The organism is Stutzerimonas sp. 21-1 (assembly GCF_056336065.1).
The window spans coordinates 1,086,123-1,193,664 of sequence record NZ_CM150500.1 but is presented as its reverse complement, the minus strand read 5'-3'; the positions used below and the strand labels follow the sequence as shown (position 1 = coordinate 1,193,664).

At 65.7% G+C, this 107,542-nt stretch carries 123 protein-coding genes, 1 tRNA gene and 1 riboswitch (2 of these 125 only partly in view); of the genes, 38 read left to right on the top strand and 86 right to left on the bottom strand.

The genetic code is table 11. From position 1 onward, the window contains the following. From cobD to btuB, 7 genes are all read right to left on the bottom strand, one after another. Positions 1–480, bottom strand: the beginning of a protein-coding gene (cobD, locus tag AC0ZJQ_RS05910; RefSeq protein WP_476477488.1) for a threonine-phosphate decarboxylase CobD. Its footprint begins 504 nt before the window's first position; only the first 480 of its 984 coding nucleotides appear in the window; its start codon is at positions 478–480; the stop codon falls past the left edge of the window. After that, on the bottom strand, positions 473–1,384 hold the full coding sequence (cbiB, locus tag AC0ZJQ_RS05905) for an adenosylcobinamide-phosphate synthase CbiB (RefSeq protein ID WP_476477487.1): 912 nt from the start codon (positions 1,382–1,384) through the stop codon (positions 473–475). The genes cobD and cbiB overlap by 8 nt, the downstream gene beginning before the upstream one ends. After that, complete coding sequence (gene bluB, locus AC0ZJQ_RS05900; RefSeq protein WP_458989400.1) at positions 1,381–2,031, bottom strand: 5,6-dimethylbenzimidazole synthase; 651 nt, start codon at positions 2,029–2,031, stop codon at positions 1,381–1,383. Before bluB ends, cbiB begins: the two co-directional genes overlap by 4 nt. Further along, positions 2,028–3,320 carry a cobyrinate a,c-diamide synthase gene (locus AC0ZJQ_RS05895; protein WP_476477486.1) on the bottom strand — a complete coding sequence of 431 codons (1,293 nt, stop codon included), beginning with the start codon at positions 3,318–3,320 and terminating at the stop codon, positions 2,028–2,030. The genes bluB and AC0ZJQ_RS05895 overlap by 4 nt, the downstream gene beginning before the upstream one ends. Positions 3,321–3,458: 138 nt before the next feature. Beyond that, on the bottom strand, positions 3,459–4,061 hold the full coding sequence (gene cobO / locus AC0ZJQ_RS05890) for a cob(I)yrinic acid a,c-diamide adenosyltransferase (protein WP_102827361.1): 603 nt from the start codon (positions 4,059–4,061) through the stop codon (positions 3,459–3,461). Next, a complete protein-coding gene (locus AC0ZJQ_RS05885; protein ID WP_155552103.1) occupies positions 4,061–4,636 on the bottom strand; it encodes a hypothetical protein in 576 nt (191 codons plus the stop codon). The genes cobO and AC0ZJQ_RS05885 overlap by 1 nt, the downstream gene beginning before the upstream one ends. A 23-nt stretch (positions 4,637–4,659) precedes the next feature. Continuing rightward, complete coding sequence (gene btuB, locus AC0ZJQ_RS05880) at positions 4,660–6,522, bottom strand: TonB-dependent vitamin B12 receptor (protein ID WP_102827363.1); 1,863 nt, start codon at positions 6,520–6,522, stop codon at positions 4,660–4,662. A gap of 117 nt (positions 6,523–6,639) precedes the next feature. After that, positions 6,640–6,853: riboswitch (cobalamin riboswitch) on the bottom strand. Positions 6,854–7,005: 152 nt separating this feature from the next. Between btuB and AC0ZJQ_RS05875 the strand changes: the two genes are divergently transcribed. Then, positions 7,006–7,809 (top strand): metallophosphoesterase family protein, encoded by an 804-nt coding sequence (locus AC0ZJQ_RS05875; RefSeq protein WP_301620067.1) that lies wholly within the window; start codon positions 7,006–7,008, stop codon positions 7,807–7,809. 6 nt (positions 7,810–7,815) lie between these two features. Here the strand turns inward: AC0ZJQ_RS05875 and AC0ZJQ_RS05870 are convergent, their stop codons facing one another. The 11 genes from AC0ZJQ_RS05870 to AC0ZJQ_RS05820 form a co-directional block, all read right to left on the bottom strand. Next, positions 7,816–8,334 carry a C40 family peptidase gene (locus tag AC0ZJQ_RS05870; RefSeq protein WP_301620066.1) on the bottom strand — a complete coding sequence of 173 codons (519 nt, stop codon included), beginning with the start codon at positions 8,332–8,334 and terminating at the stop codon, positions 7,816–7,818. Positions 8,335–8,413: 79 nt separating this feature from the next. After that, on the bottom strand, positions 8,414–9,031 hold the full coding sequence (locus tag AC0ZJQ_RS05865) for a C40 family peptidase (RefSeq protein ID WP_476477485.1): 618 nt from the start codon (positions 9,029–9,031) through the stop codon (positions 8,414–8,416). A 223-nt stretch (positions 9,032–9,254) separates the two neighbouring features. Continuing rightward, positions 9,255–9,551, bottom strand: coding sequence for a cyd operon YbgE family protein (locus AC0ZJQ_RS05860; protein ID WP_476477484.1), 297 nt, complete (start codon positions 9,549–9,551; stop codon positions 9,255–9,257). Further along, entirely contained in the window at positions 9,548–10,843 is a 1,296-nt protein-coding gene (gene cydB, locus AC0ZJQ_RS05855) for a cytochrome d ubiquinol oxidase subunit II (protein WP_476477483.1), read from the bottom strand. Before cydB ends, AC0ZJQ_RS05860 begins: the two co-directional genes overlap by 4 nt. 11 nt (positions 10,844–10,854) lie before the next feature. Then, a complete protein-coding gene (locus AC0ZJQ_RS05850) occupies positions 10,855–12,438 on the bottom strand; it encodes a cytochrome ubiquinol oxidase subunit I (protein ID WP_476477482.1) in 1,584 nt (527 codons plus the stop codon). Beyond that, positions 12,435–12,614, bottom strand: a complete 180-nt coding sequence (cydP, locus tag AC0ZJQ_RS05845; RefSeq protein ID WP_003286939.1) for a cytochrome oxidase putative small subunit CydP — start codon at positions 12,612–12,614, stop codon at positions 12,435–12,437. Before cydP ends, AC0ZJQ_RS05850 begins: the two co-directional genes overlap by 4 nt. A 295-nt stretch (positions 12,615–12,909) precedes the next feature. Then, the gene (locus tag AC0ZJQ_RS05840) at positions 12,910–13,464 is read right to left on the bottom strand and encodes a putative natural product biosynthesis protein (protein WP_102827368.1); all 555 of its coding nucleotides are present in this window, start codon (positions 13,462–13,464) and stop codon (positions 12,910–12,912) included. 106 nt (positions 13,465–13,570) lie between these two features. Further along, complete coding sequence (locus tag AC0ZJQ_RS05835; RefSeq protein ID WP_102827369.1) at positions 13,571–13,936, bottom strand: DUF2946 domain-containing protein; 366 nt, start codon at positions 13,934–13,936, stop codon at positions 13,571–13,573. Positions 13,937–13,994: 58 nt separating this feature from the next. Continuing rightward, positions 13,995–14,666: a DNA-3-methyladenine glycosylase I gene (locus AC0ZJQ_RS05830; protein WP_102827370.1), complete on the bottom strand. Its 672-nt coding sequence runs from the start codon at positions 14,664–14,666 to the stop codon at positions 13,995–13,997. A gap of 183 nt (positions 14,667–14,849) precedes the next feature. Continuing rightward, complete coding sequence (locus AC0ZJQ_RS05825; protein ID WP_237264652.1) at positions 14,850–15,941, bottom strand: 3-deoxy-7-phosphoheptulonate synthase; 1,092 nt, start codon at positions 15,939–15,941, stop codon at positions 14,850–14,852. Between the two features lie 266 nt (positions 15,942–16,207). Further along, a complete protein-coding gene (locus AC0ZJQ_RS05820) occupies positions 16,208–16,336 on the bottom strand; it encodes a hypothetical protein (protein ID WP_256055287.1) in 129 nt (42 codons plus the stop codon). Between the two features lie 128 nt (positions 16,337–16,464). Between AC0ZJQ_RS05820 and AC0ZJQ_RS05815 the strand changes: the two genes are divergently transcribed. From AC0ZJQ_RS05815 to AC0ZJQ_RS05800, 4 genes are all read left to right on the top strand, one after another. After that, on the top strand, positions 16,465–17,019 hold the full coding sequence (locus AC0ZJQ_RS05815; RefSeq protein ID WP_476477481.1) for a COG3904 family protein: 555 nt from the start codon (positions 16,465–16,467) through the stop codon (positions 17,017–17,019). Between the two features lie 170 nt (positions 17,020–17,189). Continuing rightward, positions 17,190–17,612: a VOC family protein gene (locus AC0ZJQ_RS05810; RefSeq protein ID WP_003286946.1), complete on the top strand. Its 423-nt coding sequence runs from the start codon at positions 17,190–17,192 to the stop codon at positions 17,610–17,612. 116 nt (positions 17,613–17,728) lie between these two features. Further along, a complete protein-coding gene (locus tag AC0ZJQ_RS05805) occupies positions 17,729–18,694 on the top strand; it encodes a ribonuclease Z (protein ID WP_476477480.1) in 966 nt (321 codons plus the stop codon). 113 nt (positions 18,695–18,807) lie between these two features. Continuing rightward, positions 18,808–19,284, top strand: a complete 477-nt coding sequence (locus tag AC0ZJQ_RS05800) for a VOC family protein (RefSeq protein ID WP_476477479.1) — start codon at positions 18,808–18,810, stop codon at positions 19,282–19,284. A 17-nt stretch (positions 19,285–19,301) separates the two neighbouring features. Here the strand turns inward: AC0ZJQ_RS05800 and AC0ZJQ_RS05795 are convergent, their stop codons facing one another. After that, on the bottom strand, positions 19,302–19,691 hold the full coding sequence (locus AC0ZJQ_RS05795) for a GFA family protein (RefSeq protein WP_476477478.1): 390 nt from the start codon (positions 19,689–19,691) through the stop codon (positions 19,302–19,304). Between the two features lie 151 nt (positions 19,692–19,842). Between AC0ZJQ_RS05795 and AC0ZJQ_RS05790 the strand changes: the two genes are divergently transcribed. Next, positions 19,843–20,427: a nitroreductase family protein gene (locus AC0ZJQ_RS05790; protein ID WP_476477477.1), complete on the top strand. Its 585-nt coding sequence runs from the start codon at positions 19,843–19,845 to the stop codon at positions 20,425–20,427. 15 nt (positions 20,428–20,442) lie between these two features. Here the strand turns inward: AC0ZJQ_RS05790 and rarD are convergent, their stop codons facing one another. From rarD to fadD2, 6 genes are all read right to left on the bottom strand, one after another. Then, complete coding sequence (gene rarD, locus AC0ZJQ_RS05785) at positions 20,443–21,345, bottom strand: EamA family transporter RarD (protein WP_155552075.1); 903 nt, start codon at positions 21,343–21,345, stop codon at positions 20,443–20,445. Positions 21,346–21,385: 40 nt separating this feature from the next. Continuing rightward, a complete protein-coding gene (gene hrpA / locus AC0ZJQ_RS05780) occupies positions 21,386–25,540 on the bottom strand; it encodes an ATP-dependent RNA helicase HrpA (RefSeq protein ID WP_476477476.1) in 4,155 nt (1,384 codons plus the stop codon). 128 nt (positions 25,541–25,668) lie between these two features. Beyond that, on the bottom strand, positions 25,669–27,279 hold the full coding sequence (locus AC0ZJQ_RS05775; protein ID WP_273526483.1) for a M28 family metallopeptidase: 1,611 nt from the start codon (positions 27,277–27,279) through the stop codon (positions 25,669–25,671). 310 nt (positions 27,280–27,589) lie between these two features. Beyond that, positions 27,590–29,275, bottom strand: coding sequence for a methyl-accepting chemotaxis protein (locus AC0ZJQ_RS05770; protein ID WP_043295995.1), 1,686 nt, complete (start codon positions 29,273–29,275; stop codon positions 27,590–27,592). A 259-nt stretch (positions 29,276–29,534) separates the two neighbouring features. Then, entirely contained in the window at positions 29,535–31,226 is a 1,692-nt protein-coding gene (gene fadD1, locus AC0ZJQ_RS05765) for a long-chain-fatty-acid--CoA ligase FadD1 (RefSeq protein WP_102827377.1), read from the bottom strand. Positions 31,227–31,452: 226 nt separating this feature from the next. Continuing rightward, positions 31,453–33,141, bottom strand: a complete 1,689-nt coding sequence (gene fadD2, locus AC0ZJQ_RS05760) for a long-chain-fatty-acid--CoA ligase FadD2 (RefSeq protein ID WP_301620050.1) — start codon at positions 33,139–33,141, stop codon at positions 31,453–31,455. A 269-nt stretch (positions 33,142–33,410) separates the two neighbouring features. Here fadD2 and AC0ZJQ_RS05755 point away from each other — a divergent pair, with 269 nt between their 5' ends. Continuing rightward, positions 33,411–33,881 (top strand): MaoC family dehydratase, encoded by a 471-nt coding sequence (locus tag AC0ZJQ_RS05755; RefSeq protein ID WP_008568211.1) that lies wholly within the window; start codon positions 33,411–33,413, stop codon positions 33,879–33,881. Between the two features lie 152 nt (positions 33,882–34,033). Here AC0ZJQ_RS05755 and ccoM read toward each other — a convergent pair whose 3' ends face one another. The 4 genes from ccoM to AC0ZJQ_RS05735 all read right to left on the bottom strand — a co-directional run bounded on the left by ccoM (position 34,034) and on the right by AC0ZJQ_RS05735 (position 35,476). Beyond that, a complete protein-coding gene (gene ccoM, locus AC0ZJQ_RS05750; protein WP_008568212.1) occupies positions 34,034–34,150 on the bottom strand; it encodes a cytochrome c oxidase subunit CcoM in 117 nt (38 codons plus the stop codon). Positions 34,151–34,376: 226 nt separating this feature from the next. Further along, positions 34,377–34,544: a hypothetical protein gene (locus AC0ZJQ_RS05745; RefSeq protein ID WP_008568213.1), complete on the bottom strand. Its 168-nt coding sequence runs from the start codon at positions 34,542–34,544 to the stop codon at positions 34,377–34,379. Next, positions 34,541–35,137: an alpha-ketoglutarate-dependent dioxygenase AlkB family protein gene (locus AC0ZJQ_RS05740; protein WP_008568214.1), complete on the bottom strand. Its 597-nt coding sequence runs from the start codon at positions 35,135–35,137 to the stop codon at positions 34,541–34,543. The genes AC0ZJQ_RS05745 and AC0ZJQ_RS05740 overlap by 4 nt, the downstream gene beginning before the upstream one ends. Before the next feature lie 39 nt (positions 35,138–35,176). Further along, positions 35,177–35,476, bottom strand: a complete 300-nt coding sequence (locus tag AC0ZJQ_RS05735; RefSeq protein ID WP_008568215.1) for a hypothetical protein — start codon at positions 35,474–35,476, stop codon at positions 35,177–35,179. A gap of 148 nt (positions 35,477–35,624) precedes the next feature. Between AC0ZJQ_RS05735 and rapA the strand changes: the two genes are divergently transcribed. After that, positions 35,625–38,474 (top strand): RNA polymerase-associated protein RapA, encoded by a 2,850-nt coding sequence (gene rapA / locus AC0ZJQ_RS05730; RefSeq protein WP_476477475.1) that lies wholly within the window; start codon positions 35,625–35,627, stop codon positions 38,472–38,474. 50 nt (positions 38,475–38,524) lie between these two features. On the opposite strand, the gene AC0ZJQ_RS05725 is transcribed toward rapA, so the two are convergent. The 5 genes from AC0ZJQ_RS05725 to AC0ZJQ_RS05705 form a co-directional block, all read right to left on the bottom strand. Further along, complete coding sequence (locus tag AC0ZJQ_RS05725; protein ID WP_165595271.1) at positions 38,525–39,433, bottom strand: CHAD domain-containing protein; 909 nt, start codon at positions 39,431–39,433, stop codon at positions 38,525–38,527. A gap of 55 nt (positions 39,434–39,488) precedes the next feature. Beyond that, entirely contained in the window at positions 39,489–40,754 is a 1,266-nt protein-coding gene (locus tag AC0ZJQ_RS05720) for an Hsp70 family protein (protein WP_476477474.1), read from the bottom strand. 89 nt (positions 40,755–40,843) lie between these two features. Continuing rightward, positions 40,844–42,190, bottom strand: a complete 1,347-nt coding sequence (locus AC0ZJQ_RS05715; RefSeq protein WP_008568219.1) for a spinster family MFS transporter — start codon at positions 42,188–42,190, stop codon at positions 40,844–40,846. Positions 42,191–42,310: 120 nt separating this feature from the next. Next, positions 42,311–43,093, bottom strand: coding sequence for a hydroxypyruvate isomerase family protein (locus tag AC0ZJQ_RS05710; RefSeq protein WP_008568220.1), 783 nt, complete (start codon positions 43,091–43,093; stop codon positions 42,311–42,313). Continuing rightward, positions 43,090–43,974 (bottom strand): NAD(P)-dependent oxidoreductase, encoded by an 885-nt coding sequence (locus AC0ZJQ_RS05705; RefSeq protein ID WP_476477473.1) that lies wholly within the window; start codon positions 43,972–43,974, stop codon positions 43,090–43,092. Before AC0ZJQ_RS05705 ends, AC0ZJQ_RS05710 begins: the two co-directional genes overlap by 4 nt. A gap of 124 nt (positions 43,975–44,098) precedes the next feature. On the opposite strand from AC0ZJQ_RS05705, the gene AC0ZJQ_RS05700 reads away from it, so the two are divergent. From AC0ZJQ_RS05700 to phnE, 4 genes are read left to right on the top strand one after another with little or no spacing between them, the layout of a single operon-like run. Continuing rightward, positions 44,099–44,950 carry a putative selenate ABC transporter substrate-binding protein gene (locus AC0ZJQ_RS05700; protein WP_476477472.1) on the top strand — a complete coding sequence of 284 codons (852 nt, stop codon included), beginning with the start codon at positions 44,099–44,101 and terminating at the stop codon, positions 44,948–44,950. Further along, entirely contained in the window at positions 44,947–45,750 is an 804-nt protein-coding gene (locus tag AC0ZJQ_RS05695; RefSeq protein ID WP_476477471.1) for a phosphonate ABC transporter ATP-binding protein, read from the top strand. Before AC0ZJQ_RS05700 ends, AC0ZJQ_RS05695 begins: the two co-directional genes overlap by 4 nt. Further along, positions 45,744–46,574, top strand: a complete 831-nt coding sequence (locus AC0ZJQ_RS05690; protein WP_102827385.1) for a PhnE/PtxC family ABC transporter permease — start codon at positions 45,744–45,746, stop codon at positions 46,572–46,574. Before AC0ZJQ_RS05695 ends, AC0ZJQ_RS05690 begins: the two co-directional genes overlap by 7 nt. After that, positions 46,571–47,338, top strand: a complete 768-nt coding sequence (gene phnE, locus AC0ZJQ_RS05685) for a phosphonate ABC transporter, permease protein PhnE (RefSeq protein WP_165595279.1) — start codon at positions 46,571–46,573, stop codon at positions 47,336–47,338. Before AC0ZJQ_RS05690 ends, phnE begins: the two co-directional genes overlap by 4 nt. 28 nt (positions 47,339–47,366) lie before the next feature. Here phnE and AC0ZJQ_RS05680 read toward each other — a convergent pair whose 3' ends face one another. Continuing rightward, a complete protein-coding gene (locus AC0ZJQ_RS05680) occupies positions 47,367–47,684 on the bottom strand; it encodes a DUF2288 domain-containing protein (RefSeq protein WP_476477470.1) in 318 nt (105 codons plus the stop codon). Positions 47,685–47,882: 198 nt separating this feature from the next. On the opposite strand from AC0ZJQ_RS05680, the gene AC0ZJQ_RS05675 reads away from it, so the two are divergent. The 5 genes from AC0ZJQ_RS05675 (at position 47,883) to AC0ZJQ_RS05655 (ending at position 52,895) form a co-directional block, all read left to right on the top strand. Continuing rightward, complete coding sequence (locus tag AC0ZJQ_RS05675) at positions 47,883–49,001, top strand: branched-chain amino acid ABC transporter substrate-binding protein (protein WP_008566729.1); 1,119 nt, start codon at positions 47,883–47,885, stop codon at positions 48,999–49,001. 249 nt (positions 49,002–49,250) lie between these two features. Beyond that, entirely contained in the window at positions 49,251–50,174 is a 924-nt protein-coding gene (livH, locus tag AC0ZJQ_RS05670) for a high-affinity branched-chain amino acid ABC transporter permease LivH (protein WP_043295979.1), read from the top strand. Beyond that, entirely contained in the window at positions 50,171–51,427 is a 1,257-nt protein-coding gene (locus AC0ZJQ_RS05665) for a high-affinity branched-chain amino acid ABC transporter permease LivM (RefSeq protein ID WP_165595280.1), read from the top strand. Before livH ends, AC0ZJQ_RS05665 begins: the two co-directional genes overlap by 4 nt. Then, positions 51,424–52,191: a high-affinity branched-chain amino acid ABC transporter ATP-binding protein LivG gene (livG, locus tag AC0ZJQ_RS05660; protein ID WP_476477469.1), complete on the top strand. Its 768-nt coding sequence runs from the start codon at positions 51,424–51,426 to the stop codon at positions 52,189–52,191. The genes AC0ZJQ_RS05665 and livG overlap by 4 nt, the downstream gene beginning before the upstream one ends. Positions 52,192–52,193: 2 nt before the next feature. Next, entirely contained in the window at positions 52,194–52,895 is a 702-nt protein-coding gene (locus AC0ZJQ_RS05655; RefSeq protein ID WP_008566733.1) for an ABC transporter ATP-binding protein, read from the top strand. A 66-nt stretch (positions 52,896–52,961) separates the two neighbouring features. Here the strand turns inward: AC0ZJQ_RS05655 and dcd are convergent, their stop codons facing one another. After that, positions 52,962–53,528, bottom strand: a complete 567-nt coding sequence (gene dcd, locus AC0ZJQ_RS05650; RefSeq protein WP_043295975.1) for a dCTP deaminase — start codon at positions 53,526–53,528, stop codon at positions 52,962–52,964. Positions 53,529–53,855: 327 nt separating this feature from the next. Between dcd and AC0ZJQ_RS05645 the strand changes: the two genes are divergently transcribed. After that, on the top strand, positions 53,856–54,065 hold the full coding sequence (locus tag AC0ZJQ_RS05645) for a cold-shock protein (RefSeq protein ID WP_003282211.1): 210 nt from the start codon (positions 53,856–53,858) through the stop codon (positions 54,063–54,065). Positions 54,066–54,254: 189 nt separating this feature from the next. On the opposite strand, the gene apbC is transcribed toward AC0ZJQ_RS05645, so the two are convergent. After that, complete coding sequence (apbC, locus tag AC0ZJQ_RS05640) at positions 54,255–55,349, bottom strand: iron-sulfur cluster carrier protein ApbC (RefSeq protein ID WP_476477468.1); 1,095 nt, start codon at positions 55,347–55,349, stop codon at positions 54,255–54,257. 180 nt (positions 55,350–55,529) lie between these two features. On the opposite strand from apbC, the gene metG reads away from it, so the two are divergent. From metG to AC0ZJQ_RS05610, 6 genes are all read left to right on the top strand, one after another. Further along, a complete protein-coding gene (gene metG / locus AC0ZJQ_RS05635) occupies positions 55,530–57,569 on the top strand; it encodes a methionine--tRNA ligase (protein WP_476477467.1) in 2,040 nt (679 codons plus the stop codon). A 61-nt stretch (positions 57,570–57,630) separates the two neighbouring features. Then, positions 57,631–57,837 carry a cysteine-rich CWC family protein gene (locus AC0ZJQ_RS05630; protein ID WP_102827392.1) on the top strand — a complete coding sequence of 69 codons (207 nt, stop codon included), beginning with the start codon at positions 57,631–57,633 and terminating at the stop codon, positions 57,835–57,837. Next, positions 57,837–58,529, top strand: coding sequence for a pseudouridine synthase (locus AC0ZJQ_RS05625; protein ID WP_237264671.1), 693 nt, complete (start codon positions 57,837–57,839; stop codon positions 58,527–58,529). The genes AC0ZJQ_RS05630 and AC0ZJQ_RS05625 overlap by 1 nt, the downstream gene beginning before the upstream one ends. A gap of 80 nt (positions 58,530–58,609) precedes the next feature. Then, positions 58,610–58,683, top strand: a tRNA-Gly gene (locus AC0ZJQ_RS05620). A gap of 166 nt (positions 58,684–58,849) precedes the next feature. Further along, positions 58,850–59,551, top strand: coding sequence for an SOS response-associated peptidase family protein (locus AC0ZJQ_RS05615; protein ID WP_476477466.1), 702 nt, complete (start codon positions 58,850–58,852; stop codon positions 59,549–59,551). Positions 59,552–59,616: 65 nt separating this feature from the next. Beyond that, positions 59,617–60,126 (top strand): hypothetical protein, encoded by a 510-nt coding sequence (locus AC0ZJQ_RS05610; protein ID WP_476477465.1) that lies wholly within the window; start codon positions 59,617–59,619, stop codon positions 60,124–60,126. A gap of 15 nt (positions 60,127–60,141) precedes the next feature. On the opposite strand, the gene AC0ZJQ_RS05605 is transcribed toward AC0ZJQ_RS05610, so the two are convergent. From AC0ZJQ_RS05605 to AC0ZJQ_RS05415, 39 genes are all read right to left on the bottom strand, one after another. After that, a complete protein-coding gene (locus AC0ZJQ_RS05605) occupies positions 60,142–60,411 on the bottom strand; it encodes a hypothetical protein (protein WP_043296311.1) in 270 nt (89 codons plus the stop codon). Between the two features lie 33 nt (positions 60,412–60,444). Beyond that, complete coding sequence (locus tag AC0ZJQ_RS05600; RefSeq protein WP_476477464.1) at positions 60,445–61,005, bottom strand: lysis system i-spanin subunit Rz; 561 nt, start codon at positions 61,003–61,005, stop codon at positions 60,445–60,447. Continuing rightward, positions 61,002–61,490, bottom strand: a complete 489-nt coding sequence (locus AC0ZJQ_RS05595; protein WP_476477463.1) for a glycoside hydrolase family 24 protein — start codon at positions 61,488–61,490, stop codon at positions 61,002–61,004. Before AC0ZJQ_RS05595 ends, AC0ZJQ_RS05600 begins: the two co-directional genes overlap by 4 nt. Before the next feature lie 60 nt (positions 61,491–61,550). After that, entirely contained in the window at positions 61,551–62,441 is an 891-nt protein-coding gene (locus AC0ZJQ_RS05590) for a DUF6236 family protein (protein WP_476477462.1), read from the bottom strand. 212 nt (positions 62,442–62,653) lie between these two features. Then, positions 62,654–63,355 (bottom strand): hypothetical protein, encoded by a 702-nt coding sequence (locus AC0ZJQ_RS05585; protein ID WP_476477461.1) that lies wholly within the window; start codon positions 63,353–63,355, stop codon positions 62,654–62,656. Beyond that, positions 63,352–63,678: a hypothetical protein gene (locus AC0ZJQ_RS05580; protein WP_476477460.1), complete on the bottom strand. Its 327-nt coding sequence runs from the start codon at positions 63,676–63,678 to the stop codon at positions 63,352–63,354. Before AC0ZJQ_RS05580 ends, AC0ZJQ_RS05585 begins: the two co-directional genes overlap by 4 nt. Beyond that, a complete protein-coding gene (locus AC0ZJQ_RS05575) occupies positions 63,675–67,241 on the bottom strand; it encodes a TipJ family phage tail tip protein (protein ID WP_476477459.1) in 3,567 nt (1,188 codons plus the stop codon). The genes AC0ZJQ_RS05580 and AC0ZJQ_RS05575 overlap by 4 nt, the downstream gene beginning before the upstream one ends. 68 nt (positions 67,242–67,309) lie before the next feature. Beyond that, entirely contained in the window at positions 67,310–67,876 is a 567-nt protein-coding gene (locus tag AC0ZJQ_RS05570; RefSeq protein WP_476477458.1) for a tail assembly protein, read from the bottom strand. After that, positions 67,873–68,589, bottom strand: coding sequence for a C40 family peptidase (locus AC0ZJQ_RS05565; protein ID WP_476477457.1), 717 nt, complete (start codon positions 68,587–68,589; stop codon positions 67,873–67,875). Before AC0ZJQ_RS05565 ends, AC0ZJQ_RS05570 begins: the two co-directional genes overlap by 4 nt. Before the next feature lie 2 nt (positions 68,590–68,591). Then, the gene (locus tag AC0ZJQ_RS05560) at positions 68,592–69,341 is read right to left on the bottom strand and encodes a phage minor tail protein L (RefSeq protein WP_476477456.1); all 750 of its coding nucleotides are present in this window, start codon (positions 69,339–69,341) and stop codon (positions 68,592–68,594) included. A gap of 3 nt (positions 69,342–69,344) precedes the next feature. Beyond that, complete coding sequence (locus AC0ZJQ_RS05555) at positions 69,345–69,698, bottom strand: hypothetical protein (protein WP_476477455.1); 354 nt, start codon at positions 69,696–69,698, stop codon at positions 69,345–69,347. Then, on the bottom strand, positions 69,691–70,023 hold the full coding sequence (locus AC0ZJQ_RS05550; RefSeq protein ID WP_476477454.1) for a DUF4376 domain-containing protein: 333 nt from the start codon (positions 70,021–70,023) through the stop codon (positions 69,691–69,693). Before AC0ZJQ_RS05550 ends, AC0ZJQ_RS05555 begins: the two co-directional genes overlap by 8 nt. Next, positions 70,020–70,418 carry a hypothetical protein gene (locus AC0ZJQ_RS05545; RefSeq protein ID WP_476477453.1) on the bottom strand — a complete coding sequence of 133 codons (399 nt, stop codon included), beginning with the start codon at positions 70,416–70,418 and terminating at the stop codon, positions 70,020–70,022. The genes AC0ZJQ_RS05550 and AC0ZJQ_RS05545 overlap by 4 nt, the downstream gene beginning before the upstream one ends. Positions 70,419–70,431: 13 nt before the next feature. Further along, positions 70,432–70,974 (bottom strand): hypothetical protein, encoded by a 543-nt coding sequence (locus AC0ZJQ_RS05540; protein ID WP_476477452.1) that lies wholly within the window; start codon positions 70,972–70,974, stop codon positions 70,432–70,434. Positions 70,975–70,981: 7 nt separating this feature from the next. Continuing rightward, on the bottom strand, positions 70,982–71,317 hold the full coding sequence (locus tag AC0ZJQ_RS05535) for a phage tail protein (protein WP_476477451.1): 336 nt from the start codon (positions 71,315–71,317) through the stop codon (positions 70,982–70,984). Then, positions 71,317–74,547 (bottom strand): tape measure protein, encoded by a 3,231-nt coding sequence (locus tag AC0ZJQ_RS05530; protein WP_476477450.1) that lies wholly within the window; start codon positions 74,545–74,547, stop codon positions 71,317–71,319. The genes AC0ZJQ_RS05535 and AC0ZJQ_RS05530 overlap by 1 nt, the downstream gene beginning before the upstream one ends. A 59-nt stretch (positions 74,548–74,606) precedes the next feature. Then, a complete protein-coding gene (locus tag AC0ZJQ_RS05525) occupies positions 74,607–74,933 on the bottom strand; it encodes a hypothetical protein (RefSeq protein WP_476477449.1) in 327 nt (108 codons plus the stop codon). A gap of 32 nt (positions 74,934–74,965) precedes the next feature. Beyond that, positions 74,966–75,295 (bottom strand): phage tail assembly protein T, encoded by a 330-nt coding sequence (locus AC0ZJQ_RS05520; RefSeq protein WP_476477448.1) that lies wholly within the window; start codon positions 75,293–75,295, stop codon positions 74,966–74,968. Between the two features lie 14 nt (positions 75,296–75,309). Next, a complete protein-coding gene (locus tag AC0ZJQ_RS05515; protein ID WP_476477447.1) occupies positions 75,310–75,783 on the bottom strand; it encodes a phage tail assembly chaperone in 474 nt (157 codons plus the stop codon). Further along, positions 75,783–76,244 carry a phage tail tube protein gene (locus AC0ZJQ_RS05510; RefSeq protein ID WP_255848786.1) on the bottom strand — a complete coding sequence of 154 codons (462 nt, stop codon included), beginning with the start codon at positions 76,242–76,244 and terminating at the stop codon, positions 75,783–75,785. The genes AC0ZJQ_RS05515 and AC0ZJQ_RS05510 overlap by 1 nt, the downstream gene beginning before the upstream one ends. 5 nt (positions 76,245–76,249) lie before the next feature. Next, complete coding sequence (gene gp17, locus AC0ZJQ_RS05505) at positions 76,250–76,603, bottom strand: tail completion protein gp17 (RefSeq protein ID WP_476477446.1); 354 nt, start codon at positions 76,601–76,603, stop codon at positions 76,250–76,252. Positions 76,604–76,610: 7 nt separating this feature from the next. Beyond that, entirely contained in the window at positions 76,611–77,027 is a 417-nt protein-coding gene (locus tag AC0ZJQ_RS05500; RefSeq protein WP_255848784.1) for an HK97-gp10 family putative phage morphogenesis protein, read from the bottom strand. Then, positions 77,027–77,302, bottom strand: a complete 276-nt coding sequence (locus tag AC0ZJQ_RS05495; protein ID WP_476477445.1) for a hypothetical protein — start codon at positions 77,300–77,302, stop codon at positions 77,027–77,029. The genes AC0ZJQ_RS05500 and AC0ZJQ_RS05495 overlap by 1 nt, the downstream gene beginning before the upstream one ends. Continuing rightward, positions 77,299–77,568 carry a phage head closure protein gene (locus tag AC0ZJQ_RS05490; protein WP_476477755.1) on the bottom strand — a complete coding sequence of 90 codons (270 nt, stop codon included), beginning with the start codon at positions 77,566–77,568 and terminating at the stop codon, positions 77,299–77,301. The genes AC0ZJQ_RS05495 and AC0ZJQ_RS05490 overlap by 4 nt, the downstream gene beginning before the upstream one ends. A 49-nt stretch (positions 77,569–77,617) precedes the next feature. Further along, on the bottom strand, positions 77,618–78,169 hold the full coding sequence (locus AC0ZJQ_RS05485) for a head-tail connector protein (protein ID WP_476477444.1): 552 nt from the start codon (positions 78,167–78,169) through the stop codon (positions 77,618–77,620). Between the two features lie 3 nt (positions 78,170–78,172). Then, positions 78,173–78,433, bottom strand: coding sequence for a hypothetical protein (locus tag AC0ZJQ_RS05480; RefSeq protein ID WP_476477443.1), 261 nt, complete (start codon positions 78,431–78,433; stop codon positions 78,173–78,175). A gap of 53 nt (positions 78,434–78,486) precedes the next feature. Next, on the bottom strand, positions 78,487–79,803 hold the full coding sequence (locus AC0ZJQ_RS05475; RefSeq protein ID WP_476477442.1) for a phage major capsid protein: 1,317 nt from the start codon (positions 79,801–79,803) through the stop codon (positions 78,487–78,489). Between the two features lie 65 nt (positions 79,804–79,868). Continuing rightward, complete coding sequence (locus AC0ZJQ_RS05470; RefSeq protein WP_476477441.1) at positions 79,869–80,816, bottom strand: S49 family peptidase; 948 nt, start codon at positions 80,814–80,816, stop codon at positions 79,869–79,871. After that, positions 80,813–82,084 carry a phage portal protein gene (locus tag AC0ZJQ_RS05465; protein ID WP_476477440.1) on the bottom strand — a complete coding sequence of 424 codons (1,272 nt, stop codon included), beginning with the start codon at positions 82,082–82,084 and terminating at the stop codon, positions 80,813–80,815. The genes AC0ZJQ_RS05470 and AC0ZJQ_RS05465 overlap by 4 nt, the downstream gene beginning before the upstream one ends. A gap of 1 nt (position 82,085) precedes the next feature. Next, a complete protein-coding gene (locus tag AC0ZJQ_RS05460; protein WP_476477439.1) occupies positions 82,086–82,259 on the bottom strand; it encodes a hypothetical protein in 174 nt (57 codons plus the stop codon). After that, positions 82,256–84,079 carry a terminase large subunit gene (locus AC0ZJQ_RS05455; RefSeq protein ID WP_476477438.1) on the bottom strand — a complete coding sequence of 608 codons (1,824 nt, stop codon included), beginning with the start codon at positions 84,077–84,079 and terminating at the stop codon, positions 82,256–82,258. The genes AC0ZJQ_RS05460 and AC0ZJQ_RS05455 overlap by 4 nt, the downstream gene beginning before the upstream one ends. Then, complete coding sequence (locus AC0ZJQ_RS05450; RefSeq protein WP_213574709.1) at positions 84,042–84,566, bottom strand: phage terminase small subunit P27 family; 525 nt, start codon at positions 84,564–84,566, stop codon at positions 84,042–84,044. The genes AC0ZJQ_RS05455 and AC0ZJQ_RS05450 overlap by 38 nt, the downstream gene beginning before the upstream one ends. A 474-nt stretch (positions 84,567–85,040) precedes the next feature. Beyond that, positions 85,041–85,379, bottom strand: a complete 339-nt coding sequence (locus tag AC0ZJQ_RS05445; RefSeq protein WP_038662298.1) for a phage holin family protein — start codon at positions 85,377–85,379, stop codon at positions 85,041–85,043. A gap of 314 nt (positions 85,380–85,693) precedes the next feature. Then, positions 85,694–86,185, bottom strand: coding sequence for a hypothetical protein (locus AC0ZJQ_RS05440; protein ID WP_476477437.1), 492 nt, complete (start codon positions 86,183–86,185; stop codon positions 85,694–85,696). Continuing rightward, entirely contained in the window at positions 86,178–86,519 is a 342-nt protein-coding gene (locus AC0ZJQ_RS05435) for a hypothetical protein (protein WP_476477436.1), read from the bottom strand. Before AC0ZJQ_RS05435 ends, AC0ZJQ_RS05440 begins: the two co-directional genes overlap by 8 nt. Then, positions 86,516–89,221 (bottom strand): DUF5906 domain-containing protein, encoded by a 2,706-nt coding sequence (locus AC0ZJQ_RS05430; RefSeq protein ID WP_476477435.1) that lies wholly within the window; start codon positions 89,219–89,221, stop codon positions 86,516–86,518. Before AC0ZJQ_RS05430 ends, AC0ZJQ_RS05435 begins: the two co-directional genes overlap by 4 nt. After that, positions 89,214–89,435: a TraR/DksA C4-type zinc finger protein gene (locus AC0ZJQ_RS05425; protein ID WP_476477434.1), complete on the bottom strand. Its 222-nt coding sequence runs from the start codon at positions 89,433–89,435 to the stop codon at positions 89,214–89,216. Before AC0ZJQ_RS05425 ends, AC0ZJQ_RS05430 begins: the two co-directional genes overlap by 8 nt. Further along, positions 89,428–89,919 carry a phage regulatory CII family protein gene (locus tag AC0ZJQ_RS05420; protein WP_038662306.1) on the bottom strand — a complete coding sequence of 164 codons (492 nt, stop codon included), beginning with the start codon at positions 89,917–89,919 and terminating at the stop codon, positions 89,428–89,430. Before AC0ZJQ_RS05420 ends, AC0ZJQ_RS05425 begins: the two co-directional genes overlap by 8 nt. A 339-nt stretch (positions 89,920–90,258) precedes the next feature. After that, positions 90,259–90,516, bottom strand: coding sequence for a helix-turn-helix domain-containing protein (locus AC0ZJQ_RS05415; protein ID WP_234174831.1), 258 nt, complete (start codon positions 90,514–90,516; stop codon positions 90,259–90,261). Here AC0ZJQ_RS05415 and AC0ZJQ_RS05410 point away from each other — a divergent pair. From AC0ZJQ_RS05410 to AC0ZJQ_RS05350, 13 genes are all read left to right on the top strand, one after another. Beyond that, complete coding sequence (locus AC0ZJQ_RS05410; RefSeq protein ID WP_476477433.1) at positions 90,515–91,279, top strand: LexA family protein; 765 nt, start codon at positions 90,515–90,517, stop codon at positions 91,277–91,279. The two genes, AC0ZJQ_RS05415 and AC0ZJQ_RS05410, sit on opposite strands and share 2 nt — an antisense overlap. A gap of 68 nt (positions 91,280–91,347) precedes the next feature. Beyond that, complete coding sequence (locus tag AC0ZJQ_RS05405) at positions 91,348–92,094, top strand: HipA family kinase (RefSeq protein WP_476477432.1); 747 nt, start codon at positions 91,348–91,350, stop codon at positions 92,092–92,094. Continuing rightward, positions 92,091–92,927, top strand: a complete 837-nt coding sequence (locus AC0ZJQ_RS05400) for a DUF3037 domain-containing protein (protein ID WP_476477431.1) — start codon at positions 92,091–92,093, stop codon at positions 92,925–92,927. Before AC0ZJQ_RS05405 ends, AC0ZJQ_RS05400 begins: the two co-directional genes overlap by 4 nt. Before the next feature lie 154 nt (positions 92,928–93,081). Then, positions 93,082–93,276, top strand: coding sequence for a hypothetical protein (locus tag AC0ZJQ_RS05395; protein WP_476477430.1), 195 nt, complete (start codon positions 93,082–93,084; stop codon positions 93,274–93,276). Then, positions 93,273–93,815 (top strand): hypothetical protein, encoded by a 543-nt coding sequence (locus AC0ZJQ_RS05390; RefSeq protein ID WP_476477429.1) that lies wholly within the window; start codon positions 93,273–93,275, stop codon positions 93,813–93,815. The genes AC0ZJQ_RS05395 and AC0ZJQ_RS05390 overlap by 4 nt, the downstream gene beginning before the upstream one ends. Before the next feature lie 11 nt (positions 93,816–93,826). Continuing rightward, complete coding sequence (locus AC0ZJQ_RS05385; RefSeq protein WP_476477428.1) at positions 93,827–94,102, top strand: hypothetical protein; 276 nt, start codon at positions 93,827–93,829, stop codon at positions 94,100–94,102. Further along, positions 94,099–94,497 carry a hypothetical protein gene (locus AC0ZJQ_RS05380; RefSeq protein ID WP_476477427.1) on the top strand — a complete coding sequence of 133 codons (399 nt, stop codon included), beginning with the start codon at positions 94,099–94,101 and terminating at the stop codon, positions 94,495–94,497. The genes AC0ZJQ_RS05385 and AC0ZJQ_RS05380 overlap by 4 nt, the downstream gene beginning before the upstream one ends. Beyond that, positions 94,494–94,757, top strand: coding sequence for a pyocin activator PrtN family protein (locus tag AC0ZJQ_RS05375; RefSeq protein WP_038662318.1), 264 nt, complete (start codon positions 94,494–94,496; stop codon positions 94,755–94,757). The genes AC0ZJQ_RS05380 and AC0ZJQ_RS05375 overlap by 4 nt, the downstream gene beginning before the upstream one ends. Before the next feature lie 24 nt (positions 94,758–94,781). Next, entirely contained in the window at positions 94,782–95,018 is a 237-nt protein-coding gene (locus AC0ZJQ_RS05370) for a DUF2303 family protein (RefSeq protein ID WP_476477426.1), read from the top strand. 59 nt (positions 95,019–95,077) lie between these two features. Beyond that, positions 95,078–95,581, top strand: coding sequence for a hypothetical protein (locus tag AC0ZJQ_RS05365; RefSeq protein WP_476477425.1), 504 nt, complete (start codon positions 95,078–95,080; stop codon positions 95,579–95,581). A gap of 7 nt (positions 95,582–95,588) precedes the next feature. Beyond that, positions 95,589–97,175: a DNA cytosine methyltransferase gene (locus AC0ZJQ_RS05360; RefSeq protein WP_476477424.1), complete on the top strand. Its 1,587-nt coding sequence runs from the start codon at positions 95,589–95,591 to the stop codon at positions 97,173–97,175. Then, positions 97,172–97,483, top strand: coding sequence for a hypothetical protein (locus AC0ZJQ_RS05355; protein ID WP_418651933.1), 312 nt, complete (start codon positions 97,172–97,174; stop codon positions 97,481–97,483). The genes AC0ZJQ_RS05360 and AC0ZJQ_RS05355 overlap by 4 nt, the downstream gene beginning before the upstream one ends. Beyond that, positions 97,470–97,670: a helix-turn-helix transcriptional regulator gene (locus AC0ZJQ_RS05350; RefSeq protein WP_181092064.1), complete on the top strand. Its 201-nt coding sequence runs from the start codon at positions 97,470–97,472 to the stop codon at positions 97,668–97,670. The genes AC0ZJQ_RS05355 and AC0ZJQ_RS05350 overlap by 14 nt, the downstream gene beginning before the upstream one ends. Before the next feature lie 3 nt (positions 97,671–97,673). On the opposite strand, the gene AC0ZJQ_RS05345 is transcribed toward AC0ZJQ_RS05350, so the two are convergent. The 10 genes from AC0ZJQ_RS05345 to AC0ZJQ_RS05300 form a co-directional block, all read right to left on the bottom strand. Then, positions 97,674–98,819 (bottom strand): tyrosine-type recombinase/integrase, encoded by a 1,146-nt coding sequence (locus tag AC0ZJQ_RS05345; RefSeq protein ID WP_476477423.1) that lies wholly within the window; start codon positions 98,817–98,819, stop codon positions 97,674–97,676. A gap of 320 nt (positions 98,820–99,139) precedes the next feature. Beyond that, positions 99,140–99,928, bottom strand: a complete 789-nt coding sequence (gene pcaD, locus AC0ZJQ_RS05340) for a 3-oxoadipate enol-lactonase (RefSeq protein WP_476477422.1) — start codon at positions 99,926–99,928, stop codon at positions 99,140–99,142. A 153-nt stretch (positions 99,929–100,081) separates the two neighbouring features. After that, complete coding sequence (gene pcaF, locus AC0ZJQ_RS05335; protein ID WP_314019817.1) at positions 100,082–101,287, bottom strand: 3-oxoadipyl-CoA thiolase; 1,206 nt, start codon at positions 101,285–101,287, stop codon at positions 100,082–100,084. Continuing rightward, a complete protein-coding gene (locus tag AC0ZJQ_RS05330) occupies positions 101,284–102,066 on the bottom strand; it encodes a CoA-transferase subunit beta (protein WP_476477421.1) in 783 nt (260 codons plus the stop codon). The genes pcaF and AC0ZJQ_RS05330 overlap by 4 nt, the downstream gene beginning before the upstream one ends. After that, the gene (locus AC0ZJQ_RS05325; RefSeq protein WP_476477420.1) at positions 102,066–102,917 is read right to left on the bottom strand and encodes a CoA transferase subunit A; all 852 of its coding nucleotides are present in this window, start codon (positions 102,915–102,917) and stop codon (positions 102,066–102,068) included. The genes AC0ZJQ_RS05330 and AC0ZJQ_RS05325 overlap by 1 nt, the downstream gene beginning before the upstream one ends. Positions 102,918–103,098: 181 nt before the next feature. Then, positions 103,099–103,941 (bottom strand): IclR family transcriptional regulator, encoded by an 843-nt coding sequence (locus tag AC0ZJQ_RS05320; RefSeq protein WP_476477419.1) that lies wholly within the window; start codon positions 103,939–103,941, stop codon positions 103,099–103,101. 124 nt (positions 103,942–104,065) lie between these two features. Then, entirely contained in the window at positions 104,066–104,500 is a 435-nt protein-coding gene (locus AC0ZJQ_RS05315; RefSeq protein ID WP_138299410.1) for a hypothetical protein, read from the bottom strand. A gap of 79 nt (positions 104,501–104,579) precedes the next feature. Next, entirely contained in the window at positions 104,580–104,732 is a 153-nt protein-coding gene (locus AC0ZJQ_RS05310) for a hypothetical protein (RefSeq protein ID WP_178091716.1), read from the bottom strand. After that, on the bottom strand, positions 104,733–104,915 hold the full coding sequence (locus AC0ZJQ_RS05305; RefSeq protein WP_008566751.1) for a hypothetical protein: 183 nt from the start codon (positions 104,913–104,915) through the stop codon (positions 104,733–104,735). A gap of 339 nt (positions 104,916–105,254) precedes the next feature. Next, positions 105,255–106,010 carry a GntR family transcriptional regulator gene (locus AC0ZJQ_RS05300; protein ID WP_476477418.1) on the bottom strand — a complete coding sequence of 252 codons (756 nt, stop codon included), beginning with the start codon at positions 106,008–106,010 and terminating at the stop codon, positions 105,255–105,257. 437 nt (positions 106,011–106,447) lie between these two features. Between AC0ZJQ_RS05300 and AC0ZJQ_RS05295 the strand changes: the two genes are divergently transcribed. After that, positions 106,448–107,542, top strand: the 5' portion of a protein-coding gene (locus AC0ZJQ_RS05295) for an NCS2 family permease (RefSeq protein WP_102827738.1). The gene runs 252 nt beyond the window's last position; the window shows 1,095 of its 1,347 coding nt (coding positions 1–1,095); the start codon lies at positions 106,448–106,450; its stop codon lies off the right edge, out of view.

Sequence of the window (107,542 nt, the reverse complement as noted above, 5' to 3'; positions counted from 1 at the left end):
CAGCCAGCCGCCGCGCGCCGCCAGACTGGCGTGCCAGTGCAGCAGCTGCGCCGCGTCGAACAGCCGGCCACTGGGGTTGTTCGGATTGATCACCACCAGCACGTCGAGCTGCTCCAGCGCACGCGGCACGCCGGCTTCGCTCAGCTCCACCAGCGCATGGCCTTCGCGCTGCCAGGCGGCGGCGTGTTCGGCGTAACAGGGGGCAACGACACCGACCCGCGCCCGCCGCCGCAGACGCGGCAAGGTCTGGATCGCCGCCTGCGAACCGGCCACCGGCAGCAGCTCGGCGCTGCCGTAGTAGTCCCGCGCCACGGCTGGCAGGTCGTCGTCGGCTTCCGGCAGACGCGCCCAGGCGCTGACGGGAATGTCCGGCAGGGTCGGCGTGTAGGGCGCCACGCCGGTGGAAAGGTCCAGCCAGTCGGCGGGCGCGATGCCGTACTGGCGCGCCGCCGCGCGCAGGCGTCCGCCGTGCTCAAGCATGCAGCCAGGCTCCAAGCAGCAGCGCCAGCAGCCAGACGCCGACGCCGGCCCAGACCAGATCCAGCGCTCGCTCGATATCGCGCGCGCCCGGCGCCCTGCCCTGGCCCAGCACGGGGCGCTCGTGGCGCTCGCCGTGATAGAACGCCGGCCCGCCCAGCTCCACGCCCAGCGCACCGGCACCGGCGGCCATCACCGGCCCGGCGTTGGGGCTGTCCCACCGCGGCGCCTGGATGCGCCAGCAGTGCAGCGCGCGACGGGTCCGACCGAGCAGCGCATAGGTCAGCGCGGTGAGGCGCGCCGGCAGGTAGTTGAGGCCATCGTCGATCCGCGCCGCCGCCCAGCCGAAGCGCTCGAAGCGCGCGGTGCGATAGCCCCACATGGCATCCAGCGTGTTGCTCAGCCGATAGAGCACCACGCCCGGCGCGCCGGCGACGGCGAACCAGAACAGCGCGGCGAATACCGCATCGCTGCCGTTTTCCAGCACCGACTCGGTGGCGGCGCGGGACACACCGGGCACATCCAGCGCGCTGGTGTCACGGCTGACGATGTGCCCGACGCAGCGCCGCGCCTGCTCCAGATCGTTGCGCCACAGCGCACGTGCCACCGGCAGCGCATGGGCGCCGAGGCTGCGCAGACCGAGGGCGAGGTAGAGCAGGACGACCTCCACCAGCCAGCCTACGCCCGGCAACCGCGCGAGCAGCCAGGCCAGTGCCGTCAGCGGCAGCACCGCCAGGCACCAGGCGGTCACGCCGTGGCTGCGCCAGCCGCGTTCTTCGGGGCCATTGAAACGTCGCTCCAGCAGATCGGCCAGACGACCGAAAGCCACCAGCGGGTGCGCCCGCCTGGGCTCGCCGAGCAGCGCATCGAGCGCGACGCCGGCCAGGCAGCTCAGCGCCAGGCTCATGGCTGCTCACCCCAGCGGTCCTGATAGAGCAGCTCGGCCAGCGGTCGGCCCTGGGTCCAGCCCTCCAGCTCCAGCATCGGCGCCGGATAGAAAGCGTGCACCGGCCCGAGGCAGAGAATCGCCATCGGCTTGGCGCCGGCCGGCATGCCGAGCAGTTCGGCCAGCGCCTGCGGATCGAACAGCGAGACCCAGCCCAGACCCAGCCCTTCGGCGCGCGCGGCAAGCCAGAGATTCTGGATCGCGCAGGCCAGCGAGGCGAGGTCCATCTCCGGCAGGGTGCGCCGACCGAACACGTGCGCCTCGCGCCCGTCCATCAGCGCCGCGACCAGCAGCTCGGCGCAGTCATGGATGCCCTCGACCTTGAGCCGCAGGAACTCGGCGGAACGCTCGCCCAGCGCCTCGGCGGTGCACTGGCGCTCGGCCTCGACCAGCGCCGCGATGCGGGCGCGCAGCTCGGTCGAGGTGATGCGCACGAAGCGCCAGGGCTGCATGAGGCCGACGCTGGGCGCGCGGTGCGCGGCCTGCAGCAGCCTGGCCAGCAATTCAGGCGCCACCTCGCCGCCGCTGAAATGGCGCATGTCGCGGCGCTCGGCGATGGCCCGGTAGACGCCGGCGCGTTGTTCGTCGGTGAAGGCGTGTTCGTTCATGGTCGCAACAGGGCCGCGGCCGCCACGGGATCGGACGGCATATGGAAGTGGATGTAGGAGGCCGTCAGCCGCCCCTGCCGGTAGACGGCTTCGGCGGTTCGCCGGTAGTTCGGGCACTCGCCGCGGGCCAGCGGTTCGAGCGGCGACTCCAGCTCCGAATGATGGAAGGTGTGGCCGCGCAGACGGCCTTCCGGCAGGGCCACTTCCTGCAGCGCCAGGGCGGTCAGGCGCGGGCGCATCCGTGCCTCGCCCGGCAGCAGACCGAGCATGGGCTCACGCACGCCAGCGGTGTCGGTCAGCCCGTCGAGCAGGTAGAGCATGCCGCCGCACTCGGCAAGAATCGGCTTGCCGGCGGCGTGGTGCGCGCGGATCGCCTCGGCCATCGGCCGGTTGCGCGAGAGGCCACGCAGGTGCAGTTCCGGATAGCCGCCCGGCAGATAGAGGCTGTCGACGGCCGGCAGGCGGGTGAAGCGCAGCGGCGAGAAGAACAGCAGCTCGGCGCCCAGCGCACGCAACAGGTCGAGGTTGGCCTGGTAGAGAAAGGCGAAGGCGGCATCGCGCGCGACGCCGATGCGCACGCCGGCCAGCAGCGGCTCGACGGGCGCGACCTGCGGCGCGGCAAACGTCACTGCTGGCGGCAGTTCGGTATCCGCGCTCTGCGCCAGCGCCTCGGCGGCGGCGTCCAGGCGTGCATCCAGATCGGCCAGTTCCTCGGCCTGGACCAGTCCCAGATGGCGGCTCGGCAGCTCCACCTCGGTGCTGCGCGGCAGTGCGCCATACCAGCGCAGCGGCGCCGGCAGGCTGTCGCGCAGGATCTCGCCGTGCCGCGCACTGCCGACACGGTTGGCCAGCACGCCGGCGAACGGCAGGTCCGCCTGGAAGCTCGCCAGCCCGTGCGCCAGCGCGCCGAAGGTCTGCGCCATCGCCGAGCCGTCGATCACCGCCAGCACCGGCACGCCGAAGCGCCGCGCCAGATCGGCGGCCGAGGGGGCGCCGTCGAACAGCCCCATCACCCCTTCGATGAGGATCAGGTCGGCCTCGCCCGCCGCCTCCCACAGCAGGCGCCGCGACTGCTCCTCGCCGACCATCCACAGATCGAGCTGGTACACCGGCTGACCGCTGGCGCGCGCGAGGATCATCGGGTCGAGAAAATCCGGCCCGCACTTGAACACCCGCACGCGCCGCCCGGCCTGCGTGTGCAGGCGCGCCAGGGCGGCGGTGACGGTGGTCTTGCCCTGACCGGAGGCAGGCGCGGCGATCAGCAGCGCCGGACAATTTCTGCTATTCATCGCAGCCTCACGGGGCGGGTTGAGTCACGGTGGATGTAAAGAGCGACATCCACGCTACAGTTCCGAGGCCTGACGTAGGGTGGAGACGCTTCACCCATCCACCGAAAACGCGCCCCGTGAAGGTCTTGAGCGCCGGCATCAGAACTCCACGCCCTTCTGCGCCTTCACTCCAGCCTTGAACGCGTGCTTGACCAGGTTCATCTCGGTCACCGTGTCGGCGGCTTCGATCATCCCCGGCAGCGCGCCGCGACCGGTCACCACGACGTGCTGCAGCAGCGGCCGCGCGGCGATGTCGGCGAGCACGCGGTCCAGCTCCAGATAGCCGTACTTCAACGCGATGTTCAGCTCATCGAGCACCACCAGGCCGATGCGTTCGTCGTCGAGCAGCTCGCGGGCCACGGCCCAGGCTTGCTGCGCCTTGGCGATGTCGCGCTGGCGGTCCTGGGTTTCCCAGGTGAAGCCCTCGCCCATCACGTGGTAGCGCACCTCGTCGGGAAAGCGGCGGAAGAACGCCTCCTCGCCGGTGCTGGCCGCGCCCTTGATGAACTGCACGATGCCGACCTGCATGCCGTGGCCGAGCGCGCGGGCGACCATGCCGAAGGCCGAGCTGCTCTTGCCCTTGCCGTTGCCGCTGTGCACCAGCAGCAGGCCGTATTCGTCCTGCGCCTGGGCGATCTTCTCGTCCACCAGCGCCTTCTTGCGCTGCATGCGCGCGCGGTGCCGCTCGTCACGCGCGTCCATCAGTGCGCCTGCCGCAGGCGGTTCAGGCGCAGAGCCGAGACGATGCCGACGTGCAGCACCAGCGCGGTGCCGACGTAGAACGCCAGGTTGCCCAGATGCCGCGGCACGTACTCGGCGATGCGCGGCAGGAAGCCGGCCAGCGTCGGCTCGGGGTAACGTCCGGAGAAGAAGTAAAAACCGCCGCCGGAGAGCAGGTAGGCAACGAAGGCCGCCACCATCAGCGTCGGCACCAGCAGCGCGAGGCTGCGCAGGTCGCCGCGCTGCCAGCCGGCGAACAGCCGCCCGGCCAGCCACAGGCTGCCGTAGGCCGGCACCAGCGCCCAGTAGGCGGGCGACAGGCACCAGTCGCTGATGGTGCCGCTGGCCAGGGAGGCGAAGTCCAGCACGGAGGCTTCGGCGAACAACAGCGCGAACATCGCGCGCGGGCGCAGGTAGAAGCCGGCGAGGAAGAAGATCGACCAGCTGGCGCTGGGCAGGTTCTCGACGCTGGCGAAGTGCTGGCCGCGGGTCATGGCCAGCAGCAGGATCAGCGCGACGCCGATTGCCAGTTGAGCGCGGGTGGAAAGGACGTGCATGCGGTGCTCCTCGGGTGGGGGGTTCAGATCGCCTGGTAGCGGACGGTGAAGTACACCGCGCGGCCGGGCTGTTCGTAGGTCTGGGTGGTTTCGTAGTCGCGGTCGAACAGGTTCGCCAGCTTGAACTGCAGGCGCCAGGCGTCGTCGACGCGGTATTCGCTGCGCAGGTCCACCAGCGCGTAGCCGGGCATGCGCGTGTCGTCGGCGTTGCTGGCCTTGTCGAAGCGCTCGCTGGACGCATACAGCGAGGCGCCCAGGCCGATGGCGCCGAACTGGCGATCGACATCGAGGTTGAACTGGCGCTTGGCGCGGCGCTGCAGCAGGTGACCATGGTTGGCCTTGCTGCGGTCCTGCGGGTCCATGACGGTCAGGTTGGCGGCCACCTCCCAGCCAGCCAGCACCGTGGCGACGCTGGTCTCGATGCCGCGGATGCGCGCCACGTCGACGTTCTCCGGGCGCATGGGACTGGTGCCGGCCCAGACAATCAGGTCCTCGATCTGGTTTTCGTAGGCGTTGACGCTCCACTCGCCCCAGCCGTGGTTGCCGCGGATGCCCAGCTCGTAGCTTTGCGACTCCTCCGGCTTGACGTCCGGGTTGCCGGTGGTAAAGGCGCTGGCCGGGTAGTACAGATCGTTGAAAGTCGGCGCGCGGTAGGCGGTGCCGTAGGCAGCGGTGAGCGTCAGCGCCTCGCTCAGCTCGAAGCTGTAGCCGAGGCTGCCGGTATCGTGGGAGCCGAAGAACTCGTCCTTGTCGCGGCGCAGGCCGGCCTGCACGCCGTGCCGGCCGAAGGCAGCCTGATACTGGACGAAGTAGCCGCGGTTGTAGCGGCTGTCCTCGGCGTAGGCGTCGCTGCTGTCGATGCGGTCCTGCTGGTAGTCCATGCCGAGGCTCAGCACCTGCGCCTCGCCGACATGGAAATCGTTTTGCCAGCTCAGGCTGTCGCGGCGGGTATCGAAGCGCGAGTAGAAGGCGCCATCCTGGAAGTTGTCGCTCAGGTCCTCGCTGTGCCCGGCCTGCAGGGTGACGTCCCAGAAGGTCAGCGGCGAAAAGCGCGCGCGGCCGCTGAGTGCCTGCAGGGAGCCGTCGCTGTAGGCATCGCGGCCGCTGGTGCCGCGCGTCGAGCGGGTGTCGAAGTCGCTGTGGTTCTCACTCTGCAGCCAGCTGCCGTCGAGCTCCAGGCCGTTGGCGAAGCGATAGCCAGCGCGCAGCTGCGCGGACAGCTCGCGGTAGCCGTCGGCGTCCGGCTCGTAGGCGTCGGGTGCGCTGGCGCGCCAGGCACGGGCGTTGATGCCATCGGTGGACTCGCTGGCCACGCCGAGGTTGAACCAGCCGTTGCCCTGACCGCCAGACAGCCCGGCCGAGCCGCTGTAACTCGAACGCGAACCGGCGCCCGCCGAGAAGTACGGTTTGACGCCGGCGTCGCCGCCGCGGCGGGTGAAAATCTGGATCACCCCGCCCATCGCCTCCGAGCCGTACAGGCTGGAGCGCGGCCCGCGGACGATCTCGATGCGCTCGATCTGCTCGACCGGGATGCTCTGCAGCGCGGCGCTGCCGGACGTTGCCGAGCCGACACGGATACCGTCGATCAGCACCAGCACGTGCTTGTCGCTGGTGCCACGAATCGACACCGAGGTGCTCTTGCCGCGTCCACCATTGCTGGTGACGCTGACGCCGGCCAGGCGCTGCAGCAGCTCCGGCACGCTGCCGGCCTGCTGGCGCTCGATCTGCTCGCGGGTGATGACGCTGCTGGCCGCGATAGCCACCGGCGAGGCACCGGTCCGGCTGGCAGTAATCACCTGCTCGCCGAGCAACAAGGCGCCCTCGTGGGCCAGAGCAACGGAAGGCACGCCCAGCAGGACGGCCGCCAGGGAAAGGGAGTTGCGCATTGGATCAGGGTTCTCCGTCGTGCCCACCCGCACGACCAAAAGTCGCTGGAGACAGACGGCAGAACCCGCAGGAAGGAGGCACCCGAAGGTACGCACCCGCTCAGCGCCCGCCGCACTGTCAGTGAAATGCGACAGGCCGGTCTCCGGGCTTGCGAGCGGATGCCTGGCATCCCGAAACCGCGCCTTCCCGTGCGTGAGCACAGTGGCCGTTGCGGTTTCTCGACTCGCCTACCGTTGCGGGGGCAGCGCCGGAATCGTCATTGCGACTGGACCGGCTTCCCTGTTTCACCTCCTGACCAAGTCAGGGGGCACCTGAAGCGACGCGCAGGTTAGTCCAAGGCCGGAAGGGACGCAATCGCGAACATGTCGCAGTCAGCAGCAAACTCTGCTTGCAGATTGGACGCATCGGCCTGGAACGGCGGACGGCGAACGGCTTCGAATGCCACAATGCCCTCCATTCGCCAGGACCGACGACAGCGCCCCATGACCAGCATCGTGCAGATCTCCGACACCCACTTCGGCACCGAACAGCCCGCGGTGGTCGAGGCCCTCGAACAGCATGTACGCGAGCATCGCGCCGATCTACTGGTGTTTTCCGGCGACATCACCCAGCGCGCACGCCGCGCCCAGTTCGCCGCGGCGCAGGCCATGGTGCGGCGGCTGGAGGCCGACGGCGTGGGCCGCAGCCTGGTGATCCCGGGCAATCACGACATCCCGCTGTACAACCTCGCGGCGCGCCTGTTCAGTCCCTACGGCAATTACCGTCGCTACTTCGGCGAGCAGTTGGAACCGGTGCTCGAGGACGAGCGGATGCTGGTGATCGGGCTGAACACCACTCATCCGCGGCGGCACAAGGACGGTCGCGTCACCCCGCATCAGGTGGAAGCGGTGGCGCGACGGCTGGCCGCCAGCGACCCGGCCAAGCTGCGCATCGTGGTGGCGCATCAGCCGTTCGGCGCGATGGTGGAGAGCGATCTGCGCAACCTGCAGCACGGCGCCGCACCCGCGCTGCAATGCTGGGCGGAGCACGGACTGGATCTGGTGATGGGCGGGCACATCCACCTGCCCTACGTGCTACCGCTGTCGCGGCAGTATCCGGGCCTGACCCGGGAAATCTGGATGGTGCAGGCCGGCACCACACTGTCGACACGCCTGCGCGGCACCTCGCCGAATTCGCTGAACCGGCTGAAGCTGCAGACCGGAGCCGAGAAAGGGGTCTGCGTCGAACGCTGGGATTTCTCCGACGGGCGCTTCATACCCGCTTCGCACTTCACCCTGGGCTGGTAAGCCGCGTCACGGATTGCGCGCCAGTCGCTCCTCCTCGAGGACGCGCTTGGCACCGAGATAGGTCTTGGCCCAGTAGCGGTTGCCCAGGCTATCGAGGCGGACCGTGCCGCCGGACGACGGGGCATGGACGAAGCGCCCTTCGCCGACGTAGATACCGGCATGGCTGACGCGGCGCCCGCCATCGGTGGCGAAGAACAGCAGATCGCCGGCCTGCAGCGCGTCACGACCGACATTGGCCGAGCGCATGCGGCTCATTTCCACGGTGGTTCGCGGCAGCGCCACGCCCGCCGCGCCACGGTAGACGTAGCCGATCAGGCCGCTGCAATCGAAGCCGCTATCGGGTGTATTGCCGCCGTAGCGATAAGGCGTACCGACCAGCCCGAGCGCGCTGAACAGCACATCCTCGGCCACCGGCGAGGCGGCTTGCACGGACGGCGCGGTGATTTCAGGAGTGGGCGCACGACCGGCGCAGGCAGTCAGCAGCGCGGTCAGGACAAGCAGCGAGAGGCGAGCCGGAAAGGGCATGGCAGAGCGATCCTGGCGGTCGAAGTGTCACTCTGCCGGCACGCGGGGCGTTGCGCAACCCCGCGGCGAGATCGGTCGATCAGTTATGTGCGGTGGTATGTTCCATCGGCGCGAGCGCCAATACCCGCTTGGCCTCCATGTAGCTGGCCCGCCAGTACTTGTCGTCCAGGCTGTCGACCCGCACGCCGCCGCTGCGGCTGCTGGAGGAATGGATGAAGCGGTCGTCGCCGATGTAGATGCCGGCGTGGGTGACACGACCGCGACCACGGTTGTTGAAGAACACCACGTCGCCCGGCTCCAGCTCGCTACGCTTGACCACCGGCGCGTCGAGGTTGATCAGCTCGCGGGTCGAACGCGGCAGCTCGAGCCCGGCTTCCTTGCGGAACAGAAAACCGACGAAGCCACTGCAATCGAAGCCGGTCTTCACCGAGTTACCGCCGTAACGATACGGCGTGCCAACCAGGGTGAAACCGCGTTCGAGGATGCTGTCGGCCAGTTGCGGCAGCTGGTAGGCGGTGTCGTCGGAGAATTCCTGCTCGCCCGGTTCGACGGTGTCGAAGTCGATGGCAGCCTGATCGAAAACCTGGCCGCTCGGGGCAGAAGTGTAGGCGGTGTCCGGCTGGGTCTGCTGACCGGCGCAGGCCGTCAGCAGGGCGATGAGTGCGAGAGGCACGAGGGGTGCGAAGCGTTTGCGCATGGGCACGACCGTGTCGGGGAAATTGAAAGTGCCGGCGACTATGCCTTCAATCGCCTCGATGCGCAAATTCAATTGCCCGAAATGTGACGAATCCGCTGCGGCAAAACGTCTGACCGCCCCTCGCCAAAAAGCCGGCCGTCAGCCGCTGGAAAACGCATCGTTTTCCGCCGTGGCACGCGCCGCGAATGCCTGGCAGCGGCGCTTGCACGCCCGTATCCGAGGTTCAGCCCAGAGCGGGCGCAAGCAGAATGGAATACCCCAGCGCCAGCAACGGCCAGCCAACCAGCGGCCCCAGCAGCCAGCGCCACAGCCACAAGCGCGGCACGAAACCGACCCCATGCACAAAACCGGCGCTGACGCCCCACATCACCAGCATCAGCTGCGGATGGCTATAACCGCCCTGCCCGCCCAGCATCGCGGCCGGATGAATCAACAGCACCAGCGCCAGCGGCGCGGCCAGCAGCAACGACAGCGTGCGACTGGCCGTCCCGTAGAGCCGTCCAGCACCTATGTTGGTCACGGCTCGGCGTCCAGGTCCTGCGTGGCTTCGAGCCAGAGCGCATTGATGATGCCGAAGCTGCACGCCAGCAACACACCGAGAATCCAGGTGAAGTACCACATCGTCATTTCTCCCAGGCGAAGCGGGCGCGACGGCCCGCTCGCGCGTTTTCTATACAGGCCGTGAGGGTTCGCTTCGATCGTCTTCTGATTGATCCGGCCCCACATGCGGATGTAGCTCCACAGCGTGTAGCAAAGGATCAGCGGCACGAAGATGCAGGCCACGACAAACATGATGCCCAGCGTCTTGCGGCTCGACACCGCATCCCACATGGTCAGGCTCGATGCCGGGTCCAGGCTCGACGGAAAGACGAAGGGGAACAGCGCGAAGCCCGCCGTGCAGATAGCCCCGACGATCATCAGGCTGGTGCCGAGGAAGCTCAGCCCGCCACTGTTGCGGCTCGCACCGAACAGCGCCAGCAGCGCCCCGAGGATGCCGGCCAGCGGCGCGATCAGCGTGATCGGATAGCGACCGTAGTTGCCCAGCCAGCCGGCATTGTCCTGCGCCACCTGCTTGTGCAGCAGCGGATTGAGCGCAGCACCGGGATCGGTGATCGACACCTGGGTGAAGCCCTGGATGCCCAGCGCCAGCCAAACCCCGGCGGCGACGAAGCCAAGCAGGAACACCAGCGCGCACAGGCGCGTCGCCTGGCGCGAACGCTCGCCCAGCGCGCCATCGGTGCGCAGCATCAGCCAGGCCCCGCCATGCGCGCAGAGCATGCTCAGACTGACGATACCGCACAGCAGCGCGAAGGGGTTGAGCAGCGTGAAGAACGAGCCGTGGTAGCTGGAGCGCATCAGCTCGTCGAGCTGGAACGGCAGGCCGAGGAACAGGTTGCCGAACGCCACACCGAACACCAGCGCCGGCACCGCGCCGCCGACGAACAGCGCCCAGTCCCAGGCACTGCGCCAGCGTGGATCTTCGACCTTGCTGCGGTAGTCGAAGCCCACCGGCCGGCAGAACAGCGCGAACAGCACCAGCAGCATCGCCCAGTACAGCCCGGAGAACGCCACCGCATAGACCATCGGCCAGGCGGCGAACAGCGCACCGCCGGCGGTGATGAACCACACCTGGTTGCCATCCCAGTGCGGCGCGATGGTGTTGATCGCCGCGCGCCGCTCGTGGTCGGTCTTGCCGACGAAGGGCATCAGCGCCATGGCGCCCATATCGAAGCCATCGGTGAGAGCGAAGCCGATCAGCAGCACGCCGATCAGCACCCACCAGACCAGCTTGAGTACTTCGTAATCGAACATGGTGGTTTCCCTCAGGCGTGCGACGGGACGTGAGCCGCTGCGGCCGCGCCCTGCTCGAAGTGATAACGGCCGGTGTGCAGGCTGCTCGGGCCGAGCCGCGCGAAGCGGATCATCAGGAACATCTCCACCACCAGCAGCAGGCTGTAGAACGCCACCAGCGCGATCAGCGAACCCCAGATATCCCCCGCCGCCAGCGTCGAGGTGGACAGGTGGGTCGGCAACACCTCGGCGATCGACCAGGGCTGACGGCCATGCTCGGCGACGTACCAGCCGGTCTGCGCCGCGACCCACGGCAGCGGCAGGCTGAACAGCGCGAATTTCAGCAACCACGGCTTGCGCTCGGCGTTGCGCTTGATCGAGGCCCAGCTTGCCAGGGCGAACAGCACAAGCATGAGGAAGCCCGAGGCGACCATCACGCGGAACGTCCAGAACAGGCTGAACACATCGGGAATGGTGTCCAGTGCGGCCAGCCTGATCTGCTCGTCGCTGGCATCCACCACGTCGGGCGTGTACTTCTTCAGCAGCAGGCCGTAGCCCAGATCGTCCTTCACCTCGTTGAAGGCGGCCTTGGCCTGCTCCGAGGTGTCGCCGCCGCGCAGCACCTGCAGCCGCGCGTAGGCGAGCATGCCGTTACGGATGCGTAGTTCATGCTCGGCGATCAGGTCCTTGATGCCCTTGACCTCCTCGTCCACCGAGCGGGTGGCGATCAGCCCCAGCACGTAGGGAATCTTCACCGCGTAGTCGGTGCGCTGTGCCTCCTGATCCGGCAGGCCGAAGAGGGTGAAGCCCGCCGGCGCCGGATGGGTTTCCCATTCGGCCTCGATGGCCGCGAGCTTGGTCTTCTGCACATCGCCGATCTCGTAGCCGGATTCATCGCCGAGGATGATCACCGAGATCGTCGACGCCAGGCCGAATACCGCGGCGATGGCGAACGAGCGGCGGGCGAAGCCGAGGTCACGCTTCTTCAGCAGATAGAAGGAGGAGATCGCCAGCACGAAGATCGCCCCGGTGACATAGCCGGCCGACACGGTATGGACGAACTTGACCTGCGCCACCGGGTTGAACAGCAGCGCGCCGAAGTCCACCAACTCCATGCGCATGGTCTCGAAATTGAACTCCGAGCCGACCGGGTTCTGCATCCAGCCGTTGGCGATCAGAATCCACAGCGCCGAGAGGTTCGAGCCCAGCGCCACCAGCCAGGTCACGGCGAGGTGCTGCACCTTGGTGAGCCGATCCCAGCCGAAGAAGAACAGGCCAATGAAGGTCGATTCGAGGAAGAACGCCATCAGCCCTTCGATGGCCAGCGGCGCGCCGAAGATGTCACCGACGTAATGGCTGTAGTAGGCCCAGTTGGTGCCGAACTGAAACTCCATGGTCAGTCCGGTGGTGACGCCCAGAGCGAAGTTGATGCCGAACAGCTTGCCCCAGAACTTCACCATGTCCTGATAGACCTGCTTGCCGGTCATCACATAGACCGACTCCATGATGGCCAGCAGGAACGCCAGCCCCAGGGTCAGCGGCACGAAGAGAAAGTGATACATCGCCGTCATGGCGAATTGCAGGCGTGACAGATCTACAACGTTTTCCGAGATCATCTCGGCCCTCCCTCGGGATTGGCATCCCGCTTATCAAGCAAATGCTCGGCGACCCGCGCCGAACCGTTCTCGGGAATGCTGGGAGCATCGAACCAGATGTTTTTTATGCTTATGAGGATCGCGATCTTGACCAGCAGCACCAGCACGATGTCTCGCCGTAGCGATGACTTGAACATGCATTCCTCCCTGCTTATGCGCCGACTGTCTCGATGACGGCGGGCAGCGGCATAGCCGCAAACCCTGCACCATGCGAGACGGAAGCAGTGTCCCGCTCCACCGGAGCGCTCACAACTGCGACGGCTTGCCTCAGGCTCCGGGCGTTGCGGCGCCCTGGTGCTTGCCGTCTCGCTTGTTCAGCGTAGCCCCTGGCGTGCAACGCGCAGCGCTGTTGGCAAGCTCGGCGGGCGAGGATTCCCCGACGAGCCTCGGATTCAGCGCCGCACGGACGGCCAGCGCGGCAGACTGTCGCGCTCACGGCACCCGCAACCAGCGGCGAAAACCGTTGCCGGCGGTGCTCGAAAGCGGGCTCCAGGCGAAATCCCAGGGCGGCGGCGGCAGCTCTTCCAGCTCGGCCGGAAGAATGCGGGCGCTGCGTTGCACGCGGGGCTTCCAGTCGAACACCCTGTCGGCGCTGCCCTGCCAGCCCAGCACGATGCCCAGCGCGGCGCTGTCATCGGTCCCGGCCCAGCGCGCCGCCGCGGCCAGCATCATCGCCTCGATATCCTCGGCGTCGATCCGCTCGCGGTAACGCGAGGTCAGCAGCCAGCGGCAGGCGCTCAGATGGAAGGTCCAGTCGAGCGCGAGCTGGCACCGATAGGCCCAGGTCATGAAGTCGCGAAAGAGTGTCAGGCCGTCCGGTGGGTCGAGCTTGAGCAGCCGCGGGCAGACATCGAACAGGGCGTGCCAGTACGGCAGCAGCTTGGCGTCCAGGTGCACGAAGTTACGGGCATTGCTGGGATAGTCCGGGAACGGCAGCCAGGGGCTGGCGCGATTCTCGGTGCGGGTGAAGCGTTCCATCACGGTCATGCTGAATGGTCCTGAGCTGAGGTGCCGCCAGCTCGCGCCGGCAGAGGCCCACCCCGTAGCGCACAGAAGGCTGCGGCCGGGCGGTTCAGTGGTCAGTCAGGACGATTCAGGGCGCGCGAGGGTTGAGCGTGGGCCAGTGATGCCGCGGTCCGAGACGCTCGGCGCGCCGCAGCGGAATGCTGAGCGGCGTGCGCCGACCGGGCCAGATCAGTCCGAACAGCGCAACAAGCGCGACGAACAATGAGCTGCACAGCGGGCAATCGAACGGCAGTGTCAGGGCGGCGACGGGATCGCCGCCAAGGTCGCCCGGCGCGAAGTCGCCATCGTCGCTGAGGCAGAACAGCCCCTGCCCCATCGCCAGTTCGAAGCCGACGTGCGAGGCATGCTGCAGGCTGCAGGCGAAGCCGTTGAACAGCAGGCTGACCAGCAGCAGGCAGCCGATCAGCTGGCGGTAATTCTTGACGATGGTCATGTTTCGACTTTAGCACCACCGCCCGCCGGCCCGGCTGCGCCAAACCGTCGCAACCGCCTCAGTGGTTGACGGTGTACGCCAGCATCGCCGAGAGATGACACAGCGGCCGACCGCTTTCGGCCTGCCACTGATTGAAAGCGGCCTGCATCGCGGCTTGGTCGCGCTGGCTGGTGGGTGCCTTGTCGATGATGCCCTGCGCCTTGAGCGCGGCCACCACATCGGTACTCGGCACGAAGGTGTCCTTGCCGGCCATGCGCAACAGACGCGGCGCGGAGACCCCACCGAGCTGGCTGCCGTGCCGCGCCAGGTAGCGCCACAGACCGACGATGTCGCTGCCCGGCCAGTCGGCGAGCAGGTTGCCGAAACTGCCCTTCTCCTTCGCCACGTCGAGGACGAACTGGGCATTGCGCGGCACGCTCTTGAGCTTGCCCAGATGACGAATCAGCTGGGTGTTCTGCATCAACCGCTCGATGTGCTCGCCGCCCATCAGCACCACCTTGTGCGGATCGAAGCCGAAGAACGCCTGCTCGAAAGCGGGCCACTTCGCATCCACCAGGCTGTGCTTGAGCCCGGCGCGGAAGATGCGCAGGGCGATCAGCGACAGATAGCGGTCGTCGGCTACCGCGCGCAACGCCTCGGCACTGCTCGGTTGCGGCAGACGCGCTTCCAGCGCCGCCGCCGAGCCGAAGCGGTTGAGGCAGTATTCGTGCAGCCATTTGTAGTCATGCATGGATGGGCCTTTCGGTTGGGCAAGCGACGGCAAAGGGTGCCGAGGATAGTGAGCGGCTGCAACTGGAGCATCCAGCCGCCGGGCGAACCAGGCGCGCCGAAATTGCCCGCCGACAAAGCATCCGCTGCGCCGTAGGGTGGAAAACTCGCGAAGGGATTTTCCACCGTGAGCGCCCGCCAGACCTCAGTCGCGCAGCCGCCCGGCGGCCTCGCGCAACAGTTGTGCGGTTCCGCTCCAGCCCAGGCAGCCATCGGTGATCGAGACGCCGTAGCGCAGCTCGCCGGAAAGCGGCTGGCAGCCGTCGAACAGATGGCTCTCCAGCATCACCCCACGCAGGCTGGTGTCGCCGGCCAGGCGCTGGCTCAGCACGCTGTCGAGCACCGCCGGCTGGCGCAGCGGGTCCTTGCCGCTGTTGGCATGGCTGCAATCGACCATGATGCGCGGCGCGATGCCCTGCTTTTCCAGTGCGCGGCGAGCGGCGCCGACACTGCCCGCGTCGTAGTTGGGCGCAGCGTGGCCGCCGCGCAGCACCAGATGGGTGTCCGGATTGCCGCGCGTCTGCAGCAACGCCGGATGGCCGAGATCGTCGATGCCGAAGTGCTGATGCGGATGTTCCGCTGAACGCATGGCGTCACAGGCGATGCCCAGGCTGCCTTCGGTGCCGTTCTTGAAGCCCACCGGCAGATCCAGACCACTGACCAGTTCGCGGTGAATCTGCGACTCGCTGGTGCGCGCACCGATGGCGGCCCAGCCCAGCAGATCGTCGAAGTAGCCGGCGGCCAGCGGTTGCAGCAATTCGCTGGCGATCGGCAGGCCGCAGGCCAGGATGTCCAGCATCAACCGACGCGACAGCCGCAGGCCTTCGGCCATGTCGCCGCTACCGTCCAGATGCGGATCGTAGACCAGCCCTTTCCAGCCGACCGTGGTGCGCGGCTTTTCCACGTAGGTGCGCATCACCAGCAGCAACTGGTCGTCGAGCTCGCGCGCCAGCTCGGCCAGGCGTTCGGCGTATTCCAGCGCCGCGGCCGGATCGTGCAGTGAGCAGGGGCCGACCACCACCAGCAGGCGCGGGTCATGGCCATCGAGGACGGCGCGGATGGCGTTGCGATCGGTCTGGATACGGGCGGCGAGCGTGTCGCTCAGCGGCAAGCGCTGGCGCAGTACGGCCGGGCTGGGCAACGGCTGGGCGCTGCGGCGGGGAGGGAGTGGGTCGGCCGCGCAGTCGCCAAGGGCGAGTGGGAGGGCGGCGTTCTGGGCAGTGGCGGATGCATTCATGATCGGGCGATTCCTTCTGCCGGCGCGGCAAGGCCGCGACGGCGCTAGTCGTGTGTTCGTTCGAGTGGTGTCAGGCAGGCGTCGAAGCGGCTAAATCGCCAGTCGTAGCGGTAATAACGATCGGTGCGGTAGTAAGTGGTCATGCTGCATTCCTCGTGACGTTGGGCCGTTGGCGGCCGAAAAAACAAAACCCCCGGTCGGGTGGCCGACCGGGGGTTCGAAAACTGTCTGGTGGCGACCCTGCTTGCTAGGGCGCCTGTGGGGTATCAGGCGCGCCCGTGGCTAAACCAGTACCCAAAGTAATAACCGGCAGCGACGACCAGCCGCGCACGCAGCACCGCGACGCGAGCGGCGGCGGTATGAGCGAGGGCAGAACGGTCGAGGCTGAGCGGCATGCTTATCTCCAGAAGTGTCCGAACCATACTCCAGCGTCACGGCAGGTTTCAACCTGCGTGTTCCGGTAGGCGAAACCGCGCGTGATCGGTATCTTCGCCACCTCCGTCACGCCAGGAACGCCCGTCACATGCTCCGTCCCGCCCTGCTCTGCGCCTTCGCCCTGTATGCCGGCTGCGTTTCGGCGCAGGTGGAGGTCATGCCCGTGGAGCATCAGACCCAGGGCAAGGTTCTCGTCGCGCGCGTCACCGAGCAGGTCGCTCCCGGCGACTATCAGGCGCTGCTGCGCGGCATCGCCGCGCATCCCGGCAAGTACGCGCGCAAGCTGCTGATCCTCGACAACATCGGCGGCAGCACGCCCGAGGCGATGCGCATGGGCTACCTGCTGCGCGAAACCGGCTTCGACGCGCTGGTGCCGCCCGATGCGATCTGCCAGGGCAGTTGCATCTACCTGCTGGCCGCGGGCCAGCAGCGCACCGTGCGTGGCCACGTCGCGCTGCAGCGGCCCTATCTACCCAGCGGCGAATCGGCGCTGGCGGTCGGCCAGCTGCCGCGCCGCACGCCGCAGAACTACCTGCGCGACATGGGCGTCGACCCGCTGCTGGCGCTCGACATACAACTGCTCAACCCCGGGCAGCTACGCATGCTCAAACCACACGATCTGGCGCGCTACCGCCTCAAGTGATCCGTCGTCTCCAGCCGAAAACCCCGCCAGGCTGCCGCTGCGCAGGGCCAGCGTTCGACCGGTGATCGGAGCCGGCGGCAATCGCCGCAGGTCCGTCTAGGCTTTTTCCAGTCCCACGAACGAGCCCGCGCGAACCGGCTCCTCCGAACGATTGCGCCAAGGAGCGTGACATGAAACTTTCCACCTACCTCACCTTCGACGGTCAGGCCCGCGAAGCCTTCACTTTCTACCAGCAGGTGCTGGGCGGCACGCTGGAGATGATGACCTTCGCCCAGGCACCCGAAGCCGAGCACTTTCCCGCCGAGCATCGCGAACGGATCATGCACGTCTGTCTGACGCTCGATGACTACCGGCTGATGGCGTCCGACACCATGCCCGGCATGGACTGCGGCAGCGGCACGTACGAGGGCATCAAGGGCTGCTCGATCAGCCTGCATCCCGACAGCGTGGCCGAGGGCGAGCGCCTGTTCGCTGGGCTGTCTGCCGGCGGCCAGGTCGTCATGCCGATGGAAAAGACCTTCTGGGCCGAACGCTTCGGCATGTTCACCGATCGCTTCGGCGTGTCCTGGATGGTCAACTGCGAACACCCCTGAGGCCGACATGCCGGTGAGACTTGCGTCACCGGCGCAGGCGCATAGACTGCGCGTCGCGATGGCCCCTGTCCGTCGCCGGCCTCCGGCCGCCCCGTGAATCGAGGAGCGCACGCGCTGTGGATCTGGTCTTTCTCGGCACCTCCTCCGGCACGCCCACCCGGGCGCGCAACGTCACCGGCCTGGCCCTGCAGGAGGACGCCGGCAAGGCCTGGTACCTGATCGACTGCGGCGAAGGCACGCAGCACCGCCTGCTGCGCATGCCGCTGTCGCTGCACGACCTGCGCGCGATCTTCATCACCCATGTCCATGGCGACCATTGCTACGGCCTGCCCGGCCTGCTCGCCAGCGCCGGCATGATGGGCCGCCGGCACCCGCTGGAGATCATCGCCCCGGAAGGCATCGCCGACTGGCTGCAGGCGACGCTGCGCATGAGCCACGCCTGGCTGGGCTACGAGCTGACCTTCCATGCGGTCGAAAACCTCGGCGAGTGGCGCAGCCTGAACATGCGCGTCGCGGCAACCGCGCTGTCCCATCGCGTGCCCTGCTACGGCTACAGCTTCACCGAGGCGCGCCCGGACCCGCGCTTGAACATCGAGCGGCTGGAGCGCGACGGCGTTCCGCGCGGCCCGCTCTGGGGGCAGCTGGCACGCGGCTTCGACCTCGAACATGAAGGTCGAACGCTGCGCAGTGAGGACTACCTGAGCTTCACCCGCGCGCCGCGGCGCGTCGTCATTGGCGGCGACAACGACCGTCCGCCGCTGCTTGCCGAGGCCTGCCGCGGCGCTCAGGTGCTGGTGCACGAAGCGACGTATAGCCAGACGCTGGTCGAAACCAGCGGCAATACCTTCGGCCACAGCAGCGCCGCTCAGGTAGCGGCCTTCGCGCAGCAGGCCGAGGTGCCGAACCTGGTGCTGACGCACTTCAGCGCGCGCTACCAGCCCGGCTCGCAGCGCGGGCACTCCATCGAGGAGATCCGCCAGGAAGCGGCCGCCGCGTATCACGGCCAGCTGTTTCTGGCGCGGGACTTCCTGCGGCTGCGCCTGGGCAAGGATGGCGTTCTGCACGAGCTGGAGCCGACCTGAGCGGCGCCCATCCGGCGGCTCGTTCATCGGGTTGTTCGCCGCCGTCGGGCTCTGCGATCGATGCGGGGCTAGGCTGTGGCGACGCATCGATAACGCCTTCCCGGAGAACCGACATGAGCAAGAACCGGATTTGCCTGTGGTACGACGGCAGCGCGCTGGAGGCTGCGACCTTCTATGCCAGGACGTTTCCCGACAGCGCTGTCGGCACCGTCTATCGCGCGCCGGCGGACTATCCGGCGGGCAAACAGGGCGATGTGCTGACGGTCGAGTTCACCGTGATGGGCATTCCCTGCCTGGGGCTGAACGGCGGGCCGGCGTTCCCGCACAGCGAGGCGTTCTCGTTCCAGGTGGCCACCGACGACCAGGCGGAAACGGACCGTCTGTGGCACGCCATCGTCGACAATGACGGTCAGGAAAGCGCATGCGGCTGGTGCAAGGACCGCTGGGGACTGTCGTGGCAGATCACGCCGCGCGCACTGACGGCCGCCATCGCCCATCCGGATGGTGCCGCCGCTCGGCGCGCGTTCGAGGCGATGATGGAGATGAGGAAGATCGACATCGCCGCCATCGAGGCCGCGCTGGCCGGTTGACCGACGCGGCCACCCCGCTATTCCTCGCGCCAGCTGCCGTCACGATCGCGTGCGTAGCGATGCGCGAGCGGGAACGCCGGCAGCCAGGCTTCGCGGCGCAGCGTCCAGCTTTCGTAGGTGGGCCTCAGCTGATCGGGCGCATCGAGTGCGCCAAGGCTCACTTCGATCTCGTCGGCGCTACGGGCGAACACCGACGAGCCGCAGCGCGGGCAGAAATGCCGACCAGCGTACTCATGCGTCTCGCCCGTGATGCTCACCGCCGCCTGCGGAAAGATCGCCGCGGCGTAGAACAGCGCGCCGTGGTGCTTGCGGCAATCGAGGCAATGGCACAGGCCGACCCGATAGGGCCGCCCAGAGGCCACGATGCGCACGCTGCCGCACAGGCAGCCGCCGGTGAACTGATCCATGCCGCGCTCCTGCAGTCGCGTGAGTCAGCCGTAAACGCTAGCACTCGCCGGGCGGATTGCACCCGAGCCGGCCATCGCGAACCGTGCGGTGCTGGCAACGGACGGGTTTCGCCGGTTAAATCGGCTTTTCCACCCTTTGCCAGGAGCATCCATGAGCAACGCACGCCAGGCCCAGCATCCCATCGCCTCGCCCTTCACCGCGCGCTGGTCGCCGCGCGCCTTCGACGGCCAGCCCTTGAGCGAAGCGCAGATGCGCTCGCTGTTCGAGGCGGCCCGGTGGGCGCCCTCGGCCTACAACTTCCAGCCGTGGCGTTTCTGCTACGCGCTCGCCGGCACGCCGCGCTTCGAGGAATTCGTCGCCCTGCTGGTGCCGGCCAATCAGGCCTGGGCGCGGCATGCCGGTGCACTGGTGGCGGTGCTGTCGCAAAGCACCCGCACGGATGCCGAAGGCGCGCAACAGCCCTTCCCCAGCCATGCCTTCGATACCGGCGCAGCCTGGATGAGCCTCGCCATGCAAGCCTACGACATGGGGCTGGCCACTCACGCGATGGGCGGTTTCGATGCCGAGCGCGCGCGGCGCTATCTCCAGCTGCCGGCGAATGTGGCGATCCACGCCTTCGTCGCCATCGGCCAGCGCGGCGACGCCAGCGCCCTGCCCGAAGCGCTGCAGGCCCGCGAGCAGGCCAGCGACCGCAATTCGCAGGCGGGCTGGGTGTTCGAGGGGCCGATGGCCTGAGCGGAACCGTCGGGATCAGGCGGCGCGCTTGCCCATCTTGCGCAGCGCCCGCAGCCCTTCCAGCACCAGCACCGCGATAGCCAGCCAGATCGCGCCGTAGGTCAGCCATTGCTGCGGCGCGATGCTTTCGCCGAGCAGCAGCGATACCACCACCAGCAACACCGGCTCGACGTAGCTGAGCAGGCCGAACAGGGCGAGATTCAGGCGCTTGCCGGCGATGATCATCAGCGCCAGCGCCACCGCACTGAGCGCGCCCAGACCGAAGATCAGCACCAGCAGGCGCGGGCTCGCGGCCACCTGGCGCAGCGTCTCGCCATCGGACAGGGCGAACGCGGCGGCGACCGGCAGGCTGATAACCAGGTCCAGCCACAGACCGCCGAGGTTGGCGGTACCGATCCAGCGACGCAGGGCGAAGTAGCCGGGATAGCCGAGCGCGACCGCCAGCACCGGCCAGGACAACGACGACGCCCGCAGCAGTTCGTTGCCGACGCCAACCGCCGCCAGCAGGCAGGCCAACCGTTGCAGCCGGCTGATCGCCTCGCCGAACAGCAGCCGCCCGGTGAGCACCAGGGCCAGCGGCAGCAGGAAATAGCCGAGTGAAACATCCAGCCCGTGGCCATTGATCGGCGCCCACATGAACAGCCACAGCTGCACGCCGACCAGCGCCGAGGACAGCGGCAAGCCCAGCCACAGCCGCGGCTCGGCGGGCAACCGCGCCAGAATCGCGCGCACCTCGCCCCAGCGTCCGAAACCGAGCAGCAGCAACGCCAGACACGGCGCGGTCAGCAGGATGCGCCAGCCATAGACCTGCTGGCCGTCCAGCGGCTGCAACAGCGTGGTGTAGTAGTAGAGCGTGGCGAACAGTGCCGAGGCGCCGAGCGAACTGAGCACCCCGGGCAGGCTGTTGTGAGTGTGCATGAGCCTCCCGGCCATCCGCATGGAACGGTCGCCCCGGCGATCAGGGCTCGACCTGGCTCCACTGCTTGTTCAGGCGCTTGTCCGATACCGGCATTCGGGTTCCCAACTGCTGGGCCCACAGCGAGACGCGGTACTCCTCCAGCATCCAGCGATAGAGCGCCAGCTGCGGATCGCGCTTGCCTTCCTGCTGGTGCTTCTTCAGTCGTGCCTGGTACTGCTCCCAATAGCCGGCCAGCTCGCCGGACCAGACGCGATCACGCTGCAGCTGTGCGCCGATCTTCTCGAAGCGCTGTTCGATAGCTTTCAGATAGCGCGGGTATTCCTTCAGCCACTCGGTCGGCGTCTCGCGGACGAAGCCCGGATAGACCAGATTGCCCAGCTGCGCCTTGATGTCGTTGAGCGCCACCGCCTGGGCCAGATCGATCTTGCCCTTGAAGCGCTTCTGCAGGCCGTGCCAGTGCTTGAGGATTTCCAGCACCAGCCGCGCCAGCCGCTCGGCGTGCGTAGTCCAGTCGCCGCGCTTCTTCTCCGCCAGCGAGGCCAGCGCCGCGCCATCACGCGGCAGCTGGGCCTCACCATCGAGAACGCAGCTGTCCAGACTGGCCAAGAGGACGTCCTCGACCAGCGCGTCGATCTTGCCCATGTCGCGATACAGCAGGCCGAGTTCGGTCAGCCCTGGCAGTTTGCTGCGCAGGAACTTGGCCGGCTCGGCCAGTTGCTGCAGCAGCAGCCGCTGCAGGGCGCGACGGTGCTGCCAGTCGGCCTCGGCCTGGGTCGGGAAGCGCCCTTCCTTGACCACCCCGGCCTCTTCGACCAGCGCCGGGTAAACGGTCATCGACAATCCGGCCACCTTCGCCTGGGCCTTCTCCGCCACCTGGGCAAAGCCCTTGGCCTCGACCGGCTTCTGCTCGGCCTTCTGCTGCGGCGGCGCCAGCGCGGCCTGGCTGGCCTCGGCGAAGCGCGCGGTCAGCTCGGCCAGGTCACGCCCTTCACCGAGGAACTTGCCGCGCGCGTCGACCACCTCGATGTTCATCTTCAGGTGGTTTTCCAACCCGGCGGCCGCCTCGGCCCAGGCTTCGTCCGCCACACGGGCGCCGGTCATGCGCGTCAGTTCGCGGCCCAGCGCATCGGGCAGCGCGCCGTCGCCGAAGCTGATCTTGGAAAGCGCCGCGCCGACGAAATCCGGCACCGGCACGAAGTTCTTGCGGATCGCCTTGGGCAGGTTGCGCACCAGCGCGATCGCCTTGGCCTCGATCAGCCCGGGCACCAGCCAGTCCAGCCGTTCGCGGCGCAGCTGCGGCAACAGCGGTGCCGGCACGCGCAGGGTCACGCCGTCGCGCGGGTGGTTGGGCTCGAAGTGGTATTCCAGCGGCAATTGCAGCTCGCCGATGCGCAGGTGGTCCGGGTACTGCGCGGCAGTGACCTCGCTGGCCTCGCGGGCGAGCACGTCTTCCTCGCGCATGACCAGCAGCTGCGGGTTCTTCTGGCTCTCGCGCTTGTACCAGTTCTCGAAGCTGGCGGTCTGGTAGATATCCGCCGGCAGGCGCGCAGCGTAGTAGCCGAACAGGGTTTCCTCGTCGGCGAGAATGTCGCGGCGACGTGCCTTGGCCTCCAGCTCGTCCATCCGTTCGAGCAGCTCGCGGTTGGCTGCCAGCGCGCGGGCGCGGCTGTTGATCTCGCCGCGCACCAGGCCTTCGCGGATGAACAGCTCGCGCGCCGCCGGCGGGTCGATCGGCCCGTAGTGCACCGGGCGGCGGCCGACCACGATCAGCCCATAAAGCGTGACCTGCTCGTAGGCCACCACCTGGCCGCGCTTCTTCTCCCAGTGCGGCTCGAAGTGGTTCTTCTTGATCAGGTGCCCGGCCAGCGGCTCGATCCAGTCCGGTTCGATCTTCGCCACCATGCGCGCGAACAGCTTGGTGGTTTCCACCAGCTCGGCGGCCATCACCCACTGCGGCTTCTTGCGGCCGATGACGCTGGACGGATGTATCCAGAAGCGCCGCTGACGCGCGCCGAGATAATCACCGTCCTCGGTCTTGTGACCGATCTGGCTGAGCAGCCCGGCGAGGATCGCCTGGTGCACGGCGGCGTAGCTCTTGGCCTTCTGCGCGGCCTCGCTGGCCTCGGCCTGCTGGCGAAGGACGACGTTGACCTTGGTGTCCCTGGTGGGCGCGGGTTGGGAGGCGGCCTCGGCCGGACGCGTGGAAGAGGCTGCGCCGTCTTCCACAAGGTGGCCATCCACCGATTTTGCGGCGTTGCCGGTGGACAAGGCTTTGCCGTTGTCCACCCTACGGTCCTGGCGGGCGCCCGGCTTTTCGTAGGGTGGATGGCCGGCGCCATCCACCGCCTTACTCGCGCCGAGCTTGAGCTCGCGGGCGATCAGCAGCAGTTGCCGGTGCGCATCGCGCCATTCGCGCAGGCGCAGATAGTTGAGGAAGTTCTTGCGGCACCAGCTGCGCAGCGCGTTGGCGCCCAGCGCCTGACGCTGCTCCTCGAAGCCGCGCCAGAGGTTGATCAGCGCGGCGAAGTCCGAGTCCGGGTCTTTCCACTGCGCGTGGGCCTGATCGGCCGCCTGCTGGCGGTCGGCCGGACGCTCGCGCACGTCCTGCACCGAGAGCGCGCTGGCGACGATCAGCACTTCGCTCAGGCTGCCCAGCCGCGCGGCCTCCAGCAGCATGCGACCGAGGCGCGGATCGATCGGCAGGCGCGCCAGCTGGCGGCCCAGCGGCGTCAGCTGGTTCTCGCGATTGACCGCCGAAAGCTCCTGCAACAGGTTGAAGCCGTCGCTGATGGCCTTGCCGTCCGGCGGCTCGATGAAGGGGAAATCCTGAATATCGCCGAGGCGCAGGTGCAGCATCTGCAGGATGACCGCGGCGAGGTTGGTGCGCAGGATTTCCGGATCGGTGAATTCGGGGCGGGAGAGAAAATCCTCCTCGCTGTACAGGCGGATGCAGATGCCCGGCTCGACCCGGCCACAGCGGCCCTTGCGCTGGTTGGCACTGGCCTGCGACACCGCCTCGATGGGCAGGCGCTGGACCTTGGCGCGGTAGCTGTAGCGGCTGATGCGCGCGGTGCCGGAATCGATCACGTAGCGAATGCCCGGCACGGTCAGCGAGGTTTCCGCGACGTTGGTGGCCAGCACGATCTTGCGGCCGGATGCCGGGCGGAAGATCTTCTGCTGCTCGGCCGGAGTCAGCCGCGCATACAGCGGCAGCACCTCGGTCAGGCGCAGGTTGGCCTTGCGCAGCATCTCGGCAGCATCGCGGATCTCGCGTTCGCCCGGGAGGAACACCAGCACGTCGCCGGGGCGCTGGCCGACGCTTTTCTCGTGAGCGGCGATCTCGTCCAGCGCGGCGAGGATGCCCTGATCGACGGTCAGATCGTCCTCGACCCGGTTGCCGTCCTCGTCGGTCTCGGCGGCCAGCGGGCGGTACCAGGTCTCCACCGGGTAGGTGCGGCCGGAAACCTCGATGATCGGCGCATCGTTGAAATGTTTGGAAAAGCGCTCCAGATCGATGGTCGCCGAGGTGATGATCACCTTCAGATCCGGCCGGCGCGGCAGCAGGGTCTTGAGGAAGCCGAGCAGGAAATCGATGTTCAGCGAGCGCTCGTGGGCCTCGTCGACGATGATCGTGTCGTACTTTTCCAGGAAACGGTCGTGCTGAGTCTCGGCGAGCAGGATGCCGTCGGTCATCAGCTTGATCAGCGTGCGCTCGGTGCTCTGATCCTCGAAGCGCACCTGATAGCCCACCAGTTCGCCCAGCGGCGCGCCCAGTTCCTCCGCTACCCGCGTCGCCACGCTGCGCGCGGCCAGCCGGCGCGGCTGGGTGTGGCCGATCAGCCCGTTCACGCCGCGGCCCATTTCCAAGCAGATCTTCGGCAGCTGGGTGGTCTTGCCCGAGCCGGTTTCGCCGGCGATCACCAGCACCTGATGCTGGGCAAGCGCCGCCTTGATCTCGTCGCGCTTGGCGGCGATCGGCAGGGCATCGTCGTAGCGGATCGCCGGCACGCTCTGCCGACGCGTCTCGACCTTGGCCGCCGAGGCCTGGAAGCGCTCCAGCCACTGGGCGAGCTTGGCCTCATCGGGCTTCTTGCGCAGCTCGTGCAGCTGCCGGCGCAGGCGATGGCGGTCGGCGCTGAAGGTCTGGTCGAGGTTGTTGAACAGGGTATCGAAGGCGGGCGTTGCGTCGGTCATGGACAGCCGTGGGGCAATTCGTGAAAGGCGCGATTGTCGCAGATTTCGCACGGTGCCGAACGACGAGCCGACAGCCCTCCAATCGCACCGCGCCGGCGAACCGGCGCGGTGGTCAAGCGCTCAGACGATCAGCGCAGCCAGAGACCCCAGCGGGATTTCTCCTGCACCTTCTGCGCACGCAGGGTGGTGGCGCCCTGCGCGGCGCTGGCGGCGGCGGCAATCTCGTCGTCAATGGCCTTGGTCGACAGCGATAGCCAGCTGGTGGCGAAGGCCAGCGCATCGCCGTGCAGCTCGAGGGCTTCGCTGGAGATGTTGGCGAGGTTGTCGCATTCGTTGTGGTAGCACGGGTCGAACGCCTGCCCCGCCGCGCCACCGTAGCGCTGCGCCTGGGCCTCGCTCTTCACGTCCTCGGCGCCGGTGAACAGCCCGCCGAAGGCGATGCCGTCCTCGAAGAACTGCGCATAGTCGGAACGGAAGTCGATTTCGGTGCCTTCCGAGGGCTGGTTGCGCAGATCGAAATAGGCGCGCAGCAGACGCTCGATAGCGGCCGAGCCGGGCGGGCCCTGCAGGCCGAAGTCCGAGCCGTCGCCGTCATAGATGAAGTTGGCGAAGTTCGGCGAACCGATCATGTCGGCGTTGAGGTAGGCCTTGATGCGCCGCTTTTCCTCGTCCGGCAACTGCGTGACGTAATGGGTCGAGCCGACCAGACCGGATTCCTCCGCGCCCCACCAGGCGAAGCGCACCTTGTTCAACGGATGGGCCTTGCTCATCAGCAGTGCCATCTCCAGCAATGCCGCGCTGCCGGAACCGTTGTCGTTGATGCCGGGCCCTTCGGCCACCGAGTCCAGATGCGCGCCGACCATCACCACGTTGTCGGGATTGCCGCGACGCGTTTCGGCCAGGACGTTGTAGGTCTCGGTCTGCTCGCGGATCACGTCGACGGTCATGCTCAGCTGCAGACCGGCGGTCTGCGCCCAGGCCGCGCCGTTGTCGTAGGTGGCGAACAGCACCGGTATGCCGCCGGCGTAATCCGCACCGAGGGTGGCGCCCATCAGACCCTTGCGGTCCTCGGTATCGCCCTGGTTGAAGATCACCACGCCGGATGCGCCGGCCGCGGCGGCCAGCGTGGCCTTCTGGCCGAACGGGCAGGTGCCGCGCTGGATCAAGGCAATGGCGCCAGCGGGGAAGCCGGCGAAGTCTTCTGCCTCGCAACCGCTGGTGGAGGTGTTGCCGGCACCGAGCATGACGTCCACCGCGACCACCTGGGCGGTGACGGTGCCGGGATCGCTCTGCTCCAGGTAGGTGAAGTCTTCCTCCCAGACGTAGTTCTGCTGCTGCGGCGCCAGCGCGTTGAGCACGCCGGGGCCGGTCGGGTAGAAGGCGAGGAAGGGAAAGGCCTGCACCCGCACCCGGTAGCCAGCACGCTCCAGCTTGCTGCGCACGTAATCCACCGAGGCCTGGTAGCCCGGCAGGCCGGAGGCGCGGTTGCCGTCATTGAGGCTGGCGATGTCCTGCAGGCTCTGCAGGTGCTTGAGCACGTTGCCGGCCTGCAGGCAGCGCGGCAGACCGAGCGGCGTGCCGACCATCAGCGGCGAGCGGCAGACCGAGGCATCCGGTTTGCCGGGACTCCAGAAATCATCGAAACGCTGGGTCTCAACCGGTGGTGCGGCGAATGCCGCGCCGGTAAAGGCCATTGCGAGAGAAGCGACTACCCGTAGTGCGTTGTTGTTCTTGTGCATGGGTGACTCATCCTTGCGACGTGATTGATGGGCAGGCCGCTTAAGGCTTACACCACCACTCCCCGGTATCGGGGACGCGGCCATAGGGAGCTAGACCCGGCGGCTCACCGCTGCGTTCTTGCGTGGGCGCCGGGCGGTCATGCCGTCGGTCGGGTCGGTGGAACTCCGCGGCAACGCGACAGCGCGGCGTAGGGCGCGCACAGCCCACGCACCGGCCTGGTCGGCGGGAAGTAACGGCGGGGAGGTTTTCGGGAGGGAGTCGCAGGCAAGCCAAACGCAACGGCGGCATTGCGCCGCCGTTGCGCCACGATCAGACGCGGAACTGGCCGACCAGTTTCTGCAGGCGCTCGGCCACACCGCCGAGATCACGCGAGGTCTGCGCGCCTTGCGCGGCGTCGCTGGCCACCGTGTCCACGGCATCGGCGATGTGATGCACGCTGCGGTTGATCTCTTCGGCCACGGCGGTCTGTTCTTCGGCGGCCGCGGCGATCTGGGCGTTCATCGAGTTGATGGTGCCGATCAACGCCGCGATGGCATCCAGCGATTCGCCGGCCTGGTTCGCCTGCTGCTGGGTGCTGTCGCCCTTCTCGCCGGCGCGCAGCATGGCGGTCACGGTGTGGCTGGTGGCGCTTTGCAGGCGGTCGATCATGCCCTGGATCTCGCCGGTGCTCTGCTGCGTGCGGCTGGCCAGTGCGCGCACCTCGTCGGCGACCACGGCGAAGCCACGTCCGGCCTCACCCGCTCGCGCCGCCTCGATGGCAGCGTTGAGCGCCAGCAGGTTGGTCTGCTCGGCGATGGCACGGATCACGTCGAGCACGCCGACGATGCCTTTCACATCCTGCTGCAGCCCTTCCAGCGACTCGCCGCTGCCGCGCAGCTCAACTACCAGCTCGTGAATCTGGCGGATGCTCTGGTCGACCACCTGCTTGGCCGCCTGGCCCTGCTGGTCGGTTTCCTGCGCCGCTTCGGCCGCGCGCTGCGCGCTCATCGCCACCTCATGGGCGGCGGCGGACATCTCGTTGATCGCGGTGGCGACCTGGTCGGTTTCGTGACGCTGGCTGGCCATGGCCTGCTCGGAACGCTGCGCCTGGCTGGCCACCGCGCCGACCATGCCGGTCAGCTCGGTGGTGGTACCGGCGACCTGGCGTACCAGCAGATGAATCTTCTCGACGAAGCGGTTGAAGGCGCCGGCCAGTTCACCGAGTTCGTCCTTGCTGGTAACCGGCAGACGATGGGTGAGGTCGCCCTCGCCCTGCGCCATGTCGTCCAGACGGGCTTTGATCAGCAGCAGCGGCCGCAGCACGGCGTTGCTCATGAACACGGCGAGAATCGCCATCAGTACCAGCAGCGCCGCGGCCGAGCCGAGCATGATGGTCACCAGCACGTCGATGCGCTGCTGGAACTCGGCGCGCGCCTCTTCGACGTCGCGCTCGACGCCGTCGAGGTTGAGCGAGGTACCGAATGCCAGCTTCCACTTCGGCAGGTACTCGGCATAACCGACTTTGGGCACCAGGGTGCTGCTGGCCGCCAGCCCGAAGCTGTAATCAACGTAATGGCTGCCGTTCTGCGCGGCCGCCACCAGTTCACGGATGGCATAGACGCCATTCGGGTCGCGGAAGTCGTAGAAGCTCTGGCCGATCTTGTCGCGGGTGTTGCCCTGCAGAACGCGTACGGACTTGTCGTCGTAGCCCCAGAAATAGCCATCCTTGCCGTAGGACAGGCGCTCGAGGATCGCCACCGCCTGGTCGCGCGCCTGCATGTCGCCGTCTGCCGACGCGTCGTAGATCGGTGCCAGCGCATTGCGCGCGAGCTGCACGTAGTTCTGCAGTTCGGCACGGCGGTCGCTGATCAGGCTCTGTCGGGTGTGCTCCTCCTGCTGCTCGGCAAGGTTACGCAGCTCATACACGGCGATGCCGCTAAGCATGATCGTCAGGAGCAGGATCGGCCCGAGGGCCAGCAGCAGGAGTTTCGCGCGAAGTCGAAGATTCGAAAGCATGGCATCTATCTCTAAAGTACTAGCGACCACCGACCAAAGGTGATGGCACTTAGGTATTGCAAGAGCTTGTCGGCTTAATCCACGGGTTACTTAACCCCAACGATGAAAAAAACCTTTCAGCGTGAAGGGTCTCTCAGAAAACGCCTGTCAGTACCCGTCAGATGTGCCTAGCACCGGGGTTCCAGCGCCGCGGCGAGCATCGACCAAAAAAAAGCCCCGCGCAGCGTGCAGCTGGCGGGGCTTTTGGCGTGCGGCTCGATCAGCTCGCTTCGGCGAGCTTCTTCAATTCCTGGTCACGCAATTCCCGACGCAGGATCTTGCCGACGTTGGTGGTCGGCAGACTGTCGCGGAATTCGACGTAGCGCGGGCGCTTGTAGCCGGTCAGGTTGTCGTGCATGTGCTGCATGACCTGCTCACGGGTCAGGCTCTCGCCCGGCTTGACCACCACGAACAGCTTGATCGCCTCGCCGGATTTCTCGTCCGGCACGCCGATGGCGGCGCACTGCAGTACGCCGGGCAGCGTGGCCAGCACGTCTTCCAGCTCGTTCGGGTAGACGTTGAAACCGGATACCAGAATCATGTCCTTCTTGCGGTCGACGATGCGGATGTAGCCGTCGGCCTGGATCACGCCGATATCGCCGGTCTTGAAGAAGCCTTCGGCATCCATCACCTCGGCGGTGGCTTCCGGCCGTTGCCAGTAGCCCTTCATCACCTGCGGCCCCTTGATGCACAGCTCGCCGATCTCGCCCTGCGGCAGCTCCTGGCCGTCATCGTTGATGACCTTGAAGCGTGTCGAGGGCACCGGGATACCGATGGTGCCGAGCTGGATATGCGTGATCGGGTTGACCGAGGCTACCGGGCTGGTTTCGGTCAGGCCGTAGCCTTCGCAGATCGAGCAGCCGGTAACCTGCTTCCATCGCTCTGCCGTGGCCAGCTGCAGCGCCATGCCACCCGACAGCGTGACCTTGAGCGCGGAGAAGTCCAGCTTGCGGAAGTCCTCGCTGTTGCACAGCGCGACGAACAGCGTGTTGAGGCCGACGAAGCCGCTGAAGCGGTAGCGGGCCAGGTCCTTCATCATCGCCGGCAGGTCGCGCGGGTTGCTGATGAGGATGTTGTGGTTGCCGCTGAGCATCATCGTCATGCAATGAAAGGTGAACGCATAGATGTGATACAGGGGCAGCGGCGCGATGAGCACCTCGCGGCCTTCCTCGAGGTTCGACCCCATCAGCGCCTTGCACTGCAGCATGTTGGCGACGATGTTGCGGTGCGTCAGCATCGCGCCCTTGGCGACACCGGTGGTACCGCCGGTGTACTGCAGCACGGCGACGTCCTGGCCGTTCGGACTGGCGTCACGCACTGTCCGGCCGCGTCCCTGGGCCAGGGCATCGTTCAAGCGCACCGCCGAAGGCAGGCGGTAGGCCGGCACCATCTTCTTGACGTGCTTGACCACGGTGTTGACCAGCAGGCGCTTGAGCGGCGACAGCATGTCGCCGACCTCGGTGATCACCACATGCCTGATCCCGGTCTTGGGCAGCACCGCCTCGGCCAGATGCGCCATGTTGGCCAGGCACACCAGCGCCTTGGCGCCGGCATCGTTGAACTGGTGTTCCATCTCCCGCGCGGTATACAGCGGGTTAGTGTTGACCACGATCAGCCCGGCACGCATGGCGCCGAACACCACGATCGGGTACTGGAGCAGATTGGGCAGCTGCACGGCGATGCGGTCGCCGGGCTGCAGATCGGTGTGGTGTTGAAGATAGGCGGCAAACTCGCCGGAGAGTCGATACAGCTCGCCGTAGGTCAGCGTCTTGCCGAGACTGCTGAAAGCCGGCTTGTCCGCGAAGCGCTCGCAGGACAGTTTCAGCACTGTCTGGATATTCTGGTACTCATCGGGATTGATTTCGCTGGCAACCCCAACAGGATATTTATCCTTCCAGAAGTTTTCGGTCATGACCCTACTCCTAAGCGACAGCCTTCTTCACTGCACACAATGGCAGCTGTTTTGTTGTGTTTTGTAAACTTTTGTGCCGTGGATAGCGGCAAGAAGCCGGCCGAGGTTAGCAGCTTTGAAACTGAGCGAATAGAGCCATTTATGTACAACCAAGGCACAAAGTGACCGAATTTAAAAATTCGGTCACCACCCAGATTGGCCGTGCCAGAGCGCCTGACCGGTGGTTTCAGGCGATATCGCGCAACTCGCGCCGCAGGATCTTACCCACTGGAGTCATCGGCAACGAGTCGCGCAGGACGTAGTGGCGCGGCAGCTTGTAGCCGGTGAAATTCTCGCGGCAGTAGCGCTGCAGTTCCTCGACGGTCAGCCCCGGCTCGCGCGGCACGATGAACAGCTTGACCGCCTCGCCGGATTTCTCGTCGGGCACGCCGATGGCGGCGCAGCTGGCGACCTTCGGGTGCGCCATGACCACTTCCTCGATCTCGTTGGGATAGACGTTGAAGCCGGAGACGATGATCAGGTCCTTCTTGCGATCGACGATCCGCACGAAGCCGTCCTCGTCGATGACGGCAATATCGCCAGTGCGCAGCCAGCCCGCATCATCGAGCACCTCGGCGGTCGCCTCCGGGCGCTGCCAGTAGCCCAGCATCACCTGCGGTCCCTTCACACACAGCTCGCCACGCGCACCGAGCGGCAGCTCGCGGCCGTCGTCGTCGATCACCTTGAGCAGCGTGCCCGGTACCGGCAGTCCTACCGTACCCAGCCGCGAACGGTCGCCGTGCGGGTTGGCGCAAACCACCGGCGAGGTTTCCGTAAGGCCGTAGCCCTCGACCACGGTGCAGCCGGTCAGTTGCTGCCAGCGCTCGGCCACCGCCGAAACCAGCGCCGTGCCACCGGAATTGGTGCCCTTGAGCGCGGAAAAATCGATCCGGCGGAACTCCGGATGCGACATCAACGCGACAAACAACGTATTCAGACCGAGGAAGCCGGAGAAACGCCAGCGCTGCAGCTCCTTGACGAAGCCATTGATGTCGCGCGGATTGGTGATCAGTACGTTGTGATTGCCAGTCACCATCATGCACATGCAATTTACGGTGAAGGCGTAGATGTGATAGAGCGGCAACGGCGCGATCATCACCTCCTGTCCCTCGCGAATAACCGGGTGCCCATTGTCATCCAGTTGCTGCATGTTCGCCCGCACCTGCTGCATGTTCGCCACCAGATTGCCGTGACTGAGCATCGCTCCCTTGGCCACGCCGGTAGTGCCGCCGGTGTACTGCAACACCGCAAGGTGCGTCTGGCTCAGCGGCACCGGCCGCAGGCTGTGGCGCGCGCCCTCGCGCAGCACCGTCTTGAAAGAGACCGCCTGCGGCAGGCTGTAGGCCGGCACCATCTTCTTCACATGACGGACCGCGGCGTTGACCAGCGCGCCCTTCAGGCCGGGCAGCAGATCACCGATCTTCGCCTCGATCAGGTAGTCGATGCGGGTATCGGCCAGCACCTCCTGCACCTGCCGGCCGAAGGTATTCAGATACACCAGCGCACGCACGCCGGAATCCTGAAACTGATGGCGCATCTCGCGCACGGTGTACAGCGGGTTAGTGTTGACCACCACCAGCCCGGCACGCAGCGCGCCGAACACGGCGATCGGGTATTGCAGCAGGTTGGGCATCTGCACGGCGATGCGCTCACCCGGCTGCAGGTCGGTGTGGTTCTGCAGCCAGGCCGCGAAAGCAGCGGAGTGGCGTTCGAGATCGCTGTAGGTCAGGGTGACGCCCATGTTGGTGAAGGCCGGACGATCCGCGTGGGCCTTGCAGGCACGCTCGAACACCTCGACCACAGAGCGGTAGGCGGACATATCGATATCGTTCGGCACGCCGGCGGGACGTTTGTCATTCCAGAATTCAGGTTGCACTGTTATTAGCCTCTTGACCTGAGAGTGTCTGGCCCGTGCGGGTATTCGGGCTGAGCCGAACTTAGCAGCTCATCACCACGGTGCAAGCGCTCACCAGCCCCCATCACCGCTGTGAATCTTCCATCTCCGACCAAGTGCCCCGGACGTCGGGACAAGCTTCGCGTCAGCCACTAGAATGCAGCGCACCTTTTTCAGCCCGACCGGTGCGCGCGCTCTTCCGAGCGGGCACGCCGCCACCCCCTCTCTGCGACCAAGGACAGATACCGAGCATGAATACCATCAGCAGCACGCCCTACTCCGCGCTGGAAGTAGGTCAGACCGCGAGCTTCGAGAAGACCGTCGGCGAACGCGACATCCAGCTGTTTGCGGCCATGTCCGGTGATCGCAATCCGGTACACCTGGACGCCGAGTTCGCCGCTGGCACGCTGTTTCGCGAGCGCATCGCGCACGGCATGTTCAGCGGTGCGCTGATAAGCGCCGCCGTGGCCTGCACCATGCCGGGACCGGGCACGATCTATCTCGGCCAGACCATGAAGTTCACCCGACCGGTGAAGATCGGCGACACCCTCACCGTGCGCCTGGAAATTCTGGAAAAGCTGCCGAAGAACCGCGTGCGCATCGCCACGCAGGTGTTCAACCAGAACGACGAGCAGGTCGTCGATGGCGAGGCCGAAGTGCTGGCCCCGCGCAAGCACGAAACCGTGGAGCTGAAGGAGCTGCCGCCGATCAGCATCGGCTGATCCACCCCCTCCTCCCTGCCGCTCCGTGTCGTTGCACGGACGGCTCGCCTGACCGAGGTTTCCCCAACCTCGGCCACCGCATAAATCAAGAGCAAAAAAAAAGGCGACCTAGGGTCGCCCAAATGCCTTGCGTGCTCTTTTATCGAGCGGGATCAGCTGCGCTTTTTCTTTTGCGCGTCCCGCCAGATGAAATATGCGAATCCACCGAGGAAGGCGACCATCAGGCCGACCGTGACAACCCCTGCGAGCACCACATTATCGACGAACATGAGACCTTCCCTCCGAAGCTGTTTTGCTGTCCGATGGGCGCACGTTAATGCGCTCTTCGGCGCACGAAATTGATCGATATCAATAGCCGCAGATAGCTGACGAAAAGCGTGCCCGGTGACTGATCTGGATCAAGAAAGAAGGGGTATTTCGAGGCGGAAATCGGCGCGCTGGCCGGGTATCGCGACGGGGAAGCGGGTGCTACCGGGCGCTCGTGCAACGGCGAAATCAGCGTTTCTTCGGCTTCTTCTTGCTGCGGCTTTTCTTGACCTGCCCCAGCGGCAGCGCCTGTTCGAAGGCCTTGCGCATCTCAGCGAGGCGCTTGTCGTTCTGCTCATGAATGCGCTTGTCGCGCTCGGCGCTGAAATCGATCAGCTTGTCGTCGTCACTGCTCATGCTCGGGTCCGTGGATGGATCAGGCGAAAGGTCAGGTTGAGGCGCGGCGCCCGGACCTTGCGGGTGCGGGCGATCTGGTGCTGCCAATGATGCTGGGTCGCCCCGCCCATGACCAGTAGCGAGCCATGTTCGAGGGCAATGGAATACTCGATGCGCTGGCTGCCCTTACGCCGCAGATCGAAGCGCCGAGTGGCGCCCAGGCTCAGTGACGCCAGCAGCGGCTCGTGGCCCAGCTCCGGCTCGTCATCGCTGTGCCAGCCCATCGCGTCCTGGCCGTCGCGATAGTAATTGAGCAACACACCGTTAAATGGCTGTCCCAGCTCGTCTTGCAAGCGCTCGCGTAGCGCCGCGAGCACGGGCGTCCAGGCAAGCGGCTCGTGCTGCAGGCCGGAATAGCGATAGCTCGCCTGCGCATCGCCGTACCAGGCCACCTGCCGCGGAATCGCCACGCGGCGGCCGTAAAGGCTGATCCGCGGCTGTTGCCACGGGGTTTGCTCGATCAGTTCGGCCAGCCAGGCATCCGCCAGCGGCGCCGCGAGCCATTGCGGCAGATAGCGCAGATCGGCATCGGGCAGCGACACCGGGTCGGTCATGCGCGGCGACTGCCCGAGCCGAACAATCTGCGGCACAGCTCAGACTTCGACATCCACCCACCGGCCCTGGCGCGGGCGCTCGTCTGCATCATCGCGGGCATCGCCTTCGTTGGGGAGGTCAGGAGTCTGCTCGCCCGGCGTCGATCCGCGCCGCTGCCGCCGACGCTGCTCGTCGCGCAGCATCTGCTCGGTTTCCTGCGGATGGCGGCGGTCCAGCGCGATGGCACTTTCCCCGGCGGCCGGTTCCACCGGCGCGACGGGCTGGATATCCGGGCGCGGCTTGACCGCGTCCTGCTGCGCACTGACCGGAAAGACGCCTGAGGGAATGGGTGGCAGCATGCGTGAGTCCTGTTGCGCATCGAGGCGGATCGTTGTTTGTCACTGTAGCAGGGCCGCTACACTTGCTGTGCTTGAAGGCCGTCGGTCGTCGTCGCTCTCGACGCGGCGTTCCGTTACCATAACCGGCTTTTTTCACAGCGGAGGCAGCATGGCGCAGCAGTATCTACCGGGGCAACGCTGGATCAGCGACAGCGAGGCCGAACTCGGGCTGGGAACCATCCTGACCCACGACGGGCGAATGCTCACCGTGCTCTATCCCGCCACCGGCGAAACCCGCCAGTACGCCACGCGCAGCGCACCACTGACGCGCGTGCGCTTCGCCCCTGGCGATGAGATCACCCATTTCGAAGGCTGGAAGATGACCGTGCGCGAAGTCGACGATGTCGACGGTCTGCTGGTCTATCACGGCCTCACCGCACAGAACGAAGCCCGCACCCTGCCGGAAACCCAGCTGTCGAACTTCATCCAGTTCCGCCTGGCCAGTGACCGCCTGTTCGCCGGCCAGATCGATCCGCTGGCCTGGTTCAGCCTGCGTTATCACACCCTGCAGCATCAGAGCGCCCAGCTGCAGTCGTCGCTGTGGGGCCTGGGCGGCGTGCGTGCGCAACCCATCGCGCACCAGCTGCACATCGCCAAGGAAGTCGCCGACCGCATCGCCCCGCGCGTGCTGCTGGCCGACGAAGTGGGGCTGGGCAAGACCATCGAGGCCGGCCTCATCATCCATCGCCAGCTGCTCTCCGGGCGCGCCAGCCGCGTGCTGATCCTGGTGCCGGAGAACCTCCAGCATCAATGGCTGGTGGAGATGCGCCGGCGCTTCAACCTGGAGGTCGCGCTGTTCGACGACGAGCGATTCATCGAGAGCGACGCCAGCAACCCGTTCGAAGACGCCCAGCTCGCGCTGGTCTCGCTGGAATGGCTGAAGGACGACGAGCGCGCCCAGGATGCCGCCTTCGCCGCCGGCTGGGACCTGCTGGTGGTCGACGAGGCGCACCACCTGGTCTGGCACCCGGACGGCGCCAGCACCGAATACCAGCTGGTCGAACAGCTGGCCGAAGTGATCCCCGGCGTGCTGCTGCTCACCGCGACCCCCGAACAGCTCGGTCAGGACAGCCACTTCGCGCGTCTGCGCCTGCTCGACCCCAACCGTTTCCATGACCTGGAGGCCTTCCGCGCGGAAAGCAGCAGCTACCAGCCGGTCGCCCAGGCGGTACAGGAACTGCTCGATGACGGTCGCCTGTCGCAGGAAGCTCACGAGACCATTCACACCTTCCTCGGTGCCGAAGGTGAGGCTCTGCTCGCCGCCGCCACCGATGGCGACATCGAAGCCAGCAGCCGGCTGATCCGCGAGCTGCTCGACCGTCACGGCACCGGCCGCCTGCTGTTCCGCAATACCCGCGCCGCCGTGCAAGGCTTCCCGGAGCGCCAGCTGCACCCCTATCCGCTGCCCTGCCCGGCCGAATACATGGAACTGCCGCTGGGTGAGCATGCCGAGCTGTACCCCGAGGTGGCCTTCCAGAGCCAGCAGGACGACGGCGAGGCCGGCAACCGCTGGTGGCAATTCGACCCGCGCGTCGAATGGCTGATCGACACCCTGAAGATGCTCAAGAAGTACAAGGTGCTGGTGATATGCGCCCACGCCGAAACCGCGCTGGACCTGGAAGACGCGCTGCGCGTGCGCTCCGGCATTCCTGCCACGGTGTTCCACGAGGGCATGAGCATCCTCGAACGCGACCGCGCTGCGGCCTATTTCGCCGACGAGGAGTTCGGTGCGCAGGTGCTGATCTGCTCCGAGATCGGCTCGGAGGGCCGCAACTTCCAGTTCGCCCATCATCTGGTGCTGTTCGACCTGCCGGCGCACCCGGACCTGCTCGAACAGCGCATCGGCCGTCTCGACCGGATCGGCCAGCAGCACGTCATCCAACTGCACGTCCCCTATCTGGAAACCAGCCCGCAGCAAAGGCTGTTCCAGTGGTATCACGAGGCGCTGAATGCCTTCCTGGCCACCTGCCCGACCGGCAACGCGCTGCAGCACCAGTTCGGCCCGCGCCTGCTGGCACAGCTGGAAGACGCCGACGACGAGGCGTTCCAGCGTCTGATCGACGAGGCCCGCGCCGAGCGCGAGCGCCTCGAAGCCGAACTGCACACCGGTCGTGACCGCCTGCTGGAACTCAACTCCGGCGGCGGCGACCAGGGCAAGGCGCTGGTCGAAGCCATCGAGGAACAGGACGACCAGTTCGCCCTGCCGATCTACATGGAGCAGCTGTTCGACGCCTTCGGCATCGACAGCGAGGACCACTCCGAGAACGCCCTGGTGCTGCGCCCCAGCGAGAAGATGCTCGACGCCAGCTTCCCGCTCGGTGACGACGAGGCAGTCACCATCACCTACGACCGCGAGCAGGCCCTGGCCCGCGAGGATATGCAGTTCCTCACCTGGGAACACCCAATGGTGCAGGGCGGCATGGACCTGGTGCTGTCCGGCTCGATGGGCAACACCGCGGTGGCGCTGATCAAGAACAAGGCGCTCAAGCCCGGCACCGTCCTGCTCGAACTGCTGTTCGTCAGCGAAGTGGTGGCGCCGCGCGCGCTGCAGCTGAGCCGCTTCCTGCCGCCGTTGGCGCTGCGCTGCCTGCTCGATGGCAACGGCAACGACCTGGCCTCGAAGGTAGCCTTCGATACGCTCAACGATCAGCTGGAAAGCGTGCCGCGCGCCAGCGCCAACAAGTTCGTGCAGGCCCAGCGCGACGTCCTCGCTGCGCAGATCGCCGCCGCCGAGAGCAAGATCGCGCCGCGCCACACCGAACGCGTGGCCGAGGCGCAACGCAAGCTCAAGGCCGGACTGGACGAGGAACTGGCGCGTCTGGTGGCGCTGCAGGCGGTCAACCCGAGCGTGCGCGACAGCGAGATCGAAGCGCTGCGCCAGCAGCGCGAAGAAGGCCTGGCCGCGCTGGAAAAAGCCGCGCTGCGCCTGGAGGCGATCCGGGTCCTGGTGGCCGGCTGAGCTGAGGGCGGCGGCAGGTTAGCCTGCCGCCCGCCGAAGGCATCGGGCGTTCAGCCCTGCTCGCTACGCGCGATGCGCCAGTAGGCATCGAAACGTGTCACCAGCGCTTTCGGCTTCTCGGCAAACAGGCGATGCCCCAGTCTCCGTGCCAGTTGCTGCAGCTGCGCACGCCGACGCTCGATGCAACGCCGCAGTTGCTCGTGGGTTTGCGCCTCGCCGAACAGCTCGGGTTCGTGCTGCATCAGTTGCTGCATCACCGCCAGATCGTGATCGTCGCCCAGCGCGTCGGCGACCCGCTTGAGCTGTTCGCACCGCCGCTCCATCGCCTCCGGCCAGCACGGCGACAGCAACTGGCAGTGATACCAGTGATCCTTCACGCGCTTGCGCCACTCGTGCAGCAGTTCGTCGCTGCCGGCCTTCTCGGCACGCGCCAGGTCGCGCACGCCATCGGCATAGGTCCGCTTCAGTCCGTCGGCCAGCAGGGCGAAGCCCTTGCCCGCGAGCTGCCATTGTCTGACGTCCGCGGTCAGCGCGCGCAGCTCGCCCAGCACCTGCGCGACCTCCTCCTCGACGCCGGCATGCACCTCGCCATCCGGTGCGGCTCGCTGCTGCAGCCGCACGCGCACCTGGCGCAACGCCTCGCTGCCGAACAGCCGCCGGTTGCGCCGCGCCAGCGCGTCCCAGCTTTCCAGCATGGCCGTGGCATCGCGTGATTCCGCCAGCCGCCGGCCCATGTCGCGCAGGCGCCGGTTGTCGGTCCCGAAACGCCGGCCCAGCGGCTCGCGCACCAGTCGCAACAATGCGCGCAGCTCCTTGAAGCGCTTGCGTGCCTGGTGAATGCCCTCGGCGCGCTCCGCCGGTGCGGCGCCGAGCGCCTGGATCGCCTTGTCGATGCGATCCAGCGCAGCCTTGCGCACTTCCTTGGCGGCATTGCGTGACGGGCGTATCCGATAGGCCATGACGATCCCCCTGTGCGGCAGCCATCCGACCGAGCGGACGCCGCTCGGACTCGGATCAACCGTAGCGCTTGCGCGCCTCGATGGCCAGGCCGCTGCCGATGCTGCCGAAGCGGTTGCCCTGCGCGTGGCGCGCACCCGGCAGCAACTCGGCGACACACTGCCGCAGCGCCGGCACAGCACTCGAACCGCCGGTGAAGAACACCGTGTCGACCGCGTCATGGCGCACGCCGGCGTCCGCCAGCAAGCGCTCCAGCCCGCCAGCGACGCGTTCGAGCAACGGCGCGATGGCACGCTCGAAGCCGTCGCGGGTCAGCTCCGCACACAGCGCCGGCTCGATGCGCTGAAAGTCGATGGCGTGGGAGGCCTGCTCGGTCAGCGCGATCTTGCCGTGCTCCACCTGCATCGCCAGCCAGTGCCCGGCGCGCTGCTCGATCAGGCGGAACAGCCGGTCGATGCCGGTGGGGTCGACGATGTCGTAGCGCATGCTTTGCAGCGCCCGTTGCGAGGCCGGCGCATAGACCGCGTTGATGGTATGCCAGGTGGCCAGGTTGAGGTGGGTGCTGGTGGGCATCGGCGCGTCGCTCTTCATCCGGCTGCCATAGCCGAACAGCGGCATCACCCCGTGCAGGCTGAGCTGCTTGTCGAAATCGGTACCGCCGATATGCACGCCGCCAGTGGCGAGGATGTCAGCCTGGCGGTCAGCGACCGCGCGCCGCTCGGGCGACAGCCGCACCAGCGAGAAGTCCGAGGTGCCGCCGCCGATGTCGACGATCAGCACGCGCTCCTCGCGCTCGATGCGCGACTCGTAATCGAACGCCGCGGCGATCGGCTCGTACTGAAACGAGACGTCGCGAAAGCCGATCTTGTGCGCGGCCGCCGCGAGCATCTGCGCCGCTTCACGATCGGCCTGCGGATCGTCATCGACGAAGAACACCGGGCGCCCCAGCACCACTTCCTCGAACGGCCGCCCGGCCACCGCTTCAGCGCGCTGCTTGAGGGTGCCGAGGAACAGACCGAGGATGTCCTTGAACGGCATGGCGCTGCCGAGCACGGTGGTCTCGCTCTTCAGCAGCTTGGAACCCAGCAGGCTCTTGAGCGAGCGCATCAGCCGGCCTTCGTAGCCCTCGAGGTATTCGTTCAGCGCCTGGCGGCCGTAGACCGGCCGGCGCTCCTCGGTGTTGAAAAACACCACCGACGGCAGCGTCGGCTGCTCGCCTTCCAGCGCGATCAGCGAATCGACACCCGGCCGCCACCAGCCGACCGTGGAATTGGAGGTGCCGAAGTCGATGCCACAGGCGCGGGCGGGCGAAGCGTTCTGCATGGTGCGTACCAGACTGCCAAAAAACGGCCGCGCAGTGTACTGGAGCCGGCGCGCCGATGCAGTCCGGCTGTCGCATCCGTATGCCAGTGCTAGGCCGGCACCGCCTCGCCGGCCGCGCCATCTTCGACCATGCCCGCCGTCATTCGCCGCGCATCTGCGCAGAACGTCCGCGACGCCTGGAACAGGAACAGCATGGTCAGCAGCAACGACGCGGGGATCAGGTACATCGCCCCGTGCAGCCCCTCGGCGCGGAACGTCTCACTCATCTCTGCGGCTCCTGCCGCGAGCATCGCCGCCTGGGCGAAATGATCCGAGAGCAGCCCCACCACCACCGTGCCCATGCCACCACCGAGCAGGTACAACCCGGCGAAGAACAGCGCCATCGCCGTCGCCCGCAGACGCGGTTCGACCACGTCCTGGATCGCGGTGTAGACGCAGGTATAGAAGTTGTAGGAGAACAGCCAGCCGACGCTGAACACCGCGACGAACACGCCAACCTCGATGCGTCCGGCCAGCAGCGCGTAGCCGGTGGCGAGCGTGGCGACCAGCATGCTCACCGCCGCGAAGATCAGCCGGCCGCGGGCAAACCGCTGGTGGATGCGGTCGGCGATCCAGCCGCCGAAGGTCAGGCCGATCAAGCCGGTGAACCCGACGATGACCCCGGTGGCGACCGACGCCTCAACCAGCGGCACGGCGTGATAGCGCATCAGCAGCGGCACCATGAAGGCGTTGCAGGCATAGGTGGCGAAGTTGAATGCCAGCCCGGCCAGCACCAGCCACCAGAACGTGCGGATCGCCAGCACCTTGCGCATCGGTTGCTGCACCGGCGCCTGCGAGACCCGCACCGCCTCGGCGGCGCCGCGCTGCGGCTCGCGGATCAGGAAGATGAACAGCGCCAGCACCAGCCCCGGCACCGCGGCGATGAAGAACGGCGCGCGCCAGCTGTCGAACGCCTCGACCATCGAGCCGATGGTGAAGAACGCCAGCAGCAGCCCCAGCGGCAGGCCGAGCATGAAAATCCCCATCGCCCGCGCACGCTTGTGCGCCGGAAACAGGTCGCCGATCAGCGAGTTGGCCGCCGGCGCATAGCTGGCTTCGCCAATGCCGATGCCCATGCGCACCAGCAGAAAGCTCCAGAAGTTCCAGGCCAGGCCATTCACCGCGGTCAGCCCGCTCCAGACGGTCAGCCCCCAGCCCATGATCTTGCGCCGCGAACCGAGGTCGGCCATGCGCCCCAGCGGCAGGCCGGCGATGGCGTAGATGATGGTGAAGGCGGTGCCGATCAGGCCGAGCTGGAAGTCGTTGAGATTCCACTCCAGGCGGATCGGCTCGGCGATGATCGCCGGAATGGTGCGGTCGAAGAAGTTGAACAGGTTCGCCAGGAACAGCAGGAACAGCACGCGCCAGGCGTTCGAAGCTTGGGTGGAAGGCTGCATGACGTCGGTCTCGATTGTTCTTGTTGTAACCGGCCAGACCAGCCGGGACTCGAGCCTGACTCTAGAACCTGCCTCCCCCGTCGTCTGCGAACATCACCTGCGCTTATGCCGCGCGATGGCTCAGCGCGCCTGCCATTCGGTCAGCCAGCCCAGGCTCGCCGCGGTGCCCGCCTCGCCCGGCTTGTACTCGGCGCCGAGCCAGCCCGTGTAGCCGCTCGCCTGCAGGGCCTGCAGCGCGGTGCTGAAGTCGACCTCGCCGCTGCCCGGCGCACCGCGCCCGGGACAGTCGGCGAACTGCACGTGGCCGATGCGACCGCGCAGCTGCTCGACGCATCCAGTGAGATCCAGCCCCTGCCGGGCCATGTGATAGAAGTCCAGCTGGCCCTGGCAGTTGGGATGATTGACGCGCTCCAGCAAGGCGGCGAGATCGGCGGCGCTGTTGATCAGGAAGCCCGGCATGTCCAGCGGATTGATCGCCTCGCAGAGCACGCGGATGCCAAGCATGTCGAAGGCTTCGGCGGCCATCCACAGATTGTGTTCGAGCGTCTCCAGCGCTTCCTCGCGCGCCACGCCGTCGGCCAGCCGCCCCGGCAGCACGTTGACGCAGGCCGGGCGGACCATCAGCGCGTAGGTCAGGGCCTCCTGCAACGCCGCCTCGAACTCGGCCTGACGCTCCGGCACCGCCGCAAGCCCGGCGCCGCCCTGCATCAGATCGCCGGCCGGCAGGTTGATCAGCACCAGTGGCAGGCCGGCGCGGTCGAGCAGCCCCTTGAGCAGCACGGCCGGCAGCTCATAGGGGAACTGGATTTCCACGCCGTCGAAACCGGCGACACGCGCGGCAAGCACCCGCTCGGCCAGCGGCAGTTCGCTGAACAGCAGCGACAGGTTGGCGGCAATCTTCATGACTCGCCCTCCCGGTACAGCTGCACCAGCGTCGCCGGATCGCGCTGCAGGTTGCCCTGGCTGCCGTGCAGGCGCATCAGCTGCGCAGCGAGGCCGCTCATTGGCGTCGCCGAGCCCTGCTCGCGGGACAGTTTCACCGCGGTATCCAGGTCCTTGAGCAGCGTGCGCACGTGCCATTTCACCGGCTCGAACTCGCTGGCCGCCATCTGCGGCGCGAGGATCTGCAGCGGCCGCGAGTCGGCGAAACCACCGGCCAGCGCTGGCGCCAGCAGGCTGGCATCGACTCCGGCACGCTCGGCCAGCGCCACCACCTCGGCGATCACCAGCGCGTTGCAGGCGACGATCATCTGGTTGCAGACCTTGCTGACCTGCCCCGCACCGACCTCACCCATGTGCGTCAGCCGCTGGCCGAGCTGCATCAGCACCGGTCGCACGCGCTCGACATCCTCGACCCGGCCGCCGGCCATGATCGCCAGCGTGCCGTTCTCCGCCCCCGCGGTGCCGCCGGAGACCGGCGCATCGACCCAGCGCATGCCACTGCGAAATTCCAGCTCGGCGGCCATGTCGCGCGTCGCGCTGGGTTCCAGGCTGGAATGATCGACCAGCAGCTTGCCCGGCTTGCCGCCTTCGGCGAGCCCGCCCTTGCCGAACACCACCTCGCGCACGGCGGCAGTATCGGCCAGGCACAGCAGCACGATATCGGCAGCGCAGAGTTCGGCCGGCGTCGCCACCGCCGTGGCGCCGAGCGCAACCAGCGGCGCGCATTTGTCGGGCGAGCGATTCCAGACCAGCAGGCGGTAACCGGCCGCCAGCAGGCGGCGACACATCGGCAGGCCCATCAGGCCGATACCGGCGAACGCAAGGGTTGGCAGCGTGGACACGGGGCAGCTCCTCGGAAAACGGTGAAGGCGCCGATTCTAGGCGCGAAAACCGGTCATGGCTAAGCGCAACCGTCCGCACCTATAATCGCCACGCTTTTTCCGCCATTGAACCGGAGAACCCTCAATGCTCAAGCGCTCCCTGGCAGCCGTCGCCGGCCTTGCCCTGTCCCTGTCCGTCACCGCCATCCAGGCCGCCGAAACCCTGCGGGTTTCCGCGATCCCCGACGAAGCCCCCACCGAACTGATCCGCAAGTTCAAGCCGCTGGGCGAGTACCTGGAGAAGGAACTCGGCATGCCGGTGAAATTCACCCCGGTATCCGACTACGCCGCCGTGGTCGAAGCGCTGGCCTCCGATCGCCTGGACATGGCCTGGCTGGGCGGCTTCACCTTCGTGCAGACGCGCCTGAAAACCGGCAACGCCATCCCGCTGGTGCAGCGCGAGCAGGACGAGCAGTTCACCAGCAAGTTCATCACCGCCGATCCCGCGGTCAAGTCGCTGCAGGACCTCAAGGGCAAGACCTTCGCCTTCGGCTCGGTTTCCTCGACCTCGGGCAGCCTGATGCCGCGCTATTTCATGCTCAAGGACGGCATCGAGCCGGAGCAGTTCTTCTCCCGCATCGCCTATTCCGGCGCGCATGACGCCACCGCCGCCTGGGTCGAAGCCGGCAAGGCCGACGCCGGCGTGCTCAACGCCTCGGTGTGGGACAAGCTGGTCGCCGCCGGCAAGGTGAACACCGACAAGGTGCGCGTCTTCGCCACCACGCCGACCTACTACGACTACAACTGGACCGTGCGCGGCACCCTCGATCCGGCCCTGGCCGAGAAGATCAAGGCGGCGTTCCTCGCGCTCGACCCGGCCAACCCGGAACACAAGGCGATCCTCGACCTGCAGGCGGCCAGCCGCTTCATCGCGACCAAGCCGGAAAACTACGAAGGCATCGAGCAAGCCGCGCGCGCTGCCGGCCTGCTGAAGTGATCCTCAGCCTGAGCGGCGTGGGCCATACCCACGCTGACGGTCAGGCTGCGCTGTGCGACATCGAACTGCGGGTCGCCCAGGGCGAACGCGTGGCCATCATCGGGCCGTCCGGTGCCGGCAAAACCACCCTGCTGCGCCTGCTGGCGACCGCGTTGAAACCGCAGTGCGGCCAGCTGGAACTGCTCGGCGAGCAGCCGTGGGCGCTTTCCGTCGCGCAACGCCAGCGGCTGCGCGCGCGCATCGGGCTGATTCACCAGGCGCCGCCGCTGCCGCCGCGGCAACGAGTGGTCACTGCGGTGCTCGCCGGTCGTCTCGGCCAGTGGTCGCTCGGCCGCAGCCTGCTCAGCCTGATCTATCCGCTGGACGCCGCTGGCGCCGCGGCCGAGCTGGGCCGGCTGGATCTTGCCGACAAACTCTACATGCGCTGTGACCAGCTTTCCGGCGGCCAGCTGCAGCGCGTCGGCATCGCCCGCGTGCTCTATCAGGCGCCGGAGCTGATCCTCGCCGACGAGCCGGTTTCGGCGATGGACCCGGTGCTCGCCAACTACACCCTCGGCGTACTCAACCGCGAGGCGCAGCAGCGCAACGCCACGCTGCTGGCCAGCCTGCACGCCGTCGAGCTGGCGCTGCAGCATTTCCCGCGGATCGTCGGCGTGCGCGCCGGGCGCATCCTGTTCGACAAGCCAGCCACCGCGGTCACGTCCGAAGAGCTGGCGGCGCTGTATGCCAACGAGCAGCTGAGCCATTCGCCAATTCCGGCCGCGGCCTTCGCGCCGCCCCTGCATATCCCGCGATGCTGAACCCCACCGTCACCCGCGACCCGGCGGCGCCGGCGCGCCTGCTGCTCACGCTGGTGGCGCTGACGCTGCTGTGGCCGGGGCTTTCGCTCAGCGAGCTGGACCTCGGCGTGCTATTCGATGGCAGCAACGCCGAGACGATGGGCGTATTCCTCGCCGGCTTCTGGCCCCCGGCGCATGACCAGCCGTTCCTTGCCCTGCTGGCGCAGGCCACGCTGGAGACCCTCGCCATCGCCACCGCCGGCATGGCGCTGGCGCTGCTGATCGCCCTGCCAGGTGCGCTGCTCGCCACGCGCGCGCTGTCGCTTTCGGCGCTCAGCCGAGGCGGCCGGCCGGCATGGTGGGCACAGGCACTGCGCTGGCCGGCACGCGGCCTGCTGATCGTGCTGCGCAGCATCCCGGAAATCGTCTGGGCGCTGCTGTTCGTCCGCGCCGTCGGCCTCGGCCCGACCGCCGGTGTGCTGGCCATCGCCATCACCTACGCCGGCATGCTCGGCAAGGTCTATGCGGAAATCTTCGAGTCAGTCGATCCGCAACCGGCGCGGGCACTGCTCGCCGCCGGCAGTTCTCGCCTGCAGGCGTTCTGCTACGGCGTGCTGCCGCAGGCGACCGGCGAGATGCTGTCGTACTCGGTCTATCGCTGGGAATGCGCGGTACGCGCCTCGGTGGTGATGGGCTTCGTCGGCGCCGGCGGGCTGGGTCAGCAGATGGACCTGTCGATGCGCATGTTCGCTGGTGGTGAGGTCGCCAGCATGCTGCTGACTTTCCTCGCGCTGGTACTGCTGGCCGACCTGCTCAGCCGGCTGCTGCGCTGGAGGTTCGCGTGAAGCTCCTGGCCCGCCTGCTGATTCCGCTGGCGCTGCTCGCCACCGTGGTCGCCGCCTTCGCCTATCTGCAGCTGGACACCGCCACGCTGTTCGGGCGTGAAGGGCTCGGACAGATGGCCGCGTATGCGGCGGGCTTTCTCGATCCCGACCTGTCACCGGCACATCTGCGCGCCATCGGCCGCGGCGCGCTGGAAACCCTGGCGATGTCGGCCATCGGCACCTTACTCGCCGCCTTGCTGGGCCTGCTGCTGGCGCTACCCGCCGCCGGGCGCTTCGGCCGAGCCGCCCAGGCGGCCGCGCGTCTGCTGCTCAACGCGCTGCGGGCGATTCCGGAATTGGTCTGGGCGGCGCTGATGGTGCTTGCTGCCGGGCTCGGGCCGAACGCCGGCACACTCGCCCTGGCCCTGCACACCGCCGGGGTGCTCGGCCGGCTGTTCGCCGAGGCGCTGGAAAACACCCCGCCGGCGCCAGCCGATGCGCTGCGCCTGAACGGCGGCGGACGCGTCGTCGCCTTCTGCTACGGCACCTTACCCAGCCTGTGGCCGCAGCTGGTGGCTTACACGCTGTATCGCTGGGAAAACAATATCCGCATGGCCAGCGTGCTCGGCTTCGTCGGTGCCGGCGGCCTGGGGCAGATGCTGCACATGAGCCTCAGCCTGTTCCAGGAAGCCCAGGCCTCGACGGTGATCATCGCCATGCTGCTGATGGTGCTGGTGGTCGACGCCCTCAGCGGTTGGGCGCGGCAGCGCTGGGTGCGTGGATAATCAGCGCGTCACCCACAGGCGCACCGTCTCAGTGCACGACCGGCCGCGCGCCGCGCTCCTGTGCCAGCACCCAGGGCGCGACGACCACTGCCCATAGCTGCGGATCGCGCTCCAGCCAGTCCTGCGCCTGCGGCGCATCCATTCTCAGCAGCTGACCGCCTTCCAGCCAGGCCGCAACCTTGGCGCGATCGTCCTGCGCCACGGCGAGCGCTACCTCGACCAGATCGAAATCGTTCGCGACCCGCAGGAGCGCGCCACGGGCGAAGAACGGCTGCAGTTCTTCCCAGGTAATCGGGGCCGTTTCGCCCAAAAGCTTGGCATAGAGAGTGCTTACATCGTCGGTCATGGGAGCTACCGGAGTGAGGGGGCGGCCATCATAACGCGGCGCCGTGTCGGTCAAAACGCCCAGTTCTGCCGGCTGTGCAAAGAGAGGAGACACTTCTACACTGTGCCGGTACAGTTGCCGCACCGTTCCGGGACGATCGGCCCGTAACGCCTCTGCGACATGCAGGATCCAAACAATAATGATGCAAGTGGAGCGCATATGAAGAGCAACCAGCGTCTGTCCAAACTCGTTCTCGCCCTCGTCTTGAGCGGCACCGCCAGCTACACGCTTGCGGCCGATACTATCCGGATCGCTATGGCCGGCCCGGTGACCGGATCGGTCGCGCAATACGGGGACATGCAATTCATCGGGGCCGAGATGGCCATCGAGCAGATCAACAAGGCCGGCGGGGTGAACGGCCAGCAACTCGAGGGCGTACGCTACGACGATGCCTGCGATCCGAAGCAGGCCGTGGCGGTCGCCAACAAGATCGTCAACGACGGCGTGCAGTTCGTGGTCGGCCACCTGTGCTCCAGCTCCACCCAGCCGGCGTCCGATATCTATGAGGACGAAGGCATCCTGATGATTACCGCGGCATCCACCAGCCCGGACATTACCTCGCGCGGCTATCAGCTGATCTTCCGCACCATCGGCCTGGACAGCCTGCAGGGCCCGACCGCCGGTAACTTCATCGCCGATCACGTCAAGCCGAAGAACGTCGCGGTCATCCACGACAAGCAGCAGTACGGCGAAGGCATCGCCACCGCCGTCAAGCAGACGCTGGAAAGCAAGAACATCAAGGTCGGCCTGTTCGAAGGCATCAACGCCGGCGACAAGGACTTCTCCTCGCTGATCGCCAAGCTCAAGCGCGAAGGCGTGGACTTCGTCTACTACGGCGGCTACCACCCGGAACTCGGTCTGCTGCTGCGCCAGGCGAAGGAAAAGGGCCTGAACGTGCGCTTCATGGGTCCGGAAGGCGTCGGCAACTCGGAAATCTCCGCCATCGCCGGCCCGGCTTCCGAAGGCATGTACGTGACCCTGCCGAAATCCTTCAACGAAGATCCGAAGAACCAGCAGCTCGTCGAAGCCTTCAAGGCCAAGAAGCAGGACCCGAGCGGCCCGTTCGTGTTCCCGGCCTACGCTGCGGTGCAGGTGATCGCTGAAGGCATCGAGAAAGCCGGCACTACCGACACCGACAAGGTGGCCGAGGCGCTGCGCAGCAACACCTTCGACACCCCGACCGGCGCGCTGGAGTTCGACGAGAAAGGCGACCTGAAGAACTTCAACTTCGTCGTCTACGAATGGCACCAGGACGGCACCAAGACCGAAGCCAAGTAACTTCCATCAGCCTCGCAAAGCCCACTTGCCGTGGGCTTTGTCTTAGCGGGCGGCCCTGCCACAAGCATCGGGCCGCCTTGCCTACCTGTAATCCGACGAGCGGCCTGAACCGCAGGCCCGCCTCGAACCGGCACCGCGCGTGATCCGCGCGTCGTCGTACCGTAGTAGCGCCGCGCGGGTGTGCGGCGTGTTCGATGTGGGCAGCGCAGCCAACCGGAATGAAATTGCAGGGACTTCGGGAGAGCAGTGATGCCTGAGCTTTACCATTACCTACAACAGCTGATCAACGGACTCACCGTTGGCAGCACCTATGCCTTGATCGCCATCGGCTACACGATGGTGTACGGCATCATCGGCATGATCAACTTCGCCCACGGCGAGGTGTACATGATCGGTTCGTATGTTGCCTTCATCGCCATCATCGGCCTGTCCATGCTCGGTCTGGACGCCTTGCCGCTCCTCATGATCGGCGCCTTCCTCGCCAGCATGATCGTCACCAGCGCCTACGGCTACAGCATCGAACGGGTCGCCTACCGCCCGTTGCGCGGCAGTAACCGGCTGATTCCGCTGATCTCGGCGATCGGCATGTCGATCTTCCTGCAGAACGTCGTGCTGCTGGCGCAGGACTCCAAGGACAAGGCCATCCCCAACCTGATGCCGGGCAACTTCGTGCTCGGGGAAAGCACCATGAACGGCGTGACGATCTCCTACATGCAGGTGGCGATCTTCATCGTGACCTTCATCACCATGTACGGCCTGACGCTGTTCATCTCGCGCTCGCGGCTGGGGCGCGCCTGCCGCGCCTGTGCCGAAGACATCAAGATGGCCAACCTGCTGGGCATCAACACCAACAACATCATCGCCCTGACGTTCGTCATCGGCGCGGCGCTGGCGGCCATCGCGGCGGTGCTGATCAGCATGCAGTACGGCGTGATCAACCCGCACATCGGCTTCCTCGCCGGCATCAAGGCATTCACCGCCGCGGTGCTCGGCGGCATTGGCAGCATTCCGGGCGCCATGCTCGGCGGTCTGGTGCTCGGCGTGGCCGAGGCCTTCGGTGCCGATCTGTTCGGCGACCAGTACAAGGATGTCGTGGCATTCAGCCTGCTGGTGCTCGTCCTGCTGTTCCGCCCCACCGGCATCCTCGGCCGTCCGGAGGTGGAAAAGGTATGACGCGCAATCTTCGTACAGCGTTTTTCAGCGCCCTGCTGGTAATCGCCGTCGCGGTGCCGGTACTCGGCGTGAAGCTCACCACGGTGGGCATCAAGGTAGAGGTGCATGGTACGGACGCGCTGACGTTCTGGATCATCGCCGCGTGCGCCGTAGCGATGTTCTTCTGGCAGTTGGTGCGTACGCGCCTGCCGGCCGGCTGGGCGGCCAGCACGAGCCTGCCGAGCATTCCGGCCGGCACCGGCAACTTCCTGACCCTGCCCTCCACGCAACGCTACATCATCATCGGTCTGGTGCTGGTGGCGCTGGTGTGGCCGTTCTACGGCTCGCGCGGCGCGGTGGACATTGCCACGCTGATCCTGATTTACGTGATGCTCGGCCTCGGCCTGAACATCGTCGTCGGTCTGGCCGGGCTGCTCGATCTGGGCTACGTCGGCTTCTACGCCGTGGGCGCCTATACCTACGCGCTGCTCTCGCACTACTACGGCGTCGGCTTCTGGACGGCACTGCCCATCGCTGGTGCGATGGCCGCGCTGTTCGGTTTCCTGCTGGGCTTCCCGGTGCTGCGCCTGCGTGGCGACTACCTGGCCATCGTGACGCTCGGCTTCGGTGAGATCATCCGCCTGCTGCTGCGCAACATGACCGACCTGACCGGCGGCCCCAACGGCATCAGCGGCATCGACAAGCCGTCGCTGTTCGGCCTGTCGTTCGAGCGCCGCGCCGCCGAGGGCATGCAGACCTTCCATGAGTACTTCGGGGTGGCCTACAACTCGGTGAACAAGGTGATCTTCCTCTACCTGATCGCTCTGTTGCTGGTACTGCTGACGCTGTTCGTCATCAACCGCCTGCTGCGCATGCCGATCGGCCGCGCCTGGGAAGCGCTGCGCGAGGACGAAATCGCCTGTCGCGCGCTGGGCATGAACCCCACGGTGATCAAGCTGTCGGCATTCACCCTCGGCGCCACGTTCGCCGGTTTTGCCGGGAGCTTCTTTGCCGCGCGCCAAGGGCTGGTGTCGCCGGAATCCTTCACCTTCATCGAGTCGGCGATCATTCTCGCCATCGTCGTGCTGGGTGGCATGGGCTCGCAACTGGGCGTGATTCTCGCGGCCATCGTGATGATCCTGCTGCCCGAGCTGATGCGCGAATTCAGCGAGTACCGCATGCTGATGTTCGGCGCACTGATGGTCCTGATGATGATCTGGCGTCCGCAGGGTCTGCTGCCCATGCAACGTCCCCACCTGGAGCTGAAGCAATGAGCCGCCCGATTCTAGAAGTACGCGGCCTGAGCATGCGCTTCGGCGGTCTGCTGGCCGTCAACAATGTGGCCCTGAACGTACAGGAAAGACAGGTGGTCTCGATGATCGGCCCCAACGGCGCCGGCAAGACCACGGTATTCAACTGCCTGACCGGCTTCTACCAGCCGACCGCCGGGGAGATTCTCCTCGACGGCACCCCGATCCACGGCATGCCGGGCCACAAGATCGCCCTCCAGGGCGTGGTGCGCACCTTCCAGAACGTCCGCCTGTTCAAGGACATGACGGCCGTGGAAAACCTGCTGGTGGCGCAGCACCGTCACCTGAACACCAACTTCCTCGCCGGCCTGCTGAAGACGCCGGCGTTCCGTCAGAGCGAGCGGGACGCCATGAACTTCGCCGCGCACTGGCTGGAGCAGGTGAATCTGACCGATATCGCCAACCGTCCGGCCGGCACCCTCGCCTACGGACAGCAGCGCCGACTGGAGATTGCCCGCTGCATGATGACGCGCCCGCGCATCCTCATGCTCGACGAGCCTGCAGCCGGCCTCAACCCGAAGGAAACCGAGGATCTCAAGGCTCTGATTGCCCTGCTGCGCGAGGAGCACGGCGTAACCGTTCTGCTGATCGAGCACGACATGAAGTTGGTGATGAGCATTTCCGACCACATCTACGTCATCAACCAGGGCACCCCCCTGGCCGACGGTACGCCGGAGCAGATTCGCAACAATCCGGACGTGATCAAAGCCTATCTGGGGGAGGCGTGAGCATGCTGTCTTTCGAAAACGTCTCGACCTTCTACGGCAAGATCCAGGCGCTGCACGACGTCAGCATCAACGTCGAGCGGGGCGAAATCGTCACGCTGATCGGTGCAAACGGTGCCGGCAAGTCGACCCTGCTGATGACGCTCTGCGGCTCGCCGCAGGCCGCCAGCGGCAGCATCCGTTATGAGGGCGAGGAGCTGGTCGGCCAACAGAGCTGCGACATCATGCGCAAGAGCATCGCCGTGGTTCCCGAGGGGCGCCGGGTGTTTGCGCGCCTGACCGTCGAGGAAAACCTTGCCATGGGCGGGTTCTTCGGCAACAAGGCCGACAACCAGCAACAACTGGACAAGGTACTGCACCTGTTTCCCCGTCTCGAGGAACGCCTCGCGCAGCGCGCCGGCACCATGTCTGGCGGCGAGCAGCAGATGCTTGCCATCGGTCGTGCGTTGATGAGCAAGCCGAAGCTACTACTGCTCGACGAGCCGTCACTAGGCCTGGCGCCGATCATCATCCAGCAGATCTTCGACATCATCGAGCAGCTGCGCGAGGATGGCGTGACCATCTTCCTCGTCGAGCAGAACGCCAATCAGGCACTCAAGCTCGCCGACCGCGGCTACGTGCTGGAGAACGGCCACATCGTCATGCAAGGCAGCGGCGAACAGCTGTTGAACGATCCTAAGGTGCGTGACGCCTATCTAGGCGGGTAACGGTAATCGCGCAGAAAAAAGCCGGGCAATCGCCCGGCTTTTTCACTTGCAGCGAATGCTAAAGGGTCAGGCCTTCGGCAGGGTCACTCCGCGCTGGCCCTGGTACTTGCCGCCACGATCGCGGTAAGACACCTCACAGGGCTCATCGGACTGCAGGAACAGCATCTGCGCCACACCCTCGTTGGCGTAGATCTTGGCCGGCAGCGTGGTGGTGTTGGAAAACTCCAGCGTCACGTGGCCTTCCCACTCCGGTTCCAGCGGCGTGACGTTGACGATGATGCCGCAGCGCGCGTACGTGCTCTTGCCCAGGCAGATCGTCAGCACATCGCGCGGGATACGGAAGTACTCGACAGTACGCGCCAGAGCGAAGGAGTTCGGCGGAATGATGCACACCGGCCCCTTGACGTCCACGAAGCTCTTCTCGTCGAAGTTCTTCGGGTCCACAGTCGCCGAATGGATGTTGGTGAACACCTTGAATTCATCGGCGCAGCGCACGTCGTAACCGTAGCTGGAGACGCCATAGGAGATCAGTCGCTCGCTGCCTTCGGTGCGCACCTGGCGCTCGACGAAGGGCTCGATCATGCCGTGATCCTGGGCCATGCGGCGAATCCACTTGTCCGATTTGATGCTCATGGCTGACGTCCTGAATAGGTTAATGGTCCTGCGAAGAGGTGCATCTTACCGAGCCTGGCACGGGTGTTCAAAGCCTGGCTACTGGCACGCCGCAACGGCCGTCGCAGCCAGCTGCGGCCGCACAGCGAAGAAATCCAAAATAAAGCTCGCTTTGCTCCAGAAAAACGGTATTGTTACTGGGCTGCTGCTGCATGTGTCACCGTGAATCGCTACATGTTTAGATTTCGATCCAAATATCGATACGACTCCTATCTCCTTGCACACAGTGATGTTCGGGCCTTTTAGCCCGCACTTTATTCTTCAAAACTTGGTTCAAGGAGACATCAAATGTCCAATCGCCAAACCGGTACCGTTAAGTGGTTCAACGATGAGAAAGGCTTCGGCTTCATCACTCCGCAATCCGGTGACGACCTCTTCGTACACTTCCGCGCCATCCAGGGCGACGGCTTCAAGAGCCTGAAGGAAGGTCAGCAGGTTTCCTTCGTCGCTACCCGCGGCCAGAAGGGCATGCAAGCCGAGGAAGTTCAGGTTATCTAACCTGTCCCTCGCGTTGAAAAAACCTCGCCTCGGCGAGGTTTTTTTGTGCCTGCGATTTGGCTTCGCGCCGGACGGAGGTGGCCGCAGGCGCCTCCATCATTCAAGCACAACGATCCCGCATACCACTTCGTGCGGCTGTGCCGCCGCTGCCCATCCAATCTAGGAGAAGCAGCGACGCTGCCCGGCGGATCAGTCGTCGGAAACCATAATCTTCGGCATCGACTGGGCGATGATCTGCCCGCTCTGTGCGATGCGCGCGCCGACCGTGCGGGCGATCTCTTGGTAGATCATAGCGATCTGGCTTTCCGGGTCGGCAATTACAGTCGGCGTGCCCGCATCGGCCTGGCTGCGGATAGCCATCGACAGCGGCAGCGAAGCCAGCAGATCGACGTTGTACTGCGCCGCCAGTTTCTCGCCGCCGCCCTCGCCGAATAGATGCTCGGCATGACCGCAGTTCGAGCAGATGTGCACGGCCATGTTCTCCACCACGCCCAGGACCGGGATGTTCACCTTGCGGAACATCTCCACGCCCTTCTTCGCATCCAGCAACGCCAGATCCTGCGGCGTGGTGACGATCACTGCGCCAGTCACCGGCACCTTCTGCGCCAGCGTCAGCTGGATATCGCCGGTGCCCGGCGGCATGTCGATCACCAAGTAATCCAGGTTGTCCCAGGCGGTCTGGGTGACCAGCTGCAACAACGCGCCGGACACCATCGGTCCGCGCCAGACCATCGGGGTCTTATCGTCGGCCAGAAACGCCATCGACATCACCTGCACCCCGTGGGCCTGCAACGGCACGAAGGCCTTGCCATCACGAATCTGCGGACGCGTGCCCTCGGCGATGCCAAACATGATGCCCTGGCTCGGCCCATAGATGTCGGCGTCCAGCATGCCGACGCGTGCCCCTTCGCGCGCCAGCGCCAACGCCAGATTGGCGGCGGTGGTGGATTTGCCGACGCCACCCTTGCCCGAGGAAACGGCAATGATGTTCTTCACGTTGGCCAGTGCAGGCACTTGCTCCTGAGACTTATGCGCGCGAATCACGCAATCGACCTGCACGTCGGCACGGGCGACACCATCCAACCCCTCGATCGCCATTGCCAGCATCTGCGCCCAGCCGCTGCGAAACAGCCCCGCGGCGTAGCCCAGTTCGAGCTGAACGCTGACGCGCTCACCCTGAACGTCGATCGAACGCACGCAACCGGCACTCACCGGATCTTGGTTCAAGTGGGGATCGGTGTACTGGCGCAGTACGTTTTCCACAGCTTCACGGGTGACGGACATGGCTACTCCCAAGAAAGACCGAGCAAATCAGGCAGGCATATTACCGCGCAGTCAGCCGCCAGCCCACCGCAGCCGAAACGCAGCAGTTGCAGAACGCCGCGCGCCGGCTGCGCGGATGAAAAAAAACCGACACCCCTTTATAGTTGCAGCCTTTCTTTCGCAATTCCGAACGCAGACCTCATGTCCGAAGCCCGCCAGATTCTCGTTACCAGCGCCCTGCCCTATGCCAACGGTTCGATCCACCTCGGCCATATGCTCGAGTACATCCAGACCGACATGTGGGTGCGCTTCCAGAAGCTGCGCGGCAACCAGTGCATCTACGTCTGCGCCGACGATGCCCATGGCTCGGCGATCATGCTGCGCGCGGAGAAGGAGGGCATTACCCCGGAACAGCTGATCGCTAATGTGCAGGCCGAGCACAGCGCCGATTTCGCCGACTTTCTAGTCGATTTCGACAACTTCCACTCGACCCACGCCGAAGAAAACCGCGAGCTGGCCGAGCTGATCTACACCCGCCTGCGTGATGCCGGGCACATCGCCACCCGCTCGGTGACCCAATACTTCGATCCCGAGAAGGGCATGTTCCTCGCCGACCGCTTCATCAAGGGCACCTGCCCCAAGTGCGGCGCCGAAGACCAGTACGGCGACAACTGCGAGAAATGCGGCGCCACCTACGAGCCCACCGAACTGAAGGACCCGCGCTCGGCGATCTCCGGCGCCACCCCGGTGCTCAAGGACTCCAAACACTTCTTCTTCAAGCTGCCGGACTTCGAGGCAATGCTGAAGGAATGGACGCGCAGCGGCACGCTGCAGGAATCGGTGGCCAACAAGATCGCTGAATGGCTGGACGGCGGGCTGCAGGAGTGGGACATCTCCCGCGACGCGCCCTATTTCGGTTTCGAGATCCCCGGCGAGCCGGGCAAGTACTTCTACGTCTGGCTGGACGCGCCGATCGGCTACATGGCGAGCTTCAAGAACCTCTGCAAGCGCCGCCCGGAACTCTCCTTCGATACCTTCTGGAGCAAGGAGTCGAGCGCCGAGCTGTACCACTTCATCGGCAAGGACATCATCAACTTCCACACCCTGTTCTGGCCGGCCATGCTCGAAGGCGCCGGCTACCGCAAGCCGACCGCGGTCAACGTGCACGGCTACCTGACGGTGAACGGGCAGAAGATGTCCAAGTCGCGCGGCACTTTCATCAAGGCACGCACCTATCTCGAACACCTCAACCCGGAATATTTGCGCTACTACTACGCGTCCAAGCTCGGCCGCGGCGTCGACGACCTCGACCTGAACCTTGAGGACTTCGTGCAGAAGGTCAACTCGGACCTGGTCGGCAAAGTGGTCAACATCGCCAGCCGCTGCGCCGGCTTCATCCACAAGGGCAACGACGGCGTGATGGTCGACGCCAACCCCGAGCCGGAACTCTGGGCCGCCTTCCAGGCCGCCGCGCCGAGCATCGCCGAGGCCTACGAGGCGCGTGACTTCGCCCGCGCCATGCGCGAGATCATGCACCTGGCCGACCGCGCCAACGCCTGGATCGCTGACAAGGCCCCGTGGGCGCTGAACAAGGTCGAGGGCAAGCAGGCCGAGGTGCAGGAAATCTGCGCATTGGGCGTCAACCTGTTCCGCCAGCTGGTGATCTTCCTCAAGCCCGTGCTGCCGAACCTGGCTGCCGCCGCCGAACAGTTCCTCAACGTAGCGCCGCTGAACTGGAACGACCACGCAACGCTTCTGGCCAACCACAAGCTCAACGCCTTCACTCCGCTGATGACCCGCATCGAGCCAGCGAAGATCGAGGCCATGATCGAAGCCTCCAAGGAAGACCTCGCCGCGAGCGAGCCCGCCGCTCCCGCAGGCAACGGCGAACTGGTCAAGGAGCCGCTGGCCGCCGAGATCAACTTCGACGCCTTCGCCGCGGTCGACCTGCGTATCGCGCTGATCCAGAAGGCCGAGTTCGTCGAGGGTGCCGACAAGCTGCTGCGCCTGACGCTGGATATCGGCGACACCAAGCGCAACGTCTTTTCCGGCATCAAGAGCGCCTACCCGGACCCCAGCAAGCTCGAAGGCCGCCTGACCCTGTACGTCGCTAATCTGGCGCCGCGCAAGATGAAGTTCGGCATGTCCGAGGGCATGGTGCTGGCCGCCGGCCCCGGCGGCAGCGAAATCTACCTGCTCAGCCCGGATAACGGCGCCAAGCCGGGTCAGCGCGTCATGTAACCCGGCGTCGCGTGCCGGCGCCAACCACCGGCACACGACGCCCGACTTCAACGGAAACGCCATGAGCGAGCCTGTCGAACCTTCCCGCTGCCCGCTCTGCGGCCAGCCCAACCAGTGCGCCGATTGCGATCCCGACGCGCAACAGCCGTGCTGGTGCATGTCGGCCACCATCGCCCAGGACGCCCTCGAACGCGTCCCCGCGGCACTCAGGAACCGAGCCTGCCTCTGCCCGCGCTGCGCCCGCGGCGAAGCCCCAGTCAACACCTGATGCGCCTGGACCGCTACCTCGCCGGACGCGCGCAACTCAGCCGCCAGGACGTCCGCCGCGTGCTCGTCGAAGGTCGCGCCCGGGTGAATGGCGAGGTGATCCGAACGCCGGACCGGGAGGTGCGTCTGTTCGACCGCATCGAACTCGACGACGCACTGCTGCAGCCCGGCAAGGCCGCCCGCTACCTGATGCTGCACAAGCCAAGCGGCTGCGTCAGCGCCACCTGCGACCCGACGCACCGTACCGTGCTCGACCTGATCGAGGAGCCGGACAAGGCTGACCTGCACATCGCCGGCCGCCTGGACTTCAACACCACCGGGCTGATGCTGCTGACCAACGACGGCCAGTGGTCGCGCCGCCTGACCCAGCCGAGCAGCCTGCAGGGCAAGGTCTACCTGGTCGACACCGAGGACGAGATCGACCCCAGCTGCATCGAGGCCTTCGCCAGGGGCCTGTACTTCCGCTTCGAGAACCTCACCACCCAGCCGGCCCAACTGGAACTGCTCGGCCCACGCCGCGCCCGTCTGACCCTGCACGAAGGCCGCTACCATCAGGTCAAACGTATGTTCGGCCACTTCCGCAACCGGGTCACCGCCCTGCACCGCGAACGCATGGGACCCGTGCAATTGGACCCAACCCTCGCGCCCGGACGCTATCGCCCGCTGACCACCGAGGAAATCGCCCAGATCTAGCCCGGCACCGTCCGCTCACCAGAAAAAACCACCAACGCCCTTCATTTCACCCAGAGCTTCTGGTAAAAAGGCACCCCTCAGCGGGCGTCGTATAATGGCATTACCTGAGCTTCCCAAGCTCATGACGAGGGTTCGATTCCCTTCGCCCGCTCCAGATTCTACGGGGCCTCTATCGAGGCCCCTTTTTATTTGGTGACAGTTATGGCGACAGTTGCGGGGATTGCGAGCCTCACCAAACTGTCACCAAACCAGCCCGCAACCAACCAAATCGAGCGTCTAAGGTCTATGCAGAACCCCTGTATCAGGACTTTGGAACAGCCATGTGCGGACGAATAACTCAGTACCGCTATCCCATCGAGTACACCGAGCCGCTCGGGCTAACGGTGATGAGCGGCTTGGATCCGGTACCGATCGGCCGGTACAACGTGCCTCCGCAGTCGAAGGTTCAGCTACTGCATCAGGATGAGGATGGTTTGCGCATGGAGGGTGTGCGCTGGGGATACGCCCCATTCTGGGCGCAAGGGAAAAGGCCGCCGGCGATCAACGCCAGGGTAGAGACTGCCGCGACGAGCAAGTTCTTTCGCGACATCTGGAGAACCGGCCGCGCCATCGTGCCGGCGGACGGCTGGTATGAATGGAAGAAGGACGTGGCCGACCCGAAGGTCAAGCAGCCCTACTACATCACGCTGCGCACGGGCGAGCCGATGTATCTAGCAGCGCTTGGCCAGTTCCCGCGCGACGGCCATATCGAGGCGCGCGAAGGTGACGGCTTCGTGATCATCACCGCATCAAGCGGAGCGGGCATGCTGGACATTCATGACCGCCGGCCGCTGGTGTTCTCGCCCGAGTGCGCCGCTCATTGGCTGGACCCTGACCTTTCGCTAAACGAGGCCGAGGACCTGGCGACTGAGCATGGCCTCTGCATTGAGGAGTTCGACTGGCATCCCGTCAGTCGGGCCGTTGGCAACGTGAGAAATGATGGGGCGCAGCTGATCGAGCGCATCAGCGATCCACTGCTCTAGCCGATCATCTGCCGCGCTGCCCCGAGTGATAGACTCAAAATACTGTATGCGAATACAGTATTTGCATGGACTTATCTGACCTCTCGTTCAAGCGCCTCAGCGTTGGCCGCTGGCTTGCCGCCTTGCATGACTACCACGTCTGGCGTCAGCTGGCCGACGAGCACTATGCCTATTTGCGCGACCGAGCGAACGAGCTGCTGCAACTCGGCGAGATTACTCGCGAGACACGCAACCGCCTTGCGCTCGCCGCCTACGAGCAATACCAAGCGTATGCCCGCTTGAACGCTGAGGCGGCCGAGCGTTACCACTGGCACTACACCTATCAGGTCTTCGAGGGCGATCAGTTGGTTGCAACGGTCGGCCCGGAGGGCCATTTGCAATGCCCCAACATGATGCTGCTGGGCTGTATTCGGGATGACCCTTTCCAAGGTTTGCAGCTCACCCGCAGCGTGGACTACAGCACCGAGGTGATCGGCAAAGTCGAGGGGCTACTAATCAAGCGCACAGATGGAACGGTGTGGCGTCTAGCGCTGAGCAACGCACCGGCCAAACGCTGGGGTGCTGATCCGTACTAGTGAGACCGCCGGCTGTTATCGATCGGTATCGAACGCCACCACGCCCTCGCCAAGCGGAATCCACTCAGCCTCGGGTGCGCCCGGTTTACAGATTGCGATCTGCGCTTTGGCGCCGACCTTCGGCTCAGCTGGGGAAATGGCGGCGTGGCGATAAGGCGTGTAGTCCGGGGGACTCATGTAGGAGCTGGCGGACCGATGAAACTCGAAGATGCCGTGCTTGCCGGAGCTGCCAATCTGGCGATCGAGCGTATAGGTCAGGCCCCCGTCCATCCGCAAAAGCAGCATAAGTTCCCCCAAGCAAAGCGCCTCATGATACGCCTATTGGCTGCCCTGCTCGGCGTTAACAGCCCGAACGGCCCTCGCCCACTGCTGCAGGTAGGCCAGCTTCTCCTGGTCGCTGATCATTCCGGCTCGGATATCCCAAACAGCGCGTCCAGCTGCTGCACTGAGTTCGACGCTGGCTGCATCGCCCACGCGGCCGGCGCTGGTGGCGGCGGACACGACGGCGTCGGCTCGGGCAATCTTGACGTCGATTCGCAGCCGGCGGCGCTCATCATCAGCAGAGCTATACAGGCGCTCAAGGCGATCGTTTTCGGTGAGTGCATGGTTCAGTTTCTCGGTTGATTGTTGGTCGGCGTCGGCCAGGCGCCGCTCAAGGTCCTGCCGATCGGCCTGTTGCTTGAGGATGACCTCGGCATTGGCCTCGGCTACCTGTCGCAGGAACGCCTGGTGATCCGCGGCTTGCCTGACCACCGTGGCATGCGCATGCGCGGCGTCAGACTGCGCCGATAGCACCCGGACTTGCTGCCCGCCGGCCACAACAGCCAGAGCCAGCACCCACCAGGCCCAGCCGGGCACGAACTTCAGCCAGGCGGTCATGCGAGCGCCCCTCCTGCTTTCGAGTACGCAGCCAACAGACTGCTGACCTTATGCTCATGCTGGCCGTACCCAGCCCCGGGCAGAGATGCCCAGCGGCTACGGCATTTGTGGATGGCATCGGTGATGCGACCGGCCTTAATGTCATCCAGCGCCTTGCATTCGCCGATCAGCTGCAGAGCGACCAGGTCCTGGTTCAGGGGGGTAAACCCTCCCGAAAGACCGAGCTGCTTGCGGTAGTGGTCCCAGTACCGCGCAAGGATCTGGTATCGGCCCGCAGCGGTGGACTTGATGCCAAGTGCAGGTAGGTTGACCAAGCGTCGCGGATGATCGGCGTAAGAGTCGAACAGTGAACCGCCGACAATGACGTCATAGCCGTGATCGCGCGTCGGCTGACGACCATCGTCGGTGCCTTCAGACCATGCGATCAGGTCCAGAAATGCGAGCATGTTTGTGCCGCCCGCTTGGGCAGCTGATATTCGAGGCATGGTTAATCTCCGGGCAAAAAAAAGCCCGCCTGGAAGCGGGCTCAGCCAATTGCTGCTGCGTTAGAAGACGCCGAGTTCTTTATGGATGCGATATGCGTATGCGTACGGCCCAAGGGATCTTCGGACGCCTACGAACTTAGGAGTGGCTGACAGCTTGAATTGACTAACGACTGCTGCGGCACTTGAGAGAACTGCTGAGCTTAGCGGCATAACCGCCTCAAGCAGCAGCGTGCCCACCGCGGCGGCCGTTGCTGCATTGGCTGCAGCCTTCGTCAGATCAGGCGCAAACTCAATCCGTTTATCTGCCAATGCCACTGGAAACTGCCACTCCCTCGATACAGCCAAAACGTCCCGGGTGGCTTTATCAATCTCTTGCATGGCGAGATAGATGAACTCTTCAGGGTCGTTGGATAGCAGAGCAAGACTATTCAAACGTTCAAGCTCAGCACGCAGCAAAAGCAATTCGTCGCGACGCCGATGTTTAAACTCTAATATTTCTGCTAACGGCACATCTCCAGCCGGAACAGGGATGCATTTGACGAGGTCAACGCCCAACCCTCGGGGGCGCGCCGCTTCTTCTCTATCAAAAGAGATTGAGTTTGGTCCCTCTAGCAACGCCCACGCGCGCGGATTTTCTCGCGAGAGATCTTGATGTGCAGCGAGGACCCCCGCGAGCATGCCCTGCGCTGCACAACCGTCGATGCTGTAGTCCGGTCGAGAAAGCACTCCCGCACTTTCCAAATATTCTGAATCAGGCCCACCATCTACATAGATCAGACGCGAAGACGGCCATACGATCCGATCCCAAAACAACAAGGCGTAGCGAAGCTCTTCTGGATGAAGCCCGCCACCAAGTTGGATTTGCTCACCATCGATGCGCATGGGATTGGTGAGTATTACCCCTCGGAACTTCTGTTCCTCCCTAATCTTTCCGAACAGTGGATCGGACATCCTGCGTCGTTTAGCCTCTCCCACCGCGCCACCTCTTTAAATGGCAAATTGCTACCCCTAATTTATGCCAAGCCCTACGCAATGAACAGCCGCGCAAACACCGCCGGCACGTTCCCCTTGTCGAGAAACACCGACCCGCCTGGGCCTTGCTGGTAAATCTCGACGCTGCACTCCACGTTGTTACCACCACCTGCAGTCCGTCCAAGCCGTCTCTAAGCGGAAATTCGCCCGCCTAAAGCCGGCATCCAGAAGTCGTTATTCGTCCACACCCCCGGCAGGGTCGTCAGCCACAAATTGACTTCGGTTTTATCCTTGGTGAACTCCAGGCCAATGGCTGCGCGCTGCTGGTTGCTAACCACCAACTCGGTGGCGAACGGGCTCACCAAAAAATAGGCGTCATTGCCGAACAGCCAGGGGGTTCTCCAGCCCTGCACCTGCAGGCCTGTCGTGGTGGTAAAGCTGCCCTTGTAGGTCCAGGCGCCTGCCGGGCCGATCAGCCTGGCCATTTTCTGCCCGCTGTCGAACGTCTTGCCACCGGCGGCGTCCCACAGGCGCAATCCGAACCGCTCAGCGCTCAGCGTAGGGCGCATGCCAGCGGCAAAATACTTGCCGGTGTGCGCGTATTGGGTATTGCGTCCGCGCACGCGAAACCCCGTCCAGTTGCCCGCCGACCCCACCGGCCGCACCAGTGACATATCCACCCGCCCGGCATTGACCGCTGCCACGTCAGGGTTGAGGAAGATCAGCGGCGGCGCCTGGGTGGTGATAGGCGCCGGGAATGCGTTAAACGTGCCGTCGCCACTGGTCGAGCCGTAACCGGCATAGGCGCCTTCGGCCAGCACATTCAGCACGCCGTATTCGGAATCAAGCTGCACGTTGCTCGAATCACCGCGCGCCAATAGTCCAAAGGTCATCGGAAGAACACCACGTAGAGATAAGCGGGAACCGGGGCATAGTTGTAATACGAGCTGGTGTTTGGCCGGTCCTTCTGGCTGGCCCGTACCGTCACCACCTCGCCGACAACATCCACCACCGGCAGCGAGGCGTAGTCAGGATTAAATGCAGCAGGCACCACGAACGCATCGCCGACCCCCGGCGCAAGACCTGGAATGGTGAAAGAAACACTGCCGCCACTGGCCAGCGCCACGTACTCGATACGCGCAATCCTGAACGTCCAATTGTCGGTATCCAGTCGCAGCGCGCCGGACTCATTCCAAACCCTCAGTCCGAAGCTCATGCGTCCAAATCCCCCAACTGCACGCGCAGCGCATTGGCCGCGTCGAATACCTTTAGCGCCCGATGCGTCATTTGCATGCGCCCCTGCCCTGCCACGCTGCCGTTGATTTCAAAGGTGCCGGTCTTGTCCAGCCGCCACCCCTGCTGGCCGGCCACATAGTTGGTCGACTGCAGCGCCGTGGCGATCTTGGCCATGTCGATGGTGCCGTCGCCGATCACCGCCGAATTGATGAACACCTGCCCGCCCTGAATCACGAACGGCGTGGTGATCTGCCCGTTGGCCACGTTGATGACCGCGAACCGATCCGCCTGGAACAGCACCTGACTCTGCATGCCCTGCGGTGTGTTCTCGATGCCCAGCCCCATGCCGGCGGCGTAGTACTGGCCGTTACTGGTAACGCCCAATTTCACCGAGTACATCGCCTGCAGCTTGCCATCCGTGGTCGCCTGCGCCTGGCTGACGGTCTGCACCGAGGCCGAGGCGCTATCGGCCTTGGCCTGCGCTGTATCGACGCGGGACGCCAGCGCGCTGTCGGCCGTCGCTCGGGCCGTCTGCTCGGTGCTGATCGCCGCGGCGTTCTGCCCGACCAGGGCCGTCACCGTGTCGATGCGCTGCGCCAGGGCCATATCCTCGGTGGCGCGGGCGGATTGCTCCGACCACACCCCCGCCAGGACCGCAGTGCTGCCCGCCGACCAGCCCGCATCACCCGCCAGTGGCGGGTTGACCTGGGCAAACACCCCGTCCAGCCGCTCGGCCTGGGCCTGCAGCCCCTGCTCGGTCTGCTCGATGGCGGCGGTATTCTGCGAAACCTGCCCGGCCAGGGCGTTGGCAGCCTGCACCGCCTGGCCAATATCCAGCCAGTACGTGGCATTCGGCGGCGGCGTTTCGGCCGGCACCGGCGCGGTGGCCTGATACAGCCGCTGGCCACCGCGCACCGTTTCGCCGGTGGCGTAGGTCTTCGCCGGGTCATAGGCCAGCACGTCGGCGACCTGCTGCAGCCGCTCATTCACCGAGCCGGGGCCGCTGCCGTCGATCAGGTCGAGCCGGTCCTGCAGGTACTGGCCAAGCTCGGTTTCGCTGATCTGCCCGGCGATGGCGTCGAGAATCTTGGTGGCGTCGGCACTCGCCTGCCCCATGACCCAGGCCGACCAAGGCCCCACGTTGCCGCTGCGGTCCACCAGGCGACCACGGAAATGGAAGGTCGCGCCCGCCGCCAGCCCCGCCATGGTGTGGCGGTTGTGCGGGTAGGCGTAATCGCCCAGGTGCATGGCACCCTCGGCGCTCGGGCTGGTGTTGTACTCGATTTCGGTGCGCTGGGTGTCGGCCGCGCCTTCGGGCGGAAAGGCCCAGGCCAGGCCGATGCCGAACAGCTCCGGCGTGGTCGTCAGCGAGGCCAGCGCCGGCGGGGCGCCCTCCTTGCCGTTGAGCTGGGTTTCCGCGCTGTACGCGGCCAGCGAGGCCACACCAATCGGATTGACCGCGCGCACCCGCACCAGATAGCGCCCGGCATAGATGCCCGGCACCTCGAAGCCCAGAGCCGATGTGCGCGGCACTGCCAGCCATTGGCCGTCATCCTTGCGCCATTCGGCTTCATAGGCCACCGCACCCGGCGCGGCCTCCCATTGCGCGCGCAGGGTGGTGATGGCCAGGCCCTGATCGACATAGCTGAAACTCTCCAGCGTCACGCCCGTGGGTGGTGCCTGCACACCAGCCGGCACCACGGATACCGGGCGCTGCTCGATGCGCGCGCCGGTGTCGACCGCGCCGTGTTTGCTCGGGTCGTACTGCACCCCGACAATCTCGAACACGCCCGCCTCGGGCCGGCTAACCCGCGTCACGCGGTAGAGCTGAATGGCCAAGTCGGCCGCGTCCAGCGCCCACACCGATTGTGCCCGCGGCGTCTCGCTGTATTCGGTCGTTACCGTCACGGTGCGCCCGGTCACGCTCTGCACGGTGCGGCCTTCGGCCACGCCGCTCGGCAGGTTCAACACCAGGCGGTCGCCGACCTGCACCTGGGCGTCACGGTCGAGGGTGATCTGCCGGCCGGACACCAAGCTGATGCGCCCACCCAGCGGGCGACCCGCCAGCAGCTCGTCGGCCACGCCGATGACCCAGCCCGGCCGGGCCAGCACACCGTCGAGCCCCACGCGAAAGGTCACCATGCGGTCGGCGGCGTTGGTCAGCAGCAGCCAGCGGCCGCGGCGGTTGGCCTCGCTGCGGCGGGTGCAGCCGATGGCGGTAATATCCTGCTTGTTCACGCCGTAGCGGCGCACCAGGGCGTTATCGGATACCGGCTCCACGTCGGACTGGTAGGCATTGGCCGGCTCGTCGTAGCTGACCAACGCCATGCTGTAGCGGTTTTTCTGCTGCCCGCCGGCGTAGCTGAACCCGCCCACCACGCCATTGGCGCGGCTGTACACGTAGTCGACCGGGCGCGGCATGTCCGCCTCGGCGACCATCTGCGTGCCGTCCCAGTAGGTCATGCCGCGGAAGATCGCCGCCAGGTCGCGTAGCACCGTCCAGGCCTCGGCCTGGCTTTGGATGTACACATTGCAGGTAAAGCGCGGCTCCTGCCCGCCCTGCCCGTCTGGCACCAGTTCGTCGCAATACTGGGCAATGCGGTACAGCGCCCACTTGTCCACCTGATCGGCCGTGATGCGCCGCCCCAGGCCGAAGCGCTTGGCCAGCACCACGTCATACCAGACCCAGGCCGGGTTATCCGTCCAGGCCCATTTGAAGGTGCCGTCCCATAGCCCGGCATAGGTGCGGGTGGCGGGATCGTAGTTGCTCGGCACGCGGATCACGCGGCCGCGCGTCTCGACTGCAACCTGCGGGATGCTGTCGAACTGCGCGGCGTCGAATTCCACATACAACAGCGCGGTGTTTGGGTAGCGCAGCTTCGCGTCGATGACCTCGGTGATGGCCTCCACGCGCATGGTGTCGGCCACCTTGTTGCCGTCCTGATTGGGCGTCAGGCGGCGGACGCGCGCTTGCCAACTGCTGCCGGCCGGCAGGTCGACGCGGTGCGTGCGCTCATATTTTGTGGTGGTCTTGCCGTTGACCGTGTAGGTGCTGACCTCCTGCCAGCTGCCGCCATCGGTGGCCACGTCAATGGCGTAGTCGATGCGGTAGCCCACCACGTCGCCGTTGTCTTTCTGCTGCTGCAGCGCAGGCCACGACAGGCGCAGGCGCACCGCCGACAGCTGCGGGTTGGTGATGGCGCGCACCCAGGGCGTACCACTGCGCAGCTCAACGCCGACGCCGATTTCGTTTTCCACCGCCGGCAGGCCGGCGATGTGTTCCTGATGCGGCGTGCCGGGGCGGAACTCCCAGCGCACGCCGGGGAAGTTCTCGGAGCCATCCGGGCCAATCAGCGGCGTGCCGTCCAGATAGATATCGCGGCCGTCCAGGGTGCCGGCCGCGTTGCCGGCGAACTCGCCTTCGCCCAGGCCGATCAGCACTTTGGCGTAGGCCGTCGACTGCACGCTGTCTGGCGCTTCCACCGGGGCGCGCGGTTTTTTCTCGCCACCCTTGCGGCCGTAAATCGCTGCTGCTGCGCTCATGCGGGGGAACCTCGAAAACGAAAAAGCCCGGCGCATGGCCGGGCTCAGGGAAGGGGAAACGTGCGGGGTTACAGCTGGTCTTCGGCGTAGATGCCGCCGGAAATGATCGCCCCACCGATGCGGCGTTTGCCGTACAGCAGGCCGACCGGGTTGCCCTGGGCGGTGGTGTTGACCGCCCCGCCGAAGGCATACGACGGTTTGTTTTCCGGCGCCTCGCGGCCGGACAGGCCGGTCGCCTGGGGCGCGAGCATCTGCGCCACGCCGCCGGCCATCATTCCGGCGCCGGCGGCGACTAGCCAGCCCTGCCCGGTGTACACGCCCACCGCCACCAGCACCGCGCCCAGCACGGTGGAAAATACGCCACCGTTCTTGCTGCCGATGATCACCGGCGCAATGCGGATATCCCCCTGCCGGCCTTCCAACTGCAGCTCCTGCTCGGTCAGGTTGCGCCGGCCGTAGAACACCGCATACGTCAGCCCTCGGTCGGCGCTGGTGGCCAGGTATTGCTCGAAGCCAGGCAGCTGCGCGCACAGCGCGCGGATCGCCTCGGCCGGGCTCGCCACGGCCAGGCGAAACACCCGGCCGAAGCGCGCACCCAGCACGCCGTAAAGGCGCACGGTTCGCAGTTGATTCATGCCGCCCCCTTGTAGCGCACCACCAGCGCGGTGCGGTCCAGCCAGTAGCCGCCATACGCCACCCGGCCGCTCGGGCGGCCATACAGGTGGTGCAGCAGCTGCCCATCGCCCAGGTACACGCCGCCGTGGTTCACCGCCGGCGCCTGCACCTGCATCAGCACCACGTCGCCACGCTGCAGCGGACCAGTGGCCACCTCGAACCCAGCCTGCTCGAAGCGCTCCAGATAGTGGTTTTCGCCGTTGTGCCACCAGCCATCCGCGCGCGGAAAGTCGGGCAGCGTGATGCCGTATTCCAGCTGGTAAAAGCCGCGGATCAGCCCATAGCAGTCATAGTCGGTGCCATGCACGAACGGCCGCCCCTCCAGCGGGGCCACGCCCTCGCACGGGGTCAGCACGTTAAGGTCACCCTCGGGCCAGCTCAGGATGTACCAGGGCACCGTGCCGGCGTTGCACAGCGCCACGTCGGCTGCACTGGCGCGGCTGGTAGCGTCGGGGTGTGAATGCACCACACCGACGATGGCGCCCAGGTCTTCGGCGGCGGCGTAGTCGGCCGGGTCCAGCTCGAAGCGATCGGCACCGGCGGCGCCCTCGGCCAGGTTGCGGCAGCGCACGTACTGCTGGCGGCGGCCGATCTGCACCACCAGGCCGCAGCACTCGCGCGGGTACTCGGCCGCCGCGTGCGCGCGCACGGCTTTCAGAATGTGTTTTCGCATGGTCATTGCCTCAGCAGGCCGGCGCCAGGGAAGCCGCCGTGTGGCAGCGGGTTGTTCGCGCCGAAGCGCGCTTTGCAGTCGCTCAGCAGGCCGCCGCAGCGGTCGCGGGCGGGGTCATCGGTTGGGTTGCCGTCAATGTCGGCCACCGGGCCGCCGGTGTAGCCGCAGTCGGGGCCGCGGTACTCGCCGCACATGGCCCAGTCGCACAGCCCGTGAATCTGCCGCGCCGGGATCTTCTGCCCCTGCACGTCCGCCGGCGAGCTAAGCGCAAAGGCCACGGCCTCGCCGTTCTCGCCAGTCTTCTGCTCGATGTACCAGGCCTGGGTTTTCTCCTGGGTCGGGTCGGCGGTCGGGTTGCCACCCTCGAAGTTCACCGCGTCGAGGTAGTGGGCAAAGGTGGTGCGCACCGTGACCCGCGCCTGGGCCAGGTCATCGAACAGCAGGCACAGCGCGCTGATCGAGCCGTCAAGGTTGCCCACCGTCAGCGTCGGCGAAGGCGCAGGGCCGTCGCCGTCCAAGGCGAAGCCTTCGCCCTTCACCGGCCAGGCGCGGTATTCCTGCCCCTGCCACCAGATCGACTTGGCGCGCAGCGGCTCGGGGCTGTTCGCCGCGGCCGCCAGCTCGGCCGGCGTATGCGCTACGCGGTGGCCATGAAAGTGCAGCACGTCGCCACCGAACGCCGTGCAGTCGATGACGTACAGCGTCACCTCGGCGCCGGGTTCCAGCAGCTGCACATCGGCATTGATGCCCATCGGTCACTCTCCAGAAACAGCAAGCCCCGCACGGGGCGGGGCTTCGGGTGGCGGCGTGACGGGTGACGGCGGCGAATGCTCGCGCGCCAGTTCGCCCAAGTACGCCAGCTGGCAGTGCCGCAGCTCGCCCACGCGGTCGCGCCAGAACAACGCATTGATCAGCCGTTCAGCCAGCCGCCAGCGGCGTTTCGCCGGCGTGCGCAACTGGGCGCTACGGTAGGCCCGGCTCGACAGCGTTTCGTCGACGTAGCCCCACAGCAGCGCGTTGGCGAGCTGGTCCAGGGCGATCAGCAGGGCCAGCCAGTACGGCCGGCGGCCATAGCGAGCCACGTAGGTGGTCAGGTCCAATTTATTCATGGTCGGCCACCCACAGCCGCGCCTGTTCGGCGCCGGCCAGCTTCAACGCCTCGGCCAATTCGGCGGAGCTGGCGTCGATGGTGGTGTTATCGGCCAGTACCCACGTCACGGTCGCGCCGGCGCCCGCTTCCTGCAGGCCGAGGATCGCGCGGGCCATACGGGCCTGGCTGGTTTCGTCGCCGTCGAAGGTGCGGCCGCTGGCGGTCGTTACCTTGATCGCGCGCACCGCCTCGGCGCGGCGCGTCTTCCATGCCTCGCGCGCCGCTTGTGCGGCCTGCTGGGCCTTGTCGTCAGCGGTGATCAGCTGGGAATAGTCGATGTTCATGCGTTACCTGCTCCCAGTGACTCATCCATTTCCTGCTGGTAGGCCAGCCCCTGGCCCTCGTCTACGTCGTCGGGACCGGGTTCAGGCTCAGGATCGAACGGCAGCGGGATCGGGCCGTCTTGCGTGACGGTCACGGGCTCAGGGAACGCCACGGCGCGGGATGGGTTCGGGCCGTGCGGCAGGTATAGCGTCAAATGCAGCTCGCCCTCGGTACGCGAGACAGGGCCGGCGAAATGCTCCGACACGATGGCCTCGGCGGGCAAAGTTCCTCCCTCGGGCAGCGGCGAGAAATCAAAGGCCACGCCGTTCAGGGTCAGCACGTCACCGGCGCGGGAGGCAATAAGCGGAGCAAACTGGCCGGGCTGCGCCGCGAAAGGGAAAAGCGTAATCCGCATGTGCAACTCCTAGTTAGTTATGCCAGCGGCCGATTGCAGCAACAGTGGCCGAACGACCGGCGGTTGCACTCAGGTAGAAACCCGCAATGGTTGCCGCGGCAGTAGAGCAAATCGCGCCGCCCCACATGATTGCCGAGTTCAGCTGAACAAAAGCGAGCGGCGGCGCCGAAAAACTGGCAGGGAATGGGACCGAATAGGTATTGGAGCGGAACAGCCCCCCGTATGCGATGTTGATATCCATCGCCGCGAGCGAGCAGATACAAATCTGCAATCCGCCCGCGAAACGCCAATATTCCCCGCTGGCGTTTATACCGTATTCAACCAGGGCACCCGTGGGCACTCCCCCGGCCTGTGAAACGATGCCGACAATCGCAGCCACCGCCGCCGACCCAAGCCCGAACTGACTTCGCGCCGCCGCCTTCTCGGTGGCCGTGCCGGGCAGCGAGGCTTTGTACAGCTCGGCGGTGTTCGCGTTGATCTTCTCGAACGCCGTTCGCGCGGTGTCGCCACCGGCACCGCTGCCGGCAGCGCCGAGGTCGATGATTTGTTGTGTCATGCTGCCCTCACGGGTGATAGGCCGTCTCGAAGGTGACGGCTAGGGTGTAAACCTTGCCGTGTCCGGTCAGGGTCATTTCGCCGCGCCGATACAGGCCCAGCTCACCAAGCGGCGGCGTCCACAAAAAGGCCTTGGCCTTACCGTGGCGCCGCAGAAAGTCGCGGATCGGCAGGACATACTCCGGTCGCCCCTTGAAGCTCAGCGGCCAGCTGTGCGACGTACTGTTGATGCCATCGCCGACCACCTGGGCATAACCATCGGCAAACTGCGCCACCCGAGTGCGCTCGTCCTCGGTGCCGGTGGCGCCCAGCTGCGGCGACCATGTGAAGGTTTCCAGGGGCATTAGCCTCTCCCATTCAGGTGGCGGCCGATGGCGCCATCGGTGCGCAGATCGCGGGCCAGCAGCTGGCGGTATTTCTGCTCAACGAAACGGCCGATTTCCGCGCCGAACTGCTCCATGCCCGGCGGCGTTTCCGCCTGCGCCGTGCCCTCGTTGCTGATCTGGATAAGCACCTGCACCGGCGCCGCCGAAGCACCGCCCTCGTTGGCCGCCGGCTGGCGGGCGAGAAAGGCTTTCAAGTCGCCATTGGTGCGCCGGTCGACCACCCGTTCGCCCTGATCGAGCAGCCAGGTGCCCTCGCGCGGGATGTTGTCGATGCCGTCGTGCGCCATGCCCATGATCGACGTAGCGGCGATCATCCCGACCGACGCATACCCCAGGCCGCGTATCAGCGAGGCCGCCGGGATACCCATGATCGGCCCCAGTTCCAGGGCCTTGGCCGCGGCGACTTCGGTGCTGACCATCGTTTGCGCGATGGCCGCCGCCTTGCTGGCCAGAAACAGCACCTTGTAGGCGGCCGAGCCCTCGCCGGCCATCTGCTTCATCATGTCCGCCGCGTTACCCGTCACGTCGGCGAACACGCCAAGGGTGGCGACCTTGTAGGCGTCACCCATGGCCGCCAGCCGCGCGTTGCTGGTGGCGGTGATTTCCTCCACCCGCGCGGTGTGCTGCGCCTCGTTGATCAGCTTTTCATCGAGAAAGGCTTTCTGCCGGGCCAGCTCGTCGCCGCGCCACTTCTCCAGCTCCTTTTGCGCCTCGGCAACCTTGATCAGCTCGCCGGCCGGGCCGCCCACGCTGGCATCGAGCCCGCTAAAGGTCGGCGCCTTGCTGATGGCCGCCTTACTGAACTGGTCGCGCGCAGCGTCGTACTGCTCGGGCGTCACCCCGCCGGCGGCGCGTGCTTCGTTGAGCAGACGCACACGCTCGCGCATCTGCGACAGCAGCCGTTCCTCGGCGGTCTGCGCGCCCTCCATCAGGCTTTTGTAGGCCTGCTGGGCGTCGAGCGCATCTTTCGCCGCGGCAGCCCGTTCGAGTTCGCTTTTCTGCGCCGCCGTCAGCGCCTTTAGCTCGCCTTCGGTGGTCGCGTAGCGGATGCGCGCAAGCTCGGTGCTTTGCCCGTGCATGGCGACCTGCTGCTGCAGGGTGGCCAGGGTGCGGGCGTGGGCGTCGTTCAGCTGCTTGACCGCGCGGGCGGCTTCCTCGGCGCTGCTCTTGGCGGCGCGGGCGGCTTCCTCCCGCTCGGTTTTCAGCTGCTGCTCAGCGTCCACCGCGGCGGCTGCGGCGCGGGCACGCTCGGCCAGCACGCGGCCGGCGGCGGTGTCCTCCAGGCCATCGGCCAGAATCTGCCGGTTGACCTCACCCAGGGCGCTGGCGTCCTTGAGCTTGGCGGTCTGTTCGGCGAGGCCGGCAATCTTCTTTTCCCAGCCGCTGGCCAGCTCGGGCGACAGGCTGACCACGTTTTCCATCGCCGCGCCAAGGCCCTGCATCTGGCCTTGCAGTAGCTGGGTCCGGTCGCCTATCTCTCTGGACTGGCGTATCCAGTCCACGTAGCTGGCGGCCAGCTGCTCGATCTTGCCGCGGTATTCATCCGTAGGCCCCACGGCCTCGATCAGCGCCTGGGTGGCTTCGTCCACATCCATGCCGGCACGCACGCGGGTGCCGAACTGCTGCGTAGCCGCTACGCGGTCACGCCGCGGGGCGCTGAAATTGTTGCTGTACTGGTCGGGCGCGCTGGTGATCTGGCCGATCCCGGCCAGGGCATCGCGCGCCGCCTGCTGCGCCTGCGCCTGCTGCTGCAGCAGGTTGTTGATCATCGGCCGGCGCTGTACGTCGGCGAGCTTTTCCCATTCCTCGCGCAGCTCTGCGATGGGGCGTTTCAGGTCCACCGCGGCGGTGGCGGCCTTGTCGCCGTGGTCGGCGAACAGCAGGAAACTGGCCGCCGTACCGGCCGCCAGGATAGCCAGCCCCATCGGGCCGCCCAGGGCGCCGAGCAGCCCCGAAACGGCGCGGCTACCCACGGCCGCGGCGCGGCTGTAGGCGGTCTGTGCCGTGGCCTGCGCCAGGGTCGCCTCGCGGTCGGCCAGCTTGGCCAGGCGCAGGCGCGACAGCGCGGCGGTGTGGGCATCGGTAAAGCGCGTCGCCTGGGCGTGCGCCTGGGCGCTGGCGAGTTCGGCCTGCGTCACCCGCACGGCGGCGGTGGCAGTGTCGAGCTGGGCTTTCGCGCGGCCGACGTTGGCGCCAATGGATGCGCGCACGGCGTTGATTTCCGCCAGTAGCGCAGCGGTCGAGGTGGCCGCCCATTTGGTCAGCCCACCGGCGCCGACCGCCAGCACCGCCACGGCCAGGCCGTCGAGGTTGTCGGTTAACAGGTTGATCAGTTCGGCCAGGTTGGCGGTGGCGCCGCTGGCTTCGTTCTGCTCACCCAGCCAGCGGGCGTAATGGTTGGACAGCCGGGTAAGCGCATCGGCCACCGTGGTCGGCATGGCCTCGGTCTTGTCGGCGAGTTCCTGCTGCTTGCTGATCAGCGCGGGCAGCCACTTCGACGTGACCAGCTCGCCATTGCGCGCCATGTTTTCCAGCTCGGCGCTGGTGACGCCCAGGGCCTCGGCCAGGGCTTCGACGATGGCCGGGGCCTTGGTCAGCATGGCCTGCCACTGGTCGCCCTGCAGCTTGCCCAGCGCGACCGCCTCGCCCGCGGCCTTGATGACCTCGGTGGTGCTTTCGGCGTTGGTCGCGCTCAGCGTCAGGCCCGAGGCCAGCACGTCGACAAAGCCGGTGACGGTTTCGGTCGAGTAGCCGAGGTCGCGCATGCGCTTGGCCGAGGTGATGAACAGTTCGGCTTGATCGCTGTAACGCTTGTAGGTCCGGTCGCTGATCTCCATCAGCTTCTCGGAGACGGCGCGGTATTCCTCCTGCGAGGTGGTGGCCATCTTCAAACGCGACGCCACCTGCCCCCAGTTGTCGGCCTCGGCCACGGCATTGCCGACCGCCAGCGCGCCGAGCATGGCGCGGGCGTAGTTGCCGGCGTTGGCGGTCAGCTCCGACAGGGCGCTGTTCTGCGCCTGGATCGCCGCCTGCTGCGCCCGCCACCCGGCCGATGCCTGGCGGTTGCCATCGCCAATGGTGCGCAGGTAGTTGGCCCCCATGCGGCTGGCTCGCGCCATTTCCCGCTGATAGGAACTGGTTTCAGCCGAAACGCTGACCACCAGCGAGCGGAGCGTTTGTCCAGACATGGGCATTCCTCAGAAACAGAAAAGCCCGCACGGGGCGGGCTTTTGGAAGTACCGAGCGTTCAGCTTTTACAGCCTGACGCCCAAAGTTGCGCGAACGCATCCGGTGGCATATCCGCTTCCGTCATCACCATTGATTCGCTGATGACCACGAAGCGGCGGAAGCCGCCAAACGCGCCGAACGAGTTGCGGGCATTAACCTCGCCGCATAGCCCGCGCTGATTGCGAAACTCTGCCGATGACGGGTCTTTCAAGGTTCGGCGCACGGCATCAGCTGCCACACGATTCAGTTTGACTTCACGAAGCTCGGCAGCCTTCTGCGCCTTTTCTTCCTCGCTTTGACAGCCGAGCAGCAGCACAGCGGACAGCACCAGACCAAGTTTCCGCATAGGTATCCCTCCCAAAAGGCGGCACTCTAACATCACTCGATCTGGGTGCTCTCCGTCACAGCCGCACGGCCGCGCAGGAAGGCAAGGAAAGTTTCGGCAGCGTCAGCCGGCTCCGCATCTTCGGCGGCCTGTTCGTCGCTGACACGCGCCCAGGGCGGCAGCATGTCGGCAGCCGAGACTTTCGCGCCGGCCGCCTGCAGCGGTGCCGCCGCGATGATGGCCCCCATGACATCATGCCGCATATCGCTGATCGGCGATTCGCGGTCATAGGCGCGCCACAGGTTGAATTCCTCGACGGGCATCTGATCCAGCTCGCCGAGGGTCTTGCCCAGGCGAAGGCACAGGGTCAGCGCGAAGGCCAATCCCGGCTCCGCCTTTAGCCGTTTCCCGCTTCGTCCACCGGATCGGGTGGCGCCTCGCCCTTCTCGGCCATGCCGATGCCGCTTAGCTCGAAGGCCTTGGCGGCGAGGCGGTCATGCACGGCGGAAAAGGTCGCGGCCACCTCGGCCACATCCTGGGCACGCTGGACCGGCTCGGCACTGAACACCGGCGAGCGGTTCTCGTCGTGCAGGCTGGCCACCACCACGAACGCATAGAGCGCGTCGATGCCGAAGGCTTCCCAGGGCTCGCGCTCGCGCTCGGCATCGGCCTGGGCATCACCCTCGGCCAGCGCCGGCGACAGCAGGGCCGCCATGCGGTTGTACTCGCGCCACTCGCCGAGTTTCAGGCCGCGCACCACGACCTTGGCGCCCCATTCGGGCACGTCGACGACTTCGCTTTTCAGGTTGCGGAACGGGTCCACCACCTGGGCGCGCAGCGAGGCAGCGGGCGCCGCCTTGCGGGCCGCCATTACGGGCCCACCACGGGATCGGACCAGATGACCTTGCCACTCACGCGAACCATGAAGGTTGCGGCCAGCACGCCACCGGCCGAAGCCTTGTAGGTGTATTGCTTGACGAAGCCCAGGAACTTGCCGGTGGAGCCATCCTTGTGCTTGATCTGGAAGGCGCGCAGGGCGGCGTCATCCTTGGCCTTCATCACGGCCTTGTGCGCGGGGTCGGTCTGCGCCCAGTTGCCGGCCAGGGTGACGTTGGCCGAGTCGGACAGGCCGCCTTCGTATTCCTTGGCGTCACTGGCGAAGGTGGTGGTTTCGTGCTCGTCGGTCTGGCCGTCCTGCAGGTCGATATCCTTGATAACGACATTCAGCTCGACGTATTCCAGACCCGCACCGGCGGGGTCAGTCTGCGCGGTATCAGTCATGCCCAGTTCAAGGCCGAGCGCCGACTGGCTTTTCGATTTCTTCGCGGTCATGCGGGTTACTCCTCGGGGGTTAGGGTGTATTCCCAGCGGATGCCGTAGAGGTCGCTTTCGCGGTCATCGGGCAAGCGCTGGACGCCGCCGCAGCCAAAGCCGGGCGCGGGTTCGCGGGTCAGTTCGTCGAAGGTGGCCTTGGCCAGTTGCAGGGCCTGCAGGTGCTCGGCGGCCCATACGTCGACCTGCACCTGGGCGCGCGCGGAGCCATCCGGCCCGCCGAAGGTGAAACCCTCGGTTCCATCCACGACGCTATAGGTGATATAGGGCGCCTCCGTGCCCGCGGGCGCGACGCCAGGAAACACCCGCCCAGCCGCCAGCGGCCCCAGGCGGGCATAAATGGATTCTTCAAGAAACATGGTTGCCTCAGAGGCCGGTGATGGCCTTGTCGATGCCAGCGGCCAGGCGGCTGATGGCGGCGCCCTCGATGGCGGCCAGGTTGGCGTCCCAGGTCGGGCGGATAAACGGGGCGGCGATCATGTGCCGGGTGCCCAGCTCGATGAACCGCCAGTAGAACGGGGCCAGCTTGTCGCTACGCGGGGCGCTGATCCTCACGCCCGCCACGGCTTCGCCGGGGGTATCGCTGCGCCGTGCCACGGTGGCCACGGTGCCGCGCTTGAGCTTGCCGGTTCGCACCGGGGCGGACTCGCGCACCTTGTCGCGCGCCACCCGCGCACCGGCCAGCACGGCCTCGCGCGCAACCTTGCGCTGCAGGGCCTGGCTCAGCTGCAGGAAGTCATCGCCCAGGGCGTCGAGGCCGATCACGTCTAGTGATACGTCCATCAGTGGCGGCCGCCGTGCTTGCTCTGCAGGTGCTCAAGCAGCGCAAGCTCTAGCGATTCAGGGAGGTCGGAGCCGTCGACGCACACAGCGCCGCGCGACTCAATCCGCACCGCACCGGCGTGAAGGGTCAGGCTGGCAGTCGACGCATTGTTAGCTTTATGCGTGACAGTAACGGCGCTGCACATTCGGGAGATATCCAGCCCATCCAGCTCGACGCGGGCGCGCGTGCCCTCGCCTATCACGACAATCTGCGTCGGCTTCTTCTGCTTGATCATGGTTTCACCGTCTTGCACATCAGGCGCAGCCACTGGCGGCGTTCATCCGGCAGCGGGGCGACGATTTCCAGGGTGGTGCCGTGATGCGTCACGCGCAGCCCGGCGGTAATTTCTGCGCGGTAGCGCATGCGAATCTCGAAGGTGACTTCCGACTGCTCGGCGCTGGCGGCCAGAAACGCCCGGCCGGATACGCCCTTGACCTCGGCCCAGGGCCGGCAGAACTCTTCCCATTCCGTTATCGGACTTCCGGTCGTGCCTGGGACCATCACGGGCCGCAATATCATGACCTTGTTGCGTAGGGTTCCGGCTCGCATATCAGAACCTCGGCGGTAGGGTTATTTCAGCCAACAGGGCATCCATGTAGCTCGAGGGAAGCTCAGCGACGATGGTGCCGACGATGAGCGTTTCCCGATTCTCAAAGGCCGTCGCCGCATGCATCAGCATCCAGCTTTTCACGCCCGGGTAAGCATCCAGATCGACCCCGGCGCTGTAGCGGATCACCAAGCGCCCCGGAGGACGCCCGGCAGGAAAGATGAGGAAGCTTTCGCGGGCGCTGTGCTGTAGCACATGCGGCACCTGCAGGGCGGTCAATGAGCCGTCGCTTTCGCGCACGCTCACCAACTGCACTTCCTTGACCTGCCCCACGTCGAGGGCGTGGCCGGAGCCGTAGGCCGGCGGCCACTCCTCCTCATAGGTGGCTTCACGAATCGCCGCACCGGTACGCGCCTCGCACTGGGCCGTTACGCCAGGGATGATGATCATCTCGATCAGCTCCGGCTGCAGGTCTTCGACTTCGACCCGGCATTGCCGGGCCACTTCTTCGAGCGTCAGAACCGGCGGACCGGTGTAGGCGATTCGCTTGGCCATGGCTTAGGGCTTCTTGTCTTCGTCGACGGCGGCGTTATCGCCGGTTTTGTTCTCGGCGGTGTTGTCACCAGTGTTTGCAGCTCCGGCCGCGCCGCCCTTGGGTGCGGCAGGCTGCGTGGCCGTGGCGCCCTTACCCTTGGCGTACGCTTCCGCCACGCCCGCTTCGATCAGCTGATCGGCCTTTTCCTTGGCGAACCCGGCTACTTCGTTCGGGCCGTAGCCCTGCCAGGGTTTCTTGAACTTGATGATGGTCGGCTTGCTCATGTTGGAGTCTCGCTTGGTTCAAGGGACGCCCCGCCGGCTGGCGGGGCAGTCAGTTACATGCCGGCACCCCAGGTGACGCCAGTACCGATGGCGATCGACTCGACATGGCGCGGGCCGAAGTCGTGCTTGCTGATCACGCGGATCAGTGTCTGGTCGCGCTGGAAGGCGCTGACCACGTTGCCTTCGCCGTCCTTGTAGGAGGCCTCGGTGCTGATGGCAATGGCCAGCTGCTCGACCTCACCGATGTAGCAGTCGGCGAAGTTGACGAAGTAGATTTCGGACTCGTTTCCGCCCACGCCCAGGTTGGTCGGGATCTGCGTGCTGAGCGCCCACTTGTAGCCCTTGAGCAGACCGGCATCGATTTCCGGATAAGCCTTGTTGCCGTTGCCATCGCGCAGACTCTGCAACCAGCGGATGGTGCGCGGGTGCATCAGCCAGCCGCACGCGGCCAGGTCGACGTTGGCCACCTCCAGGCGCAGCATCAGGCCGCCGAGGAAGGTATCGACGTCAGCCAGGGTGACGCCGGCAGGCTGCGCCACGATGTGGCCCGCCGGTGCCCAGTAGCGCAGGCCCTTCGGCAGCGGATCGACACCCGAACCGCGAATGAAGTGCAGGTCCTCGGAGAGGCCCATGCTGGTGGCCAGGTCGCTACTGACCAGCGCATCGACGCGCGGGTTGACGCCGGAGAAGGCCAGCAGGTCGTTGGAGATCGGCACGATGGCCGCCGCCTTCTTGGCCGACAGCTTGAGGTCGGCGAAGGTCATCTCGGTCAGCGGGATATCCTGCTCGGTACCGATGTAGCTGACCGAGGTATTGCCGTTGATACGCGGCAGGGTCATGTTGCCGTTGTTCAGCGGCAGGCTGACCGCCCCCATGCGACGAACGACCGACTTCGGACGCAGCGACTCGATGACGCCGGAGCTGAAGTTCTCCGGCACCAGCACACCGCCGGCACCAGCGGTCACGGTGGAAAGCGCCATGTGTACATCGGCGCCGAAACCGTTCACCTTGGCCAGCTCTGCAGCCTGCTGCTGGTTGCCCTGGGCCTGAACCAGCAGGCGCACCATCTGCGCCATGGCCACATCGGGCTTGGTCGGCTGGTTGTACGGGCCTTCTACACGGCTGCCCGGCGGGCTGTTAATGCCCTGAGCGCTTTCGTTCACCGGTACGGCGGCGGAAGCGGCAGCACGCTCCGCGCTTTCGGCACGGCTGATCTTGTCGGACAGGGTGTTGATCTGTGCTTCGAGCTCGCCGAACTTGGCCAGCTGCTCGGCATTGAGGCTGGTACCGTCAGCCTCGAGTTTGGCCAACGCTTGCAGCTCGGTGTTGAGCTGGGCGCGTTCGCTTCGCAGTTGAAGTACTTTGGACATCGGGTGTCTCCTGGGCATGAAAAAGCCCGCACGGGGCGGGCTCGGGTTAGCTGCCGCGAACGCGGTCAGAATCGGGTTTGCAAGTCGGCTGCGGCTGCGCGCATGCCAATCCGCGACGGGCTGCGCTGGGTGCGTGCCTGCGCGATGGCCTGCGATATTTCATCCACCGCCTGCTGCGGGCTTTGCAGCCGATCGGCAAGCCCCGCCGCGATGCCAGCCTGGCCGCGGTAAAGGCCCGCCTGGGTGTCGATGACCTGCTGCACGGACAGCCCCCGGTAATCGGCCACGGCGTTGACGAACAGCTGATAGCTCTCCTGCACCAGGTCATTCAGCACCTTTAGCGACTGATCGCTGAGCGGCTCGTGCGGCGTCAGGTCGTTCTTGTGCGAGCCGGCGTAAACGGTGGTCACCTTCACGCCGAGCTTCTCGTTCATCTGGCTGCGGTCGTAGTGGCTGGCGATGACGCCAATCGAGCCGACCCCGCTGGTCTGGCTGACCACGATCTCGCTGCAGGCCGCCGCGATGATGTAGCCGCCGCTGTAGCCGCTGAAGTTGATCACCCCGGTGATCGGCTTTTGCTGGGCCATGGCACGAATATCCGCAGCCAGCTCGAAGGCACCGGTAGCGGCGCCGCCGGGGCTGTCGATGTCCAGCACGATGTGCTCGACCATCGGATCAGCGACCGCTGCGCGAAGCTGCTGGCGAAGCCCTTCGTAGCTGGTCATGGTTTCGCAAGGCTGCAGGTGCGCCCCGCGGCTAACCAGCACACCGTGCACATCGATGACCTGAATGCCGGTGCGCGCGATGGTTTGCCGCCGGCCTTCCTCAGCCAGCGCCAGGCGGTCGCTGTGCCCTTCGTCCTCCATCATCCGGGCGCCGTCACTGGCACCGATGTTGACGATATTCAGGCTCATCGCCTGGTTGGCCCAGCGCACACCCAGTTCGAGCATGTCCGGGGTAATCAGCAGCGGCTGGTTGAAGAGCAGGCTGGCTGCTCTGAGATAGGCTTTCATTGCGCCAGAATCCTCTCGATTTCAGCGTGCTGCAGTTCGAGCTGCGCGCGGACGTTGGGGTTGTTCAGGTCAGGCATGCCCTTGCCGGCATCGACCATGTTCAGCGGCTGCAGGTACACATCACCGCCGGCAACCGGTGGCATGTTCTCTAGCCGCCGAATGTCGTTAACGCTCAGCCAGCCCCATTGGCGGCCAATGGCGTACGACTCGTAGCGGCTCTTCTGGTCGCCGCGCAGCAGGCCGGACAGGTTGAATTCGATGAAGTGATCACGCCGATCCTTGGGCAGCAGGAAGTCACGCATCATCGATTGCTCGTGACGCTTGACCCACGGCAGCAAGGCGAACACCACGAACTGGATCAGCAGCTGTTCCAGGGTGTTGTAGTTCGACTTCTCCAGATCGTTGACCATCGGCAGCGGGATCTTGTAAATCCGCGCTACGTCGGTGCCGCTGAGCTTGAGGATGTTGACGATGTCCGCATCGACGTGGCTCATGCTGATCGGCTTGAAGGCCATGCCTTCCTGCAGCAGCGCGACCTTCTTGGCGTTGTCCATGCCGCCGTACTTGTCACCCCACTGATCGAGGATGCGATCGATGCTCGCCTGATCCTTGATCGGCGGCGCCTCGCGGGGCCGCTCGATGACGCCGGAAACCGCCGCACCATTGGCGAAGCTCTTGCCGGTGTACTGGCGTACCGCCTGCGCCAGCCCCACCGCTTCGGCGTGCAGCTCGATGGGCGACAGGCCGGTGTAGTGGTTGACCGTGTGCCAGCGAACATGGTGAACCATGCGCATCGGCAGGCGCTCCGGATGGTTGCCCACCTGGTAGCAGGGCAGCATGTCGCCGCCCTTGTAGGTGATCACCTTGCTGGTATCCAGCGGCCAAAGCGCAGCCACGTTGCCGTCGTCGCGCCGTTCGATCAGCTGGAAGCCGTTGCCGCGCAGGCCGGCGGAGAGCTGGGTGCACTCGCGCAGTTCATACGGCGTTTGAAAGCCGTTGGGCTGGTAGCGCAGCACGTCGTACAGCGGATGGTTGATGGCCGCTTCGCGCTGGCCCTGCCCTTGCCGGCGGTACAGCTCGAGCGGCAACTGGCCGATGGATTCGGCGAGCAGGGTGACGCAGTTCTGCAGCACCGGGATGCCCAGCGCCGTTTCCGGCGTGACGACCATCCCGCTGCTGTTCTTGCCGCGGCCAATCAGCCCGCGCCACCAGTCGTTGCTTTCGGTGACGCTGCCGCGCGTGTCGCCGAGAAGGCTGGAAAAGAACATGTCAGCCCCCTTTTGCGCTGAGTTTGGCAGCAGCGCGGTCGGCCAGATAGGACCAGCCGAGCAGCCCACCACCGGCCACCATCAGCGCGGCGGGGATGTTGAGCAGGGCGACGCCCGCCACCAGCAGGCCGAACCCAACCAGGCCAGCCAGCCAGGAAAGCACCATCAATTTCATATGCCCGTGCCTTCTTCGTAGATTGAGGTGCCGCTGTTCACGCTGCCCGCGCCGCTGCTGCCGGTGGCCATGATTGCGGCGACGATGCCGTCGATACGGCCGATCGCCTTTTGCTTGTCCACTTTGCGGTTGCCCGCGGGGTCTGACACGGTGATGGCGTTGCCAGCGTTCCAGGTCAGGACCGGGTTGCCGTCGTGCCGCAGCGTTTCGACTTCCGCCGCCTCGCGCGGTACCAGTTGATAGTCGCCGGGGTCGAGGTCGAGCACGTCAGGTTCCGCAACGGTACCCAGCAGGCGGCGCTCGAACTCATCCACCGCCGGCCCCATGTCCTTGAAGCCCTGGCCGAACGGGGTCAGCTCGGGGAGCGTGATGCCGTGTTCGTTCATCAGCTCGCGCAGGTCTTCGATGCGCCAGCGGTCGTAAGCGATCTGGTGCACCTCGAAGTAGTCGCAGATCGTCTGCAGCCGGCGCAGCACATGCAGCTTGCTGATGGCCTTGCCCGGCGTGGTTTCGAGATGGCCGTCCTTGATCCAGACGCTGTAGGGCACCTTGTCGCGGCGCTCCCGCTCCTCAAGCTGATGGTCCGGAATCCAGAAGTACGGCAGCAGACGCCAGTGCGGGTCGGCCTCGATCGGGTAGAACAGCAACACGAACGCCGTGAGGTCGGTGGTGCTCGACAGGTCGAGTCCCGCCACCGCTGGGCGATTGCGCAGCAGGCGCATGGGCACGCGCTCTTCGGCTGCGCTCCATACGTCCCAGCCGATCCAGGGGTTGTCCGCCTGGGTCCACTGGCAGAAGTTCAGGCGGCGCACGACCGCCTCTTTCGCCGGAAGGCCTCGCGCTTCGGCCACCTGCTCGCGCAGATACTTTCGGCCGGGAATGCCCTCGGTTTGCCGCTCTGGATCAGCTACGAAGTCCAGCGAGGGGTTGACCTTCGCCCAGCAGCTCTCATCGGTGAACGGGTCGTCGCCTTCGTCCAGGGAGCAGATGAAGGCGAACAGGCTGTCGTTGTCCTCGATGCCAGCGCAGATGCGTTTGCCCAGTTCGTGGTACTGACCGCAGACGCTGTTCTTGTCGCTGCCGCTGTTGGTGATCATCACGATCATGGCGCGGCGGCGGTTCTTCGTGCCGGCGCGCATCATGTTTACGGCGGTGGCGCTCTTGTGCTCGTGCAGCTCGTCCAGCAGGCCGATGTGCGGACGCGGGCCGGACTGACCATCGTCCGAGCTGATCGGCCGGAAGAAGCTATTGGTGCTCGGGTAGAACAGGTTCCAGACCTTCTCATCCCGGCCCGATTGCACCAGCCGGCGCACCAGCGCGGGCGACATGTTGACCATGCTCACCGCATCGCGGAACAGGATCATCGCCTGGTCGCGCTTGGTGGCGGCTGCGTAGATCTCGGCGCGCTGCTCGTCGTCGGCGACAAGGCCGTAAAGGCCGATGCCACCCACCAGCGGCGACTTGCCGGAGCCCTTGCCCGTCTCGATGTAGGCCATCCGGAAGCGGCGGTAGCCATCGACGGTGTACCAGCCGAACAAGCTGCCAACCACGAAGGCTTGCCAGGGCGCCAGCACGAAGGGTTCGCCCTCGTACTCGCCGCCGTTCAGGCAGAGCACTTCCTCGAAGAAGCCGAGCGCCTTGTCAGCTGCGGTCTGATCCCAGACCAGTCCGCGCAGTTCGGCAGTATCCCGGTCGCGCAGATGGCGCTTGCAGGCGTTGCGTACGTCAGGCCCGGCGACCAGCTCACCGGCCAGCACCGCCTGGGCGAATGCGGTTACGCGGTCAGCTGAAGTACTTGGCGGCAGCGTCTCGTTGTTCATTGGGGAATAGCTCACCTTGCGGGGCCGCCGCCTTCATGTTGCGGCGGGCCATCGGCGAGAAACCAAACAGGGCGCCGGCGGCGTTCGCGCGCTTCTCGGCGTCGTTGGCCAGCTGCCGCCACACGCTGATCTGCTTGGCGCCAGTGGCGAATGTCTGGATGTCGCCACTGCATTCGGCCTTGGCGTTGTGCTCGGCGATCAGCCGGCGGAAGCGCTGCCAGTCCGCCACCGCTTCGCAGTAGGTGGCCAGCGCCATCATGTCCAACTTGCTGATCCAGCCGAGGGTAAGCAGGTCCGCAACCACGCGATCCCACTCGGCCGCAGCCTCGGCGCTCAGCCAGTCAGGCTTCGGCGGTGCGTCGACCGGCACGGCCGGCTCCAGCACCTCGGCCAGCAACTGGTCGGCGTTCTTTTTGCTCGGGTTACCCTGCAGCAGGTGCAGGTGCGCCGGCTTGCCCGGGCGTCCCGAGTTACTGTTTCCGGCCATAAATAACCTCTGATGCGCTTCGTTTTCCGGATACCCCCCCCTCTCCATTTTTCCCGCCGTTGCACACGGAGTTGGGGGACTGGTCTAGAGCGGGTCGGCGGCTGAATTTTTCACCCCCCCTACCCTGGGCGGTGCCAGTGGTGGCGCGGGTCGAGCGGCCGGCCATCGTTGCCGCAGCCAGACTGACGCCCCGACTTCTCGAAGCGCTGCTTGTCCGAGCTGTGGCAGTTGGTGCACAGCGACTGCCAGTTATCCCGCGACCAGAACAACTTCCACGCTGCCGCAAGGCGCTCGGGATCACCGCTCGCCTTCGCTTCCTTCAGCCGGGGCGGCGTCTTGTGGTCCACCACCTGCGCCAGCACCGGGCGGGCGGGGCTGCTGCACCCCCCGCAAAAAGGGTTGCGCCTCAGGTGATCTTCACGGGCCAGCTGCCACCGGTAGCCATACCCGCGTGACGCAGCCGTGCCGCGCCGGTCAGCCCTGCCGCTCGACATTGCAGACTCCCGCCTTCTTGGCCAGGTAGCGCGCATAGATGCCACCGGCGATGTCAGCGCCGATCAGGCCCACGGCGATGCCCATCGCGCCGGCCAGCAGATAGTCCTGCTTGAGCCAGTAGACGAACATCAGCATCGACACACCGAACAGCGCCGAGCTGCCGAAGCGCAGCAGCACCCGCTTGACCAGCACCCCGACAGCCACACCAGCAGCCTCGGCGCGCCACATCTCGCCAGTCAGCCCGGCAAGCGCGACAAGGATCAGCATCCACGCCGGCAGGTCCGCCAGCGACTGCTGCATCTGCTGTTCGGTCGACATGCACCGCACTCCTGAACTGCGAATAAAAAAGCCCGCATGGCGACGGGCAAGGGCGATGGCGGCGCCATCAGCCAGAAAGGACAAAGCCCCGCACGATGGCGGGGCTTTGAGAGGTGACCGGCAGGGGAACCGGCCTTTGCCTGACACAGCAAGTTAGGCTCGTTTCGGTCATCGCCTTGGCGCTGCTCTGACCTGTTATGCGCTTTGTACCCCCCGACTGCGGCGGCGTAAACGGTGAGTTAACGCCACCCGGCAATGCTCCGGTTATCTAATGCTTATCTGCCGGTTATCTCCCGCCAATGTGGCGGAAGGAACTAAGCCACGTAACGCCCACCATGCACGCTCTGCATCCTGCGGCGGTATTCCAGCTCTGCCCTCACCCGCTCGTGCAGCTGCTGCACCCGGTCGTGATAGGTACGCTCCGAGCCTATCCGCACCCGTCGCATCTGCTGCTTAATCGTCGGGATCGGGTCAGGCAGGTAGCGCACCATCGCCAGCTTCACCAGCTGTGTCTCCAGGCAGAACGGCGGGCGGGTCGTGTTCCCAGCCTGCCGCCAGGCCTTCGCCAGCTTGCGGTCCTGCACCAGCCCCGCCTGCTTGAGCGTCCCGATGGCAGCATCCACCTCCTCGGCAACCTGATCGACCGCGCCCGCCAGCCCCATCGAGCCGCGACCAGAATAGGGGATCATCCCGCCGTACTGCATCGCCGCTGCCAGCGGTGACGAACCCGACGCACCAGGCGAACCCAGCCCGCCACGGCACCGCTCTCCCCAGTGCTGCAACAACGCCTCGACTGCCTCAATCACGGCCCACCTCCCCTGCAAAACCAACCCGACACACAAACGCCCAACCCAACACAAACCCGACACACTCAAAACCCTTACAAATCAATGCCTTCAAAGCATCTGTGTCGGGTGTGTTGGGTTTGTTGGGTTTTTCAGACCTCGCATAAGAAAAAAACAATGCCGCCTTCGAAACAGCCAAACGAATCGGCGCATGCACGCCTGCGCGCGCGTCGAACCCAACACACCCCGCACACACGCCGCAAAGCCCCGCCGTTTCTAGCTCCGCGCTGTGTTGGGTCGCAAAACCAAACCCGACACAACCCAACACACCCGACACACAATCGCACGCACTCATGCTGCCTTCCCCTTCACATGATCCCAGCCATCCACGTCCCAGCCCGCCTCACGCGCCTTTGCACGCCAATCCTTCACCATCTGGCCGAGCGCAGCGCTCGTCAGAGATGGGGGCAGGGAAGAGTTCGGATCGTCAGGGATGAAGAACGCGCCAAAGCGCCGTGAGTTGCCATCCGTCCAGGGGATCGGTCGCGCCGTCTTCTCCACCTCGGAACTGATGAACAGGCTGAACTTCGTCTGGCTCATCGCGTGTTCCCGGTTGCGCTGGCACCACTCGAGGAACAGCGAATAGAGGTCGCTCGACAGGCAGCCACCCCACAGCCCGCGCCCCAGCTCCTGCGCACGCCACTGGTGCAGAAAGGTCTGCCAGCCGGCCCGGCTCAACGCCACCAGGCGCTGCCGCGCATCGGTATGCGGCGGGCGCGTCCGCTCGTTGAAGTCGCCCAGGTCGACCGCCAGCAGCCACGCATACAGCGCCGCAACACCACCATTGGCCAGCTCGCGCCCGATCGCCTGCTGCCGCTCCGGCGGCAACGTCTCCTGTGGCCACATCACCAGCAGCCGGCGGTCACTGTCACTGATCGGCCACGGCAGAATCTCGTTCGAGAGGAACACCGCATTCATATGGTTGGCTTCCTCCCAACCATTGATGAACTTCGACTCCATCCGCACCGTCTTGCCCGTGATCAGATGCTTGATCTTGCCCACCTGGTTGTAACGCTGGTCGCGGCTGACGACTTCCTCGAACACCGCCCACAGCTTCCGGCTCTGCCACGCGTTGAAGTTCGACTCAAGCTGCGTCTGCCCCACCGTCGCCGCGTACTGCCCATACAAAGCACCCATCGTGTCCGCGAAGAACAGGCTCTTGCCCGAACCCTCCATCACCGAATGCATCAGCACAGCGGTGTCCAGCTTCGCGCCCGGGTGCTGCAACGGAAAGGCCAGCCACTTCGTCAGCCAGTCCAGCGCCTTGCCGTCGTGGTTACAGAGAAACGAGATCAGCCAGCGCAGGTTCTCGCACGCCGCGTCATCGCGCACCGGCTCCAGCGGCAGCCCCTCGAACGTATTGATGTACGTCGCCGGGTCCTTCGTCATCGTCGGGTCGAACACGATGTGGTCCACGTCCACCGTGCGGCGCTCGGCACTGTTGAGCCACAGCGCATAGGCATCGCCCAGCGCCATCTTCACCGCGCCTTCCGGGATGCGCCGCTTCTTCTCGCGGTCCCACACATCCTTCGTCCCGTCGATGTACACATAGCGCTCGGTCGGCGGCATGCCCAGCGCACCGGCCTTCTTGCCCGCCATGCGCCGCGCCTGCTCGATCTCGCGCACCGCATCGGCGGCGATCAGCTTCTTGTTCGTGTCATCCAGCCAGGTCTTCGCCAGCGGCTTGCCCACCAGCGCCTCGAAGGCGGTCTTCTTCATCGCCGCTTTCTTATCCTGGTCCCATACCTGCGTCGTGCCCTCAACCAGCGCAAACCGCCGCAGCACCTGCTCGGGCGTGAAGCCCGCCCCCTGCCCCCCGGTGTCGGAGGAGCCGGCCGGCGCAGCGGCTGCGTCAGCGGATGGGGCCGGGGAAGGCTTGCCAGCAGCAACAGCCGCATCGAGCTGCTGCGCGACCGCCTCCAGCCCCCACGCCACATGCACATCGTTCCAGTCCTGCCCCGCCTCGCCTTCGGCCGGCAGCGTCGGGAAGGCAGCAATGCCGCCCACCTCACCCGCCGCCGCTTCCGCCTTCTTCCGGCCCGGGTTGCCGGGCTTCGTCGGATCATCGTCACCGGCAACCACCAGCAGCGTATCCGGGCACTGCGCCATCAGGTCACGCGCTACCGCCGGCATGTTGCCGGAGTCCAGCGCCATCGCCACCGGCCAGCCCATCGCCATATGCACGCTCGCCGCCGTCGCATAGCCTTCGGCCTCGCCGATCACCGGCGCGCCGTCCAGGTCACCCAGCACATGCCAGCAACCCGCCTTGCGCCCGTACTTCGGGAACAGCTTCGTGCCCTGCTCGTTGATCGCCTGCAGGCTCCACAGCTTCCCCGCCGCATCGCGCAGCGGAATGGCAATGCTGCCCTTCTTGAACATCAGGAAGCTGATCGAATCCGGTCGCGGCTTCGGCAGGTTGGCGAAGAACTCCCGCGTCTCACTCCCCACCCACACATCACAGCGCTGCCGCTCGTCATCGATGGAAAGCACAACCGTGTAATGGAAGTAACCAACGCCAAAAGCCCCCACCTGTTTGCGTTCCAGGTAGGGGCTTTCGCCTTGCGGCTTGCAATGCTTCGTCCAGATCAGCTCGCAGGCGCTGGCCACCGCCTCACGCATAACCGAGGCCCTGGCTTCGTCCGCTTCGATCTCAGCCTGCCGCACCGCCCGCCGGGCTTCCGCCTCGGCATTCAGCCGGCGTTTCTCCTCGGCGGTCATTGGCTCCCGGCGCGGCCGCCAGCCGTTGTCCTTGGCCAGCTTGATCACCGTGCCCATGCCCGTGCCGGCCTTGCGGAAGCTCCGCCAAACCGTCTTCGCATCGCCTGCGTTATACCCAGCGCCCGACGCGCTCCAAGTATCCCAGGCGTCAAAGCCGGCACTGGCGAACTCCGCCTTGATGCCCATGCCCACTTGCAACCAGGTATCGCGGTCATCGGCGGGGATGTACTGCAGCAGCTCGGTCAGGTCGGCCAACGTCAGCGGTACGCGCTCAACCACGCCGCACCCCCGCATTCCGCTTATCGATCACCTGCTGACAGTCAAAGCACATGCGGCAACCCTTCACCGCCTCCTGCCGCGCCTTCGGTATGTCGCAACCGCATTCCTCACACTCGGTCAGGCTCTCACCCTGGTACTGCACGCGGCTTGCGATAAGGCGCTGCAGCTCCTCGGCCTGCTCCCGCTGGGCACGTTCGATCAGATGCTCATCCATGGCACACCGCCTCCGCTTCCATCGCCTGCTCAGCGCCCGCCACAATCCCCAGGATCTCGCCGATCATCTTGTTCGCGTGGTAGCGCAGCGCTTCCACCTCGTGCCGCTCCCAGCAATTGTCCTCGGCGCCATCGTGCAGGCTGCCGACGAACTCGCCTTCGGCCTGCAGCAGCGCGCCCAACGCCTTCAGCGCATCGCGCGTAGCCGGTACCGGCTGCGGCACGAACGCCACCGCGCCGGCCGGGCGCACCAACGCCGCCAGCAGGCGCGGGTCGCGCGTGGTCGCCACAATCTCTTCAAGGAACTCAGGGTGCAGCGGGCGGTTGCCCGTAGGGTTGACGCGCTTGCTCAGCTCGTCGGGGTCGATGCCGATGGTCAGCGCCACCGCGTTCTGCCCACCCACCGCATCGCGCGTGGCGCGGTACAGCGCCTGGCGGGTGGTCAGCACCGGGCCGGCGCCCGGCAAAAGGTCTTTACGGCTCATAGCGTTAATGCCCCTGTAACGCTGTAGCCAACCGCCGGGCCGTTGCCCTACAGTTCACCTACAGCACGCGACCCTCATGACTGCTGTGTCCACGGGTCGCGGGTTGAGGTAGCCGGCTGGTAACCGGTTACCGGACCGTCGAGGCTGGGGTTCTTGCTGTGGTAAGTGGGTCCCCAGTTCTCGACCTCTATACAAGCCTGCCGCCGTAGCGACAGGCTTTTTGTGTTTCTGGGCTGCTTGCCCGGCGCCGGCCCGATGGCGTTGGTAAGACTCTCGGGCCGGCTCCCGCCTGATACGTGTGCTGCGGTGCTGTGTCCTGGAGGCGGGCTGTGATTCTGGTTAGGCGCGGCGTTCGCCTTGGCGCCGCTCTCCGCGCCTACGCTCCGCCTGGCGGCGGTCAGCTTCGAAGCCGGCGCCACCGCTCTTCTCGGCATAGAGCTTTTCCAGCTCCTTACCGATGCAGTAACGGAGTTCAGCGCCATTCAGCGCCCGGAAAACGGTCGGCTGAGTAACGCCAATAGCGTCAGCGATGCCTTGCTGGGTCATCCCAGCTTCGATAAGCGCTTTCAGCATTTCAGTGATCGAGGGAGTAGTCATGACAAAGGAATGTATCCGGCTACGCATTGAGGAAGATAATACGCATCGGAATTGTCAGCCGCAATACGCTTTGCATAATTCGCAAAGGAATAATCTCGGCATGGCTATTTCGATCGGTCACATCGCCGCCACGCTGGCGGCAAGGCGCGAAAAGCTGGGCTGGAGCGAGACAGAGCTGGCCAAGAGAGCCGGCCTTAACCAATCCACCGTGCACCGCATCCTCAAGGGTGAGTTCCAGAACCCGCAGATCAATTACATCGAGCGCCTCACTCGCGCCCTTGGGTTGGACATGGCCGAAGTGCTCGGCCTCCGCCAGCCCGATCCGCAAACCTTAGACTCGACCTTGGGGCCTGGGCCCGCCTTGCATCAACGCGTACCTCTGATTTCATGGGTGCGCGCCGGAGATTTATGCGAGGCGATAGATTTGTTTGAACCTGGATTTGCCGATGATTGGCTCGACTGCCCGTTTCCCCATAGCTCGTCTGCTTTCTGTCTAGAAGTGAGAGGGCTAAGCATGTCGCCAGAGTACCGGGCAGGGGAAATCCTTCTAGTCGAGCCAGACATTCAGGCGATGCACAACGATGACGTTGTGGTGAGGACCCCAGAAGGGCAGGTCACTTTCAAACGGCTGCAGAAAACAGAAGACGGCACATATCTCCTGGCCCTGAATCCAGAGTTTCCGAATCGAATTCTTCACATGCCAGACGACACCTCGATCTGCGGAGTAGTGACTGGCTCGTGGGTGAATAGGAAGCGACGCTAGGCGCCGCCGAATCAATGCTCGGAACAAGGCGGGCTGACAGAAATTCAGCCGCTACCGCAGGGATAGCTATGCCAGATCGAATAACTGCTGAAGAGATCATTCGCCAAAGCGAACAAGGGGTTTCGGTGCGCCCCTTTCTGGTACGAGCCGATGACGGGTGTAACTATTTCGTCAAAGGTTTCGAGCGCACCGGCGGGCCCGGCTTGATTTCCGAGGTAGTAGCAGCCGAAATCGGCGCTCATCTGGGGTTGGCAATACCACCCTGGCGCATCATGGACATTCCGCAGCCGCTAATCGACTTCAGCACGATTCCGAACGTAACTGATCTTAACGGCGGCCCTGCGTTTGCTTCGCAGCAGGTCTTAACCGCCAGTGAACTGACCTGGGCAGGTGTAAAAAAGATACCGGTCGATCTAAGACGTCGGGTACTGATTTTTGACTGGCTGATCCAGAACGGCGACCGCTGTCTTGGAGAGCACGGAGGGAATGTGAATTTGCTGCTCGATCAAGAGGGAGCTCTTGCCGTGATCGACCACAATGCGGCATTCGAGCTACAGCTTTCTCATGATGAGTTCTGCCAATTCCACGTCTTCCGGGACCTGATTGGCTCCGAGCGCGACGACCTGCTCGCTCGACTGAAATACACCCCTGAGCTTGACGCAGCGCTGGCGGATTGGGGTAGGATCGCCGCCCTTCTGCCGGACGAATGGCTGTATCGTGACCGGGACCACGTGGATGAAACTGAACCCACGCTGGCGAAGCGGCTCGAAATGCTGCAAAGGTACAGGGCAGAGCTCTTCTGGGGGCAGCTATGAAACTCGTGTGTAACTACTCCATCCTGCGCTTCTTGCCGTATCCAGAAACGGGCGAGTTTGTGAACATTGGCGTCGTGCTGATCGCCAACACAGGCGAACTTCGCTTCAAGATCATGAGCAAGCGCCAGAGGGTCACACAGTTCTTTAGCACGCTAGACCCTACGGTTTACCTGCGCGCTCGGCGAGAGATGCAGCTAGATTTGGCCCGCCTGGCCGCGTGCTTTCCCGGCGATGGGGCTAACCTGCCACTGCTCAAGAATACGTTCCTGCACCTAGTACACCCGCGCGAAACGATGATGCGCTTCAGTGAGCCGGGGACGGTAATGAGCGAGAACATTGGTAACACGCTCGAGACGCTGTTCGACCATTACGTGAACCATAGCTTCGCCAATAAGGAGTACCACGAAAAGCATCTAGAGCGGCAATTAGGCAACCTGCTGGCGACTTTCAATCTTCGGCAGCGCTACGCCGCGGATCGCCGACTTGGAGATAGCACATATAACGTGCGCTTCCCCTTCGTCTTATTCCAAGCGGAGCGGGCGGTGCAAGCTATCAAGCCGCTCTTTCTCGGACAAGCCGAACCGTCGAAGATCTATGAGCACGGGGACGGTTGGCTGATGAAGGTCAAGCGCCTGGCGCGTGGAAACCAGCTGCCTGGCGATACGCTGTTCCTCGCTGAGCCACCCGCCGGCACCTCCGCTAAGCTGCTGCAGGCCTACAATGAAGTGACAACCGAATTGGCAGATCTGGAGGGTGTGCGAGTAGTGAACAACCAGGCACCGGACCGAGAAATACTCCGCTCGATTGAACATGGCCTGCCTATCGTGCATTGATAAACAACCCCGCCCAGCGCGGGGTTTTTTCTGCGCGTCTGGATGTCCCGAAGATGCACCAAACCAAATACGCATTTTTATCCCGATACGTATTGACTGAGACAATTCGTTAACGGATTATTGCCGCGTACCCACTTACCACGGGATCGCGACAATGGACACAGCACAGCACAGCAGCTCCCGCTGCCCGGTCTTCCTGCACCCGGCAGCGGCATCCAACCCTTTCACCGTACGCCGCATTGAACGTGAAACCGGCCTGACGGCTCACGTCACCCTGCGCGCTGCAGAACTCAAGCGCCACACCCTGCCCGCCCTCGAGGACTTCGGCCCGTTCGGTGGTGCAGCATGAGCACCTTCTCCCTCACCAGAGGCAGCGAAGCCGCCCTTGGCATGCTCGCCAGCCAGGCAGGCAGCGAAACCCTGCTGCTGACCCAGCCAGCACGCGAGCTGCGCGCCGAGCTCAGCATCGAGCCCTTCACCAGCGCCAGCGGCGATCAGCTGCTGGCCGTGCTGTTCATGCGCGAGCAGCGCCACAGCATGACCCTCCAGCGCAACGACGGCGCCAACGCCCAGCACCTGGCCGATTGGATCGAAGCCGTAGCCAACGGCACGGTGGATACAGCGGAGGCCGTTCCGCTGCGCACCGAGCCGAGCGACCTGCAAGCAGCAACGACCGCATTCAATGCTGCCGCGCGTGAGCTGAATGCACAGGCAGAGCCGGCACCGACGCAGCCAGAGCAAAGCAAGCTGGAACCGGCGCTGCTCAAGATTTGCGCGGAATGGGACCGCCAGAAGCGCCTGTTTCCTGAGCTGAGCAGAGACGCCTGGATGGACCTCGCAATCGCGGAAGCCCGCTGCGCCTTGTCGGCCACCAGCCCCACAGCCTGAGGCCCGCCACCATGAACCGCACCCTCGACCAGGCAGCCGCCGTGCTCGGCATTGGCCCGCGCAAGCTGCGCGCCCGTATGCGGGAGCTAGGCCTGCTCAACCACGCTGGCGAGCTCATCAGCATCGAGCGCAGCCGCGGCCGGCTGTTCGTCGACACCCGCAGCCGCTGGAACCCGGCCATCAGCACCTACAGCCATTACGGCGTGGTCATGGCCACCGAAAAGGGGATCGGCTGGCTGGCCGAGCAGCTGGGCATCACCGTCACCAAGAAGGACGACGCCGCATGACAATCTCTGCCAACCAACACGCAATCGGCGCGCTCAAGCTCACCAGCCTGCATCTGGACCACCCCAGCGTGGTACCCGCCACTGTGCTGCGCGACGCCTGCGCCGAGGCCATCGCCCTGCTGCGGCTCAACCACCCGTGCGCCGCTGACCTGGGCAGCTTCTTCTGCAGCCTGCTCGCCGTCACGCCGCGCGGCTACATGCCCTACGTCACGCTGACCACCGACCCGGCCACGCCCTACGCCTGCGTCATCACCGATGCCGCCGGCAACATCGTCGACCGCCAACTGGGCAAGACCATCGAAGGCATCACCGAACTCATCCGCCTGCGCCACACCGCGCCCAGCCCGGCACGCACCACAGAGGGGCGCGGGGAGATCGGAGGGGCAACACCGTGAGCAGCACCTACCAGCAACTGCTGCGCCGCTACGACCGGCCCTGCCTGCCGCTGGACGAAGTGCGCGCCGAGTACCTGCCGCACATCGGCGACGTCGAGTCGCTGATCAAGCTGATTCACCAGGGCCGCGTCCGCCTGCGCTACACCCGCACGGACGTCACCCGCAAGGCGCCACCCGTTGTTTACCTGCGCGATCTGGCCGCCTGGCTGGACGCCCACGACCCGAGCAACACCCAACCCGCCACTGACCAGGTGGCGTAACCAACCGCAACAAGGACACAGCAAATGAAAGCAACCGACACCAGCGAGTTCATCAACAGCCTCAACGCCGGCGTGTTCGCCGACCAGATAGGCCGCGCGCTGTCCGACGTCGCCGGCCGCGACGAGCCGCAGCTCAAGCTGCGCTGGGTCGGGGAAGAAGCCCAGCGCGAAGCGTTCGCACGCGAGTTCAAGGAGGTGCTTGAGCAGGAAGTGGGCGGCAGCGTGCCGCTGAGCATCGGCACCTTCAGCCTCGGCAAGTAAGCGCAGCACCTACCCGCCGGCCTTACCAGCCGGCGGTTCTACATCAGAGGGACACAGCAATGAACTTCACCACCATCCAGATTCTGGCCTTCGTCGGCGCTGTCGCCGCCATGGCCATCGTCTTCGGCCTTGGCTACCTCGAAGGCCGCCGCGCGGCGCGGCAGAACCTTGAACACCTGGCCACCGCCAACCGTCAGCTGGTCGACAACCTGCGCCACCGCGCCGAACGCGCCCAGCACGAACACACCATCAGCCGCCTCAACGCTGCCCAGGCACTGGAGCACCTGACCGAGGAGCTGGACGCCCTGCGCACCGAACTTGCCGACGCCCAGCGCCGCGCACTCACCGCAGAGGACGCCGAAACCCTCGCCGAGATCGCCGCCAAGCTCAACCTGGCCGCCACCGTGTTCACCAAGATGGGCTCCGAACAAGGCGCCCACGCCAGCAAGCTGGCCCTCGCCGCTATTGCCATCGCCGACCGTTACTGGAACACCACCCCGCTTTCGACCTGGGAGCGCGTGGACGCCACCCTCGGCACGCAGCCTGCTGCGATGTGTATGTGAGGCGGCCATGAAGAACCTCTATCGCCTCCACCCTCAGCCGGCGTTCAACTTCAACGGCCTGGTCATCGACAACTTCGCCGGCGGCGGCGGTGCCTCCACGGGCATCGAGCTTGGCCTCGGCCGCCCTGTCGACATCGCCATCAACCACGACCCCGAAGCCGTGGCGATGCACGACATCAACCACCCCCACACCAAACACTTCTGCGAATCGGTCTGGGAAGTCGACCCGCGCGTTGTCGTCGACGGGCGCCCGGTCGATCTGTGCTGGTTCAGCCCGGACTGCAAACACTTCAGCAAGGCCAAGGGCGGCGCCCCGGTGAAGAAGGAGATCCGCGGCCTCGCCTGGGTCGCCATCCGCTACGCCGCCACGGTCAAGCCGAAGGTCATCATGCTGGAGAACGTCGAGGAGTTCGTGACCTGGGGGCCACTGGCCACCGATGGCCGCCCCTGCCCGAAGAACAAGGGCCGCACCTTTTCCAGCTTCGTCAACGCACTTCGCCGCCTCGGCTACCAGGTGGACTGGCGCGAGCTGCGCGCCTGCGACTACGGCGCCCCGACCATCCGCAAGCGCCTGTTCCTCATCGCCCGTTGCGACGGCCAGCCCATCGTCTGGCCCGACCCAACCCACGGGGACCCGGCGAGCGAAGCGGTCAAGGCCAAGCGCTTGAAGCCGTGGCGCACCGCCGCAGAGATCATCGATTGGTCACTGCCCTGCCCGTCGATCTTCACCCGCAAGAAGCCACTGGCCGAGAACACCCTGCGCCGTATCGCCCGGGGCATTCAGCGCTATGTGATCGAATCGAACCAGCCCTTCGTTGTTCAGGGCATGGCGCCCTTCATCACCGAGCACGCCAACGGCAGCACCCAGCGCAACATGCCGGCCGATGCACCGCTGCGCACCATCTGCGCCCAGGTGAAAGGCGGGCACTTTGCGCTCGTATCGCCAACCTTGGTGCAGGTAGGCTATGGCGAACGCAAAGGCCAAGCACCCCGCGCGCCGGGGCTCGACAAGCCACTCGGCACCGTTGTCGCCGGTGGCGGTAAGCATGCTCTCGTCGCCGCCTTCCTTGCCAAGCACTACGGCGGCAACTACACCGGTCCGGGAAGCAGCCTCGAAAGCCCGCTGCCAACCGCGACCACTGTCGACCACAACGCGCTGGTGACCAGCCACCTGGTGAAGCTGCGTAACAACTGCATCGGCCAGGCCCTGCGCGAGCCCATCCACACGCTAACCACTGGCGGCCATATGGGCGAAGTGCGCGCTTTCCTGCTCAAGTATTACGACACCGGCATCGGCCAGCCGCTGACTGACCCGCTGCATACCGTCACCACCAAGCACCGCATGGGGCTGGTGATGGTGAAAGGTGAGCCCTACCAGATCGTGGACATCGGCATGCGCATGCTCGAGCCGCACGAACTCTTCGCCGCCCAGGGCTTCCCGGCCGACTACATCCACGACCGCACCGCCGGCGGCAAGAAGCTCAGCAAGGCCGCTCAGGTGCGAATGTGCGGCAACAGCGTCTGCCCACCGGTAGCCACCGCCCTCGTCCGCGCCAACCTCAGCGCGCAGCAGCTCGGGGAGGAGGCAGCATGACCTACTCGATCTTCTACAGCACCGAAATGCCGAACGACACAGCCCAGGTCAGCGGGCGCTTGCCACGCAAGCCGCAGCGCTGGTTGATGGAGTGGCTGGTAAAAACGCCGGACGGCAAGACCCACGTCGACAACTCCCGCACCATCCAGCGCGCCACCTATGAGGAGGTGAACGCGATCATGGGCGCCATCATCGACGACATCAAAGCCGAGATCGGCGACCTCGCCACGTTCATCAGCTACCGCCTGACCTGCCACGGCGGTACCAAGAAGCATCGCAAGGGAGGGAAGCGCCGTGGTCGCGCTTGAGGGATACCTGCGCGAGGAGCAGGTGCTGGAGGTCACCACCCTGTCCCACGCCACGCTCTGGCGCGAGATCAAGGCCGGGCGCTTCCCGAAACAAGTCCGGCTTTCGCCGGGCCGCGTCGGTTGGCGGGCATCCGATCTGCGCCTTTGGCTGGAGGACCCAGAAGCGTGGAGCAATCAGGCGGCGTGACGGCTACGGCTTCACGCCAGCCACATCTACAAGCCAGGTAGCCCAATCCTCGAGGCCCTGGCTTTTTTCTTTCAGGTAGTCGTAGCGGTCATAGTGCTTCGACGAAACATCGCTGAACGCATGCCCCTGGATGCGATCGCGCAATTCCTTGCTGATCCCCGCTACACCCATCAGCGTTTTGCAGGTGCGCCGCAGGTCGCGCAGCGTGAAAGGCGTCTTGAACGTATCCGGATGCCGCGCGCATAGCTTGGTCACCGCCCGCGACACGGACTGAACGTTGATCGAATTGTTCTTGTACCGGCCCATGAACGGAAAGGCCTCATCGCCGGAGATCGGTTTCAGCCGCTCCAGGCATGCGCGGCTCAGGCCGTTGAACGGCACCACATGAATCTCGCGCTCGCCTTCTACGCCCTTCTTGCTGCGAATCATGTAGTAGTCGTCGCGGTACATCGTGCGGTCTGACGCCACCACCTGCTCCGGCCGCTGCCCACCGCTGGCGATCAGGAACTTGATCAGCTCCGCCGTGACCAGGCTCAGTTCCTCGGGCAGCAGGTTCCACAGCGCCGCCAGCTCTTCCTTGCTCAGCACACGCTGGCCCGGGCGCTCCCAATCGCCCTGCACGGGAATGCTCGCCACCGGGTTATAGGTCAACCCGAACCGAACTTTCGACTTGAGGTAGTCCCGCGGGTTGTATTCCTGGTTCAGCCCGTGCTGGAACGCCGCATGCAGCTGCGACCGCACCCGGTTGCAATAGGTGGTCACCTTCGCCTTGATCATCGCGGAAATAATGTCGCGGATATCGCCGGGCTCGATGGCACTGGCCAGCTTCTTCACCAGGTGCGGGAACGGCTCAGAGACATAGTGCTTGAGCGACCATTCCACGTTGCCGGCCGAGGCCGCACCTTCGGCTTTCAGCTTGGCCACATACGAATCGATCAGGTTCTGCAGCGTGCCCTCCGCTTCACTCTGCGGCGACGCACCTTTGCACTTGTCCCGCGCAACGGTGAGCGACATCGTTGGCCACACACCGAGCTTGCGCTGCTTCTTCTTGCCGGCCACGAACCACTGGTAGTAGAACTCCTTCGTGCCGTTGGCGCGAACCTTGAGCAGCAGCACCCCTTCCCCGCGCGCCCCGCGCCCGTCGGACATCACATAGTCGCGGTCTTCTGGCTTGAGCGAACGGATCTGCTTTTCGGTTAGCATGCGTGACAGTTTCCGGTGACAGTTGTCCCGAACTAACACGAAATTCGGCGGGACAAATTGAGACTGAGCCGGAAGCCCCAGCCCATACAGGACGGGGATTGTAGCGCCTTTACGATACCTCGCGTTATACCCTGATATTTGGCCCGTTATAGATTCCCAAGCTCATGACGAGGGTTCGATTCCCTTCGCCCGCTCCAGACACCACACAAAAAAGCCCTGTTCTACAGGGCTTTTTTATTTCGTGGATCCCCTTCCTCCTCGCTGCCTCACCCGACCAAGAATTCCAGCACGCGCTGGGTGAAGGCTTCGCCAGCCTCGACGCTCGAGAGGTGGGCGGCTTCGAAGACTGCCAGTTCCGCGCCGGCAACTTGTGTCTGGATGAACTGGCCATGTTCCACGGTCGTTACCGGATCCTTGGCGCCGCAAACCACCAGGGTGGGCACTGTGATGCCGGCTAGTTGCTCACGGAAATCTGCGTCGCGCACGGCGGCGCAGTTGGCGACGTAGCCGTCCGGCGAGGTGCTGGCGATCATGTCGGTGATGCGCCGTGCAACGTCAGGCTGCTGTTCGGCGAAGCCAGGAGTGAACCAGCGCGCGATGGAGGCGTCGCGCATGTCGCGCATGGCTTGCTGCTGCCCGTTGAGTACCGTCTTGATGCGGTCGTTCCAGACCTGTTCGGTGCCGATCTTCGCAGCGGTGTTGCACAGCACTAGGCGCTGCAGCCGCGGGCCGGCATGGAGCGCCAGCCACTGGCCGATCAGGCCGCCCATCGACAGCCCGCAGAAGGTAAAACGCTCAATTCCCAGCCCATCGAGCAAGCCCAGCACGTCGCGGCCCAGCTGTTCGATGCTGTAGGGGCCAGGGCTGACGCTCGATTCACCATGGCCGCGGGTGTCGTACCGCAGCACGCGAAAATGTTTGGCGAAGGCCGGAATCTGCTCATCCCACATGCCCAGGCTGGTGCCCAGCGAATTGGAGAGCACCAGCACCGGCAAGCCTTCGGCGCCATCGAAACGGTAGTTCAGGCTGGCATCGGCCAATTTCATGGTCGGCATGGTCATTTACTCTTTTCAAACGTGATGTTCGGCCGACGTATCGTTCAACGATGCGGCCGGCCGGGATAAAGATGCGTCGAATCCGAGGCTCGGCTGGGGCGCGCCCGCTCAGCAGTGAGCGCTCACGCCAGAGCAGACTCTAGCGTGCCTGCCTCAGACCCGCTCCACCGCCAGCGCCAGGCCCTGGCCGACGCCGACACACATGGTCGCCAGGCCGAGCTTGCCGCCGGACTTCTCCAGCTGGTGCACCGCGGTCAGCACCAGGCGCGCGCCGCTCATGCCCAGCGGGTGGCCGAGGGCGATGGCGCCGCCGTTGGGGTTGACCCGCGCATCGTCGTCGGCCAGGCCGAGCTCGCGGGTCACCGCCAGGCCCTGGGCGGCGAAGGCTTCGTTGAGTTCGATCACGTCGAACTCGTCCACCGCCTTGCCGAGGCGCTCGCAGAGCTTCTTCACCGCCGGCACCGGGCCGATGCCCATCACCCGCGGCGCGACACCGGCGCTGGCCATGCCGAGCACCCGGGCGCGCGGCTTGAGGCCGTATTTCTGCACTGCCTCGGCACTGGCGAGGATCATTGCCGCCGCGCCGTCGTTGACGCCCGAGGCGTTGCCGGCGGTGACGGTCTTGCCCTCGTCGTTGACCGGCTTGAGCCTGGCCAGGGCCTCGGCGGTGGTGTCGGCACGCGGGTGCTCGTCGGTGTCGACCAGCGTCTCGCCCTTGCGGGTCTTGATGACCACCGGGACGATTTCCTCGGCGAAGAAGCCGGCCGCCTGGGCCGCCGCGGTACGCTGCTGGCTGCGCAGGGCGAAGGCGTCCTGGTCGGCGCGGTTGACGTGCCAGTCATCGGCGACGTTGTCGGCGGTCTGCGGCATGGCATCCACGCCGTACTGCGCCTTCATCAGCGGGTTGACGAAGCGCCAGCCGATGGTGGTGTCCTCGATCTTCTGGCCGCGGCCGAACGCGCTGTCGGCCTTGCCCATCACGTAGGGCGCGCGGGACATCGACTCGACGCCGCCGGCGATGGCCAGCTCCAGCTCGCCTGCCGCGATGGCGCGAAAGGCGGTACCCACCGCATCCATGCCCGAGGCGCAGAGACGGTTGAGGGTCACGCCCGGCACGCTGTCCGGCAGCCCGGCGAGCAGCGCGGCCATGCGCGCGACGTTGCGGTTGTCCTCGCCGGCCTGGTTGGCGCAGCCCATGAACACCTCGTCGATCGCCGCCGGGTCGAGCCCGGGGTTGCGCTCGAGCAGCGCCTTGAGCGGGATCGCCGCCAGGTCGTCGGCGCGCACTGCCGCCAGCGCGCCGCCGAAGCGGCCGATGGGCGTGCGCACGGCATCGCAGATGAAGACGTCGCGGCTCATTCGTCACCTCCGGCCTGGCCGTGGGCAGCCGCGGTGCGGGCTTCCAGGGCGCGCAGTGCTTCCAGTTCCTCGGCGCGCGGCGCTTCGGTGGTGGCGACCTGTTCGGCGAAGCGGATCGCCCAGCCGGTGTTCTCGATCACCTGCTCACGGGTCACGCCCGGGTGCAGCGCGGTGACGACGAACTCGTGGGTGCCGGCTTCGGGCTCCATGATGCACAGGTCGGTGATGATCGCCACCGGGCCCTTGCCCGGCAGGCCGAGCTGCTTGCGGTGCTCGCCGCCTTCGCCGAAGCCGACCGAGGTGATGAAGGCCAGCTTGTCGACGAAGGTACGGTGCGACTGCTTGAGGATGATCAGCACTTGCTTGGCACTACCGGCGATCTCCGGCGCGCCACCGGCGCCGGGCAGGCGCACCTTCGGCTGGTGGTAGTCGCCGATCACGGTGGTGTTGATGTTGCCGTACTTGTCCACCTGCGCGGCGCCGAGAAAGCCCACGTCGATACGCCCGCCCTGCAGCCAGTAGCGAAAGATCTCGCCGGTCGGTACCACGGTGTCGGCGGTCTCGGCCAGTTCGCCGTCGCCGATGGACAGCGGCAGCACCGAAGGCTTGGCGCCGATCGGGCCGGATTCGTAGATCAGCACGACTTCCGGTGCATGGGTCAGGCGCGCCAGGTTGGCGGCCTTGGACGGCAGGCCGATGCCGACGAAGCAAACGCTGCCATTGCCGAGGCGGCGGGCGGCGGCGACGGTCATCATTTCATTGGTGCTGTAGGCGCTCATCAGTTGGCCTCCCCTGCGAGCTTTTGCTTGAACTCGGCGAAATCAGCCGTGCCGCGGATGTAGTTGTCGATCCAGCCGTTGAACGCCTCGCGATCGCGGGCGATCGGGTCCCAGGCCTGATAGAAGCGGTTGTCGCGCTCGTAGTAACCGTGGGCATAGGACGGGTGCGCCCCGCCCGGCACCCGGCAGACCGCGGTCAGTGCCCAGGTCGGCAGCACGCAGGCGTTCATCGGCGCGTTGAGGTCGTCGACGATTTCTTCGACGGTGACGATGCAACGCCTGGCAGCCAGCGCGGCCTCCTTCTGCACACCGAGGATGCCCTGGATCAGCACGTTGCCCTTGCGGTCGGCCTTCTGCGCGTGGATCACGGTGACGTCCGGGCGCACGCTCGGCACGGCGGCCAGCACTTCGCCGGTGAACGGACAGGTGACCGACTTGATCAGCGGGTTGACCTTCGGCAGGTCGGAGCCGGCATAGGCGCGCAACACCGCGAACGGCAGGCCCGAGGCGCCGGCGACGTAGGCGTTGGCGAGGTCGGCGTGGCTGTGCTCCTCGATCTCCAGCGGCTGCGGCCACTGCTTCTCCACCGCATCGCGCAGGCGGTGCAGCGAGCCGACGCCGGGGTTGCCGCCCCAGGAGAAGATCAGCTTCCTGGCGCAGCCGGCGCCGATCAGCAGGTCGTAGACCAGGTCCGGCGTCATGCGCACCAGGGTCAGCTCCTGCTTGTTCTGGCGGACGATCTCGTGGGCAGCCGCAGTGGGAATCAGGTGGGTGAAGCCTTCCAGGGCAACCGTGTCGCCATCCTGGATGAAGCGCTCGACGGCTTCGCGGAGCGAGAGGAGTTCAGCCATGAGTCGAATCTCGTGTGGTTTTCATTACGCCGGATGCGTTGGAGAAAACGGTAACGGTCCAACTCACGCCTAACAATCCGATAATCGACATACCGTTCGATTATCGAACCGATTAGCACCTTCACACCAAAGCAAGATTTGCGACGCCGCGCACCGGCCGCGAGGTCCGATCGGCGCTGCATCAATGAAACAGCCGCGTGCTCAATTCGCGACTGGCTTCGAGCAGCACCGGCAGGAAACGCGTCTCCAGTTCCTGACGCGAGACACGTCCGGCATGGGTGCCGACGTTCAGCGCGGCAAGCACCTGGCCGGCAGAATCCTTGAGCGGAACCGCCAGCGAGCGCAGCCCGACTTCCAGCTCCTGGTCGATGATGACCCAGCCCTGATGGCGGATTTCCGCGATGTTCGCCCGCAGTGCCTCGGGCGTGTGCAGGGTGCGGCTGGTCTTGACCTGCAGGTCGGCGCGTTCGAGGTACTCGTCGAGCGCCGTGTCGTCCAGCGCCGCCAGCAGGATGCGGCCCATCGAAGTGCAGTACGCCGGCAGTCGACTGCCCACCGACAGGTCCACCGAAATGAGCCGCTGCGGCGTGGCCGAGCGCGCGACGTAGAGCACTTCGTCACCTTCCAGCGTGGCCATCGAGCAGGCTTCGTGCAGCTGCTCGCTGAGCCGGTCGAGGATCGGTTGCGCGCTCAGCGCCAGCGGCGTGGAAGACAGGTAGGCATGCCCCAGCGTCAGCACCTTGGGCAAGAGCGAATAGGTGCGCCCGTCAGTGGTGACGTAGCCGAGCTTCATCAGCGTGTGCAGACAGCGACGCACGGCGGCACGGGGAATTTCCGTGCGGTGGCTGATCTGCGCGATGGTCAGGTGGCGCTTGCGCTCCTGGAAGGCGTGGATCACCGCCAACCCGCGCGCCAGCGAGGTCATGAAATTGGGATCGCCGGTCAGCGCCTCGATGCGCTTGGCCGGCGAGGCGACGATGGGTGGCGCCAGCGCGGCGGGATGGATGCGCGTGTCGTCGGTCATGGCGAGGCTCCGGAAGGCGGCTGGCAGTCGGGCGATTATCGACAGCTTGCTCGATAATCGCCACTCCACTCGCCCTGAGCCGCGCGAAGTTCAGACCCGCAACGCGGCCCGCTCCCGCATGGCTTCAGTGCTCGCGTCGGCCGTCACGCTGATGTTCACGCCAGCGCCCTTGCGGCTGCGCTTTGTACAAGCCGGCACGGTGCGTCGGCTTGCCCTGCGGCCTGGGCTCCGGCGCGCGACTGTAGGATCTGGTCGGGTGCCGTCTGTCGCCGTCGAAACGTCGGTCGTGCCGGTCATAGCGATAGTCGCCGCGGTCATGGCGGCCGTCGTAACGACGGTCGTAGTCACGCGCGTGACGGTCGTAGTAGCGAACCGACGGTGCGTAGCGGCGAGAGTCGTGGCGGTCGTAGTAGTAGTAACGCGTCGGATAGCTCGAGTGACGATGATCCTGGTAGCCGCCGTAGTAATACGGCCGGTGATAGTCATGATCGCCGTGACCGTAAACCGTACAGCCACCGAGCAGGCTCAGCGCGAGAAGCAACAGGGGGAGTCGGGGCATGATTGCCTCCTGAGAAACAAGGCCGGCGTAGCGACCCTGTCAGAGCGGAACGCGGCGGGCGATGCGCCCGCCATCAAGGTCAGCAGTTGCCCTTCTTCGCCTGCCCTGGCGGACAATGCGGCGGGCCGCCATGCCCCACATCGCCGATATCGATACCGATACCCGGCAGACGCAGGCTGCAGCCGGACATCAACAGGGCCGCCAGCGCAACAGCAAGCAGGCGCGCGATCATTTAGCAGCTCCCTTTCATGCGATGGCCTGGCGGGCAGAAGCCACCACCGCCGTGACCATGACCACCGATATCCAGATGCACCGCGTCGGCATCGCCGATACGCGCATGCACACCCGGCGCGCTGAAACTGCAACCCGTCAGCCCCAGCGCTGCACTGAGTAATACGACTGTCCAGATTCTCATCGAGATACTCCTTGATTCTCAGCGGGCCATCGCCCGATCCACCCGCGCCCGCAATGCGGGGCTGGGCGAAGAATCAGACCGCAAACGAAACGGTCGCGTTCCGTTACGGGGTATTAATTCTTTCTCGATCAACGGCGTGTTCGATTGCGTTTACCGATCACGGCACGCGCGCGAGGGAGAGAGAGCCTGCAGCGGATATCTTGGAAGGTCACGCGCGGTTGCGCCGGTTATGAGCAGCCACCGCGGCGGCAGGATGCGGACGGCGAACGGGCACACGCCGATCGGCCCCGGCCGCGAATCGGGCATGGGAACCGATTCGCGACGCGGCCGGTGAGGTCGTCAGCGCTTCTTCGCGGCTTTGCCGTTCTTGCCGAGGATGTGCGAGAACACCGCGTGCAGGTCGCCCGAGGCGCTGTCTTCTTCGAGGTTGAGCTTGCTGTCGATGTGATCCATGTGATGCAGCATCAGGCGCACCGCCAGATCGGTATCGCGGGCGGCGATGGCATCGATCAGCTCGTTGTGCTCGTCGTAGGAGCAGTGCGAGCGGCTTCCGCTTTCGTACTGCGCGATGATCAGCGAAGTCTGCGAGATCAGGCTGCGCTGGAAGCTGATCAGCGGGGCGTTCTTCGCCGCCTCGGCCAGCTTGAGGTGAAACTCGCCGGACAGCCGGATGCCGGCGCCGCGGTCGCCGCGGGCAAAGCAGTCGCGTTCGTCGCTCACCATCTGTCGCAACTCGGCCAGCTGGGCGTCGCTGGCGTGCTGTACCGCGAGCTCGGTGATCGCACGCTCGACCAGCCGGCGGGCGAAGAAGATCTGCCGCGCCTCGTCGACACTCGGGCTGGCCACCACCGCGCCGCGATTGGGTCGCAGCAGCACCACACCCTCGTGGGCCAGGCGCGACAGTGCACGGCGAATGATGGTACGGCTGACGCCGAAGATTTCCCCCAGCGCTTCTTCGCTGAGCTTGGTACCGGGGGCCAGCCGCTGTTCGAGGATGGCGTCGAATATGTGCGCGTAGACGATATCGTCCTGGGTTCCGGTCCGGCCCTTGCCCGCGCGGGTTGGTTTCTTCAGCGGCTGCAGTTGTTCGTTCATCGAGAGTTCGCATCCTGGTGTCGGCAGCGCAACTTTACTGTGTTCCGCGAGCCGCTGGCAGTTCGCCGAAGCAGATTGGCGAAAATGACGCACCCCACGATTGTGCACAATCCATCACGTGAAATGCTCTGGAACGCGCATCGCGGTACTTTGGCCACTCGCTTGGCGAGGGGTCGAAACCGCCGCACGGTCCGGGTATCAGTATCGTACCGTCGCGCTTTGCCCGAATATTCCACCTTTGGTTAGATGCGATCAACGACATCCGACGCGGATTTTATAACCAATCCGCGTTTGCTTTTTTTGTATACAACATCATAATCGCGACACGCCTTTCTGACCTTTCAGTCAACTTGAGACAGATCGAGCGCACCCATCACCCGCCCTCGGGAGCACTCAGGCTCTGGGTGATCGACAACAAGAACGATGAGGAACACCCAGTGGAAAACATCACGCAGGAACAGCGGGCCACCCCGGCGCAGCACCGGGCGCCCGGCCGACTCGATCGCTTCTTCAGGCTCAGCGAACACCGCACCAGCGTGCGCACCGAGCTGCTCGCAGGCCTGACCACGTTCGTTACCATGGCCTACATCATCTTCGTCAACCCGAACATCATGGCCGAAGCCGGCGTGGACCACGGTGCCGCCTTCGTCGCCACCTGCATCGGTGCGGCGCTGGGCTGCTTCCTCATGGGGCTGTATGCCAACTGGCCGGTCGGACTGGCGCCGGGCATGGGCCTCAACGCGTTCTTCACCTACACGGTGGTCGGCGAGATGGGCTACAGCTGGCAGATCGCGCTGGGTGCGGTGTTCATCTCTGGCGTGCTGTTCGTCTTCATGAGCCTGTCGAAGATCCGCGAATGGCTGCTCAACAGCATCCCGATGAGCCTGCGCTTCGCCATGGGCGCCGGCGTCGGCCTGTTCCTCGGGTTGATCGGCCTGAAGACTGCCGGCATCGTGGTGGACAGCCCCGCCACCCTGCTGACGCTGGGTTCGTTCGGCGAGCCTTCGGCGCTGCTGGCGGGCATCTGCTTCCTGCTGATCGCCGTGCTCAGCCATCGCAACGTGTTCGGCGCGATCCTGATCGCCATGCTGGCCGTTACCGCCATCGGTTGGGGCCTCGGTCTGGTGGAGTATCGCGGCCTAGTGTCGATGCCGCCGAGCCTGGCGCCGACCTGGCTGGCGATGGATATCCTCGGTGCGCTGGACGTGGCGATGATCAGCGTGATTCTCGCCTTCCTCTTCGTGAACATGTTCGACACCGCCGGAACGCTGATGGGCGTCGCGCATCGCGCCAACCTGGTGGATGACGAGGGCCGCATCAAGGACCTGTCGCGCGCTCTGAAGGCCGACAGCACCTCCAGCGTGGTCGGCGCGTTCGTCGGCTGCCCGCCGGTGACCAGCTACGTGGAAAGCGCCTCGGGCGTCGCCGCCGGCGGCCGCACTGGCCTCACCGCGATCACGGTCGGCGTACTGTTTCTCGCCGCGATGTTCCTCGCCCCGCTGGCCGGCATGATTCCGGCCTACGCCACCGCC

Bases quoted from the DNA above. Each gene is read 5' to 3' on its own strand.
- AC0ZJQ_RS05435 (WP_476477436.1), bottom strand. From the start codon at position 86,519: ATGAGTGCGTGCGATTGTGTGTCGGGTGTGTTGGGTTGTGTCGGGTTT.
- AC0ZJQ_RS05745 (WP_008568213.1), bottom strand. From the start codon at position 34,544: ATGAGCAGTGACGACGACAAGCTGATCGATTTCAGCGCCGAGCGCGAC.
- AC0ZJQ_RS05850 (WP_476477482.1), bottom strand. From the start codon at position 12,438: ATGATCTCGGAAAACGTTGTAGATCTGTCACGCCTGCAATTCGCCATG.
- AC0ZJQ_RS05420 (WP_038662306.1), bottom strand. From the start codon at position 89,919: ATGAGCCGTAAAGACCTTTTGCCGGGCGCCGGCCCGGTGCTGACCACC.
- AC0ZJQ_RS05315 (WP_138299410.1), bottom strand. From the start codon at position 104,500: ATGCCCCGACTCCCCCTGTTGCTTCTCGCGCTGAGCCTGCTCGGTGGC.
- AC0ZJQ_RS05300 (WP_476477418.1), bottom strand. From the start codon at position 106,010: ATGAACGAACAACTGCAGCCGCTGAAGAAACCAACCCGCGCGGGCAAG.
- AC0ZJQ_RS05495 (WP_476477445.1), bottom strand. From the start codon at position 77,302: ATGATCAAGCAGAAGAAGCCGACGCAGATTGTCGTGATAGGCGAGGGC.
- AC0ZJQ_RS05835 (WP_102827369.1), bottom strand. From the start codon at position 13,936: ATGACCATCGTCAAGAATTACCGCCAGCTGATCGGCTGCCTGCTGCTG.
- AC0ZJQ_RS05325 (WP_476477420.1), bottom strand. From the start codon at position 102,917: ATGGCTGAACTCCTCTCGCTCCGCGAAGCCGTCGAGCGCTTCATCCAG.
- AC0ZJQ_RS05465 (WP_476477440.1), bottom strand. From the start codon at position 82,084: ATGTTCTTTTCCAGCCTTCTCGGCGACACGCGCGGCAGCGTCACCGAA.
- AC0ZJQ_RS05690 (WP_102827385.1), top strand. From the start codon at position 45,744: ATGCTGAACCCCACCGTCACCCGCGACCCGGCGGCGCCGGCGCGCCTG.
- AC0ZJQ_RS05560 (WP_476477456.1), bottom strand. From the start codon at position 69,341: ATGGGCATCAATGCCGATGTGCAGCTGCTGGAACCCGGCGCCGAGGTG.
- AC0ZJQ_RS05775 (WP_273526483.1), bottom strand. From the start codon at position 27,279: ATGCACAAGAACAACAACGCACTACGGGTAGTCGCTTCTCTCGCAATG.
- AC0ZJQ_RS05700 (WP_476477472.1), top strand. From the start codon at position 44,099: ATGCTCAAGCGCTCCCTGGCAGCCGTCGCCGGCCTTGCCCTGTCCCTG.
- AC0ZJQ_RS05310 (WP_178091716.1), bottom strand. From the start codon at position 104,732: ATGATCGCGCGCCTGCTTGCTGTTGCGCTGGCGGCCCTGTTGATGTCC.
- AC0ZJQ_RS05530 (WP_476477450.1), bottom strand. From the start codon at position 74,547: ATGTCTGGACAAACGCTCCGCTCGCTGGTGGTCAGCGTTTCGGCTGAA.
- AC0ZJQ_RS05415 (WP_234174831.1), bottom strand. From the start codon at position 90,516: ATGACTACTCCCTCGATCACTGAAATGCTGAAAGCGCTTATCGAAGCT.
- AC0ZJQ_RS05655 (WP_008566733.1), top strand. From the start codon at position 52,194: ATGCTGTCTTTCGAAAACGTCTCGACCTTCTACGGCAAGATCCAGGCG.
- AC0ZJQ_RS05875 (WP_301620067.1), top strand. From the start codon at position 7,006: ATGACCAGCATCGTGCAGATCTCCGACACCCACTTCGGCACCGAACAG.
- fadD1 (WP_102827377.1), bottom strand. From the start codon at position 31,226: ATGACCGAAAACTTCTGGAAGGATAAATATCCTGTTGGGGTTGCCAGC.
- AC0ZJQ_RS05360 (WP_476477424.1), top strand. From the start codon at position 95,589: ATGAAGAACCTCTATCGCCTCCACCCTCAGCCGGCGTTCAACTTCAAC.
- AC0ZJQ_RS05675 (WP_008566729.1), top strand. From the start codon at position 47,883: ATGAAGAGCAACCAGCGTCTGTCCAAACTCGTTCTCGCCCTCGTCTTG.
- AC0ZJQ_RS05455 (WP_476477438.1), bottom strand. From the start codon at position 84,079: ATGAACAACGAGACGCTGCCGCCAAGTACTTCAGCTGACCGCGTAACC.
- AC0ZJQ_RS05460 (WP_476477439.1), bottom strand. From the start codon at position 82,259: ATGAAATTGATGGTGCTTTCCTGGCTGGCTGGCCTGGTTGGGTTCGGC.
- AC0ZJQ_RS05770 (WP_043295995.1), bottom strand. From the start codon at position 29,275: ATGCTTTCGAATCTTCGACTTCGCGCGAAACTCCTGCTGCTGGCCCTC.
- AC0ZJQ_RS05630 (WP_102827392.1), top strand. From the start codon at position 57,631: ATGAGCGAGCCTGTCGAACCTTCCCGCTGCCCGCTCTGCGGCCAGCCC.
- AC0ZJQ_RS05510 (WP_255848786.1), bottom strand. From the start codon at position 76,244: ATGACCGCGAAGAAATCGAAAAGCCAGTCGGCGCTCGGCCTTGAACTG.
- AC0ZJQ_RS05720 (WP_476477474.1), bottom strand. From the start codon at position 40,754: ATGCAGAACGCTTCGCCCGCCCGCGCCTGTGGCATCGACTTCGGCACC.
- AC0ZJQ_RS05500 (WP_255848784.1), bottom strand. From the start codon at position 77,027: ATGGACGTATCACTAGACGTGATCGGCCTCGACGCCCTGGGCGATGAC.
- AC0ZJQ_RS05885 (WP_155552103.1), bottom strand. From the start codon at position 4,636: ATGCACGTCCTTTCCACCCGCGCTCAACTGGCAATCGGCGTCGCGCTG.
- AC0ZJQ_RS05755 (WP_008568211.1), top strand. From the start codon at position 33,411: ATGAATACCATCAGCAGCACGCCCTACTCCGCGCTGGAAGTAGGTCAG.
- AC0ZJQ_RS05400 (WP_476477431.1), top strand. From the start codon at position 92,091: ATGAAACTCGTGTGTAACTACTCCATCCTGCGCTTCTTGCCGTATCCA.
- apbC (WP_476477468.1), bottom strand. From the start codon at position 55,349: ATGTCCGTCACCCGTGAAGCTGTGGAAAACGTACTGCGCCAGTACACC.
- AC0ZJQ_RS05645 (WP_003282211.1), top strand. From the start codon at position 53,856: ATGTCCAATCGCCAAACCGGTACCGTTAAGTGGTTCAACGATGAGAAA.
- AC0ZJQ_RS05815 (WP_476477481.1), top strand. From the start codon at position 16,465: ATGCTCCGTCCCGCCCTGCTCTGCGCCTTCGCCCTGTATGCCGGCTGC.
- AC0ZJQ_RS05345 (WP_476477423.1), bottom strand. From the start codon at position 98,819: ATGTCCGACGGGCGCGGGGCGCGCGGGGAAGGGGTGCTGCTGCTCAAG.
- AC0ZJQ_RS05385 (WP_476477428.1), top strand. From the start codon at position 93,827: ATGAACCGCACCCTCGACCAGGCAGCCGCCGTGCTCGGCATTGGCCCG.
- AC0ZJQ_RS05410 (WP_476477433.1), top strand. From the start codon at position 90,515: ATGACAAAGGAATGTATCCGGCTACGCATTGAGGAAGATAATACGCAT.
- rapA (WP_476477475.1), top strand. From the start codon at position 35,625: ATGGCGCAGCAGTATCTACCGGGGCAACGCTGGATCAGCGACAGCGAG.
- AC0ZJQ_RS05485 (WP_476477444.1), bottom strand. From the start codon at position 78,169: ATGGCCAAGCGAATCGCCTACACCGGTCCGCCGGTTCTGACGCTCGAA.
- AC0ZJQ_RS05575 (WP_476477459.1), bottom strand. From the start codon at position 67,241: ATGAGCGCAGCAGCAGCGATTTACGGCCGCAAGGGTGGCGAGAAAAAA.
- AC0ZJQ_RS05715 (WP_008568219.1), bottom strand. From the start codon at position 42,190: ATGCAGCCTTCCACCCAAGCTTCGAACGCCTGGCGCGTGCTGTTCCTG.
- pcaF (WP_314019817.1), bottom strand. From the start codon at position 101,287: ATGAGCCGCGACGTCTTCATCTGCGATGCCGTGCGCACGCCCATCGGC.
- AC0ZJQ_RS05625 (WP_237264671.1), top strand. From the start codon at position 57,837: ATGCGCCTGGACCGCTACCTCGCCGGACGCGCGCAACTCAGCCGCCAG.
- AC0ZJQ_RS05810 (WP_003286946.1), top strand. From the start codon at position 17,190: ATGAAACTTTCCACCTACCTCACCTTCGACGGTCAGGCCCGCGAAGCC.
- AC0ZJQ_RS05825 (WP_237264652.1), bottom strand. From the start codon at position 15,941: ATGAATGCATCCGCCACTGCCCAGAACGCCGCCCTCCCACTCGCCCTT.
- AC0ZJQ_RS05840 (WP_102827368.1), bottom strand. From the start codon at position 13,464: ATGACCGTGATGGAACGCTTCACCCGCACCGAGAATCGCGCCAGCCCC.
- AC0ZJQ_RS05550 (WP_476477454.1), bottom strand. From the start codon at position 70,023: ATGAACATCGACTATTCCCAGCTGATCACCGCTGACGACAAGGCCCAG.
- AC0ZJQ_RS05895 (WP_476477486.1), bottom strand. From the start codon at position 3,320: ATGAATAGCAGAAATTGTCCGGCGCTGCTGATCGCCGCGCCTGCCTCC.
- AC0ZJQ_RS05870 (WP_301620066.1), bottom strand. From the start codon at position 8,334: ATGCCCTTTCCGGCTCGCCTCTCGCTGCTTGTCCTGACCGCGCTGCTG.
- AC0ZJQ_RS05795 (WP_476477478.1), bottom strand. From the start codon at position 19,691: ATGGATCAGTTCACCGGCGGCTGCCTGTGCGGCAGCGTGCGCATCGTG.
- AC0ZJQ_RS05565 (WP_476477457.1), bottom strand. From the start codon at position 68,589: ATGCGAAAACACATTCTGAAAGCCGTGCGCGCGCACGCGGCGGCCGAG.
- AC0ZJQ_RS05570 (WP_476477458.1), bottom strand. From the start codon at position 67,876: ATGAATCAACTGCGAACCGTGCGCCTTTACGGCGTGCTGGGTGCGCGC.
- AC0ZJQ_RS05425 (WP_476477434.1), bottom strand. From the start codon at position 89,435: ATGGATGAGCATCTGATCGAACGTGCCCAGCGGGAGCAGGCCGAGGAG.
- AC0ZJQ_RS05725 (WP_165595271.1), bottom strand. From the start codon at position 39,433: ATGGCCTATCGGATACGCCCGTCACGCAATGCCGCCAAGGAAGTGCGC.
- AC0ZJQ_RS05515 (WP_476477447.1), bottom strand. From the start codon at position 75,783: ATGGCGGCCCGCAAGGCGGCGCCCGCTGCCTCGCTGCGCGCCCAGGTG.
- AC0ZJQ_RS05600 (WP_476477464.1), bottom strand. From the start codon at position 61,005: ATGACCGCCTGGCTGAAGTTCGTGCCCGGCTGGGCCTGGTGGGTGCTG.
- AC0ZJQ_RS05605 (WP_043296311.1), bottom strand. From the start codon at position 60,411: ATGCTGCTTTTGCGGATGGACGGGGGCCTGACCTATACGCTCGATCGC.
- gp17 (WP_476477446.1), bottom strand. From the start codon at position 76,603: ATGTTTCTTGAAGAATCCATTTATGCCCGCCTGGGGCCGCTGGCGGCT.
- AC0ZJQ_RS05390 (WP_476477429.1), top strand. From the start codon at position 93,273: ATGAGCACCTTCTCCCTCACCAGAGGCAGCGAAGCCGCCCTTGGCATG.
- AC0ZJQ_RS05445 (WP_038662298.1), bottom strand. From the start codon at position 85,379: ATGTCGACCGAACAGCAGATGCAGCAGTCGCTGGCGGACCTGCCGGCG.
- dcd (WP_043295975.1), bottom strand. From the start codon at position 53,528: ATGAGCATCAAATCGGACAAGTGGATTCGCCGCATGGCCCAGGATCAC.
- ccoM (WP_008568212.1), bottom strand. From the start codon at position 34,150: ATGTTCGTCGATAATGTGGTGCTCGCAGGGGTTGTCACGGTCGGCCTG.
- AC0ZJQ_RS05370 (WP_476477426.1), top strand. From the start codon at position 94,782: ATGAAAGCAACCGACACCAGCGAGTTCATCAACAGCCTCAACGCCGGC.
- AC0ZJQ_RS05395 (WP_476477430.1), top strand. From the start codon at position 93,082: ATGGACACAGCACAGCACAGCAGCTCCCGCTGCCCGGTCTTCCTGCAC.
- AC0ZJQ_RS05710 (WP_008568220.1), bottom strand. From the start codon at position 43,093: ATGAAGATTGCCGCCAACCTGTCGCTGCTGTTCAGCGAACTGCCGCTG.
- AC0ZJQ_RS05405 (WP_476477432.1), top strand. From the start codon at position 91,348: ATGCCAGATCGAATAACTGCTGAAGAGATCATTCGCCAAAGCGAACAA.
- AC0ZJQ_RS05820 (WP_256055287.1), bottom strand. From the start codon at position 16,336: ATGCCGCTCAGCCTCGACCGTTCTGCCCTCGCTCATACCGCCGCCGCT.
- rarD (WP_155552075.1), bottom strand. From the start codon at position 21,345: ATGCACACTCACAACAGCCTGCCCGGGGTGCTCAGTTCGCTCGGCGCC.
- AC0ZJQ_RS05470 (WP_476477441.1), bottom strand. From the start codon at position 80,816: ATGAAAGCCTATCTCAGAGCAGCCAGCCTGCTCTTCAACCAGCCGCTG.
- AC0ZJQ_RS05585 (WP_476477461.1), bottom strand. From the start codon at position 63,355: ATGACCTTTGGACTATTGGCGCGCGGTGATTCGAGCAACGTGCAGCTT.
- AC0ZJQ_RS05580 (WP_476477460.1), bottom strand. From the start codon at position 63,678: ATGAGCTTCGGACTGAGGGTTTGGAATGAGTCCGGCGCGCTGCGACTG.
- AC0ZJQ_RS05305 (WP_008566751.1), bottom strand. From the start codon at position 104,915: ATGAGAATCTGGACAGTCGTATTACTCAGTGCAGCGCTGGGGCTGACG.
- bluB (WP_458989400.1), bottom strand. From the start codon at position 2,031: ATGAACGAACACGCCTTCACCGACGAACAACGCGCCGGCGTCTACCGG.
- AC0ZJQ_RS05545 (WP_476477453.1), bottom strand. From the start codon at position 70,418: ATGCGGATTACGCTTTTCCCTTTCGCGGCGCAGCCCGGCCAGTTTGCT.
- AC0ZJQ_RS05380 (WP_476477427.1), top strand. From the start codon at position 94,099: ATGACAATCTCTGCCAACCAACACGCAATCGGCGCGCTCAAGCTCACC.
- AC0ZJQ_RS05450 (WP_213574709.1), bottom strand. From the start codon at position 84,566: ATGGCCGGAAACAGTAACTCGGGACGCCCGGGCAAGCCGGCGCACCTG.
- cbiB (WP_476477487.1), bottom strand. From the start codon at position 1,384: ATGAGCCTGGCGCTGAGCTGCCTGGCCGGCGTCGCGCTCGATGCGCTG.
- cydB (WP_476477483.1), bottom strand. From the start codon at position 10,843: ATGTTCGATTACGAAGTACTCAAGCTGGTCTGGTGGGTGCTGATCGGC.
- cobO (WP_102827361.1), bottom strand. From the start codon at position 4,061: ATGGACGCGCGTGACGAGCGGCACCGCGCGCGCATGCAGCGCAAGAAG.
- livG (WP_476477469.1), top strand. From the start codon at position 51,424: ATGAGCCGCCCGATTCTAGAAGTACGCGGCCTGAGCATGCGCTTCGGC.
- AC0ZJQ_RS05800 (WP_476477479.1), top strand. From the start codon at position 18,808: ATGAGCAAGAACCGGATTTGCCTGTGGTACGACGGCAGCGCGCTGGAG.
- AC0ZJQ_RS05740 (WP_008568214.1), bottom strand. From the start codon at position 35,137: ATGACCGACCCGGTGTCGCTGCCCGATGCCGATCTGCGCTATCTGCCG.
- AC0ZJQ_RS05665 (WP_165595280.1), top strand. From the start codon at position 50,171: ATGACGCGCAATCTTCGTACAGCGTTTTTCAGCGCCCTGCTGGTAATC.
- AC0ZJQ_RS05355 (WP_418651933.1), top strand. From the start codon at position 97,172: ATGACCTACTCGATCTTCTACAGCACCGAAATGCCGAACGACACAGCC.
- AC0ZJQ_RS05590 (WP_476477462.1), bottom strand. From the start codon at position 62,441: ATGTCCGATCCACTGTTCGGAAAGATTAGGGAGGAACAGAAGTTCCGA.
- AC0ZJQ_RS05595 (WP_476477463.1), bottom strand. From the start codon at position 61,490: ATGCCTCGAATATCAGCTGCCCAAGCGGGCGGCACAAACATGCTCGCA.
- cydP (WP_003286939.1), bottom strand. From the start codon at position 12,614: ATGTTCAAGTCATCGCTACGGCGAGACATCGTGCTGGTGCTGCTGGTC.
- AC0ZJQ_RS05865 (WP_476477485.1), bottom strand. From the start codon at position 9,031: ATGCGCAAACGCTTCGCACCCCTCGTGCCTCTCGCACTCATCGCCCTG.
- AC0ZJQ_RS05320 (WP_476477419.1), bottom strand. From the start codon at position 103,941: ATGACCGACGACACGCGCATCCATCCCGCCGCGCTGGCGCCACCCATC.
- AC0ZJQ_RS05680 (WP_476477470.1), bottom strand. From the start codon at position 47,684: ATGACCGACGATGTAAGCACTCTCTATGCCAAGCTTTTGGGCGAAACG.
- AC0ZJQ_RS05365 (WP_476477425.1), top strand. From the start codon at position 95,078: ATGAACTTCACCACCATCCAGATTCTGGCCTTCGTCGGCGCTGTCGCC.
- livH (WP_043295979.1), top strand. From the start codon at position 49,251: ATGCCTGAGCTTTACCATTACCTACAACAGCTGATCAACGGACTCACC.
- AC0ZJQ_RS05735 (WP_008568215.1), bottom strand. From the start codon at position 35,476: ATGCTGCCACCCATTCCCTCAGGCGTCTTTCCGGTCAGTGCGCAGCAG.
- AC0ZJQ_RS05790 (WP_476477477.1), top strand. From the start codon at position 19,843: ATGAGCAACGCACGCCAGGCCCAGCATCCCATCGCCTCGCCCTTCACC.
- AC0ZJQ_RS05330 (WP_476477421.1), bottom strand. From the start codon at position 102,066: ATGAGCGCCTACAGCACCAATGAAATGATGACCGTCGCCGCCGCCCGC.
- AC0ZJQ_RS05480 (WP_476477443.1), bottom strand. From the start codon at position 78,433: ATGAGCAAGCCGACCATCATCAAGTTCAAGAAACCCTGGCAGGGCTAC.
- AC0ZJQ_RS05555 (WP_476477455.1), bottom strand. From the start codon at position 69,698: ATGAATAAATTGGACCTGACCACCTACGTGGCTCGCTATGGCCGCCGG.
- AC0ZJQ_RS05535 (WP_476477451.1), bottom strand. From the start codon at position 71,317: ATGCCCCTGGAAACCTTCACATGGTCGCCGCAGCTGGGCGCCACCGGC.
- AC0ZJQ_RS05490 (WP_476477755.1), bottom strand. From the start codon at position 77,568: ATGGTCCCAGGCACGACCGGAAGTCCGATAACGGAATGGGAAGAGTTC.
- AC0ZJQ_RS05475 (WP_476477442.1), bottom strand. From the start codon at position 79,803: ATGTCCAAAGTACTTCAACTGCGAAGCGAACGCGCCCAGCTCAACACC.
- hrpA (WP_476477476.1), bottom strand. From the start codon at position 25,540: ATGACCGACGCAACGCCCGCCTTCGATACCCTGTTCAACAACCTCGAC.
- metG (WP_476477467.1), top strand. From the start codon at position 55,530: ATGTCCGAAGCCCGCCAGATTCTCGTTACCAGCGCCCTGCCCTATGCC.
- AC0ZJQ_RS05610 (WP_476477465.1), top strand. From the start codon at position 59,617: ATGGACTTATCTGACCTCTCGTTCAAGCGCCTCAGCGTTGGCCGCTGG.
- AC0ZJQ_RS05615 (WP_476477466.1), top strand. From the start codon at position 58,850: ATGTGCGGACGAATAACTCAGTACCGCTATCCCATCGAGTACACCGAG.
- AC0ZJQ_RS05540 (WP_476477452.1), bottom strand. From the start codon at position 70,974: ATGACACAACAAATCATCGACCTCGGCGCTGCCGGCAGCGGTGCCGGT.
- AC0ZJQ_RS05525 (WP_476477449.1), bottom strand. From the start codon at position 74,933: ATGCGGAAACTTGGTCTGGTGCTGTCCGCTGTGCTGCTGCTCGGCTGT.
- btuB (WP_102827363.1), bottom strand. From the start codon at position 6,522: ATGCGCAACTCCCTTTCCCTGGCGGCCGTCCTGCTGGGCGTGCCTTCC.
- AC0ZJQ_RS05830 (WP_102827370.1), bottom strand. From the start codon at position 14,666: ATGCATGACTACAAATGGCTGCACGAATACTGCCTCAACCGCTTCGGC.
- pcaD (WP_476477422.1), bottom strand. From the start codon at position 99,928: ATGCCGACCATGAAATTGGCCGATGCCAGCCTGAACTACCGTTTCGAT.